The organism is Kitasatospora sp. NPDC040550 (genome assembly GCF_055594965.1).
Genome location: NZ_JBVIWC010000003.1, coordinates 385,712 through 500,801, shown reverse-complemented (window position 1 = coordinate 500,801; position 115,090 = coordinate 385,712). Strand labels below are relative to the sequence as shown.

At 73.3% G+C, this 115,090-nt stretch carries 97 protein-coding genes and 1 pseudogene (2 of these 98 cut by a window edge); 41 read left to right on the top strand and 57 right to left on the bottom strand.

What is annotated here, in order from left to right; genetic code table 11:
* The 3 genes and pseudogenes from ACZ58X_RS07575 to ACZ58X_RS07565 all read right to left on the bottom strand — a co-directional run.
* A pseudogene (locus ACZ58X_RS07575) lies at positions 1-77 on the bottom strand (GGDEF domain-containing protein) (its annotated part extends 1,174 nt beyond the left edge of the window); the annotation flags it as partial.
* Positions 78-333: 256 nt separating this feature from the next.
* On the bottom strand, positions 334-1,455 hold the full coding sequence (locus ACZ58X_RS07570; RefSeq protein WP_470332710.1) for an adenylate/guanylate cyclase domain-containing protein: 1,122 nt from the start codon (positions 1,453-1,455) through the stop codon (positions 334-336).
* 173 nt (positions 1,456-1,628) lie between these two features.
* Complete coding sequence (locus ACZ58X_RS07565) at positions 1,629-2,525, bottom strand: biotin--[acetyl-CoA-carboxylase] ligase (RefSeq protein ID WP_470332709.1); 897 nt, start codon at positions 2,523-2,525, stop codon at positions 1,629-1,631.
* A 233-nt stretch (positions 2,526-2,758) separates the two neighbouring features.
* Here ACZ58X_RS07565 and ACZ58X_RS07560 point away from each other — a divergent pair, with 233 nt between their 5' ends.
* From ACZ58X_RS07560 to ACZ58X_RS07535, 6 genes are all read left to right on the top strand, one after another.
* Positions 2,759-4,369: an acyl-CoA carboxylase subunit beta gene (locus ACZ58X_RS07560; RefSeq protein ID WP_470332708.1), complete on the top strand. Its 1,611-nt coding sequence runs from the start codon at positions 2,759-2,761 to the stop codon at positions 4,367-4,369.
* 29 nt (positions 4,370-4,398) lie between these two features.
* The gene (locus ACZ58X_RS07555; protein ID WP_470332707.1) at positions 4,399-4,620 is read left to right on the top strand and encodes an acyl-CoA carboxylase subunit epsilon; all 222 of its coding nucleotides are present in this window, start codon (positions 4,399-4,401) and stop codon (positions 4,618-4,620) included.
* A 157-nt stretch (positions 4,621-4,777) separates the two neighbouring features.
* Positions 4,778-4,918, top strand: a complete 141-nt coding sequence (gene mmpB / locus ACZ58X_RS07550; protein WP_375894723.1) for a morphogenic membrane protein MmpB — start codon at positions 4,778-4,780, stop codon at positions 4,916-4,918.
* 47 nt (positions 4,919-4,965) lie between these two features.
* Positions 4,966-5,568, top strand: coding sequence for a nucleoside triphosphate pyrophosphatase (locus ACZ58X_RS07545; protein WP_470332706.1), 603 nt, complete (start codon positions 4,966-4,968; stop codon positions 5,566-5,568).
* A 65-nt stretch (positions 5,569-5,633) separates the two neighbouring features.
* Entirely contained in the window at positions 5,634-6,380 is a 747-nt protein-coding gene (locus tag ACZ58X_RS07540) for a hypothetical protein (RefSeq protein ID WP_470332705.1), read from the top strand.
* Between the two features lie 235 nt (positions 6,381-6,615).
* Entirely contained in the window at positions 6,616-8,394 is a 1,779-nt protein-coding gene (locus tag ACZ58X_RS07535) for an acetyl/propionyl/methylcrotonyl-CoA carboxylase subunit alpha (protein ID WP_470332704.1), read from the top strand.
* Between the two features lie 139 nt (positions 8,395-8,533).
* Here ACZ58X_RS07535 and ACZ58X_RS07530 read toward each other — a convergent pair whose 3' ends face one another.
* Positions 8,534-9,493 (bottom strand): DeoR/GlpR family DNA-binding transcription regulator, encoded by a 960-nt coding sequence (locus ACZ58X_RS07530; RefSeq protein ID WP_470332752.1) that lies wholly within the window; start codon positions 9,491-9,493, stop codon positions 8,534-8,536.
* Positions 9,494-9,728: 235 nt separating this feature from the next.
* The gene (locus ACZ58X_RS07525; protein WP_470332703.1) at positions 9,729-11,180 is read right to left on the bottom strand and encodes an NAD(P)H-quinone dehydrogenase; all 1,452 of its coding nucleotides are present in this window, start codon (positions 11,178-11,180) and stop codon (positions 9,729-9,731) included.
* A 96-nt stretch (positions 11,181-11,276) separates the two neighbouring features.
* Here ACZ58X_RS07525 and ACZ58X_RS07520 point away from each other — a divergent pair, with 96 nt between their 5' ends.
* The 3 genes from ACZ58X_RS07520 (at position 11,277) to ACZ58X_RS07510 (ending at position 14,570) form a co-directional block, all read left to right on the top strand.
* Positions 11,277-11,714, top strand: a complete 438-nt coding sequence (locus ACZ58X_RS07520) for a gamma-glutamylcyclotransferase family protein (RefSeq protein ID WP_350503464.1) — start codon at positions 11,277-11,279, stop codon at positions 11,712-11,714.
* A gap of 146 nt (positions 11,715-11,860) precedes the next feature.
* Positions 11,861-12,682, top strand: coding sequence for a purine-nucleoside phosphorylase (locus tag ACZ58X_RS07515; protein WP_470332702.1), 822 nt, complete (start codon positions 11,861-11,863; stop codon positions 12,680-12,682).
* Between the two features lie 163 nt (positions 12,683-12,845).
* Positions 12,846-14,570 carry a phospho-sugar mutase gene (locus ACZ58X_RS07510; RefSeq protein ID WP_470332701.1) on the top strand — a complete coding sequence of 575 codons (1,725 nt, stop codon included), beginning with the start codon at positions 12,846-12,848 and terminating at the stop codon, positions 14,568-14,570.
* Positions 14,571-14,637: 67 nt separating this feature from the next.
* Here the strand turns inward: ACZ58X_RS07510 and solA are convergent, their stop codons facing one another.
* From solA to ACZ58X_RS07485, 5 genes are all read right to left on the bottom strand, one after another.
* Positions 14,638-15,798 (bottom strand): N-methyl-L-tryptophan oxidase, encoded by a 1,161-nt coding sequence (solA, locus tag ACZ58X_RS07505; RefSeq protein ID WP_470332700.1) that lies wholly within the window; start codon positions 15,796-15,798, stop codon positions 14,638-14,640.
* Positions 15,795-16,739: an EamA family transporter gene (locus tag ACZ58X_RS07500; RefSeq protein WP_470332699.1), complete on the bottom strand. Its 945-nt coding sequence runs from the start codon at positions 16,737-16,739 to the stop codon at positions 15,795-15,797. Before ACZ58X_RS07500 ends, solA begins: the two co-directional genes overlap by 4 nt.
* Complete coding sequence (locus ACZ58X_RS07495; RefSeq protein ID WP_470332698.1) at positions 16,732-17,598, bottom strand: methyltransferase; 867 nt, start codon at positions 17,596-17,598, stop codon at positions 16,732-16,734. Before ACZ58X_RS07495 ends, ACZ58X_RS07500 begins: the two co-directional genes overlap by 8 nt.
* Positions 17,599-17,692: 94 nt before the next feature.
* On the bottom strand, positions 17,693-18,493 hold the full coding sequence (proC, locus tag ACZ58X_RS07490) for a pyrroline-5-carboxylate reductase (RefSeq protein WP_470332697.1): 801 nt from the start codon (positions 18,491-18,493) through the stop codon (positions 17,693-17,695).
* 303 nt (positions 18,494-18,796) lie between these two features.
* Positions 18,797-19,477 carry a PH domain-containing protein gene (locus ACZ58X_RS07485; protein ID WP_470332696.1) on the bottom strand — a complete coding sequence of 227 codons (681 nt, stop codon included), beginning with the start codon at positions 19,475-19,477 and terminating at the stop codon, positions 18,797-18,799.
* 213 nt (positions 19,478-19,690) lie between these two features.
* On the opposite strand from ACZ58X_RS07485, the gene deoC reads away from it, so the two are divergent.
* The 4 genes from deoC to ACZ58X_RS07465 all read left to right on the top strand — a co-directional run bounded on the left by deoC (position 19,691) and on the right by ACZ58X_RS07465 (position 23,978).
* On the top strand, positions 19,691-20,677 hold the full coding sequence (gene deoC, locus ACZ58X_RS07480; protein WP_360238036.1) for a deoxyribose-phosphate aldolase: 987 nt from the start codon (positions 19,691-19,693) through the stop codon (positions 20,675-20,677).
* Between the two features lie 5 nt (positions 20,678-20,682).
* Positions 20,683-22,164: an aldehyde dehydrogenase family protein gene (locus ACZ58X_RS07475; protein ID WP_470332695.1), complete on the top strand. Its 1,482-nt coding sequence runs from the start codon at positions 20,683-20,685 to the stop codon at positions 22,162-22,164.
* Positions 22,157-23,086, top strand: a complete 930-nt coding sequence (locus ACZ58X_RS07470; RefSeq protein ID WP_470332694.1) for an aldehyde dehydrogenase family protein — start codon at positions 22,157-22,159, stop codon at positions 23,084-23,086. The genes ACZ58X_RS07475 and ACZ58X_RS07470 overlap by 8 nt, the downstream gene beginning before the upstream one ends.
* A gap of 253 nt (positions 23,087-23,339) precedes the next feature.
* Positions 23,340-23,978, top strand: a complete 639-nt coding sequence (locus tag ACZ58X_RS07465; RefSeq protein ID WP_470332693.1) for an ATP-binding protein — start codon at positions 23,340-23,342, stop codon at positions 23,976-23,978.
* Between the two features lie 194 nt (positions 23,979-24,172).
* Here the strand turns inward: ACZ58X_RS07465 and ACZ58X_RS07460 are convergent, their stop codons facing one another.
* Positions 24,173-25,141 (bottom strand): SigE family RNA polymerase sigma factor, encoded by a 969-nt coding sequence (locus tag ACZ58X_RS07460; RefSeq protein ID WP_470332751.1) that lies wholly within the window; start codon positions 25,139-25,141, stop codon positions 24,173-24,175.
* Positions 25,142-25,421: 280 nt separating this feature from the next.
* Between ACZ58X_RS07460 and ACZ58X_RS07455 the strand changes: the two genes are divergently transcribed.
* The 4 genes from ACZ58X_RS07455 to ACZ58X_RS07440 all read left to right on the top strand — a co-directional run bounded on the left by ACZ58X_RS07455 (position 25,422) and on the right by ACZ58X_RS07440 (position 28,754).
* Positions 25,422-26,099 (top strand): response regulator transcription factor, encoded by a 678-nt coding sequence (locus ACZ58X_RS07455; protein WP_030257458.1) that lies wholly within the window; start codon positions 25,422-25,424, stop codon positions 26,097-26,099.
* Between the two features lie 54 nt (positions 26,100-26,153).
* Positions 26,154-27,695, top strand: coding sequence for an ATP-binding protein (locus tag ACZ58X_RS07450; RefSeq protein WP_470332692.1), 1,542 nt, complete (start codon positions 26,154-26,156; stop codon positions 27,693-27,695).
* Positions 27,692-28,021 carry a hypothetical protein gene (locus tag ACZ58X_RS07445; protein WP_470332691.1) on the top strand — a complete coding sequence of 110 codons (330 nt, stop codon included), beginning with the start codon at positions 27,692-27,694 and terminating at the stop codon, positions 28,019-28,021. The genes ACZ58X_RS07450 and ACZ58X_RS07445 overlap by 4 nt, the downstream gene beginning before the upstream one ends.
* A gap of 115 nt (positions 28,022-28,136) precedes the next feature.
* Positions 28,137-28,754 (top strand): VanZ family protein, encoded by a 618-nt coding sequence (locus tag ACZ58X_RS07440; protein WP_470332690.1) that lies wholly within the window; start codon positions 28,137-28,139, stop codon positions 28,752-28,754.
* 10 nt (positions 28,755-28,764) lie between these two features.
* On the opposite strand, the gene ACZ58X_RS07435 is transcribed toward ACZ58X_RS07440, so the two are convergent.
* Complete coding sequence (locus ACZ58X_RS07435; RefSeq protein WP_470332689.1) at positions 28,765-29,406, bottom strand: PhzF family phenazine biosynthesis protein; 642 nt, start codon at positions 29,404-29,406, stop codon at positions 28,765-28,767.
* A gap of 152 nt (positions 29,407-29,558) precedes the next feature.
* Here ACZ58X_RS07435 and ACZ58X_RS07430 point away from each other — a divergent pair, with 152 nt between their 5' ends.
* On the top strand, positions 29,559-30,101 hold the full coding sequence (locus ACZ58X_RS07430) for a hypothetical protein (RefSeq protein WP_470332688.1): 543 nt from the start codon (positions 29,559-29,561) through the stop codon (positions 30,099-30,101).
* Between the two features lie 72 nt (positions 30,102-30,173).
* Here ACZ58X_RS07430 and ACZ58X_RS07425 read toward each other — a convergent pair whose 3' ends face one another.
* Positions 30,174-31,502 carry a hypothetical protein gene (locus ACZ58X_RS07425; protein ID WP_470332687.1) on the bottom strand — a complete coding sequence of 443 codons (1,329 nt, stop codon included), beginning with the start codon at positions 31,500-31,502 and terminating at the stop codon, positions 30,174-30,176.
* 368 nt (positions 31,503-31,870) lie between these two features.
* On the opposite strand from ACZ58X_RS07425, the gene ACZ58X_RS07420 reads away from it, so the two are divergent.
* Positions 31,871-32,056 carry a PspC domain-containing protein gene (locus ACZ58X_RS07420; RefSeq protein WP_188308551.1) on the top strand — a complete coding sequence of 62 codons (186 nt, stop codon included), beginning with the start codon at positions 31,871-31,873 and terminating at the stop codon, positions 32,054-32,056.
* A gap of 84 nt (positions 32,057-32,140) precedes the next feature.
* Here ACZ58X_RS07420 and ACZ58X_RS07415 read toward each other — a convergent pair whose 3' ends face one another.
* The 3 genes from ACZ58X_RS07415 to ACZ58X_RS07405 all read right to left on the bottom strand — a co-directional run bounded on the left by ACZ58X_RS07415 (position 32,141) and on the right by ACZ58X_RS07405 (position 34,973).
* A complete protein-coding gene (locus tag ACZ58X_RS07415) occupies positions 32,141-32,518 on the bottom strand; it encodes an ATP-binding protein (RefSeq protein ID WP_470332686.1) in 378 nt (125 codons plus the stop codon).
* Positions 32,519-32,733: 215 nt separating this feature from the next.
* A complete protein-coding gene (locus tag ACZ58X_RS07410) occupies positions 32,734-33,891 on the bottom strand; it encodes an adenosine deaminase (protein WP_470332685.1) in 1,158 nt (385 codons plus the stop codon).
* Positions 33,892-34,019: 128 nt separating this feature from the next.
* On the bottom strand, positions 34,020-34,973 hold the full coding sequence (locus ACZ58X_RS07405) for a LysR family transcriptional regulator (protein WP_470332750.1): 954 nt from the start codon (positions 34,971-34,973) through the stop codon (positions 34,020-34,022).
* A 107-nt stretch (positions 34,974-35,080) separates the two neighbouring features.
* Here ACZ58X_RS07405 and ACZ58X_RS07400 point away from each other — a divergent pair, with 107 nt between their 5' ends.
* Positions 35,081-36,358, top strand: a complete 1,278-nt coding sequence (locus tag ACZ58X_RS07400) for an MFS transporter (RefSeq protein ID WP_470332684.1) — start codon at positions 35,081-35,083, stop codon at positions 36,356-36,358.
* Positions 36,359-36,384: 26 nt separating this feature from the next.
* Positions 36,385-36,939 (top strand): Uma2 family endonuclease, encoded by a 555-nt coding sequence (locus ACZ58X_RS07395; RefSeq protein ID WP_470332683.1) that lies wholly within the window; start codon positions 36,385-36,387, stop codon positions 36,937-36,939.
* On the opposite strand, the gene ACZ58X_RS07390 is transcribed toward ACZ58X_RS07395, so the two are convergent.
* The 8 genes from ACZ58X_RS07390 to ACZ58X_RS07355 form a co-directional block, all read right to left on the bottom strand.
* A complete protein-coding gene (locus ACZ58X_RS07390) occupies positions 36,926-37,111 on the bottom strand; it encodes a hypothetical protein (RefSeq protein ID WP_470332682.1) in 186 nt (61 codons plus the stop codon). The genes ACZ58X_RS07395 and ACZ58X_RS07390 overlap by 14 nt on opposite strands.
* 36 nt (positions 37,112-37,147) lie before the next feature.
* Positions 37,148-38,425 (bottom strand): thymidine phosphorylase, encoded by a 1,278-nt coding sequence (locus tag ACZ58X_RS07385; RefSeq protein ID WP_470332681.1) that lies wholly within the window; start codon positions 38,423-38,425, stop codon positions 37,148-37,150.
* A gap of 132 nt (positions 38,426-38,557) precedes the next feature.
* Complete coding sequence (locus ACZ58X_RS07380; protein WP_470332680.1) at positions 38,558-38,950, bottom strand: cytidine deaminase; 393 nt, start codon at positions 38,948-38,950, stop codon at positions 38,558-38,560.
* Positions 38,947-40,212 carry an ABC transporter permease gene (locus ACZ58X_RS07375; protein WP_470332679.1) on the bottom strand — a complete coding sequence of 422 codons (1,266 nt, stop codon included), beginning with the start codon at positions 40,210-40,212 and terminating at the stop codon, positions 38,947-38,949. The genes ACZ58X_RS07380 and ACZ58X_RS07375 overlap by 4 nt, the downstream gene beginning before the upstream one ends.
* Positions 40,209-41,363, bottom strand: coding sequence for an ABC transporter permease (locus ACZ58X_RS07370; RefSeq protein ID WP_470332678.1), 1,155 nt, complete (start codon positions 41,361-41,363; stop codon positions 40,209-40,211). The genes ACZ58X_RS07375 and ACZ58X_RS07370 overlap by 4 nt, the downstream gene beginning before the upstream one ends.
* Before the next feature lie 3 nt (positions 41,364-41,366).
* A complete protein-coding gene (locus ACZ58X_RS07365) occupies positions 41,367-42,947 on the bottom strand; it encodes an ABC transporter ATP-binding protein (protein ID WP_470332677.1) in 1,581 nt (526 codons plus the stop codon).
* A gap of 301 nt (positions 42,948-43,248) precedes the next feature.
* The gene (locus ACZ58X_RS07360; protein ID WP_470332676.1) at positions 43,249-44,307 is read right to left on the bottom strand and encodes a BMP family lipoprotein; all 1,059 of its coding nucleotides are present in this window, start codon (positions 44,305-44,307) and stop codon (positions 43,249-43,251) included.
* A 256-nt stretch (positions 44,308-44,563) separates the two neighbouring features.
* Positions 44,564-45,817 (bottom strand): amidohydrolase, encoded by a 1,254-nt coding sequence (locus ACZ58X_RS07355; protein ID WP_470332675.1) that lies wholly within the window; start codon positions 45,815-45,817, stop codon positions 44,564-44,566.
* Positions 45,818-46,150: 333 nt separating this feature from the next.
* Between ACZ58X_RS07355 and ACZ58X_RS07350 the strand changes: the two genes are divergently transcribed.
* The 7 genes from ACZ58X_RS07350 (at position 46,151) to ACZ58X_RS07320 (ending at position 53,153) form a co-directional block, all read left to right on the top strand.
* On the top strand, positions 46,151-46,906 hold the full coding sequence (locus ACZ58X_RS07350; protein ID WP_470332674.1) for an SDR family oxidoreductase: 756 nt from the start codon (positions 46,151-46,153) through the stop codon (positions 46,904-46,906).
* Between the two features lie 75 nt (positions 46,907-46,981).
* Entirely contained in the window at positions 46,982-48,631 is a 1,650-nt protein-coding gene (locus ACZ58X_RS07345) for an alpha/beta hydrolase (protein WP_470332673.1), read from the top strand.
* A gap of 119 nt (positions 48,632-48,750) precedes the next feature.
* A complete protein-coding gene (locus tag ACZ58X_RS07340; RefSeq protein WP_470332672.1) occupies positions 48,751-49,401 on the top strand; it encodes a 2-oxo-4-hydroxy-4-carboxy-5-ureidoimidazoline decarboxylase in 651 nt (216 codons plus the stop codon).
* Positions 49,402-49,708: 307 nt separating this feature from the next.
* Positions 49,709-50,089 (top strand): succinate dehydrogenase, cytochrome b556 subunit, encoded by a 381-nt coding sequence (gene sdhC, locus ACZ58X_RS07335; protein ID WP_033332398.1) that lies wholly within the window; start codon positions 49,709-49,711, stop codon positions 50,087-50,089.
* A gap of 8 nt (positions 50,090-50,097) precedes the next feature.
* Positions 50,098-50,589, top strand: coding sequence for a succinate dehydrogenase, hydrophobic membrane anchor protein (gene sdhD, locus ACZ58X_RS07330; RefSeq protein WP_470332671.1), 492 nt, complete (start codon positions 50,098-50,100; stop codon positions 50,587-50,589).
* Between the two features lie 51 nt (positions 50,590-50,640).
* Positions 50,641-52,383 carry a succinate dehydrogenase flavoprotein subunit gene (gene sdhA / locus ACZ58X_RS07325; RefSeq protein WP_380457953.1) on the top strand — a complete coding sequence of 581 codons (1,743 nt, stop codon included), beginning with the start codon at positions 50,641-50,643 and terminating at the stop codon, positions 52,381-52,383.
* Positions 52,383-53,153 carry a succinate dehydrogenase iron-sulfur subunit gene (locus tag ACZ58X_RS07320; RefSeq protein WP_470332670.1) on the top strand — a complete coding sequence of 257 codons (771 nt, stop codon included), beginning with the start codon at positions 52,383-52,385 and terminating at the stop codon, positions 53,151-53,153. Before sdhA ends, ACZ58X_RS07320 begins: the two co-directional genes overlap by 1 nt.
* Positions 53,154-53,225: 72 nt before the next feature.
* Here ACZ58X_RS07320 and ACZ58X_RS07315 read toward each other — a convergent pair whose 3' ends face one another.
* Both ACZ58X_RS07315 and ACZ58X_RS07310 read right to left on the bottom strand, forming a co-directional pair.
* On the bottom strand, positions 53,226-53,405 hold the full coding sequence (locus tag ACZ58X_RS07315; protein WP_470332669.1) for a hypothetical protein: 180 nt from the start codon (positions 53,403-53,405) through the stop codon (positions 53,226-53,228).
* Between the two features lie 100 nt (positions 53,406-53,505).
* On the bottom strand, positions 53,506-53,763 hold the full coding sequence (locus tag ACZ58X_RS07310; RefSeq protein WP_470332668.1) for an SCO4848 family membrane protein: 258 nt from the start codon (positions 53,761-53,763) through the stop codon (positions 53,506-53,508).
* A 145-nt stretch (positions 53,764-53,908) separates the two neighbouring features.
* On the opposite strand from ACZ58X_RS07310, the gene ACZ58X_RS07305 reads away from it, so the two are divergent.
* The gene (locus tag ACZ58X_RS07305) at positions 53,909-55,111 is read left to right on the top strand and encodes a D-alanyl-D-alanine carboxypeptidase family protein (RefSeq protein ID WP_470332667.1); all 1,203 of its coding nucleotides are present in this window, start codon (positions 53,909-53,911) and stop codon (positions 55,109-55,111) included.
* A gap of 28 nt (positions 55,112-55,139) precedes the next feature.
* Here ACZ58X_RS07305 and ACZ58X_RS07300 read toward each other — a convergent pair whose 3' ends face one another.
* On the bottom strand, positions 55,140-56,087 hold the full coding sequence (locus ACZ58X_RS07300; protein ID WP_470332666.1) for a YihY/virulence factor BrkB family protein: 948 nt from the start codon (positions 56,085-56,087) through the stop codon (positions 55,140-55,142).
* Positions 56,088-56,164: 77 nt separating this feature from the next.
* Positions 56,165-57,163, bottom strand: coding sequence for a glycosyltransferase family 2 protein (locus ACZ58X_RS07295; protein ID WP_470332665.1), 999 nt, complete (start codon positions 57,161-57,163; stop codon positions 56,165-56,167).
* 133 nt (positions 57,164-57,296) lie between these two features.
* On the opposite strand from ACZ58X_RS07295, the gene ACZ58X_RS07290 reads away from it, so the two are divergent.
* Positions 57,297-60,869: a bifunctional glycosyltransferase/CDP-glycerol:glycerophosphate glycerophosphotransferase gene (locus ACZ58X_RS07290; RefSeq protein ID WP_470332664.1), complete on the top strand. Its 3,573-nt coding sequence runs from the start codon at positions 57,297-57,299 to the stop codon at positions 60,867-60,869.
* Between the two features lie 279 nt (positions 60,870-61,148).
* Complete coding sequence (locus ACZ58X_RS07285) at positions 61,149-63,659, top strand: CDP-glycerol glycerophosphotransferase family protein (RefSeq protein ID WP_470332663.1); 2,511 nt, start codon at positions 61,149-61,151, stop codon at positions 63,657-63,659.
* Position 63,660: 1 nt separating this feature from the next.
* On the opposite strand, the gene ACZ58X_RS07280 is transcribed toward ACZ58X_RS07285, so the two are convergent.
* From ACZ58X_RS07280 to ACZ58X_RS07255, 6 genes are all read right to left on the bottom strand, one after another.
* Positions 63,661-64,149: a 2'-5' RNA ligase family protein gene (locus tag ACZ58X_RS07280; protein ID WP_470332662.1), complete on the bottom strand. Its 489-nt coding sequence runs from the start codon at positions 64,147-64,149 to the stop codon at positions 63,661-63,663.
* A 62-nt stretch (positions 64,150-64,211) separates the two neighbouring features.
* Positions 64,212-65,252: a tryptophan--tRNA ligase gene (trpS, locus tag ACZ58X_RS07275; RefSeq protein WP_470332661.1), complete on the bottom strand. Its 1,041-nt coding sequence runs from the start codon at positions 65,250-65,252 to the stop codon at positions 64,212-64,214.
* 30 nt (positions 65,253-65,282) lie between these two features.
* Entirely contained in the window at positions 65,283-66,608 is a 1,326-nt protein-coding gene (locus ACZ58X_RS07270) for a hemolysin family protein (RefSeq protein WP_360238105.1), read from the bottom strand.
* A gap of 207 nt (positions 66,609-66,815) precedes the next feature.
* Positions 66,816-67,808: a malate dehydrogenase gene (locus ACZ58X_RS07265; protein ID WP_470332660.1), complete on the bottom strand. Its 993-nt coding sequence runs from the start codon at positions 67,806-67,808 to the stop codon at positions 66,816-66,818.
* A 224-nt stretch (positions 67,809-68,032) separates the two neighbouring features.
* Positions 68,033-68,458: a DUF3017 domain-containing protein gene (locus ACZ58X_RS07260; protein ID WP_350503505.1), complete on the bottom strand. Its 426-nt coding sequence runs from the start codon at positions 68,456-68,458 to the stop codon at positions 68,033-68,035.
* 19 nt (positions 68,459-68,477) lie between these two features.
* Positions 68,478-69,332, bottom strand: coding sequence for a bifunctional methylenetetrahydrofolate dehydrogenase/methenyltetrahydrofolate cyclohydrolase (locus ACZ58X_RS07255; RefSeq protein ID WP_470332659.1), 855 nt, complete (start codon positions 69,330-69,332; stop codon positions 68,478-68,480).
* A 473-nt stretch (positions 69,333-69,805) separates the two neighbouring features.
* Between ACZ58X_RS07255 and ACZ58X_RS07250 the strand changes: the two genes are divergently transcribed.
* Positions 69,806-70,417, top strand: coding sequence for a hypothetical protein (locus tag ACZ58X_RS07250; RefSeq protein ID WP_470332658.1), 612 nt, complete (start codon positions 69,806-69,808; stop codon positions 70,415-70,417).
* Between the two features lie 81 nt (positions 70,418-70,498).
* Here ACZ58X_RS07250 and purH read toward each other — a convergent pair whose 3' ends face one another.
* Entirely contained in the window at positions 70,499-72,100 is a 1,602-nt protein-coding gene (gene purH, locus ACZ58X_RS07245; protein WP_470332657.1) for a bifunctional phosphoribosylaminoimidazolecarboxamide formyltransferase/IMP cyclohydrolase, read from the bottom strand.
* Positions 72,097-72,756, bottom strand: coding sequence for a phosphoribosylglycinamide formyltransferase (purN, locus tag ACZ58X_RS07240; protein WP_375882217.1), 660 nt, complete (start codon positions 72,754-72,756; stop codon positions 72,097-72,099). Before purN ends, purH begins: the two co-directional genes overlap by 4 nt.
* Before the next feature lie 378 nt (positions 72,757-73,134).
* On the opposite strand from purN, the gene ACZ58X_RS07235 reads away from it, so the two are divergent.
* Positions 73,135-73,842, top strand: coding sequence for a hypothetical protein (locus ACZ58X_RS07235; protein ID WP_470332656.1), 708 nt, complete (start codon positions 73,135-73,137; stop codon positions 73,840-73,842).
* A 63-nt stretch (positions 73,843-73,905) separates the two neighbouring features.
* On the opposite strand, the gene ACZ58X_RS07230 is transcribed toward ACZ58X_RS07235, so the two are convergent.
* On the bottom strand, positions 73,906-75,378 hold the full coding sequence (locus ACZ58X_RS07230; protein WP_470332655.1) for a cell division protein PerM: 1,473 nt from the start codon (positions 75,376-75,378) through the stop codon (positions 73,906-73,908).
* Between the two features lie 132 nt (positions 75,379-75,510).
* On the opposite strand from ACZ58X_RS07230, the gene ACZ58X_RS07225 reads away from it, so the two are divergent.
* On the top strand, positions 75,511-77,313 hold the full coding sequence (locus tag ACZ58X_RS07225; RefSeq protein ID WP_470332654.1) for a LuxR C-terminal-related transcriptional regulator: 1,803 nt from the start codon (positions 75,511-75,513) through the stop codon (positions 77,311-77,313).
* Between the two features lie 106 nt (positions 77,314-77,419).
* On the opposite strand, the gene sucD is transcribed toward ACZ58X_RS07225, so the two are convergent.
* From sucD to ACZ58X_RS07200, 5 genes are all read right to left on the bottom strand, one after another.
* Entirely contained in the window at positions 77,420-78,310 is an 891-nt protein-coding gene (gene sucD / locus ACZ58X_RS07220) for a succinate--CoA ligase subunit alpha (protein WP_360238123.1), read from the bottom strand.
* A gap of 18 nt (positions 78,311-78,328) precedes the next feature.
* Positions 78,329-79,501, bottom strand: coding sequence for an ADP-forming succinate--CoA ligase subunit beta (gene sucC / locus ACZ58X_RS07215; protein ID WP_470332653.1), 1,173 nt, complete (start codon positions 79,499-79,501; stop codon positions 78,329-78,331).
* Positions 79,502-79,867: 366 nt separating this feature from the next.
* A complete protein-coding gene (locus ACZ58X_RS07210; RefSeq protein ID WP_470332652.1) occupies positions 79,868-81,049 on the bottom strand; it encodes a VWA domain-containing protein in 1,182 nt (393 codons plus the stop codon).
* Positions 81,050-81,095: 46 nt separating this feature from the next.
* Positions 81,096-83,477, bottom strand: a complete 2,382-nt coding sequence (locus tag ACZ58X_RS07205) for a DUF5682 family protein (RefSeq protein WP_470332651.1) — start codon at positions 83,475-83,477, stop codon at positions 81,096-81,098.
* On the bottom strand, positions 83,474-84,556 hold the full coding sequence (locus tag ACZ58X_RS07200) for an ATP-binding protein (protein WP_470332650.1): 1,083 nt from the start codon (positions 84,554-84,556) through the stop codon (positions 83,474-83,476). The genes ACZ58X_RS07205 and ACZ58X_RS07200 overlap by 4 nt, the downstream gene beginning before the upstream one ends.
* 179 nt (positions 84,557-84,735) lie before the next feature.
* Here ACZ58X_RS07200 and ACZ58X_RS07195 point away from each other — a divergent pair, with 179 nt between their 5' ends.
* Together ACZ58X_RS07195 and ACZ58X_RS07190 are read left to right on the top strand one after the other, a co-directional pair.
* A complete protein-coding gene (locus ACZ58X_RS07195; RefSeq protein ID WP_470332649.1) occupies positions 84,736-86,049 on the top strand; it encodes an SWIM zinc finger family protein in 1,314 nt (437 codons plus the stop codon).
* A gap of 42 nt (positions 86,050-86,091) precedes the next feature.
* The gene (locus tag ACZ58X_RS07190; RefSeq protein WP_470332648.1) at positions 86,092-87,720 is read left to right on the top strand and encodes a DUF5691 domain-containing protein; all 1,629 of its coding nucleotides are present in this window, start codon (positions 86,092-86,094) and stop codon (positions 87,718-87,720) included.
* 191 nt (positions 87,721-87,911) lie between these two features.
* Here ACZ58X_RS07190 and ACZ58X_RS07185 read toward each other — a convergent pair whose 3' ends face one another.
* Complete coding sequence (locus ACZ58X_RS07185) at positions 87,912-88,319, bottom strand: cobalamin B12-binding domain-containing protein (protein ID WP_470332647.1); 408 nt, start codon at positions 88,317-88,319, stop codon at positions 87,912-87,914.
* 339 nt (positions 88,320-88,658) lie between these two features.
* Here ACZ58X_RS07185 and ACZ58X_RS07180 point away from each other — a divergent pair, with 339 nt between their 5' ends.
* Positions 88,659-89,447: a M23 family metallopeptidase gene (locus ACZ58X_RS07180; protein WP_470332646.1), complete on the top strand. Its 789-nt coding sequence runs from the start codon at positions 88,659-88,661 to the stop codon at positions 89,445-89,447.
* Between the two features lie 50 nt (positions 89,448-89,497).
* Here the strand turns inward: ACZ58X_RS07180 and pcrA are convergent, their stop codons facing one another.
* The 3 genes from pcrA to ACZ58X_RS07165 form a co-directional block, all read right to left on the bottom strand.
* Complete coding sequence (gene pcrA, locus ACZ58X_RS07175) at positions 89,498-92,125, bottom strand: DNA helicase PcrA (RefSeq protein WP_470332645.1); 2,628 nt, start codon at positions 92,123-92,125, stop codon at positions 89,498-89,500.
* Positions 92,126-92,209: 84 nt separating this feature from the next.
* Positions 92,210-92,887 (bottom strand): LuxR C-terminal-related transcriptional regulator, encoded by a 678-nt coding sequence (locus tag ACZ58X_RS07170; RefSeq protein ID WP_470332644.1) that lies wholly within the window; start codon positions 92,885-92,887, stop codon positions 92,210-92,212.
* Positions 92,880-94,241 (bottom strand): ATP-binding protein, encoded by a 1,362-nt coding sequence (locus tag ACZ58X_RS07165; RefSeq protein WP_470332749.1) that lies wholly within the window; start codon positions 94,239-94,241, stop codon positions 92,880-92,882. Before ACZ58X_RS07165 ends, ACZ58X_RS07170 begins: the two co-directional genes overlap by 8 nt.
* Before the next feature lie 264 nt (positions 94,242-94,505).
* On the opposite strand from ACZ58X_RS07165, the gene ACZ58X_RS07160 reads away from it, so the two are divergent.
* Together ACZ58X_RS07160 and ACZ58X_RS07155 are read left to right on the top strand one after the other, a co-directional pair.
* Entirely contained in the window at positions 94,506-95,927 is a 1,422-nt protein-coding gene (locus tag ACZ58X_RS07160) for a PspC domain-containing protein (protein ID WP_470332643.1), read from the top strand.
* A complete protein-coding gene (locus ACZ58X_RS07155; RefSeq protein WP_470332642.1) occupies positions 95,924-96,133 on the top strand; it encodes a hypothetical protein in 210 nt (69 codons plus the stop codon). The genes ACZ58X_RS07160 and ACZ58X_RS07155 overlap by 4 nt, the downstream gene beginning before the upstream one ends.
* 16 nt (positions 96,134-96,149) lie before the next feature.
* Here ACZ58X_RS07155 and ACZ58X_RS07150 read toward each other — a convergent pair whose 3' ends face one another.
* The 7 genes from ACZ58X_RS07150 to ACZ58X_RS07120 all read right to left on the bottom strand — a co-directional run bounded on the left by ACZ58X_RS07150 (position 96,150) and on the right by ACZ58X_RS07120 (position 108,590).
* Positions 96,150-97,184 (bottom strand): Rieske 2Fe-2S domain-containing protein, encoded by a 1,035-nt coding sequence (locus ACZ58X_RS07150; protein WP_470332641.1) that lies wholly within the window; start codon positions 97,182-97,184, stop codon positions 96,150-96,152.
* Between the two features lie 172 nt (positions 97,185-97,356).
* Positions 97,357-98,925 (bottom strand): glutamine-hydrolyzing GMP synthase, encoded by a 1,569-nt coding sequence (guaA, locus tag ACZ58X_RS07145; protein WP_470332640.1) that lies wholly within the window; start codon positions 98,923-98,925, stop codon positions 97,357-97,359.
* Positions 98,926-99,949: 1,024 nt separating this feature from the next.
* Positions 99,950-101,632, bottom strand: coding sequence for a hypothetical protein (locus ACZ58X_RS07140; protein ID WP_470332639.1), 1,683 nt, complete (start codon positions 101,630-101,632; stop codon positions 99,950-99,952).
* A gap of 289 nt (positions 101,633-101,921) precedes the next feature.
* On the bottom strand, positions 101,922-103,712 hold the full coding sequence (locus ACZ58X_RS07135) for a GMC oxidoreductase (protein ID WP_470332638.1): 1,791 nt from the start codon (positions 103,710-103,712) through the stop codon (positions 101,922-101,924).
* 75 nt (positions 103,713-103,787) lie between these two features.
* On the bottom strand, positions 103,788-105,431 hold the full coding sequence (locus tag ACZ58X_RS07130; RefSeq protein WP_470332637.1) for a succinic semialdehyde dehydrogenase: 1,644 nt from the start codon (positions 105,429-105,431) through the stop codon (positions 103,788-103,790).
* Positions 105,432-105,566: 135 nt separating this feature from the next.
* Positions 105,567-107,345 carry a serine/threonine-protein kinase gene (locus ACZ58X_RS07125; RefSeq protein ID WP_470332636.1) on the bottom strand — a complete coding sequence of 593 codons (1,779 nt, stop codon included), beginning with the start codon at positions 107,343-107,345 and terminating at the stop codon, positions 105,567-105,569.
* A gap of 162 nt (positions 107,346-107,507) precedes the next feature.
* Entirely contained in the window at positions 107,508-108,590 is a 1,083-nt protein-coding gene (locus ACZ58X_RS07120) for a protein kinase (RefSeq protein WP_470332635.1), read from the bottom strand.
* A gap of 57 nt (positions 108,591-108,647) precedes the next feature.
* Between ACZ58X_RS07120 and ACZ58X_RS07115 the strand changes: the two genes are divergently transcribed.
* On the top strand, positions 108,648-109,175 hold the full coding sequence (locus tag ACZ58X_RS07115; protein WP_470332634.1) for an SHOCT domain-containing protein: 528 nt from the start codon (positions 108,648-108,650) through the stop codon (positions 109,173-109,175).
* A 6-nt stretch (positions 109,176-109,181) separates the two neighbouring features.
* Here ACZ58X_RS07115 and ACZ58X_RS07110 read toward each other — a convergent pair whose 3' ends face one another.
* Positions 109,182-111,104 (bottom strand): serine/threonine-protein kinase, encoded by a 1,923-nt coding sequence (locus tag ACZ58X_RS07110; protein WP_470332633.1) that lies wholly within the window; start codon positions 111,102-111,104, stop codon positions 109,182-109,184.
* Positions 111,105-111,356: 252 nt separating this feature from the next.
* On the opposite strand from ACZ58X_RS07110, the gene ACZ58X_RS07105 reads away from it, so the two are divergent.
* Entirely contained in the window at positions 111,357-111,920 is a 564-nt protein-coding gene (locus ACZ58X_RS07105; RefSeq protein ID WP_470332632.1) for a hypothetical protein, read from the top strand.
* A gap of 88 nt (positions 111,921-112,008) precedes the next feature.
* Here the strand turns inward: ACZ58X_RS07105 and ACZ58X_RS07100 are convergent, their stop codons facing one another.
* The 3 genes from ACZ58X_RS07100 to ACZ58X_RS07090 all read right to left on the bottom strand — a co-directional run.
* The gene (locus ACZ58X_RS07100) at positions 112,009-113,136 is read right to left on the bottom strand and encodes a GuaB3 family IMP dehydrogenase-related protein (RefSeq protein ID WP_360226343.1); all 1,128 of its coding nucleotides are present in this window, start codon (positions 113,134-113,136) and stop codon (positions 112,009-112,011) included.
* 148 nt (positions 113,137-113,284) lie between these two features.
* Positions 113,285-114,787, bottom strand: a complete 1,503-nt coding sequence (guaB, locus tag ACZ58X_RS07095; RefSeq protein ID WP_470332631.1) for an IMP dehydrogenase — start codon at positions 114,785-114,787, stop codon at positions 113,285-113,287.
* Positions 114,788-115,078: 291 nt separating this feature from the next.
* Positions 115,079-115,090: the final stretch of a sigma-70 family RNA polymerase sigma factor gene (locus ACZ58X_RS07090; RefSeq protein ID WP_470332630.1), read on the bottom strand. 702 nt of this gene lie beyond the right edge of the window; only the last 12 of its 714 coding nucleotides appear in the window; its start codon lies beyond the right edge, outside the window; its stop codon occupies positions 115,079-115,081.

Sequence of the window (115,090 nt, the reverse complement as noted above, 5' to 3'; positions counted from 1 at the left end):
ACCACGGACTGGAGCCGCAGGTCGGGCAGCGGGTCGGCGCGGTGCGGGCCCTCGCAGTCACAGCCGCGGTCCGTCATGGTCGCCTCACTGCTCACCGGCTCGCCTCGCTCCCTGTGCTCGGTCCTACCGGACCCCCACCGGTCGGCCGCACCCGTCGGCCGCTTGCACCAAGACTATGGCGATTTAGTTCGGTTATGCCCCGTTTGCCCGGATGGACCCGCAGCGGACCGTACGGCCTTCAACCGTTCGGCCACCCGAAGCACCCCCGGCCGGGCCCACCGAACGCCCCGCCCGGCCCAGCCCACTCCGACCAGCCCACTCCGACCGCTCCGGCTACTCCGACTTCATCCGCCGCGACAGCAGCCACGGCTCCACCAGCCCCAGCCCCCGCACCGGCCGCCGCCACATCGGCTGGAGGTGGAACCGCGCCCCCGTGTCCGGTCCAGGCACCGGCAGCCCGGAGGCGGGCATCCCGGCCGCCACCGACAGCGCCTCGGCCAGGCCCGGCCCCTCCGAGTCGGCGGGGGCGACGCTGCCGTTCTGCTCCAGGGCGGCGGCGAACTCGCCGTCGATCAGCACCGCGTCCTTGGGGGCGATCGAGGTGAGCCGGCTGGCCAGGTTCACGGTGGTGCCGAAGACGTCGCCCATCCGCTGGGTGACCGTCCCGAAGGCCATGCCGACCCGCAGCGCCGGGATGGTCTCGTCCTCGGCGAGGGCGTCGATCAGGCTGAGCGCGATCTCGGCGGCGGTGGCCGGGTCCTCGGAGACGTAGAGGATCTCGTCGCCCAGGGTCTTGATCACCCGGCCGCCCTGCCCGGCGATCAGGTCGGAGCAGGTGTTCTCGAAGGTCTCGACCAGCTCGCCGAGTTCCTCCTCCTCCAGCCGCCGGGACAGCCGGGTGAAGCCGACCAGGTCCGCGAAGCCCACCGCGAGCCGCCCGCTGGTGATCTCGTGGTCCTCGGCGGCCTGCACGACCCGGCCGGTGACGGCGGCCAGTTGGCGCCGCCAGACGTACACCAGGAACTGCTCCAGCTCCGGCAGCAGCAGTTCGACCAGCGGGTACGCGACGTCGGCGCGGGTCAGTCCGGGCTCGACGGCCTGGGTGAGGTTCTCCAGGAAGGTGTCCATCTGCCAGCCGGCCAGCCGGGCCGTGGTCTGGCCGGTGGAGCGGGCCACCTGGATCGCCATCGACTCGCTGAGCAGCCCGGACTCGACCAGTCCGGCCAGCCGCCGCAGCGCGATCACGTCGCCGTCGGTGAGTGCCCGGGACTGGCCGATGTCGGGGAAGCCCATGGCCCGCCAGAAGCGGGTGGCCAGCTCCATCGGGACGTCGGCGGCACGCGCGGCCTGGTACGGGGTGTAGCGGCGTGGTGCGTCCAGGATCAGGCGTTCCAGTTCGAGCGCGACCGTGGGGTCGTGGCTGCCCGCCGTCCCGCCGTTGCCGTCCTCTGCCACCGGTCCGTCCCCGTGCGGTCGCCGCACTTGCCTCGTGTCCTACCTGTCCGGGCGCACCGTCCGCCACCCGGGCGGACAGTGGCGCGCCTCACACCGCTGCCAGGTGGAATGTTCGCACGGAATCGCGTGATCCGGGGCATCCGCCCGAGTCAAGGAGAGGTGAAGACTGCCGTTCAGCGCGGCTCGGGGCGGACGTGGACCACGTCCCCCGCGCCGACCGCCCGGCGTGCGCCGTCCGCGGTGCGGACCACCAGGCGGCCGTCGCCGTCGATCGCGACCGCCTCGCCGACCAGCTCGCGGTCGCCCGGCAGGTGCACCTTGACCTGCCGGCCGAGGGTGCTGCAGCGGTCCGCGTACGCACGCAGCAGGTCGCTGGCGTGCGGGTCCCCGGCGGCGGCCGTCCACTCCCGGTAGAGCCCGGCGAACTCGCGCAGCAGGGCGCGCAGCAGGACCGAGCGGTCGGTGGTGGTGGCGGCGCCGGCCAGCGCGAGCGAGGCGGCGGTGGGGACGGGCAGTTCCGCGGTGCGCAGCGAGACGTTGAGGCCCATCCCGACCACCACCGCGCCGCCGCTCAGCTCGGTGAGGATGCCGCCGAGCTTGCGCTCCGCGCCGTCGATCTCGGTTTGGAGGTCGTTGGGCCACTTCAGTCCGACCTCGACCCCGGCCACCTGGTCGAGGGTGCTGGCGGCGGCGACCCCGACCAGGATCGGCAGCCAGCCGTACCGCTCGACCGGAACCTCCTCCGGGCGCAGCAGGAAGGACAGGAACAGTCCGGAGCGGGCCGGGGCGGTCCACTGCCGGTCCAGCCGCCCGCGCGCGGCGCTCTGCGCCTCGGCGACCAGCACCGCGCCCTGCGGGGCGCCGGCGCGGGCCCGCTCGGCGAGGTCGCTGTTGGTCGAGCCGGTCTCGGTGACGACGTCCAGCGAGGTCCAGAGCCCGCCCGGGACGACCAGGTCGCGGCGCAGCGCCTCCTGGTCCAGCGGCGGCCGGTCCAGGTCGGTCCAGGGGGACGGTCCGGTGCGGCCGAAGCCGCGCAGTCCGCTGCGGCGGGGGGTCTCGGGTGCGGTCATGGTGGCCACCCTAGGACGTGGACCGGCCCGTGGCAGGACGGGCCGCAGAGGCGCAGTCCGCCCCATCGTCCCGCAGAACGCCCGTTGACACACTGTGTCGATGACCATAACGCCAGGACGTGCCGCATCGCCCTGCGCGCTGGTTACGCTACGCAGCGGTAGTTCGCAGCGCCGCCCTGCCCTCGTGCGCGAGCCCCCGATCCCGGCCCGCGCGATCGAACAGGTCGCGGCCCATGATCAGGGAGAGCCACCGGATGACCGAGGCGCCGTACGACCCCCACACCACCGCCGGGAAGCTGGCCGACCTGCGGCGCAGGCTGGACGAGGCGGTGCACTCCGGCTCGTCCAAGGCCGTGGAGAAGCAGCACGCCAAGGGCAAGCAGACGGCCCGGGAGCGGGTCCTTGAGCTGCTCGACGAGGACTCCTTCGTCGAGTTCGACGAGTTCGCCCGGCACCGCTCGACCAACTTCGGCCAGGAGAAGAACCGCCCGTACGGTGACGGCGTGGTGACCGGCTACGGCACCGTCGACGGCCGCCAGGTCGCCGTCTTCGCCCAGGACTTCACCGTCTTCGGCGGTTCGCTCGGCGAGGTCTTCGGCGAGAAGATCGTCAAGGTGATGGACTTCGCGTTGAAGACCGGCTGCCCGGTCATCGGCATCAACGACTCCGGCGGCGCCCGGATCCAGGAGGGCGTGGTCTCGCTCGGCCTGTACGGCGAGATCTTCCGCCGCAACGTGCACGCCTCCGGGGTCATCCCGCAGATCTCGCTGATCATGGGCCCCTGCGCGGGCGGCGCGGTCTACTCCCCCGCGATCACCGACTTCGTGGTGATGGCCGACCAGACCTCGCACATGTTCATCACCGGTCCGGACGTGATCAAGACGGTGACCGGCGAGGACGTCGGCATGGAGGAGCTGGGCGGCGCCCGCACCCACAACACCAAGTCCGGCAACGCCCACTACCTGGCCTCGGACGAGAAGGAGGCGATCGAGTACGTCAAGAACCTGCTGTCGTACCTGCCCTCCAACAACCTGAGCGACCCGCCGTCCTACCCGGAGCAGGCCGATCTCTCGGTCACCGACGAGGACCTCGAACTCGACGCCATCGTCCCGGACTCGGCGAACCAGCCGTACGACATGCGCAAGGTGATCGAGCACGTCGTCGACGACGGCGAGTTCCTGGAGACCCAGCCGCTGTACGCGGGCAACATCATCACCGGCTTCGGCCGGGTCGAGGGCCACCCGGTCGGCATCGTCGGCAACCAGCCGATGGACCTGGCCGGCTGCCTGGACATCAACGCCAGCGAGAAGGCCGCGCGGTTCATCCGCACCTGCGACTCCTTCAACATCCCGGTGCTGACCTTCGTGGACGTGCCCGGTTTCCTGCCCGGCACCGAGCAGGAGTGGGACGGCATCATCCGCCGCGGCGCCAAGCTGATCTACGCCTACGCCGAGGCGACCGTCCCGCTGATCACCGTGATCACCCGCAAGGCCTTCGGCGGCGCGTACGACGTCATGGGCTCCAAGCACCTGGGCGCCGACCTCAACCTGGCCTGGCCGACCGCGCAGATCGCGGTGATGGGCGCCCAGGGCGCGGTCAACATCCTGCACCGCCGGGAGATCGCCGAGGCCGAGGCGGCCGGCACCGTCGAGGAGAAGCGGGCCGAGCTGATCGCCTCGTACGAGGACACCCTGCTGAACCCGTACCTGGCCGCCGAGCGCGGCTACGTCGACGCGGTGATCGCCCCGAGCGAGACCCGCCGGCACATCGTCCGGGGCCTGCGGGCGCTGCGCGGCAAGCGCGAGGTGCTGCCGCCCAAGAAGCACGGCAACATCCCCCTGTAGGCACCACCCCTCTCGGGAGAGAACCAGCCATGTCCCCGATCCACGTGCTGCACGGGCAGCCGACCCCCGAGGAGCTCGCCACCGTCCTGGCGGTGGTCCAGGCCCGGGCCGCCACCGCGCAGGCCGCCGCCGAGGCGGCGCGCCTGGCCGGTGTCGGCCCGGCCTCCCCCTGGAACGACCGCTCCCGGCTGCTCCGCCCCGCCGTCCACCCGGGCGTCAACGCCTGGCGGACCTCGGGCTGGGCGCGCTGAGTTGACCGCGTGGAGGGGGGGGGGGGGGGGGGCTTTCCCCCCCCCCCCCCCCCCCCCCCACGACTCGCCCGGTCGCTCGCCCGCTGTGCCCGCTGTGCCCGAAACCTGAGTACGGATACTCAGGCGGCCGGGCCCACCCGCACCGCACTCTGGACGGGTGCTCTGGTCAGACCCCGAGGACGGGCCCTCGCCCGAGGCCCGTCGCATGCAGGAGCGGATGCAGCGGGCCGGCAAGGTGCTCGCCGCGATCGTGCTGGTGGGTGCCGTACTGATCATGGTCAGCCGGTACTTCACCTGAGCCGTTCACTAGAACGGCTCAACCACCCACCCCCTACCCTGGTGGGCATGACCGACCAGCGCTCCCTCGTCCTCGCTTCCGCCTCCCCCGCCCGCCTCGGGCTGCTGCGCCAGGCGGGGCTCGACCCGCGCGTGGTGGTCAGCGGCGTCGACGAGGACGCGATCACCGCCGCCACCCCCGGCGAGCTCGCCCTCGTCCTGGCCGAGGCCAAGGCGAAGGCCGTCGCCGCCGAACTGACCGGCGGCGAGCTGGTGATCGGCTGCGACTCCGTCCTGGAACTGGACGGCCTGGCCCTCGGCAAGCCGGCCGACGCCACCGAGGCGCTGGCCCGCTGGCAGTCCATGCGCGGCCGCGCCGGGGTGCTGCGCACCGGCCACTGCGTGATCGACACCGCGACCGGCCGGCAGTCCTCGGCGACCGCCTCCACCACCGTCCGCTTCGGCACCCCGGACGACGCGGAGGTGGCCGCCTACGTCGCCTCCGGCGAACCGCTGCACGTGGCCGGGGCGTTCACCCTGGACGGCCGCTCGGCGCCGTTCGTCGACGGCATCGACGGCGACCCGGGCAACGTCATCGGCCTGTCCCTGCCGCTGCTGCGCCGGCTGCTCGCCGACCTGGACGTCCGCATCACCGATCTGTGGACCAACTGACCTGCCACTCCATCCGGTTGGCCTCTAAGCTGACCGGCGTTCGAACGGGGAGGGGAACGCGGGCGATGACCGACAACGTGCTCAACGTGGTGCTCGGCCTGGTGGCCAGTGCCATCAGCGCCGGGCTCGGCTGGCTGGCCCAGGCCCTGCGGCGGCGCCGGAAGGTCGAGCGGGTACGGGAGTTCTTCGGGCTCCCGGCCGGCAGCGAGTGCCTGATCGTGGTGCCCCGCAGCGTCGGGACGGGCTCGCACGCCAACACCGTGACCCGCCGGGACGCCTACGCCCTGATGTGGCTGGCCGGGCTGGTCGAGGAGTGCGGTGCCCGGCCCGAGCTGGTCGCCCACGACGCCGCGCACCGCGGCCTGGGCGCCAAGACCGAGCTGTGCCTGGGCGGTCCGGTCAGCAACGAGCGGATGGCCGCCCACCTGGCCTGGGGCCTGCCGGGTGTGCTGGTCACCTCCGGTCCGGGCCCGGGCAGCAACGTGATCGTGGTCGGCGACCGGGACTTCACCGCCGAGCCCGACCGGACCCACGTCCTGCTGGCCCGGATCGCCACCCCGGAGGGCGGCCGCCCGGTGTTCCTGATCTCCGGCCAGACCGGCACGGCCAACCAGGCGGGCGTGCGCTACCTGGTCGCGCACCACCGCGAACTGGCCCGCGAGCACGGCCGGAACGGCACCTTCGCCCTCGTTCTGCGGGTGGTCAACCCGGACGCGTACGGGCCGGACATGGTCGAGCCGGTCGCCGACGTGACGGCCGCGGCGCTCCGCCGCCCGACCGCCGCGGCACCGGCCGGCAGCACCGCGGCATGAGCGGGCGGCGGAAGGTGTGTCCCATCCCACCGACCCGCCACGCCGCCCCGTGGTCACCCACCGTCGACCACCCCCGTCCGAGCGCACCGGCCACCACCTGCGCAGTCGTTCTCAACCCCGTCCCGGCGGCGGGGAATCCCATCACCGAGCGTGTGGGATAGTTCACAACCCGGGGCTACTCGCCGGTACCGCCCAGGAATCCATAAACTCATCGAGGTTCAAGAAGGGAGCCACAGTGCGCAAGGTGCTCATCGCCAACCGCGGGGAAATCGCCGTCCGCGTCGCCAGGGCCTGCTCGGACGCCGGTATCGCCAGCGTCGCCGTCTACGCCGAGCCGGACCGGGATGCGCTGCACGTCCGCGCGGCCGACGAGGCTTACGCGCTGGGCGGTGACACCCCCGGCACCAGTTACCTGGACATCGCCAAGGTCCTCAAGGCCGCGGAGGACTCCGGCGCCGACGCCGTCCACCCCGGCTACGGGTTCCTGTCGGAGAACGCCGAGTTCGCCCAGGCCGTCCTCGACGCGGGCCTGACCTGGATCGGCCCGCCGCCGCAGGCCATCCGCGACCTCGGTGACAAGGTCACCGCCCGTCACGTCGCCCAGCGCGCCGGCGCCCCGCTGGTGGCCGGCACCCCGGACCCGGTCTCGGGTGCCGACGAGGTCGTCGACTTCGCCCGGGAGCACGGCCTGCCGGTCGCCATCAAGGCGGCCTTCGGCGGCGGCGGCCGCGGCCTCAAGGTCGCCCGCAGCCTGGAGGAGATCCCGGAGCTGTACGAGTCCGCGGTGCGCGAGGCGGTCGCCGCCTTCGGTCGCGGCGAGTGCTTCGTGGAGCGCTACCTGGACAACCCGCGGCACGTGGAGACCCAGTGCCTCGCGGACAAGCACGGCAACGTGGTGGTCGTCTCCACCCGTGACTGCTCGCTGCAGCGCCGGCACCAGAAGCTGGTCGAGGAGGCGCCCGCGCCGTTCCTGACCGAGGCCCAGAACGCCGAGCTGTACCGCGCCTCCAAGGCCATCCTCAAGGAGGCCGGCTACGAGGGCGCCGGGACCTGCGAGTTCCTGGTCGCGCTGGACGGCACGATCTCCTTCCTGGAGGTCAACACCCGTCTGCAGGTGGAGCACCCGGTCACCGAGGAGGTCACCGGGATCGACCTGGTCCGCGAGATGTTCCGGATCGCCGACGGCGAGGAGCTCGGCTACGGCGACCCGGAGGTGCGCGGCCACTCCTTCGAGTTCCGCATCAACGGCGAGGACCCGGGCCGCAACTTCCTGCCCGCGCCCGGCACCGTGACGCTGTTCGCCCCGCCGTCCGGCCCGGGCGTGCGCCTGGACTCCGGCGTGGAGTCCGGCTCGGTCATCGGCCCGGCCTGGGACTCGCTGCTGGCCAAGCTGATCGTCTCCGGCCGCGACCGCAAGCAGGCCCTGGAGCGGGCCAGGCGCGCGCTGAGCGAGTTCAAGGTCGAGGGCATGGCCACCGCCATCCCGTTCCACCAGGCGGTCGTCACCGACCCGGCGTTCGCGCCGGAGGTGCACGGCGGCGAGGGCCCGTTCACGATCTACACCCGGTGGATCGAGACCGAGTTCGAGAACACCATCCCGGCCTTCACCGGCGGCGCCGGCGAGGGCGAGGAGGCGGAGACCCGGGAGACCGTGGTCGTCGAGGTCGGCGGCAAGCGGATCGAGGTCTCGCTGCCGTCCTCGCTGGGTGTCGCGGCGGCCCCGGCCGCCGGTGGTGCGACCGGCGCCGCCAAGGCCAAGCGCCGGGTGGGCGCCAAGAAAGCCGGCTCGGCCGTCAGCGGTGACACCCTGGCCTCGCCGATGCAGGGCACCATCGTCAAGGTCGCCGTCGAGGAGGGCCAGGTCGTCGCCGAGGGCGAGCTGATCGTGGTCCTGGAGGCGATGAAGATGGAGCAGCCGCTGAACGCCCACAAGGCGGGCACCGTGGTCGGCCTCAAGGCCGAGGTCGGCGGGAGCGTCAGCAGCGGCGCCGCGCTCTGCGAGATCAAGGACTGACGACGGGTTCGTCAATCTTCGACCGGTCCGTACTCCCTTCGGGGGTGCGGACCGGTCGCGTTTGCCCGCGCCGCCGCGGACCGGGTTCGGCGCCCGCGCCGCCGCGGACCGGGTTCGGCGCCCGCGCGGCACGCCGGGCTCAGCGCCCGCGCGGCAGGCCCATCTCGGCCAGCCGGAGCGGCATCCCGCCGGGGCCGACCGGGCCGCCGCCGTGCGCCCCGGGGCGGCGCTGCCCGGGCAGCGGGGCGCCCCCGGGCGGCGGGACGGGCCGGCGGCCCAGCGGGCCCGGCTGGGTCTGGTGCACCGGGCCGCTGCCGGTGCCGTGCACGGGGGCGTCGCCGCTCGGCGCGGCGCCGAGCGGCGCCAGGTCGATCTGCACCCCGCAGTCGGCGAGCGCGTCCAGTTCACGGGCGCAGGCGTCGTCGGCGGTGGCCTGCTCGTCGGTGACCAGCCGGGTGATGGTCTCGGTGGCGACGGTCTGGAACATGCCGGCCGCGCCGAGCTTGGTGTGGTCGGCGAGGACGATGACCTCGGCGGCCGCCAGCACCATGGCCCGGTCCACGCTCGCGGACAGCATGTTCGCGGTCGACAGCCCCCGCTCGGCGGTCAGCCCGCTGCCGGAGATGAAGGCCTTGGTGACCCGCAACCCCTGCAGCGACTGCTCGGCGCCGCTGCCCACCAGGGCGTAGTTGGAGCCGCGCAGGGTCCCGCCGGTCATCACCACCTCGACCCGGTTGGCGTGCGCCAGCGCCTGGGCGACCAGCAGCGAGTTGGTGACCACCGTCAGCCCGGGCACCCGGGCCAGCCGGCGGGCCAGCTCCTGGGTGGTGGTGCCGGCGCCGACCACCACCGCGTCGCCCTCCTCCACCAGTCCGGCGGCGAGGTCCGCGATGGCGCTCTTCTCCGCCGCGGACAGGTGGGTCTTCTGCGGGTAGCCGGGTTCGCGGCTGAAGCCGCCGGGGAGCACCGCGCCGCCGTGCCGGCGGTCGAGGAGCCCTTCTGCCTCCAGCGCCCGCACGTCACGGCGCACGGTCACTTCGGAGGTCTGGACGACGCGGGCCAACTCCCGGAGCGAGACCGCTCCGTTGGCGCGCACCATTTCGAGGATCAACTGGCGACGTTCTGCTGCAAACACAGAACCGACGGTAACCTGCGTGACCGTCTGCTTTCAGGCGTTTGCAGCTGGTAGCGGGAATTGCTCACGCAAGAGCGGCGCGTGACCGTACAATACGCGCCGTCAACAACCCGGAACTGCGCCCGCCGTCCGGGTGACGATCATGCCCGCGCGAAGGGCGGCCGCCGACCGGCAGCCGCCCCAACTGTGCGCCTTGAGCTCAGGATTCGCCGCCGGCCCGCTTCCGGACGTGCAGCTGCCGGGCGGCCTCGGCGGTCGAGCCGGAGACCGACGGGTAGACGGTGAAGGCGCTGGCCACCTGTTCGACCGTCAGATTGGCGTCCACCGCGAGCGCGATCGGGTGGATCAGTTCGCTGGCCCGCGGGGCGACCACGACGCCGCCGACCACGATGCCGGTGCCCGGGCGGCAGAACAGCTTCACGAAGCCGTCCCGGATGCCCTGCATCTTCGCCCGCGGGTTGCCGCGCAGCGGCAGCTTGACCACGACGGCGTCCATCTTGCCGCACTCCACGTCGGCGGCGGTGTAGCCGACGGTGGCGATCTCCGGGTCGGTGAAGACGTTGGAGGCCACGGTCTTGAGGTTCAGCGGCTGCACCGCGTCGCCCAGCGCGTGGTACATCGCGATCCGGCCCTGCATGGCCGCCACCGAGGCGAGCATGAAGACGCCGGTGCAGTCACCGGCCGCGTACACGCCCGGGGCGCTGGTGCGGGAGACCCGGTCGACCTGGATCTGGCCCCAGTCGTTGAGCTTGACCCCGGCCTCCTCCAGACCCATCTCGGCGGTGTTGGGGATCGAGCCGACCGCCATCAGGCAGTGGGTGCCCTCGATCACCTTGCCGTCGGCGAGGGTCACCTCGACCCGGTCGCCGATCCGCTTGGCGCTCTCGGCGCGCGAGCGGCTCATCACGTTCATGCCGCGGCGGCGGAAGACCTCCTCCAGCACCTCGGCGGCGTCCGGGTCCTCGCCCGGCAGCACCCGGTCGCGGCTGGACACCAGGGTGACCTTGGAGCCGAGCGCCTGGTACGCGCCGGCGAACTCGGCACCGGTCACACCGGAACCGACCACGATCAGCTCGCGGGGCAGCTCCTCCAGGTCGTACACCTGGGTCCAGGTGAGGATCCGCTCGCCGTCCGGCTCGGCGTCCGGCAGCTCGCGCGGGTGGGCGCCGGTGGCGATCAGCACCGCGTCGGCGCGCAGCGACTGCACGCCGCCGTCGGGGGTGTCCACCAGCACCTCGCGGGAGCCGTCCACGGCCTGGCCGCCGGCGCCGAGCCGGCCGCGCCCGCGCAGCACGGTGACCCCGGCGCGGGTGACGGACTGGGTGATGTCGTGGGACTGCGCGATCGCCAGGCGCTTCACCCGGCGGTTGACCTTGCCCAGGTCCACGCCGATGACCTTGGACTCCCGCCCCTCGGCGGCGCCCTGGTCGACGGTGATGCCCAGTTCCTCGTACGAGCTGTCGAAGGTGGTCATCACCTCCGCGGTCGCGATCAGCGTCTTCGACGGCACGCAGTCCGTGAGCACCGCCGATCCGCCCAGACCGTCGCGGTCGACGACGGTCACCTCCGCGCCGAGCTGAGAGGCCACCAGGGCCGCCTCGTAGCCGCCGGGTCCGCCACCGATGATCACGATCCGAGTCACGTACCCCATTGTCCCGCACGCCGGGAGCGGCGCCACAACGGGGTCCGCGCTCGTAGCTTCGTCCACTGGCCCCGTCCCGTGGGCCGACCGGGCTACGCTGCACCCATGCCCCTTTACGCCGCGTATGCCACCAACCTCGATGCCCGGCAGATGACCCGCCGAGCCCCGCACTCCCCGCTCCGCGGCACGGGGTGGCTGGACGGCTGGCGGCTCACCTTCGGCGGCGAGCAGCTCGGCTGGGAGGGCTCGCTGGCCACCGTCGTGGAGGACGAGAAGGACCAGGTCTTCGTCTCCCTCTACGACATCGCGCCGATGGACGAGGAGGGCCTGGACCGCTGGGAGGGCGTGCAGCTCGGCATCTACCGCAAGATCAAGCTGCGGGCGCAGACCCTGGACGGCGACATCCCGGTCTGGACGTACGTGCTCAACGACTACGAGGGCGGCCTGCCCGCGGCCCGCTACCTCGGCCTGATCGCCGACGCCGCGGAGAGCGCCGGGGCCCCGCACGACTACGTGATGGAGCTGCGCCGGCGGCCGTGCTGACCGCCGGTCTTCTTTCCGTACGAATCGACGAACCCGGTCACCCGAAAGCGCCACCGAGCTGTGTTTTCGGGCCAACCGGGTAACGATCCGGCATGCCGCAGCGGATTTTCTACGCGCGTAGCCGAAAGCCGTCTATCCTCGGACCCGTGAACGCTTCTCCTCAGTCGGTCGTCTCCGCCGACCCCTACGCCGCCGCCCAGGCCGCCGCCGAGCGCCTGCGCGAGCTGACCGGTGCCGAGCGGCACGACGTCGCCCTGGTGATGGGCTCCGGCTGGGTGCCGGCCGCCGACGCCCTGGGCGAGACCGTGGCCGAGTTCCCGGTCACCGAGCTCCCGGGCTTCCCCGCCCCCGCCGTGGCCGGCCACGCCGGCAAGATCCGCTCGGTGAAGATCGGCGACAAGCGCGCCCTGATCTTCCTGGGCCGCAACCACTACTACGAGGGCCACGGCGTCGCCACCGTCGTCCACGGCGTGCGCACCGCCGCCGCGGCCGGCTGCGGGATCATCGTGCTGACCAACGGCTGTGGCGGTCTGCGCCAGGGCTGGACCCCGGGTCAGCCGGTCCTGATCAGCGACCACATCAACCTGACCGCGGACTCCCCGATCGTCGGCGCCAACTTCGTCGACCTCACCGACCTGTACTCCAAGCGCCTGCGCGCGCTGTGCCGCGAGGTCGACCCGAGCCTGGACGAGGCCGTCTACGTCCAGTTCCGCGGCCCGCACTACGAGACCCCGGCCGAGGTCAACATGGCCCGGGTGATCGGCGGCGAGCTGGTCGGCATGTCCACCACCCTGGAGGCCATCGCCGCCCGCGAGGCCGGCACCGAGGTCCTCGGCATCTCCCTGGTCACCAACCTGGCCGCCGGCATCACTGGCGAGCCGCTCAACCACGAAGAGGTCCTGGAGGCCGGCAAGGCCTCGGCCGAGCGCATGGGCGAGCTGCTGGCGAAGGTCCTGGAGCGGATCTGACGCCTGCCGGGCGCAGAATCATGAACGACGGGGCCCACGGGCGGCGTGATCCGCTGATCACGCCATCCCGGGGGCCCCGTCCGCATGTGCACACCTCTTCTCCCTTTCGCGTGGAACCCTCCGGCCGTCACCCGACGCACTTCCCGATGGAGCAGGCAAGAACATGACGCAGGCACTCAACCCCGATCTCCTCGCCCGGGCCCGCACCTGGCTGGCCGAGGACCCCGACCCGCAGACCCGCGAGGAGCTCGCCGCCCTGCTCGCCCGGGCCGAGGGCGCGGAGGCCCAGGAGGACAACACGGTCGCCTGGGCCGAGCTCGCCGAGCGCTTCTCCGACCGCCTCCAGTTCGGCACCGCCGGCCTGCGCGGCGAGCTCGGCGCGGGCCCGATGCGGATGAACCGCGCCGTGGTGATCCGGGCCGCCGCCGGCCTGGTCGCGTACGTGCGGAAGCAGGGCCTCGGCGACCTCGTGGTGATCGGCTACGACGCCCGGTACAAGTCCTACGACTTCGCCCGGGACACCGCCGCCGTGGTGGTCGCCGCCGGTCTGCGCGCCGCGCTGCTGCCGCGCCCGCTGCCGACCCCGGTGCTCGCCTTCGCCGTCCGCCACCTGGGCGCGGCCGCCGGCGTGACCGTCACCGCCAGCCACAACCCGCCGCAGGACAACGGCTACAAGGTCTACCTGGGCGACGGCTCGCAGATCGTCCCGCCGGCCGACGCCGGGATCGCCGCCGAGATCGACGCCATCGGCTCGCTGGACGACGTCCCGCGCGCCGGGGAGGGCTGGGAGGTGCTCGGCGAGGACGTCGTCGAGGCCTACCTGACCCGGGCCGTCTCGATCGTCGACGCGCACAGCCCGCGCGAGCTGGACGTGGTCTACACCCCGATGCACGGCGTCGGCCGCGACACCCTGGTCGCCGCCTTCCGCCGGGCCGGCTTCCCCGCGCCGACCGTGGTCGCCGAGCAGGCCGAGCCCGACCCGGACTTCCCGACCGTGGCCTTCCCCAACCCGGAGGAGCCGGGGGCGATGGACCTCGCCTTCCGCACCGCCGCCGCGGTCGGCCCGGACATCGTGATCGCCAACGACCCGGACGCCGACCGCTGCGCGGTGGCCGTCCCGGTCAACGGCAACGCCGTGGGCAGCGGCAACGGCACCTCCGGCTGGCGGATGCTGCGCGGCGACGAGGTCGGCGCGCTGCTGGGCTCCGCGCTGGTCGCGAAGAAGGCCGAGGGCACCTTCGCCACCACCATCGTCTCCGCCACCCTGCTCGGCCGGATCGCCGAGGCCGCCGGCCTGGGCTACGCCGAGACGCTGACCGGCTTCAAGTGGATCTCCCGCGCCGAGGGCCTGCGCTACGGCTACGAGGAGGCGCTCGGCTACTGCGTCGACCCGGAGGGCGTCCGGGACAAGGACGGCATCACCGCCGCCCTGCTGGTCGCCGAGCTGGCCGCGACGCTCAAGAGGTCCGGCCGCACGCTGACCGACCTGCTGGACGACCTGGCGCTGGAGCACGGCCTGCACGCCACCGACCAGCTGTCCGTCCGGGTGCAGGACCTCTCGCTGATCGCCGACGCCATGCGCCGGCTGCGCGAGCAGCCGCCGACCGTCCTGGCCGGGCTGACCGTCACCCGCGCCGACGACCTCTCGGCCGGCTCCGCCGAGCTGCCGCCCACCGACGGCCTGCGCTACTACCTGGCCGGAGAGACCGTGCGCTCGGCCCGGATCGTGGTCCGCCCGTCGGGCACCGAGCCCAAGCTCAAGTGCTACCTGGAGGTCGTCCTCCCGGTCGGCAGCGCGGCCGACCTGGCCGCCGCCCGGGAGCGGGCCGCCGGGCTGCTCGCCGACATCAAGCGGGACCTCGGCGCGGCCGCCGGCATCTCCGCCTGACCCCGCTGCGCCCGTGCCTCCCCGCCCCCGAGGGGGTGGGGAGGCACGGGCGCGTCCGGGGTGGACGTCAGCGGTCGCCGGCCGCTCCCGCGCCGAACCGGTCGCCCGCGAAGGGCGCCAGGTCGATGTCGAGGGGTTCGCCCAGCGCCAGGGCGGCCGCGCAGTCGCCCACCGCGGGGGCGAACTTGAACCCGTGCCCCGAGCAGGCCGAGGTGTGGACGATCCGCGGGTCCGCCGGCGAGCGGTCGATGATGAAGCTGCCGTCCGGGGTCAGGGTGTAGTAGCAGTAACGCGCCCGGGGCGCCTCCGGCTGGACGCCGGTGAAGATCCGGGCCACCATGCGGGCCATCTCCTCCCGCTCCTCCGGGGAGACCTCGCGGCGTGCCAGGTCCGTCGGGTCCCCAGGGACCTGCTGGCGGTTGTGGAAGCCGATCTTGACCTCGCGGCCGCCCTCACCCCATTCGGGCACGCCGTAGACGACCTGCCCGTCGGCGCTCTCGTACAGGAAGGCGGGGAAGCCCTCGGTGCCCAGCTTCGGGTCCGCCCGGAACCAGTAGACCGGGACCCGCATCGGGCTCAGGTGCCGCGCCGGGGACGGCGTGAGGGGCCCCTTCATCCAGGGACCGGTCGCGACGACGACGGCGTCGCAGGAGAGCGTCCCGCCGGAGCGCAGCCGTACGGTCACGCCACTGGCGGCCGACCGCAGGTCCACCACCTCCTCGCCGAAGCGGATCGAGGCCCCCCGGCGGACCGCCTCGTCGATCATCGCCAGGCGGGCGCGGTTGGCCAGGACGGTGTAGGCACCGGGTTCGTACAGCGCCTTCATGTCGCTCCCGACGCCGAACCACGGGAAGCGCCCGTTGAGCTGCTCGGCGTTCCAGACCTCGTGCGCGATGCCGCCGGTCTCCGCGGTCCGCCGGCTGAGGTCCACCACACCGCTGGACTCGGCCCCGACAAAGACTCCGCCGGTGCGCATCAGCAGGGTGTCCCCGTACGCGTCCTCCAGGTCCGTCCACCGCTCGTGGGCGCGCTCCAGCAGGGGGAGGTAGTCGGTCCCCTCCCAGTAGGCCCGGCGGAAGATCCGGGTCTCGCCGTGGGAGGAGCCGAACCGGTGCGTCGGGCCGTGGGCGTCGACGGCGAGCACCCGCGCGCCGCGTTCGGCCAGTGCCTGCGCCGCCGCCGCGCCGAACACCCCGAGGCCGATGACCAGTACGTCGCCCGTTCTCACAGCCGTACCCCCTTCTCGACCGGTGCCGCGACCGGCCCGGACTGCGGACGCGCCCTGCGGACGCGCAGCGCCGATTCGATGACGATGGAGACCAGTGACAGCCAGACCACGGCGAAGCAGATCAGCGTGTTGGCGGACGGCCGCTGGTGGTACCAGACCAGCGCGACGACGAGCTGCGTGGTCGGCAGCACGTACTGCATGAACCCGGTCGCGGTCAGGCTGACCTTCTTCGCGCCGAAGGCGATCAGCCACAGCGGCGTGACGGAGACCAGGCCGCACACCGCGAGCAGCACGAAGTCCGTGTGCCCCGCGGTCGGCCCCGGGTCGAGCGAGTAGCCCGTGGTGAGGACGGCGATCCCGATGCCGAGCGCCAGCAGGGCCGTCTCCAGGGTCAGCCCGGTGACCGGGTCGGCGGTGGTGAGCTTCTTCAGGAAGGTGTACACCCCCCAGGTCAGACCGATCGTGACGTACACCCACCACTCGAGTTCGGTGCTGCGCACGATGAGCAGCACCACGCCCAGCAGGCACAGGCCGAGCGCGACGCGGCGCAGCCGGCCGAGCGGTTCGCCCATCACCAGCGTCCCGAGGACGACGGTGACCGCCGGGGCGATGAGGTAGCCGAGGCCGGTCTCGATGACCCGACCGTGGATCGAACCCCAGATGAACGTGAGCCAGTTGATGCAGACCAGCACCGCCGCGGTCAGGTGCACCGCCACCAGCCTCGGGGTGGCGGCCGTGCGGGCCGCGGCCCGGAACCGCCCCAGCAGTGCGAGCGCGGCGCACAGCGTCACCAGCGACACCAGGATGCGGTAGCCGAGCAGCGTCACCGGCGGCACGTGCGCCAGGGCCCGCCAGAACAGCGAGGACGAGCCGAGGATGACGTTCGCGACCGCGATCGCGGCCAGGCCCGCCGGAGCACCCCGGCCGCGCACGCTACCCATCTGCCCGCCTCTCCCCCCGGCGGGCCAGGCGGCATTCGACGATCTCGTACGACCAGTAGAGGGTCCCGTCGCCGGCGATGCTGAAGGCCGCGCCGTGGTGCTCCTTCCAGTGGTGGAACTCCCGGGTGAGGACCTGTCTGGAGGCGTGCCACTCCCTGGTGTACAGGAACAGCGGGAAGCTGTGCCGTTCGATCAGCCGGAACTCCAGTGGGCCGGCGCTGCCCGCCGGCCCGCCGAGTCGGCGGAGCACGTCCTGGATGCCCGTCATGGAGTTGAGGCCGATGACGGCGCGCCCGGTGTCGGTCAGGTGGTCCGGGAGGTCGCGCAGGAAGCCGAGGAGGACCTCCTCCCCGGAGAACATGGCCGACAGTTCGAGGTCGGCGAGCCCCTGCTGCCGCAGTTCGCGCCGGCAGTCCGCGGACGGGGTGCGCCAGCCGGGCGGGTTGAAGACGACGAGGTCGAACCTGCGGTCCGCGGCCGGGCTCTGGAACAGGCTGCCCGCGTCGAACCGGACGATCTGGTCGCCGAAGTTGAGCTGCTCGTTCTCCGCGGCGGTCTTCAACGCGGGGATCGACACGTCCGTCGCCACGATGTCGCGGGCGCCCAGGCTGCGCAGCAGCAGGGCCAGGGCCCCGCTGCCGGTGCCCATGTCGAGGACCGAACCGCCCAGGACGGACCGGTCGAGGGTGCGCACCAGGACGTCGCCGAGGCTCAGCCCGGCGGGGCTGACCTTGAACACGCCTTGGCGGTCCTGCAGTCGGAGGCTGTGCCCGAGCCCGAAGTAGACCTCGTAGAAGTCCTCGGAATGCACCGCCGCGGTTCTGTCGCCGGGATTGTGCTGCCGGATCACGCCCAGCATGATGCCCCCTCTAATGGAATTTTCGGTCGAGTTCTCGGCCGGGTCCCCGGCCGAACCCCATTCACCGGGGTGGCGGCCGTCGTGGCACGCGTATTCACCTACCGATGCCGCCCAGTTCACGCGACCGGTCGGCGGACCGGGTCAAACCCCCCACGAGCACCTCCTGGAGCCCCAGCTCCTGGAAATGGAAGATTCCCTGCTCGGTCGTTCCCCCCGGGGTCATGACCTGCCGACAGAGCTCCTCGGGAGAGTGCTCGGTCGAATCCAGGAGTTCCGCGGTGCCGCGCAATACCTGGGTGGTCATCGACCGGGCCTGCGCGTGGTCGAATCCGGCGGTGACGGCGAAGTCGATGAACGCCCCGGCGATGTGCGCGACGAAGGCCGGCCCGCCGCCGCAGAGCGCGGTGGCGTCGTCGATGAGGGCCTCGTCGCGCACGGTGAGGGCCCGGCCGATCGACGACAGCAGCCGTTCCGCCGTCCGCACGTCGTCCTCCGACACCGTGGCGCCGGGGCACAGCACGGTCATGCCCTGTGCGACCTCGGACGGCGTGTTGGGAATCGCCCGGACGACGCGGTCGGTGCGCAGCAGCGCCGTCATGGCCGCGATGCTCACCCCGGCCATCACGGAGATGACCAGGGCTCCCTCGAACGCGCCCGGTTCCTGGTCGGCCGCGAACCCCTCGAAGGCCTGCGGCTGGATGGCCAGGACGACGGCGTCCCCGGGCCGCGGGCGGTACCGGACGACGGGTTCCAGGCCGAATTCCGCGCGCACCAGGCGCGCCCGGGATTCGGCCGTCTCCACGATTTCGAGCGGAAGGTCCGGAGTTTTCCTCAGGAGTCCGGAAATGATCGCGGCGCCCATGTGCCCGGCTCCGATGACGACGACCCGGTCCACGCCGGTCGGCAGACTTTCCCCACTGGTCACATTTCCCCCACTGTCAACGGGCGTCACGTCTGGACGCACCAAGCGACGGTCATCACGAATGTGCCTTTTCGGAAGCTTCACAACACCCGCGCCAGCCTATTTATGTGATCTTGGACCGACAAGTGACCAAAGGTGGATGGACCGGACACGTTTTGCGACCGTACAGAACCCATTCGACGGACGGGCCGCCCCGCCGCCCCGCCCCGCGCCGCACCTGCCCCAACGCGAAGGAGCCCGCCGTTTCCGGCGGGCTCCTGCGTGGTGCGGTCGTCGTCAGACCGCGATCACCGTGATCAGCGCGACCAGGCCGAGCAGCGCCGGGGCGATCACCCACCAGCACCAGCGGACCACCACCGGGCCGGCGGCGTCGGGTCGGCGGCCGTTGCGCTCGGCCATTCCCTGGAGGACGTCGGTCACCTGGTCGGACCAGGCCCGGGTGGGGTCCGAGGACCCCTGGACGACCGGGTTGGTCCGGGCGGCGAGGCCCAGCCCCAGGCCCGTCCGGGAGGCGTGCTCGGCGTTGCCGCGGCTCAGGGCCCGGTTGGCCCGCTTGCGCTGGCGCAGCGACACCGGGACGGCCCACACCTGGTACTTCTTCTCGCCGGACAGCAGCTCGACCGAGTACCCGGCCCGCAGCGCGTCGACCGAGGCCCACGGAACGGTGATGGTGCGCCAGGGATTGCGGACGACCAGGCGCCGGCTGTCGGCGAACACCGCCGGGCGCAGCGTGTAGGCGATCACCGGGAAGGCGAACACCGGCAGCGCCGCGAGCGCGACGTACGGGGTCCTGCCGGTGCCGGTCACCGCCGCGTCGCCGATCAGCCAGGCGGCGACGGCGAGCAGGAACACTCCGGAGATCACGCCGGGGACGGAGCGGTACACGCGGTCCGCGTACTCGGATTCCCCGTCGGGGGCGGCCGGGCCCTGGTGGGGCTTGCCGTCGGATTCGGTCATGGCGTCGATTCTGCCCCATGCACCCCTCACCAGCGGGTCTCGGTCCGGCCACGAATGACGCCCCGGCCGGCACCCTCGAAGGCGGCCACACCCCGACCGGGCCGCGCCGGGCGGCCCCGCGGGCCCGAGGTCTCGGTCCGGCCACGAAAGGCCGCCGGAAAGGTGGCCGCTCTAGCGGTCGGCTACGCGCGTAGATATGCTGGTCTGGTGACTATGTCCACTGTTGCAGCCAATGCCCCCGGCGTTGCGGGCAGCGGCCTCGCGGACGTTGCGGCGTCCGAGGCCTCGCTCCGCCGCTTCCTGCACGGCCTGCCCGGCGTCGACCAGGTCGGCCTCGAAGCCCGCGCCGCGTCCCTCGGGACCCGCTCGATCAAGACCACGGCGAAGGCCCGCGCCATCGACCTGGCGATCTCCATGATCGACCTGACCACGCTGGAGGGCGCGGACACGGTCGGCAAGGTGCGCGCACTGTGCGCCAAGGGCAGGACCCCCGACCCGACCGACCCGACCACCCCGCGCGTCGCCGCCATCTGTGTCTACCCGGACATGGTCGCCACCGCGAAGGACGCCCTCCGGGGCACCGACATCCAGGTCGCCTCGGTGGCCACCGCCTTCCCGGCCGGCCGCGCCGCCCTCCCGGTCAAGCTCGCCGACACCGCCGACGCGGTCGCCGCGGGCGCCGACGAGATCGACATGGTGATCGACCGGGGCGCCTTCCTCTCCGGCCGCTACTTCGACGTCTTCAACGAGATCGTCGCCGTCAAGGAGGCGTGCAAGCGCGCCGACGGCAGCTACGCCCACCTCAAGGTGATCTTCGAGACCGGCGAGCTGCAGACCTACGACAACGTCCGCCGGGTCTCCTGGCTGGCGATGCTGGCCGGCGCCGACTTCATCAAGACCTCCACCGGCAAGGTCACCGTCAACGCGACCCCGCCGGTCACCCTGCTGATGCTGGAGGCGGTCCGCGACTTCCGCGCCGCCACCGGCGTCCAGGTCGGCGTGAAGCCGGCCGGTGGCATCAAGACCACCAAGGACGCCATGAAGTACCTGGTGATGGTCAACGAGACGCTCGGCGACGACTGGCTGACCCCGCACTGGTTCCGCTTCGGCGCCTCCAGCCTGCTCAACGACCTGCTGATGCAGCGCCAGAAGCTCGCCACCGGCCGCTACTCCGGCCCCGACTACGTGACGGTGGACTGATCACCATGGCCAAGAAGAAGAACATCGAGGAGCCCGCGGCCACGCCGGCCGGAGGCCTCTTCACCTACGCCCCGGCCCCGGAGTCCCCCGCCGCCGCCGGCGACATCGCGACCTCGTACGGCCACTTCATCGGCGGCGAGTTCGTCGACTCCTCCGGCAGCGAGGCCCTCAAGACGGTCAACCCGGCCACCGAGCAGGTGCTCGCCGAGTTCGCCCAGGGCACCGACGAGGACGTGGACCGCGCCGTCGCCGCCGCCCGCAAGGCCTTCGCCGACTGGTCGGCGCTGCCGGGCAGCGAGCGCGCCAAGTACCTGTTCCGGATCGCCCGGATCATCCAGGAGCGCGCCCGCGAGCTGGCCGTGCTGGAGTCGATGGACAACGGCAAGCCGATCCGCGAGACCCGCGACTTCGACATCCCGACCGTCGCCGCCTGGTTCTTCTACTACGCGGGCTGGGCGGACAAGCTGGACTACGCCGGCTACGGCGCCAACCCGCGCCCGCTGGGCGTGGCCGGCCAGGTCATCCCGTGGAACTTCCCGCTGATGATGCTGGCGTGGAAGATCGCGCCCGCGCTGGCGACCGGCAACACCGTCGTCCTCAAGCCGGCCGAGACCACCCCGCTGACCGCGCTGCGCTTCGCCGAGATCTGCCGCCAGGCCGGTCTGCCGAAGGGCGTCGTCAACATCGTCACCGGCGACGGCCGCACCGGCGCCGCGCTCACCGCGCACCCGGACGTCAACAAGGTCGCCTTCACCGGCTCCACCCCGGTCGGCCGGGCGATCGCCAAGCAGCTGGCCGGCAGCCGCAAGAAGCTGTCGCTGGAGCTGGGCGGCAAGGCCGCCAACATCGTCTTCGACGACGCGCCGATCGACCAGGCGGTCGAGGGCATCGTCAACGGCATCTTCTTCAACCAGGGCCACGTCTGCTGCGCCGGCTCCCGCCTGCTGGTCCAGGAGTCGATCCAGGACGAGCTGCTGGACGCCCTCAAGCGCCGGATGGGCACCCTGCGGGTCGGCGACCCGCTGGACAAGAACACCGACATCGGCGCGATCAACTCGGCCGCCCAGCTGGCCCGGATCACCGAGCTGACCGCGGCCGGCGAGGCCGAGGGCGCCGAGCGCTGGTCGCCGGAGTGCGAACTCCCGGGCACCGGCTTCTGGTTCAGGCCGACCCTGTTCACCGGCGTCAGCCAGGCCCACCGGATCGCCCAGGAGGAGATCTTCGGCCCGGTCCTGTCGGTGCTGACCTTCCGCACCCCCGACGAGGCGGTCCAGAAGGCCAACAACACCCCGTACGGCCTCTCCGCCGGCATCTGGACGGAGAAGGGCTCGCGCATCCTCTGGACGGCCAACCGGCTCAAGGCGGGTGTGGTCTGGGCCAACACCTTCAACAAGTTCGACCCGACCTCGCCGTTCGGCGGTTTCAAGGAGTCGGGTTACGGCCGCGAGGGTGGCCGCCACGGTCTGGAGGCCTACCTCGATGTCTGACACGACCTTCGCGCGTCTTGACGTCCTCAAGACCTACAAGCTGTACGTCGGCGGGAAGTTCCCGCGCTCCGAGAGCGGACGGGTGTACGAGGTGACCAAGGCGACATCTGCCGCTGACGCGGCGGGGAAGCGCGAGTGGCTCGCCAACGCCCCGCTGGGCACCCGCAAGGACACCCGGGACGCCGTCCTGGCCGCCCGCGCGGCGGTCAAGGGCTGGGCCGGCACCACCGCGTACAACCGCGGCCAGGTGCTGTACCGGGTGGCCGAGATGCTGCAGGGCCGGCGCGAGCAGTTCGCCGCCGAGGTGGCCGTCTCCGAGGGCATCGGCCCCAAGAAGGCCGCCGCGCTGGTGGACGCCGCGATCGACCGCTGGGTCTGGTACGCGGGCTGGACGGACAAGGTCGCCCAGATCGCGGGCGGCGCCAACCCGGTCGCCGGGCCGTACTTCAACCTCTCCACCCCGGAGCCGACCGGCGTGGTCGGGATCGTCGCCCCGCAGGCCGGGTACGGGCACTCGCTGCTCGGCCTGGTCTCGGTGATCGCCCCGGCGATCGCCACCGGCAACACGGTCGTGGTCGCGGCCGCCGCGGACGCCCCGCTGCCCGCGCTGTCGCTGGGCGAGGTGCTGGCCACCTCGGACGTCCCCGGCGGCGTGGTCAACATCATCTCGGGCCGGACCGCGGACATCGCCCCCACCCTGGCCTCGCACCAGGACGTCAACGCGCTGGACCTCACCGGCGCCGTCGCCGCCGACGGCCCCGGCGCGGCGACCGCCCTGGAGGCCGCCGCCGCCGATACCCTGAAGCGGGTGGTCCGTCCGGAGCTGGACCCGTTCGCCCAGGACTGGACGGATGCGCCCGGTACCGACCGGCTACTCTCCTTCCTGGAGACGAAGACGGTCTGGCACCCGATGGGGATCTGACCCTCCGTCGGACCCGCGTCACAACTCCACAGACTGGCCGTCCCCAGTGCCCTCTCCCCCCCAGGGCCCGGACGGTCATTGGACGGACCCGCACCTCTCCCCCCCTGGTGCGGGTCCGTCGACTTTCGTCACCGCCCGCGCCGGCCCCGACTTCCGGACGGCGTGACCGGAGGGCGAGACCGGACGGCGAGACCGGAAGGTGTGATGCAGAACGGTTTCGGCAACCGGCCGGGATGCGTCAGACTGGTGTCCCGTGAGTGACTCCCCCATGAATCCCGTCCCGACGGCCCACGCCCGGGTGATCCTGCTCTCCGGGCCCTCCGGATCGGGGAAGTCCTCGCTGGCCGAACGCAGCGGCCTCCCGGTGCTCCAGCTGGACGACTTCTACAAGGACGGGGACGACCCCACCCTCCCCCGGCTGCCCGACGGCGCCGTGGACTGGGACTCCCCGCTCGCCTGGCACCGCGACCAGGCCGTCGCCGCCATCCGCGCGCTGTACGAGCACGGGCGCACCGAGGTGCCGGTGTACTCGATCCCGGACAACGGCCGGATCTCCACCCGCGCCCTGGACCTGGACGGCGCCACCGCGTTCATCGCCGAGGGCATCTTCGCCGCCGAGATCGTCACCGAGTGCACCGCCGAGGGGCTGCTCGGCGACGCCCTGTGCCTGCGCAACGGCGCGCTCACCACGGCCTGGCGCCGACTGCGCCGGGACGTCCGGGAGGGCCGCAAGTCGCTGCCGGTGCTGCTGCGCCGGGGCTTCCGGCTGATGCGGGCCGAGCGGGCCATCGTCGGACGGCAGGTCGAGCTGGGCTCGTACCCGTGCGCCGGGGCGGAGGCCGCGCGGCGGGTCCGCGCGGCGGCCGGGCCGCGGGAGCTGTCCGCGGTCTGAGCCGATCCGCTCCCCCCGCGAACGCACACGACGACGGGCCCGGTGCGTCTCCCCCGCACCGGGCCCGTCGCCCACCGAACGGCTTCGGCTCCCCACGAGCACCGCTCCCCCGAGCCGGTGCCCCCGAACCGCAACCGTCCGCTACCCGTCCCCCGACGGGAGTCCTGTCCCCTGCGCTCCCCCGCCCGCCGCCGCTAGGCGACCAGCTCGCCGAACGCCCGGACGGTGTCGCCCGACTTGTTCAGGTGCTCGTCGTCGCGCAGCCGGCGCAGCGCGCGCCAGATGCTGCTCTTGACCGTGCCGACGCTGATCCCCAGCACGTCGGCGATCTCCGGGTCGGTCTTGCCCTCGTAGTACCGCAGCACCAGCATGGTCCGCTGGTTCTCCGGCAGCTTCGCCAGCGCCTGCCAGAGCACGGTGCGCAGCTCGGTGCCGCCCATCGCGTCGGTATCGCCGGCCGTCTCCGGCAGCTCCTCGGTCGGGTACTCGTTGACCTTGCGGCGCCGCCAGGCGGAGATGTGCAGGTTGGTCATGGTGCGGCGGAGGTAGCCCCCGACCGCGGCCTTGTCGGTGATCCGGCCCCAGGCCCGGTAGGTGCTGAAAAGCGCGCTCTGCAGCAGGTCCTCGGCCTCGTAGCGGTCACCGGTGAGGTGGTACGCCGTGGCGTACAGGGAGGCGCGGCGCTCGCGCACGTACGCGGTGAACTCCGTGATGTGGTCCTCCGCGACGGCCGGGTGCTCCCCCTGCGCGTCTCCCTGTCCCGCCTCGGTGGTGCGGGCCGCCGCGGGGTTCAGCCGCAGCAGCGTCGCACCGGCGGCCTCGCGACCGGCCGGCTCCCCCGAGCCGACCGTGCGCAGACCGTTCTTCCTCTGGTCGCCCCCCCGGGCGTCCGTGCCCTCGACGCGGACGGGGAGGATCCCCCGCAGCGTGAGGGTGTTGCCGGAGTCGACCGCACTCCCCAGTCGGCCGATCCCGTACAGCTCCCCCGTCCTGCCGCCGCCGCTCACCCGGCGGGCGACAGGGTTTCCACCGGTGCTGTGCGCGCATCCCCGTACGGTCACGGCACCGGAGTTCTCGTCGGTCCTGATCTCGTACCGGGTCCGGTGGGTGGTCGCTGAGGAACGCGCGGTGCGGACAGCCGGGTTGGTCCGGGTCTGAAGCATGGCGTTCATCGTGCGCCCCCTTGGTTCGGTACGAGCGGTTCCTGTTGCCGCCCTCCAGCCGGCCCTTGCGGCCCGCTGTCCTGCGGCGACATGGAAAATCCTGCCCGCCGGTTGTGATGGCGCTGTCCGCCGACTGTCACAGGGGTGTCACAGGGCCGGGCCCTTCGACCCGTGCCTCCTCCCGCCGTTCCGGACGCCGGTGGCCGTCCTTCCGGTTCCCGTACGGGCGGTGACCGGTCCGGGGGGTGATTCGGCGCTCCGGGTGGGCCAAAATGGGGCCGTGCCTTTCCTCCTACTGATCGAGGACGACGACGCCATCCGGACCGGCCTCGAACTCGCCCTCACCCGCCAGGGCCACCGCGTGGCCACCGCCGCCTCCGGCGAGGACGGTCTGAGGCTCTTCAAGGAGCAGCGGCCCGACCTGATCGTGCTGGACGTGATGCTGCCCGGAATCGACGGCTTCGAGGTGTGCCGGCGGATCCGCCGCACCGACCAGCTGCCGATCATCCTGCTCACCGCCCGCTCGGACGACATCGACGTGGTGGTCGGCCTGGAGTCCGGCGCGGACGACTACGTGGTGAAACCGGTCCAGCCACGCGTGCTGGACGCCAGGATCCGCGCCGTGCTGCGGCGCGGCGAGCGGGAGAGCTCGGACTCCTCCGCGTACGGCAGCGTGGTGATCGACCGGGCCGCGATGACCGTCACCAAGGACGGTCAGGACCTCCAGCTCACCCCGACCGAGCTGCGGCTGCTCCTGGAGCTCAGCCGCCGCCCCGGCCAGGCGCTCTCCCGCCAGCAGCTGCTGCGGCTGGTCTGGGAGCACGACTACCTCGGCGACTCCCGCCTGGTGGACGCCTGCGTGCAACGGCTGCGGGCCAAGGTCGAGGACGTGCCGTCCGCGCCGACGCTGATCCGCACCGTGCGCGGGGTCGGCTACCGGCTGGACCCGCCTGCCTAGGGCGCGCCCCGGCCCCGCCCACCTTCCTGAACTCCCGTACGACGACAGGCTCTTGTGACTGACCATCAGCAGACTGCCCGGCGGTTCTCGTCCGGTCCGTGGCGACGGCTGCGCTCCCTGCGGGTGCGGCTGATCGCGGTGTTCGCGGCCGTCGCGCTGCTCGCCGCCGTCTCGGCCTCCGGCATCGCGTACTGGCTGAACCGCGACGCGGTGCTCAAGCGCGCCCAGGACACCGCGCTGAACGACTTCCGGGTCTCGCTCAGCCGCAACGTCTCCGACCTGCCGCTGAACGCCAGTTGCCCGGAGCTCGCCACGCTGGCCGCCAACGTGGCGAGCTCCGGCCTGTCCTACGACGTGGTCGTGGTCGACCCGGCGCACCCCGAGTGCCCGGCCTCCTCGGCCCCGACGCAGTTCACCCTGGCCGACGTCCCGGCGGCGCTGCAGTCCACCGTCGCCAAGCCGCGCGAGGTCACCGAGAGCAACCCGTACCCGTACCACCTGTACTGGCAGCGGCAGAACCTGGCGGGCCGCCCGTTCGTGATCGGCGGCACCAAGGTGCTGCCGAACGGTCCGACGGCGTACATGTTCAAGTCGCTGGAGAACGAACGGGCCGACCTCAACACCCTGGGCTGGTCGCTGGCCATCGCGACCCTGCTCGCGCTGATCGGTTCGGCCCTGCTCGCCCAGGCCGCCTCCTCGACCGTGCTGCGGCCGGTCAAGCGGCTCGGGGAGGCCGCCAAGCGGCTCGGCGAGGGCCACCTGGACACCCGGCTGGAGGTCGAGGGCTCCGACGAGCTCGCCGACCTCGCCCGGACCTTCAACCGGGCCGCGGAGTCGCTGCACGAGCAGGTCGAGGAGCTGAGCGCGCGCGAGGCGCAGAGCCGGCGGTTCGTCGCCGACATGTCGCACGAACTGCGCACCCCGCTGACCGCGATGACCGCGGTGACCGACATCCTGGAGGACGAGGCCGAGTCGCTGGACCCGATGATCGAGCCCGCCGTCCGACTCGTGGTGAGCGAGACCAGGCGGCTGTCCGACCTGGTCGAGAACCTGATGGAGGTCACCCGCTTCGACGCCGGCACCGCCAAGCTGGTCGCCGACGAGGTCGACGTCGCCGACCTGATCATGTCCTGCATCGACGGCCGGGCCTGGTACGACGCGGTCGAACTGGACGCCCCGCGCGGCATCCTGGCCGTGGTCGACCCGCGCCGGCTCGACGTGGTCTTCGCCAACCTGATCGGCAATGCGCTCAAGCACGGCGGCTCGCCGGTGCGGGTCAAGGTCCGGCAGTCCGCGGACTCGGTCGTGGTCGAGGTCTCCGACAGCGGCCCCGGCATCCCCGAGGACGTGCTGCCGCACGTCTTCGACCGCTTCTACAAGGCCGACCGCGGCCGGGCCCGCTCGGAGGGCAGCGGCCTGGGGCTGTCCATCGCGATGGCCAACGCCCAGATCCACGGGGGAACCATCACGGCGGCGAACGGGGAGGTCGGCGCGGTGTTCACCCTGACGCTGCCGCTGACCCCGCCACCGCCGCCGTCCGCGGGCGGGACCGAGCTCGGCCCCGCCGGCGACGCCGAGCTCAAGGACGCCACGTGACCGCCCCCACCCGCACCGCCCTGCGCCGCACCCGCCTTCGCCGCACCGCCGGCGTGCTGCTCCTGCTCGCGCTGGCCTCCGGCTGCGGCATCCGTCCGACGGCCGTACCGGTCGACGCCGGCGCGCCCGCCAGCCGGACGGCCTGCCCGAGCGCGCCGCACATACCGACCGCGCTGGCCACCCCGACCCCGCCGGCCCCGGCCGTCACCCCGGCCCGCGGCGCGGCCAAGGCGGGCACCAGCCCCTCGCCCACCCCGGTGGCGCCGGGCTCGCCGCCGCCCGACAACGTGTTCAGCGCGGTGCCCACGGCGGCGCCCTGCCGGTAGCGTGTCTGGTCGGGAGGTGCCCGTCAGACCCCGTGGGGCGGGAAACGGGGGCACGTCCCGGAATGTTCAGGCCCGGTGTGGAACCGCCGCGCCACCGGCCCACGTCCTTCCCCCCGTGCAGCGAGATGGCACCAGGACACGCGACGAGCGTTCCGGCGCACGGACCGAGAACAGGCCGGCGGCGGGCGTCCACCGTCCCCTTCGGCACGCCGGACTGGCGGGCCTGGCCCTCCACCTGACGCTGGTGCTCTGGCTGGTGCTCAGACCCCTGCCGGTGGCCTGGGTGTACGACGCCAACCTGACGCCGCTGGCCTCGCTCCGCTCCTCCACCACCTGGCAGGTGGTCGGCGAGTTCCTGCTGCTCGCCCCGCTCGGCGTCCTGCTGCCGCTGGCCGGCGGCCGGGTCCGGGCCCCCTGGCTGCCGTCCTTCCTGCGCACCACCGGCGTGTCCGCCCTGCTGGCGACCGGCCTGGAGTTCCTCTCCTCCTGGACGCCCGGGCACGTGCTCAACGTGGACCACATACTGTTCGCCGTGCTCGGCGTGATGATCGCCCACCTCACCCTCGTCCCCGGCCTGCGCCGCCTGCTGCGGGACCACCGGACCGCGGCGCGGGCCCGGCGGGCCGCCGTCCTGGCCGCCCCGCCGGTGGCCGCCGCCATCACCCCGACGGTGACCATGGCGCCCACGGCCCGTCCGCGCGCCTACGCGGGACCCACCCCGCCGGCCGGCTGACCCCGGGGCCCTACGCCCGCACCACCCGGCCGCCGACCTCGACCAGCCCGCCCGGCCGCGGACCGGCCAGCAGCTGCGACCCCCGGCCCTGGGTGACGGTCAGCGCCCGCCCGAGCCGGGCCGCGAGCAGCAGCGCCGCCGCGCCGGTCGCCTCGTCCTCGTCGATCCCGTCCCCCCGGCCCGGGAAGGCCCGCGCCCGGACCGTACCGGCCGCCTCGTCCTGCCAGGCCCAGGCGTACACCCACTCCCCCGGCGGCGGCACCTCCAGCGCCTCCACCTCGGCGGCCGAGCCGTACTGCCGCAGGGTCCGCCCGGGGGCCCACTCCGGCCGGGCCTCGATCCGGGTCAGCCCGCCCTCGCGCCGCACCGGCACCTCCCCCGCGGCGGTCACCAGCCGGTCCACCCCGAGCAGCCAGGCGGCGCCCACGCACGGGTGGCCGGCGAAGGGCAGCCGCACGCTCGGGGTGTAGATGTCGATCTCCCCGCGCCCCGCGTCGTCGACAAACACCGTCTCGCTGAAACCGAGTTCACCGGCGAAGGCCTGCCGCGCCGCCCGCCCCGGCACGGCGGCGCCGTCCCGCACCACGCCGAGGGCGTTGCCGTGCCGCCCGTCCGGCCCGCAAAAGACCCGCAGCACCTCATAGTCAGTCATTTCCCACCTCGTCAATTACCGCTCCGGCACAACTGCGACCCAGCGCAACGACACCGTGATGAAAAGGCGACGACGAATGTCGGCCCCCTCCAGTACTGTGCGCTGTCGTCCCCGGACGGTTCCCGTCGTTTTCTCCTCCCACAGGAAATCCCTTGAACAATCTCGACTTCACCAATGAGCCCGGCTTCTCCTGGTACGTGGTCCTGCTGGCGCTCAGCGGCACCATCATGGTGGTCCTCGGCGTCCTGCCCCTGCGCGGGCTCAAGGTCGGCATGCGGATCCTCAACCTCGTGATTGGCCTCGGGTTCGCGGGCTACGCCTATTACCTCGCGTTCGTCTTCGAGGGCGGGACCTACCGGATCTTCTTCCAGGCGCTGATCCTGCCGATCGCCATGATCGTCACCACGGTGAAGGCGGTCGTCGAGCGCAGCAACGCCAAGAACGCGCCGCCGCAGCCGGTCACGCCGTACACCCCGCACGCGCCGTACAACCCGAACGCGCCGCACGACCCCAACGCCGCCGCCGCCCAGCAGGCCGCGTTCAACCCGAACGCCCCGCAGGCCCCGCAGGCCGGGCAGCCGGGCCAGCCGGTGGCGCCGCAGGGCGCCGTGCCGTACCAGCCGGGCGCTCCGGCGCAGCCGGTGGCGGACAACCCGTACGCCCAGCCGCAGCCGCCGCAGCAGCAGGCCGGCTGAGCCCCGGAACGCCGGAAGGCCCGTCCGTCCCCGCTCGAAGGCGGGGACGGACGGGCCTTGTGCTGTCCGGGCTCAGTTCCCGGCGCGCTGTCGGCGGCGGGCGACGACCAGGGTCCCGATGCCGAGGGCGATCGCGGTCGCGCCGGTGATCGCCGTCGGGGCGGCCGAGGAGCCGCCACCGGTGGCGGCGAGCCGGGTGGTCTCCACAGCCGCCGGGGCCGGGGCGGCGGCAGCGGCGGCCTGCGCGGTGTCGGCCGCAGGGCTCGGCGCGCCGGTGGTGACCTGCGCGGCCGGGACGGCGGCGCTGGTCGGATCGGTGGTGGCCCGGGCGGCCGGGGTGGCCGGAACGGAGGTGACCGGGGTGGTGGGGGCCGGGGTACCGGTGGCGGCCTGGATCGTGAAGTCCGCCTTCGGGCTGAACGACTCGGCGCCGCGCTCACCGGCACCGGGCAGGCTGCCCACCATGGCGACCAGGGACTCGGCGACGACTGGCGCGTCCTTCGTGAAGGCCAGCCGGAGGTGGAACGTCTTCGTCCCGCCCTTCGGCAGGGCGACGACGTCGGCGTCCTTGCTTCCCGCCCGCAGGCCCATGCAGAGCCAGGACGGGTGGTCCGAGTCGCCACCGGGGGTGCCCTCCAGCCAGTCCCCGTTCGGCCCCTGGAACTCGAACCTGACCGTCCCGGACGGGAGCAGGTCCTTCCCTTGGAACACGATCGCGGGCACCAGCCGGAGGTCCTTGCCGCTGGTGTTGCTCAGGACGAGCTGGAACGACTTCGACTCGGTACCCGCCGTGAAGACGGCGGGCACCCCGTCGAGCCGGACGTCCGCCGTGGCGGCGGGCGTGGTCGGCGGGGTGGTCGGGGTGACCTCCGGGGCGATCACCAGGTTCGGGGAGGTGCTGAGGACGCTGGAGATGCGCTGCTCGGGGGGCAGGGTGGGGTCCGACACGATGGCGTTGAAGCCCGGGCCCACCCGCCCCGCCGGAGCATCGGCGCTGACGGTGAGCCGCAGTCGGTAGGAAGCCTCGGCGCCGGCCGCCACGTGCCGGCCGCCGTTGCGGTCGACGTCCCAGACGGCGGCGCCGGCCTCCGTGGCGGTCAGCCACTGGGTCGTGCCGGGGGCCTGGTACTCCAGCTTGAACTGGCCTGGCTTGATGCCGAGGCCGGGGTCCGCGAGGGTGAAGACCGACCCGAGCACGTCCATCTGGTGGTCGGCGGTGTTCTTGAGGGTCACGGTGAACTCGATCGGCGTGCCGCCCGCCTTGACCGAGTCGGGCAGTCCGCCGAGAGCGGCGGTGACCGGCGAGGTGGCCTGGGTCGCGGCACCGGCCGTCGGGGCCGCCAGTGCCGCCGGGGCCGAGGCCAGGGCGACACCGGAGGTCAGCGCGGCAGCGGCGGCCACGGCGAGGATTCTGCGGGACTGATTGCGCAAGGGGACCTCACGGGAGAATTCGGGCACAGCCCGATAGACGTGCGAAATCGCAGGCGTGAGGGGCCTCTTGAGGCCGTGACGGCGCCGCCGGATTTCCCCCCACCATCAGCGACCGCGGAATCATATCCCTCCGCCCCGACACCTCCGCGAACGGGTTTTTCCGTACCCGCACCTCCGGGTCATCCCTGAGGCGGACCCCGATCCGGGTCTCCGTCTTCCCGGTGACCTACCGGGGTCGAGGATCGCCTGGTGGGTGGAGGTTTCCGGGCCGGCGGCGGCGGAGTATGGAGGTACGCCCGCCGGACCACCCGGCACCGGCAGCCAGCCAAGGAGTTCCCATGAGCGCGCGCCTCGCCCGTCCCCGCCACAACCGCGTCATCGCCGGCGTCTGCGCCGGGATCGCCGAGCGCTTCGGCCTCACCCCGTGGACCGTCCGACTGATCTTCCTGCTGTCCTGCCTGCTGCCCGGCCCGCAGTTCCTGGTCTACCTGGCGCTGTGGGTGCTGCTCCCCCAGGAGCCGTGAGGCCGTACCGGCGGGCACGACGACGGGCCGCCCGCTCCCGGGGTCTCCGGGGGCGGGCGGCCCGTCGTCGTACGGCGGCCGGGGTCAGCCGGTCAGGCCCGGCAGCGGCAGGGCGCCGGTGAGCCCGCCGACGGGGGTCTTGTCCAGGCCGGGGACGCTCGGGACGGCGCCACGCTGCTGGGTGACTCCGGCGACCGGGGCGGCGTCGGCGGCGGGGGCGGGAGCGGCCTGACCGGCGCTCGGGGTCAGGGTGCCGAGGGTGCCGGCGACCTTGTCGCCGCCGGGCAGCTTGGCCGCGGTGTCGGTGACCGCACCGGTCACCGCGGGGTTCGTCACCGCGCCGGTGGGCAGTCCGAGGCCGCCGGCCGACTGGCCGACCGCCGCGGAGGCGGTGCCGGCGCCGACCGCCGCGATGGCGATGCCGAGCGCCGCGGTACCGGCGGCCTTGAGAGCCTGCTTCATGGTTCGTCCCCTTGGGTCCTCGTCGGTGGCCGACATCGCACGGGGCGGCGGACGGGCGATTGCCGCCACGGCCTGTCAGCAATGACTGGCACACCGTAGTGACTGGGTCGCGCGAGAACCAAAGGGCGTTCACTCACCCGAGTGAGTAGTCGGATGAACGCCAACTTCCGTGCCCGGAAGCCGCGTTCATCCGACCGCAGGGACGGGCCGTCGGTTCAGCTGCCGGCGGTGCCCGCGCTGAACAGCCACTCCGCCTTGAGCTCGGCGTAGCCCGGCTTGATCACGTCGTTGATCATCGCCAGCCGCTCGTCGAAGGGCAGGAACGCGGACTTCATCGCGTTCACCGTGAACCACTCCATGTCGCCCAGGGTGTAGCCGAAGGCGTCCACCAGGTGGCCGAACTCCTGGCTCATGCTGGTGCCGCTCATCAGCCGGTTGTCGGTGTTCACGGTGACCCGGAACTTCAGGCGGCTGAGCAGCCCGATCGGGTGCTCGGCGTACGAAGTGGCCGCCGCCGTCTGGAGGTTGGAGGTCGGGCACATCTCCAGCGGGATGCGCTTGTCGCGCACGTACGCGGCCAGCCGGCCCAGCTCGACGCTGCCGTCCTCGTTCAGGGTGATGTCGTCGACGATCCGCACGCCGTGGCCGAGCCGGTCGGCGCCGCAGCACTGCAGGGCCTCCCAGATCGACGGCAGGCCGAAGGCCTCGCCCGCGTGGATGGTGAAGTGGTTGTTCTCGCCCTTGAGGTAGTCGAAGGCGGCCTGGTGGCGGGTGGGGGGGTAGCCCGCCTCCGCGCCCGCGATGTCGAAGCCGACGACGCCCGAGTCCCGGTGGCGGTTGGCCAGTTCGGCGATCTCCTGCGAGCGGGCGGCGTGCCGCATCGCGGTGATCAGGGTGCCGATGCGGATCCGGTGGCCGGCCGCGCGGGCGTTGGCCTCGCCCAGGCGGAAGCCCTCCTGGACGGCCTCGACGACCTCGTCCAGGCTCAGGCCGGCCTCCAGGTGCTGCTCGGGGGCGTAGCGGACCTCGGCGTACACGACGCCGTCGGCGGCCAGGTCCTCGGCGCAGTCGGCGGCGACCTTGATCAGGGCCTCGCGGGTCTGCATGACGGCGCAGGTGTGCGCGAAGGTCTCCAGGTAGCGGACCAGCGAGCCGGAGTCGGCGGCCTCGCGGAACCACTCGCCGAGCTCCTTGGCGTCGGTGGTGGGGAGTCCCTCGTAGCCGGTCGCGGCGGCGAGCTCGACGACGGTCTCCGGGCGCAGCCCGCCGTCGAGGTGGTCGTGCAGCAGGACCTTCGGCGCACGGCGGATCTGCTCGGGGGTGGGAATGCGCGGGCCGGTGCCCGCGGTGGTGACGGGGATCTGCTTCTCCATTGCGGAAATATAGCCCCTACGCGCGTAGACCCACCACCGGGAACACCACCGGATGGTCCAAAGCAGGGCCGGAATTCCACCGCCCGGTCCATAGGATCCGCCAAATCGGCCGCGCTGCGCCCCTCGCCTCAGTCGTGGTGCAGCAGCCGCCCCCGCCGGGACAGCACGAAGTCCCGGAACGCCGCCACCGGCGGCGTCAGCGGCCGCCCCGCCGCCCAGGCCAGGCCGATCGCCCGCCGGGTCCGCGGCGCGGTCACCTCCAGCTCCACCACCCCGGGCCGCGGCACCAGCGCCGGCGGCAGCAGCGCCACCCCCAGCCCGGCCGCCACCAGCCCCCGCAGGGTCTCGGTCTCCTCCCCCTCGAAGGCCAGCCGGGGCACGAAGCCGGCCTGCGCGCAGAAGCCGTCCGTGATCATGCGGAGTCCGTACCCCTGCTCCAGCCCGACGAACGGCTCCTCGGCCACCTCCGCCAGCCGGATCCGCCGCCGCCCCGCCAGCCGGTGGTCCGCCGGGACGGCCAGGTGCAGCCGCTGCTCGTCCAGCGGGCGGGCCGTGAAGGCCGGGTCGTCCGGCAGCGGCGCGACCAGGCACAGGTCCAACTCGCCCGCCCGCAGCCGCTCCAGCATCGCCGTGCCGTAGTCCTGCACCAGCTGGAACCGCACCTGCGGGTGCGCGGCCCGGAAGCCCCGCAGCAGCGCCGGGACGGCGTCCGGGCCCATCGTGTGCAGGAAGCCGAAGGCCACCCGCCCCACCGCCGGGTCCGCCTCCGCCCGGGCCGCCTCCGCGCCGCGCTCCAGCTCCGCCAGCGCCCGTTCCACCGAGGCCAACAGCAGCCGGCCCGCCCTGGTCAGCCGGACCGTCCGGCCCTGCCGGGCCAGCAGGTCAACCCCCAGCTCCGCCTCCAGCCGGGACACCGCGCGCGACAGCGTCGGCTGCGGCACCCCGAGCAGCGCGGCCGCCTGGGTCACGTGTTCCAGCCGGGCCACCGCGGCGAACCGCGCCAACCTGGGCGCCAGCAGTACGGCCGGCTCCCGGGGCCCCAACTCGGCCGCCCGGTACGGCTGCTCCGTTCCGTCCGACACATCCGCCACGGCCGTCCCCGTCCCACCTCGACTCATACGCCAGTGCATCGATCATCCACTCTTCATGCATTGGACGCATCAGCCGCGCCGGGCCTAGCGTCGATGCCATGCAGCCCTCCGATACCAGGGCATCCGCGGCCGGCCCGGATGCCTCCGCCGAGCACACCCTGGACCGGGACGACCGCCACCGCCCGGGCGGACCGGGCTTCCGCCGCGCCAACCTCGCCCTGTTCGCGGCCGGGGTCGCGACCTTCGTCCTGCTCTACTCCACCCAGGGCCTGCTGCCGGTCCTCTCGGCCGACCTCGACCTCACCCCCGGCCAGGCCAGCTGGACGGCCTCCGCCGCCACCCTCGGCCTCGCCCTCGGGCTGCTCCCGGCCAGCGCGCTGTCCGACCGGTACGGCCGCACCGCGGTGATGACGGCCTCCGTCCTCGCGGCCTCCGCCCTCGCCGCCGCCCTGCCCTTCGCGCCCGACCTCACCGTCCTGGTCGCACTGCGCGTCCTCCAGGGCGCCGCCCTCGCCGGGCTCCCCGCCACCGCCATGGCCTACCTCGCCGAGGAGGTCCACCCCAGCGCGCTGGCCTCCGCGATGGGCCTGTACGTGGCCGGCAACAGCATCGGCGGGATGGGCGGCCGGCTGATCTCCGGCTGGACCGCCGCCGCCCTCGGCTGGCGCTGGGGCCTCGCCGCCTCCGCCGCCCTCGCCCTGCTCGCCGCACTGGCCTTCCGGCTGCTGATCCCCGCCGCCCGGCACTTCACCCCGGCCCCGGTGGACGCCCGCGCGCTCGCCCGTACCGTCGGCCGGCACCTGCGCAACCCGCTGCTGCTGCGGCTGTACGCGCTCGGCATGCTGTTCATGGCGGTGTTCGGCGCGGTCTACAACACCGTCGGCTACCGGCTGATCGCCGCACCCTTCCACCTGCCCGAGTCGATCGCCGCCTCGATCTTCGTCGTCTACCTGGTCGGCACCGGCACCTCCGCCGCGGCCGGCCGCCTCTCCGGCCGGCTCGGCCGCCGCGGCACCCTCTACGTCGCCATCGGCGTGACCGCCGCCGGGCTGCTGCTCTCGCTCGCCGACTCCCTGGTCTGCGCACTGCTCGGCCTGGTGCTGATCACCGCCGGCTTCTTCGCCGGCCACGCCACCGCCTCCGCCGCCGTCGGCCGCACCGCCACCGAGGGCCGCGCCCAGGCCTCCGCCCTCTACCTGATCGCCTACTACCTCGGCAACAGCCTCGGCGGCACCCTCGGCGCCGACGCCTACCACTCCACCGGCTGGCCCGGCGCCGCCACCGTCGGCCTCACCGCCATGACCCTCGCCGCCGCCGTCACCCTCTACGCCACCCACCGGGCGCACACCACGAGGCGAGCGGTCGCGGACGCTTGACAGTGGGCGCCGATACACTCAGGGACATGAGCGTCGATCCTGCTGCGTACGCCCGGCTGCTGGAGATCGCGGATCAGCTGCCGAAGCTGCCGGGGATAGGGAAGATCGAGATCGCCGACGGCCAGATCGTCATGATGATGTCGCCGGTGAAACGCCACGAGCTCGCCGTGCTGCGCATCGCCCGACAGCTCAACGCCCAGCTGGCGACCACACACCCGGGGCACATCGCTTACCACGGTGCGGACTTGCAGCACGCCGGACTCGGTCAGCTGCGCAACCCGGACTTGATGGTCTTCCCCGAGGCAACCTTGGAGGGCGAGCAGCGAGCGGTTCTCCCGCACGAGGTCCTGCTCGTGGTGGAGATCGTCTCCAGCTCCAACCCCGAGAACGATTACCACAACAAGGTCCACGACTACTCGGCCATGGGCATCCCGCTCTACCTGATCGTCGATCCCCGCACCGGAACCGGCATCGTGCACTCCGAACCGGGCTACGAGTCCCGCGAGAAGTTCGTCTTCGGCGACAAGATCACCGTCGGCCCCTGGACCCTCGACACCAGCGGTCTGCTCACGTACGCCTGAGTGCGCGAAGGAGCCCGTACCCGGTCGACCGGGTACGGGCTCCTTCGCGGGTGGCTCGGACGGCCGGCGCGTAGAAGCAGACGGCGGCCACGGCGTCGGGCGTGACATGGATGTCGAGCTCGGCCTCCAGCGCTCCCGCCAGCCGCTGCAACAGCGGGAGCGTGGGCACCATGCCCGCTCCCTCGATGCACTTGAAGTAATCGCCTGACTACGCGATGCGGTCGAGCACGATCGGGTTCGGGGTGAACGCCGTACCCGCCGGGGAGACCTGGACGCCGCCGGCCAGCGCCTCGATGGCGTACTCGTAGCGCTCCGGGGTGTCGGTGTGCAGGGTCAGCAGCGGCTGGCCGGCCACCACGGTGTCGCCGGGCTTGGCGTGCATCTCGACGCCGGCGCCGGCCTGCACCGGGTCCTCCTTGCGGGCGCGGCCGGCGCCCAGGCGCCAGGCGCAGACGCCGATCGCGTAGGCGTCCAGCTCGGTGAGCACGCCGGAGGCGGGCGCCGGGATGACGTGCTGCTCGCGGGCGACCGGGAGCGGGGCGTCGACGTCGCCGCCCTGGGCGGCGATCATGCGGCGCCAGTGGTCCATCGCGGAGCCGTCGCGCAGCGCGTCGGCCGGATCCTTGCCGTGCACGCCCGCGGCGGCGAGCATCTCGCGGGCCAGGGCGAGGGTCAGCTCGACGACGTCGGCGGGACCGCCGCCGGCCAGCACCTCGATCGACTCGCGGACCTCCAGCGCGTTGCCGGCGGTGAGGCCGAGCGGGGTGGACATGTCGGTGAGCAGGGCGACGGTGTTGACCCCGGCGGTGGTGCCCAGGCCGACCATGGTGCGGGCGAGTTCGCGGGCGTCGTCCAGGTTCTTCATGAAGGCGCCGGAGCCGACCTTGACGTCCAGCACGAGCGCGCCGGTGCCCTCGGCGATCTTCTTGGACATGATCGAGGAGGCGATCAGCGGGATGGCCTCGACGGTGCCGGTGACGTCGCGCAGCGCGTACAGCTTCTTGTCGGCGGGGGCGAGGCCGTCACCGGCCGCGCAGATGACCGCGCCGGCGCCGCGCAGCACGTCCATCATCTCGTCGTTGGAGAGCAGGGCGCGCCAGCCGGGGATGGACTCCAGCTTGTCCAGGGTGCCGCCGGTGTGGCCGAGGCCGCGGCCGGACAGCTGCGGGACGGCGGCGCCGCAGGCGGCGACCAGCGGGGCGAGCGGGAGGGTGATCTTGTCGCCGACGCCGCCGGTGGAGTGCTTGTCGCTGGTGGGCAGCGGCAGCGAGGAGAAGTCCATCCGGACGCCGGAGCGGATCATGGCCTCGGTCCACCGACTGATCTCGTGCGGCTTCATGCCGTTCAGCAGGATCGCCATGGCCAGCGCGGACATCTGCTCGTCGGCGACCTCGCCACGGGTGTAGGCGTCGATGACCCAGTCGATCTGAGCGTCGCTCAGCTCGCCGCGGTCGCGCTTGGTCCTGATGACGGAGATGGCGTCCATGCGTGCTCCAAGAGGGGTTTCAGATGCGTCGTACAGATGCGTCGAGAAGATGCGTGGAAAAGCGAAGAGTGCCGCGAGATGACCGGGTTCCGGCCCACTCGCGACACTCTACGCGCGTAACAATTGGCGAAGCTAGAGCCGCTCCGGACCGAACGCGTCGGGCAGGACCTCGCTCATCGGTTTCACGCCGGAGGCCAGGTCGACCAGCAGTTCCGGTCCGCCGTGCTCGTACAGCAGCTGGCGGCAGCGCCCGCACGGCATCAGCAGTTCGCCCGCGCCGTCGACGCAGGTGAAGGCGACCAGCCGGCCGCCGCCGGAGGCGTGCAGCGCGGACACCAGCCCGCACTCGGCGCACAGCCCGAGCCCGTACGAGGCGTTCTCCACGTTGCAGCCGCTGACCAGCCGACCGTCGTCGACCAGTGCCGCCGCGCCGACCGGGAACTTGCTGTACGGGGCGTACGCGCGGCCCATGGCCTCGCGCGCCGCCTCGCGCAGCCGCTCCCAGTCGACCGCGGGGGCCGTCACTTGCCCTGGCCCTTGCGGTAGACCTGACCGTCGGCCTTGGGCATCCGCAGCCGCTGCGAGGCCAGCGAGAGCACCACCAGGGTGATCAGGTACGGCGTGGCGACGATCAGCGGACGCTGCACCTCGTCGGTCAGCGCGTACCAGGCGCCCAGGCCGCCGGCCACCACGAAGGAGACCACGGTCGCGGTGAACTTGCGGCGGTACAGCTGCCACAGGGCGAACAGCGCCATCGCGATCGCGACGACCAGGATCAGCACGTGCACCGACTCCGGGTCGCGCAGCTGGAGGCTGTCGGTGAAGCCGAACAGGCCGGCGCCGATGGCGAGACCGCCGGGCATCCAGTTGCCGAAGATCATCGCCGCGAGGCCGATGAAGCCGCGGCCCAGGGTCTGGCCGTCCTTGTAGAAGTGCGCGGCGACCAGCGAGAGGTACGCACCGCCGAGGCCCGCGAAGGCGCCCGAGGCGATGACCGCCAGGTACTTGTACTTGTAGACGTTGACGCCCAGCGACTCGGCCGCGGTCGGGTTCTCACCGCAGGAGCGCAGCCGCAGGCCGAACACCGTGCGCCAGAGCAGGAAGTAGCTGGCCACGATCAGCACGGCCGCCAGCACCACGACCACCGAGAGGTTGGTGACCAGACCGCCGAGCACGCCGGCGACGTCGGAGACCAGGAACCAGTGGTGGTTCTCGATGCTCTTCAAGCCGGAGGACAGCCCCGGGACGGTGATGTACGGCAGCGGGTCCGCCGGCGGGGACTGGTTCGCCCCGGCACCGGCCGAGATGTAGTCCTTGTAGTAGATCCGGTTGACGTACGCGCAGATACCGGGGATCAGCAGGTTGATGCCGACGCCGGAGACGATGTGGTCGACGCCGAAGGTGACGGTGACGACCGCGTGCAGCAGACCGCCGAGCGCACCGCCGAGCATGCCGGCCAGCAGGCCGACCCACGGGTTGACCAGGTAGCCCGCCCAGGCGCCGCAGAAGGTGCCGGCGACCATCATGCCTTCGAGGCCGATGTTGACCACGCCGGCCCGCTCGGACCAGAGACCGCCCAGACCGGCCATGCCGATCGGCACGGCGGAGCCGAGCGCCGCGGCGACCTGACCGGAGGAGGTCAGCGAGTGGTTGCCGGTGGCCATGCCCACGGCGGCGAACAGGACCAGGGCGCCCGCGATCAGCAGGAGCACCACGGGCCAGGACAGCTTGCGCTTCTTCGCGGGCGCGCCCGGCGCCTTCGGACGAGCGGCAGTCGCCGTGCTCACGCGGACACCTCCTTCTTCTCAGTGGCCGCGAGCTGGGCGGCGAGCTGGGCGCCGACCTTCTGCTGCTGGCGCTTCAAGCCGTAGCGGCGCACCAGCTCGTACGCGACGACGACGCAGATGACGATGGTGCCCTTCATGACGTCGACGATCTCGAAGGGGAACCCGCCCTTGAGCGGCAGCTGCGAGCCGGTGGCGTCCAGGAAGGCGAAGAGCAGGGCCGCGAAGGCGATGCCGATCGGGCTGTTCCGGCCGAGCAGGGCGATCGAGATGCCCAGGAAGCCGAGGCCGGGCTGGAAGCTCTGGCCGTAGTAGTACGAGTTCTGCAGCAGCTCGGGCAGGCCGATCAGACCGGCGATGGCGCCCGAGACCACCATCGAGATGACCACCATGCGCTTGACGTTCACACCGGACGCGGTCGCGGCGGACTCCGAGCGGCCGGTGGCGCGCAGGTCGAAGCCGAAGCGGGTGCGGGTCAGGGTGAACTGGAAGAGCACACCGACCAGGGCGGCGATGAAGATGAAGCCCCAGAGGTCCCCACCGGCGGTGGGGATGGTGAAGAAGTGGCTGGACTGCGAGACCGGGTCGGTCTGGATCGAGTTGCTGGTGCCGCTGACCTTCGGGGCGAAGATGCCGGGCACGAGCAGCAGGCCGACGATCGCGAGCGAGATCGAGTTCAGCATGATGGTCGAGATGACCTCGCTGACGCCGCGGTAGACCTTGAGCAGACCGGCGATGCTCGCGTACAGACCGCCGACCAGCATCGCGGTGACCAGCAGCAGCGGAATCTGGATGATCGCCGGCAGGTCGACCTGGGTGCCGACGAAGGCCGCGAACAGCGCGGCGACCTTGTACTGGCCCTCGACGCCGATGTTGAACAGGTTCATCCGGAACCCGAACGCGGCGGCCGCGGCGGCCAGGTAGTAGGTGGTGGTCCGGTTGAGGATGCTCACCTGGCCGTCCGACTTGGTGGCGTACGTGATCATCACGTTCCACGCGTCGAACGGGTTCTTGCCCGAGGTCGCCAGCAGGACGGAACAGATCGCGACGGAGAGCACGACCGCGAGCACCGGCGCCGCCAGTGCGAGCACGATCCGCTCACCGCTGATCCGCTGCGCCAGGCTGCGCTTGGCGGCGGGGTTGGGACTGGTCATGGGTTACTCCCCCGCCTGCGGGTCGTCGGCGGTGTCGGTGTGCGGGTGCTCGGCCGCGGCCTCGGTGCCCTCGGCGGCGACGGCCTGCGCCTCGGCGACGGCCTCCGGCTCGGACTCGATGTGGCCTGCGGCGGCACCGGTCATCGCGGTGCCGAGGTCCTCGGCGGTGACGGTGGCCGGGTCGGCGTCGGCGACCAGGCGGCCGCGGTAGATGACCCGGATGGTGTCGGAGAGGCCGATCAGCTCGTCCAGGTCGGCCGAGATCAGCAGGACGGCCAGGCCCTCCCGCTGGGCGACCCGGATGTGCTCCCAGATCTGCGCCTGCGCGCCGACGTCCACGCCGCGGGTGGGGTGGGCGGCGATCAGCAGCTTGGGCCCGTGGCTCATCTCGCGGCCGATGATCAGCTTCTGCTGGTTGCCGCCGGAGAGCGAGGCCGCGGTGACCTCGATGCCGGGGGTGCGGACGTCGTACTCCCGGACGATCCGCGCGGTGTCCTCGCGGGCGGCGGCCGGCTTGAGCAGCACACCGCTGGAGTTGGGCTCCTCGGTGACGTGGCCGAGGATCCGGTTCTCCCAGAGCGGGGCCTCCAGCAGCAGGCCGTGCTTGTGGCGGTCCTCGGGGATGTAGCCGATGCCGGCCTCGCGGCGGGCCCGGGTCAGGGTGCCGGAGAGGTCCTTGCCGTCCAGGGTGACGGTGCCGCCGTCCAGCGGCAGCATGCCCATGATGGCCTCGACCAGTTCGGCCTGGCCGTTGCCCTCGACACCCGCGATGCCGAGGATCTCACCCTTGTGGATGCGCAGCGAGATGTCGTCCAGGACGACGCGCTCGATGCCCTCGGCGTCGGTCTTGGCGATCCGCAGGCCCTCGACCTTGAGCATCTCGGTGGTGGTGACGGTCGACTCGCGGCTCTCCGGGGAGGGCAGCTCGGCGCCGACCATCAGCTCGGCCAGCTGGCGGGCGGTGACGGCCTTCGGGTCGGCGTCGCCGACCGTGGTGCCGCGCCGGATGACGCTGATCGCGTCGGCGACCGCGAGCACCTCGTGCAGCTTGTGCGAGATGAAGATGACGGTGACGCCCTCGGCCTTGAGCTCGCGCAGGTTGTCGAACAGCGCGTCGACCTCCTGCGGGACGAGTACGGCCGTGGGCTCGTCGAGGATCAGGATCTTGGCGCCGCGGTACAGCACCTTGAGGATCTCGACGCGCTGGCGGTCGGCGACTCCGAGGTCCTCGACCAGGGCGTCCGGGCGCACGCCCAGGCCGTACTGGTCGGAGATCTCCTTGATCTTCGCCTTCGCCTTGGCGCCGATGCCGTGGAGCTTCTCGCCGCCGAGGACGACGTTCTCCAGCACGGTGAGGTTGTCGGCCAGCATGAAGTGCTGGTGCACCATGCCGATGCCGCGCGCGATGGCGTCACCGGGGGTGTTGAACTCGCACAGCTCGCCGTTGATCGCGATGGTGCCCTCGTCCGGCTTCTGCATGCCGTAGAGGATCTTCATCAGCGTCGACTTGCCTGCGCCGTTCTCGCCCATGAGGGCGTGCACCGTGCCGGTGCGGACGGTGAGGTTGATGTCGTGGTTGGCCACAACACCGGGGAAGCGCTTGGTGATGCCGCGCAGTTCGACGGCCGGGGTCGCCGTCCCCGCGCTGGGGGTTCCGTCCTTGCGCAGGGGGACGGGGTCTGATGCGGTGATGGCGGTCTCCTGGTGGTCTGGAGGCGCGTCGTTGCGCTCGGAGGGCCAAGGGGGGACTGGGGAAACGTGGAGACGGAACGGGGCCCGGGGGTGCGTGTCGAACGCACCCTGCCGGGCCCCTCCCGTTGATCGAGTCGATCATCGCGCTACCGGGCAGGCGGCAGCGTCAGGTCGCGTCCGGGACGCGCCGTCCTCAGGAGGTCGGCGCGGTCGGGATGGTGGTCGCGCCGCTGGTGATGGCGTCGCTGGCGGCCTTGAGCTTGTCCTGGATGTCGTCGATCTTGCCGCCGGTGGTGGCGAGCGAGACACCGTTGGCCTTGAGGTCGAAGAGCTTGATGCCGGTGAACGGCGTGCCCTTCTTGACCGAGTCGATGTACGCGTACACCGCGTTGTCGACGTTCTTGACCATCGAGGTCAGGATGCTGTTCTTGAACTTCGCCAGGGCCGGCTGGTTGGCCTGGTCGGAGTCGACGCCGATGGCCCACTTGCCCGCGTTGGCGACGGCCTCGATGGAGCCGTTGCCGGAGGAGCCGGCGGCGGAGTAGATGACGTCCGCGCCCTTGTCGAGCTGGCCCTGCGCGGCCTCCTTGCCCTTGTCGGGCGAGTTGAAGCCGGTGAAGTCCGGAGGCGTGGTCAGGTAGGTGGTCTCGACCTGGATGCTCGGGTCGACGGACTTGGCACCCGCCTTGTAACCGGCCTCGAACTTCTTGATCAGCTCGGACTGCACACCACCGATGAAGCCGATGTGGTGGGCCTTCGACTTGTTCGCGGCGGCGACGCCGGCGAGGTACGAACCCTCCTGCTCGGCGAAGAGCAGCGAGGTGACGTTGGACGGCTGGTCCTTGTCGTTCGAGTCGATGATCGCGAACTTGACGTTCGGGTTGTCCTTGGCGACCTTGTTGACCGCCGGCTGGTAGACGAAGCCGACCGCGATGATGGTCTTGTAGCCGGCGTCGACCAGGTTCTTGAGGCGGGTCTCCTTGTCGGCCTCGGCCTCGCCCGACTTGGCCTCGGCCTCGGTCACGGAGACGCCCAGGTCGGCCTTGGCCTTGTCGAGACCGCGCGCGGCGGAGTCGTTGAAGGACTGGTCACCGCGGCCGCCGATGTCGTAGGCCATGCCGACCTTGAGGGCGTCGGACGACGACCCGGAGGAGGCGTTGGTGTCATTGCTCTTTGCGCCGCAAGCGGCGAGCGAGGCCATGCCCAGGGAACCCGAGAGCACAACCGCGGCGAGCTTCATTGAACGGCGCAAGGGAGTTTCTCCTTCTCACACGCACCCGATTAGCGTGGTCGGACGCCACCGTAACGCGCGTAGAACACGGTTGGGTTACGGGCTGCCGGAGCATTCGGGTTGTTATCAAACCGTGGTCTGACGGCCGTCCCCGAGCCCTTTTCCCGTGCGCGGACGGTGAATCCGAGACTTGGTCCGGCCCAGTCTACGGAACCGTTTCGAAACCCCGGATCTCGACAACGTGCTCACGCGCCGCCCACAAACCCCCTCGGAACGGTCAGATCCGGTCATCCTCCAGGGCCAGCGCCGAGAACAGCTCCACGCCCACGCCGATCGCCCGCTCGTCCACGTCGAACCGGCCCTGGTGCAGGTCACGGACGGTGGTGTCGCCGGGGGCCCGGACGCCCAGCCGCGCCAGCGCGCCCGGGGCGTGCTCCAGGTACCAGGAGAAGTCCTCGCCGCCCAGGCTCTGTTCGGTGCCCTCCACCACCTCGGCGCCGTCCCCGCCGAACCGGGCGGTCATCGTCTCCTCCAGCCGCGCGACCGAGACCGCCTCGTTGACCACCGGCGGCACCCCGCGGTGGTAGTCCAGCGTCCACTTGGCCCGGTAGGTCTCGGCGAGCTTGGCGATCAGCTCGTGCAGCAGGTCCGGCGCCTCGCGCCAGCCGTCCAGCTCCAGGCAGCGGACGGTGCCCTCCAGTTCGGCGTGCTGCGGGATGACGTTGGCCGCGGAGCCGGAGGCGATCCGGCCCCAGACCAGGCTGACGCCCCAGCGCGGGTCCATCCGGCGGGCCAGGGCGGCCGGCAGGTCCGCGGCCATCCGGGCGATCGCGGTCACCAGGTCCGTGGTCAGGTGCGGGCGGGCGGTGTGCCCGCCGGGGCCGTCCAGGTGCAGCACCAGGCGGTCGCAGGCCGAGGTGATCGCGCCGACCCGCAGGGCGATCCGGCCCACCTCCACCTTGGGGTCGCAGTGCACCGCGAAGATCCGGCCGACGCCGTCCATCCCGCCCGCGTTGATGACGTCCAGCGCCCCGCCGGGCATGACCTCCTCGGCCGGCTGGAACACCAGCCGGACGGGGCGGCGCAGCTCGCCGGAGCGCAATGCCCCGGCCAGCACCAGGCCGGTGCCGAGCACCACCGAGGTGTGCACGTCGTGGCCGCAGGCGTGGGCCCGGCCGGGGAAGGTCGAGCGGTAGGGCACGTCGGTCTTGGCGTCGTCGATGGGCAGCGCGTCGATGTCGGCGCGGAAGGCCAGGAACTCGGTGCCCGGCGCGGTGCCGGCCGGGACGAGGTCGACCAGCAGCCCGGTGCCGCCGGGCAGCACCCGCGGCTCCAGGCCCGCCGCGACCAGCCGGTCGCGCAGCAGGTTGGTGGTGCGGAACTCCTGGCGGCCCAGCTCCGGGTGCCGGTGCAGATCACGGCGGAAGGCGATCAGCTCGGGCTCCAGCCTCCGGACCCGGGCGCGCAGTTCGGCGGCGGGGCGTGCGGTGGCGAGAGTGGCGCCCGGCTGAGCGGGCTCAGGACGGTTCATCTCCCCAAGAGTAGGCCCGTTGGGGGGATTTGGCCCGACTTCCGGAAAACTAGTCCCCGGATGGGTGCATACCGGCCTGACAGGTGGGTATGACATCTCGTTTCAGCCGCCTTCCCCGGGTTGCTTGCCCTGTGCAACGATCACCCTGGCCGGTGGTCACGGCCGCCACCGGCTTGACGGCCGGGCCCCCTGACGGCCGCTCAGCAGGCCCGTTCGGTGGCCGTCCCCCCGCGGCGCGCCCGGCGCCCGGGTGACGGCCGGACCGGAGCGCTCGCTCCGCGCACCCGGTTGAGATGATCGGACGAACGACCGGATGAGCCCCAGGGAGTGGCAATGACCGAGCAGAAGGTGGCCGTGGTCACCGGTGCCAGCAGCGGAATCGGCGCGGCGACCGCCCGCCGGCTGGCCGCCGAGGGCTTCGAGGTGGTGCTGACCGCGCGCCGGACCGAGCGGATCGAGGCGCTGGCCAAGGAGATCGCCGAGCGGGGCGGCTCGGCCAGGGCGGTCACGCTGGACGTCACCGACCGGGCCGCCGTGGACGCCTTCGCGGCCGAGGTCGGCCGGGTCGACGTCCTGGTGAACAACGCGGGCGGCGCGATCGGCGCGGAGACCGTCGAGCACGGCGACCCGGCCGACTGGCGGGCCATGTACGAGGTGAACGTGCTCGGGGTGCTGCACGTGACCCAGGCGCTGCTGCCCGCCCTGCGCGCCACCGGTGACGGCACCGTGCTGGTGCTCTCCTCGACCGCCGCGCTGGCCACGTACGAGGGCGGCGGCGGGTACGTCGCGGCCAAGCACGCCGCCCACACCATCGCGGCGACGCTGCGGCTGGAGCTGTGCGGGGAGCCGATCCGGGTGATCGAGATCGCGCCCGGGATGGTGAAGTCCGAGGGCTTCGCCGTCACCCGCTTCCGCGGTGACGAGGAGAAGGCCGCCGCCGTGTACGCGGGCGTGGCCGAGCCGCTGACCTCGGAGGACATCGCGGACACCGTCGCCTGGGCGGTCACCCGGCCCTCGCACGTCAACATCGACCTGCTGGTGGTCCGCCCGCGGGCGCAGGCCGCCAACCACAAGGTCCACCGCGGCTGACCGGCCCTTCCCGGCGGGCGGCCCGACGACACCCCCGATCGAACACGTGTCGTACACGAGTGGTACACACGTGCGATGACGATCTTCCGGGCCGCCCGCCCACGGGTGCTGCTGACCGCCTTGGCAGCCGGCACCCTCCTGCTCACCGCCGCCTGCAACGACTCCGTGACGACGGCCCAGGACAAGGCCTCCGGCACCACCGCGCCCGCCGCCGGCAGCCCGACGGCCACCCCGACGCCCACCGCCGGGCCCAAGGGCGAGGCCGACCCGGCCCTCAAGGCCTTCTACGGCCAGCAGATCACCTGGGCGGACTGCCCGGCCGACCCCAAGGCCGAAAAGGCGAAGATCGACACCTCCGGCATGCAGTGCGGCAAGCTGCACGTCCCGCTCGACTACGCGAACCCCGCCACCGACGCGATCGACCTCGCCCTGATCAAGTACACGGCGGCCGACCGGGGCACGCGGATCGGCTCGCTGATGGTCAACCCCGGCGGCCCCGGCGCCTCCGGCGTCGAGATGGTCAAGTACGGCGCCAAGGACTTCGACGGCACCCTGCACAACCGCTTCGACGTGATCGGCTTCGACCCGCGCGGCACCGGCGACAGCGCGCCCGTGGTCTGCTACGACGACAAGCAGCTCGACGCCGCCAACCAGGAGGACGCGCCGGACGACCCCGCCGCGCGCAAGGCCGCCCACGTCAAGCAGTCCACCGACCACGCCGCCGCCTGCCAGGCCAAGTCCGGCAAGCTGCTGCCCTTCGTCGGCACCCGCAACACCGCCCGCGACCTGGACGTGCTGCGCGCCGCCGTCGGCGACCGGAAGCTCAACTACCTCGGCATCTCCTACGGCACCTACCTCGGCGCCCTGTACGCCGAGGAGTTCCCGCAGAACACCGGCCGGCTGATCCTGGACGGCGCCGTCGACCCGGCCCAGGACACCCTGGACCACGGCGTCGACCAGCAGGTCGGCTTCGAGAAGTCCTTCGAGCGCTTCGCCGCCGACTGCGTGGACAACCACCCCGACGAGTGCCCGCTCGGCACGGACCGGACCAAGGCCGCCAAGAAGGCCGCCGACTTCCTGGACGGCCTCCACGACCACCCGCTGACCACCAAGGACGGCCGCAAGCTCGGCCGCGACATGGCCTGGACCGGCGTCATCTCGCTGCTGTACGGCGACGAGAAGACCTCCTGGCAGTACCTGCGGGCCAGCCTCGGCTGGGCGATGAAGCGCGACAAGGGCGACTACCTGATGGCCTTCGCCGACGACTACAACGGCCGCGACCAGGACGGCCACTACAGCCCGATGGACGAGGCCAACAGCGCGATCAGCTGCGCCGACGCGGCCCGCCCCGCGCCGACCCCCGAGCACGCCCGGCAGGCCGTCGAACGGCTGCGGACCGAGGCCCCGCTGCTCTCCAAGGGCGTCACGGTGGACGACTACGCCGAGCCCGGCTGCGCCTACTGGCCGTTCAAGACCCAGGAGAAGCCGCACACCATCCGCGCCGAGGGCGCCGCCCCGATCCTGGTGGTCGGCACCACCGGGGACCCGGCCACCCCGTACTCCTCCGCCGAGAAGCTGGCCCAGGGCTTCGCCAAGGCCACCCTGCTCACCCGGGTGGGCGAGGGCCACGGCGCCTTCGGCAAGGGCAGCGCCTGCACCGACCTCGCCATGGCCGCCTACCTGACCGACGGCACCATGCCGGCCGAGGGCACCCGCTGCGGCTGAGCCGCTAGCAGATCCGTACGGGGAGGGCGCTGACGCGAAGGTGTCAACGTCACAACTTGATAGCTCGTCCGGATGAATTCCGCGCGCGCCCTCCCCAACTGATGAGCGCTCAACTACCTTTGAGGCGCTGCCAGAACGGCGCCGCGCGCCCCCTCCGCAGCCCCATACTTCACCTGCTCCACCACCCCACACCAGCCGCTTCCCGCCCTCACGAGGAGGACCCGCTGGCCAGCGACATCCCGTCACAGCGGCCCGACGCCAGCAGCGAGCCGACCCTCCTCGGCCTGCACCGCTTCAACGAAGCGGACGCCGGCGCCGCCGAGGAGGCCCTCCTGGCCTGCTGCGGCAGTCACCGCTGGGCCCTGCGGCTCACCGCCCACCGCCCCTACCCCGACATAGAGTCCCTGCTGGCCGCCGCCAGCGAGGCCTCCTACGACCTGCGCCCGGCGGACCTCGCCGAGGCCCTGGCCGACGAGAGCTGGATGCCGCAGCCGCTGCTCGGCATGCGCGCACCCGGCAGCCAGGCCGCGCACACCGCGCTGCGGGCCGCCCACGCCGCCTACGAGGCCCGGTTCGGCCACGTCTTCGTGGTCTGCCTGGACGGCGTCGCCCCGGAGGAGATGCTCGACGCCGTGCTCTCCTCCATCCGGACCCGGCTGGCCAACGACCCGGACGAGGAGCGGCTGACCGCGGCGGACGAGCTCCGACGGATCGCCCTCACCCGGCTGGAGCACCTGGTCGCCACCCACTCCGAGGCCGGAGCGCGCTGAGCCCCCGCCACCTCGGCGCGCCACCCCGGCGCGCCGGGGCGGTGCGGCCGGACCCGATTCATCCCCCCGGGTGAATCCGATCGCCGCCCGTCACCGCGAAGCCCGAAAGCAATCACCCAGCGTGACCAAAGCGGCCCCGGTTCCCGCCGCACTAGGCCAGAAGTGCCTGATTGATCACACCTGGGTACCCCGGGGGCGGTTCCCGACGAGGCGTCGATAGGATGCTGGCGGCCGGTGGACCGTACCCGGCCGGGCTGACCGACACCGAAGCCGGCCGAGCCCCCAATCGCTTCCGGAGGGTTTTTCCGTGCCGGCTGGAACGCTGTACCGCGGCCGGGAAGGCATGTGGAGCTGGGTGGCTCATCGAGTCACCGGCGTCCTCATCTTCTTCTTCCTGTTCGCCCACGTCCTGGACACCGCCCTCGTGCGAGTGTCGCCGGAGTCCTACGACACCGTCATTCAGACGTACAAGACTCCGCTCGTGAACCTGATGGAGTACGGCCTGGTGGCCGCCATCCTGTTCCACGCGCTCAACGGCCTGCGCGTCGTCGCGGTGGACTTCTGGTCCAAGGGCCCGAAGTACCAGAAGCAGATGCTGTGGACCGTCGTCGGGGTCTGGGTCGTCCTGATGGCCGGCTCCTTCTACGGCATCCTGCAGCACACGCTGATCTCCTGGTTCGGGAAGTGAGCTGACTGATGTCCACGGACTACTCCGACGCGATCGTCGTCCCCTCCAAGCAGGCGCACACCGGCAAGGGCCTCGGCACCGGCAACCCCGCCGACGCCTTCGTCATCGAGCCGCCGCGCAAGCGGACCGCGAAGACCCCGCGCCGCACCCGCACCAACTTCGAGATGCTGGCCTGGCTCTTCATGCGCCTGTCCGGTGTCGTCCTGGTCGTGCTGATCCTCGGCCACCTGCTGATCATGCTGATCCTGGACGGTGGCGTCTCCAAGATCGGGTTCGCCTTCGTCGCCGGTCGCTGGGCCTCGCCGTTCTGGCAGGGCTGGGACCTCCTGATGCTCTGGCTCGCCATGCTGCACGGCGCCAACGGCATGCGTCAGGTCATCAACGACTACGCCGAGAAGGACTCGACCCGGCTCTGGCTCAAGGGGCTCATGGGTACCGCCACGGTCTTCACCGTGCTGCTCGGCACCCTGGTGATCTTCACCTTCGACCCCAACATCTGAGCCGCGAGCACCATCGACCATCGGCAGAGGCCAGAGGCGAGTTAACCCCCCATGCAGATTCACCAGTACGACACCGTCATCGTCGGCGCCGGCGGCGCCGGCATGCGCGCGGCCATCGAGTCGACGCAGCGCAGCCGCACCGCCGTCCTGACCAAGCTCTACCCGACCCGGTCCCACACCGGCGCGGCCCAGGGCGGCATGTGCGCCGCCCTGGCCAACGTCGAGGAGGACAACTGGGAGTGGCACACCTTCGACACGGTCAAGGGCGGTGACTACCTGGTCGACCAGGACGCCGCCGAGATCATGTGCAAGGAGGCCATCGACGCCGTCCTCGACCTGGAGAAGATGGGCCTCCCCTTCTCCCGCACCGAGCAGGGCCGGATCGACCAGCGCCGCTTCGGCGGTCACTCCCGCAACCACGGCGAGGCCCCGGTCCGCCGCTCGTGCTACGCGGCCGACCGCACCGGCCACATGATCCTCCAGACGCTGTTCCAGAACTGCGTCAAGCACGGGGTCGAGTTCTTCAACGAGTTCTACGTCCTCGACCTGCTGCTCAACGAGGGCAAGACGGCCGGCGTCGTCGCCTACGAGCTGGCCACCGGCGAGATCCACGTCTTCCAGGCCAAGTCGGTCGTGTTCGCCTCCGGCGGCACCGGCAAGTTCTTCAAGGTCTCCTCCAACGCCCACACCCTCACCGGTGACGGCCAGGCCGTGGCCTACCGCCGCGGCCTCCCGCTGGAGGACATGGAGTTCTTCCAGTTCCACCCGACGGGCATCTGGCGCATGGGCATCCTGCTCACCGAGGGCGCCCGCGGCGAGGGCGGCATCCTGCGCAACAAGGACGGCGAGCGCTTCATGGAGCGCTACGCCCCCGTCATGAAGGACCTCGCGTCCCGTGACGTCTGCTCCCGCGCGATCTACACCGAGATCCGCGAAGGCCGCGGCTGCGGTCCGGACGGCGACCACGTCTACCTGGACCTCACCCACCTGCCGCCGGAGCAGCTGGACGCCAAGCTCCCGGACATCACCGAGTTCGCGCGCACCTACCTCGGCATCGAGCCCTACACGGACCCGATCCCGATCCAGCCCACCGCGCACTACGCCATGGGCGGCATCCCGACCAACGTCGAGGGTGAGGTCCTGCGCAACAACACCGACGTCGTCCCGGGCCTGTACGCGGCCGGCGAGGTCGCCTGCGTGTCCGTGCACGGCGCCAACCGCCTCGGCACCAACTCGCTGCTGGACATCAACGTGTTCGGCCGTCGCGCGGGCATCGCCGCCGCCGACTACGCCAACGCGAACGAGTTCGTCCCGCTCCCGGAGGACCCGGAGACGCTGGTCCAGGGCATGGTCGACAAGCTCCGCGAGTCGACCGGCACCGAGTCCGTGGCGCAGATCCGCAAGGAGCTGCAGGAGACCATGGACGCCAACGCGATGGTGTACCGCACCGGCGCCACCCTCAAGCAGGCCGTCGAGGACATCGCCGCCCTGCGGGAGCGCTACAAGCACGTCTCCATCCAGGACAAGGGCTTCCGCTACAACACGGACCTCCTGGAGGCCATCGAGCTGGGCAACCTGCTCGACCTGGCCGAGGTGCTGGCCGTCTCCGCGCTGGCCCGCGAGGAGTCCCGCGGCGGCCACTACCGCGAGGACTTCCCGACCCGTGACGACGTGAAGTTCATGCAGCACACCATGGCGTACCAGGAGGTCGCCGCCGACGGCAGCACCTCCATCCGCCTCGACTACAAGCCGGTCGTCACGACCCGCTACCAGCCGATGGAGCGTAAGTACTGATGAGCACTCCGACTGTGGAGCACTCGGCCGCTCTGGACGCGGTCGAGGCCGGTGGCGTACAGCTGGTCACCGTCACCTTCCGGATCCGCCGGTTCAACCCGGAGGAGCACCCGGACCCGGTGTGGGTCGACTACCAGCTGACCATGGACCCGAAGGAGCGCGTCCTGGACGCGCTCAACAAGATCAAGTGGGAGCAGGACGGCACCCTCACCTACCGCCGTTCCTGCGCGCACGGCATCTGCGGCTCCGACGCCATGCGGATCAACGGCCGCAACCGGCTGGCGTGCAAGACCCTGATCAAGGACGTCAACCCGGAGAAGCCGATCACGATCGAGGCCATCAAGGGCCTGACGGTCCTCAAGGACCTGGTCGTGGACATGGACCCGTTCTTCCAGGCGTACAAGGACGTCATGCCGTTCCTCATCACCAAGGGGAACGACCCGACCCGCGAGCGCCTGCAGTCCGCCGAGGACCGCGAGCGCTTCGACGACACCACCAAGTGCATCCTGTGCGCCGCGTGCACGTCGTCCTGCCCGGTGTTCTGGAACGACGGCCAGTACTTCGGCCCGGCCGCCATCGTCAACGCGCACCGCTTCATCTTCGACTCGCGCGACGAGGGTGCCGAGCAGCGCCTGGAGATCCTCAACGACCGTGAGGGCGTGTGGCGTTGCCGCACCACCTTCAACTGCTCCGAGGCCTGCCCGCGTGGCATCGAGGTCACCAAGGCGATCCAGGAAGTGAAGCGGGCGCTGGTCACCCGCCGCTTCTGATCCCCGCCTGAGCAAGGGCGAAGGCCCCCGTCCGATCCTTTCGACCGGACGGGGGCCTTCGTCGTCGTCGGATCAGTTCAGCGGGCCGAAGGCGACGATCTGGTCGGTCTTGGACCAGTCGCCGGCGAAACCGGCCGGACAGGGCTGCGGCTCGAACGGGTCGCCGCACACGCGGTCGCCCGAACGGTCGAAGCCCTTGGTCATGCCTCCGTGGTCCCAGTTCCGGTAGACGGTCAGGGAGGCAAGTGTCATGGAGGTTCCCCACCCCTTGTGTTCGGCGCGTCCGGTACGCGCGCAAGAACGGTGAAGATCCTGCCAGCGGGCACTGACAGCGGCAACGGGGATTAGGAGGTCAGTCCGTGACCGGAGTGCGGCGGGTGGCGCGGAGGCCGCGGAGGCCGACGGTGCCGACGGCGATGCCGAGGAGGAAGGAGGTGACGGCGAGGAGCAGGTGGATCCAGAAGAAGGCGGTGGGCTGGGAGTGGTCGCCGTTCACGAAGGCCTGGTTGCCGGAGTCCTTCCAGAGGTTCTTGACGAAGGTGGTCCAGATGATCATCGACCAGACGCCGAAGGCGGTCAGGAACCAGGAGGTGCGGCGGCTGAGCTTCATGGGGTGGTCCTCGGCGGGGGTGCGGTGGCGGCGGGGTGCCTCCCCAGTATGCGCGGGCCGCCGATCGGCGTAGGGCGGGCCCCTCCTGCGGAGGAGCCGTCCGGTGTGGCGGCCGGCCGGGCTCCGCAATGGGTACGGTCAGCTGGTGCCCACACCCCGTCACACCTTCGCGCAGTTGTGCGCCGCGGTCACCGCGGCCCTCCCGGTCCTGCTCGCCGCGCCCGCGGCGGTCGCGGCTCCGCAGGCGCCGCCCCCGTCGACCGCGATCGGCGGTGAGCGGCTGGGGCTCCCCGGGGTCCAGGTCAATCCGCCGGCGGGGGCGCCGGCGCTGCCGACGGACCTCACCGGTCAGTCCTGGATAGTCTCCGACGCCACGTCGGGGGACGTGCTGGCGGCCTACAACCCGCACCTCAGGCTGCCCCCGGCGAGCACCTTGAAGATCCTCTTCGCGGACACCGTGCTGCCCAAGTTCGACCGCAACGCGGTGCACCGGGTCGCCGACGAGGAGATCCAGAACATCGGTGCCGGCAGCAGCCTGGTCGGCATCAAGGAGAACCTGGACTACCGGGTCGAGGACCTGTGGCGCGGGGTGTTCCTGAGCTCGGGCAACGACGCCGTGCACGTCCTGGCGCACATGAACGGCGGCATCCAGCCGACCGTGAACGAGATGCAGGCCCGGGCCGAAGCCCTCCAGGCCCGGGACACCACGGTGATCTCCCCGGACGGCTACGACATGGACGGCCAGATGTCCTCGGCCTACGACCTGTCGCTGTTCGCGAGGTCCGGCCTGCGCAACCCGGACTTCCGCGGGTACTGCGCGACCCGGGACGCGATGTTCCCGGGCGCCGTCGACAAGAACACCGGCCAGCGCGGCAGCTTCGGGATCGCCAACACCGACCGGCTGCTGGGCAAGTACCCCGGCCTGATCGGGGTGAAGAACGGCACCACCACCAACGCCGGTTCGACCTTCGTCGGCGCGGCCGAGCGGAACGGGCGGACGCTGCTGGTGACGGTGATGCACCCGGCCAGCTACCAGAAGGTGTACGACGAGACGGCCGAGCTGCTGGACTGGGGCTTCGCCGCGGCGGGCAAGGTGCAGCCGGTCGGCCGGCTGGTCGACGAGAAGCAGGCCGGCGGCGAGGAGCCGACCGGTCAGGCGGGCGGCACCGCCGGCGCCCCCGCGCCGCCGCCGCACCCCTCCCCCACCGGGGACCGGGCCGCCGCCGGACCGGCCGGGGACGGCGGGCTCGGCGCGGGCGGCTGGACGGCCGTGCTGGTCGGGGCCGTGGTGGCGGCGGGCGCCGTGCTGGCCGTCCGGCGCCGGACGGCGGGCCGCGCCGGCGGCTGATCCGCGCTCCGACGCCCCGGTCCCGGCCTCAGCTCCGGGGCCGGGGCGTCGCCGTGGGCGTGGTGTCCTTCGCCTCGGCCTCGTCGGCCGCGGCCAGCAGCGCCCGGCCGTGCTCCCTGGTCCGCTCCCGGGCCGCCGCCGGGTCGGCGGTGGCCGTCCAGGCCACGCAGTACATCAGCAGCCGGCTCACGAAGTTGATCCACAGCAGCAGCGCCACCGGAGTGGCGAAGGCCCCGTACAGGCTCCGCCCGGCGACCGAGCCGAGGTAGGAGGAGAGCAGCAGTTTCAGCAGTTCGAAGCCGACCGCGCCGATCAGGGCTCCGGTCAGCAGGTCGCGGCGGCGCTGGTCGGTGATCCCGGGGAAGGGCGCCAGCAGGTAGGCGAAGAGCAGCATGTCGCACGCTATGGCGATCAGCACGCCGACCCCGGTCAGCAGGTAGCCGCTGCCCAGGCCGATCGCGTCGGCGATCCGCCCGGCGAGCGTGGTGCCGGCGGCGGAGGCGGCCAGCGAGAACAGCGACACCAGGCCGAGGCCGGCCAGCACCAGGACGTCCCAGGCCTTGCGCAGCACCGGGTTGCCGTCCTCCTCGGGCAGCTGCCAGAGGTCTCTGATCGAGGTGCGCATGGTGTCCACCCAGCCGAGGCCGGAGACCAGCAGCAGGGCGCCGCTGACCAGCCCGAGGGTGCCCGCGTTCGCCACCAGGGACGGCAGGTTGAGCGAGTCCGACAGGCCCGGAAGCTGGTCGGAGATGTGGTGCTGGAGGTCGTCCACCTGGCTGCCGTTCAGCGTGGCGACGGCGATCGCCAGGCCGACCGTGAGCAGGGGGAACAGGGCGAGGAAGCCGAAGAAGGTGACGGCTCCGGCCAGCCGGTTGCCCCGGGCGGCGGAGAAGTACTCGTACACCCGGTAGGGGCGGCTGCGCAGCACCCGGGCCACGAGCGGGCCCAGGACCGGAAGGCGGGTCAGGAAGTCCACCCGACCGGTTATACCGGCCCGTCCCCCGAACGGCCGTCAGGCGCGGGCCGGTGCCGGGGATCCGGGCCGACGCCGGATCAGCTGTTGACGAGCCGACGGGCCTTCGCCAGGGCGCGGACGGCCTGGTAGGCGGCGTACCGCCCGTGGCCGAGCAGTTCGGTGCGCACGCCGTCCACGCCGGGCGGCGGGCGGTAGCCGGCCGGGCGCAGCCGGGCGCAGTGCGCGGCGGAGCGGCGGAAGTACTCGCGGCGGTCGCCGGGCGGGATCCGGCCGGGCTTGGCGACCACGGTGTTGAGGTGGTTGAGCATCTTCCCGAAGACCACCGGGCGCCACCGGTCCAGGTCGGGGCGGCGGTCCAGGAAGGCGAAGACCAGGTCGTACTGGGCGAAGACGTCGAAGTGCTTGCGGCTGGCGGTGGCCAGGATGTTGCCGCCCTCCTGGCGCTGGCGGTAGTGCACGCCGACCCGGTCGAGCAGGGTGATGCTGGTGGCGGCAAGCAGCGCCGGGTACGTCCAGGGGGTGTCCTCGTAGTAGCCGGCCGGGAACTCCAGCCGCTGCTCGGTGACGAACCCGCGGCGGTAGGCCTTGTTCCAGACGACCTGGAGCAGGTCGAGCAGGTCGGGGCGGGCGGCGAGGTCGAAGACGTCCGGGGAGTCGGCGCCGAAGACGTGGCCGGCGGCGGCGCGGGTGATCCGGCCGTCGGCGTAGGTGCGGGCGTAGTCGTAGACCAGGACGTCCGGGTCGCCGGTGGCGGCGAGGCGGTCCTCGACGGCGGCCAGCAGGCCGGGGGTGAGGGTGTCGTCGCTGTCGAGGAAGAGCACGTAGTCGCCGGTGGCGACCTCCAGGCCGGCGTTGCGGGCCCGGCCGAGGCCGACGTTCTCCGGCAGGTGCAGCACCCGGACCCGGGGGTCGGCGGCCGCGGCCTCGTCCAGCATCGCGCCGCAGCCGTCCGGCGAGCGGTCGTCCACCGCGATCAGTTCGAAGTCCGGCCCGCTCTGGCCGAGGACCGATTCGAGGCACTCGGCGAGGTAGTCCTGGACCTGGTACACGGGGACGATGACGCTGAAGCGGGGCACGGGGGCCAGCGTAGTGGGCCCGAGGGGGTCCGGGCCCCGGAGGTAGGATCGGGGGGCACGTACGCACCGATCCAAGTGCGGCCAGACCCCCAGCGGGCTGCCACGCTCCTCCCGAGAAAGGCCTGCGTAGCCGATGGCTCCCCGCCTCTCCATCGTCGTTCCGATCTACAACGTCGAGCGTTATCTCGTCGAATGCCTCGACTCGATCGCCGCCCAGACCTTCACGGACTTCGAGTGCGTCATGGTCGACGACGGTTCGAAGGACGGCAGTGCGGCGCTCGCCGAGGCCTACGCGGCGAAGGACGCGCGGTTCCGGCTGGTCCGGCAGGTCAACAAGGGCCTCGGCGCGGCCCGTAACACCGGCATCCGGCACATCGACCCGGACGCCGAGTTCCTGTGCTTCGTGGACAGCGACGACTCGATGCCGCCGAGCGCGTACGAGCTGATGATCAACACGCTGGACGAGACCGGCTCGGACTTCTGCACCGGCAACGTGCTGCGGTTCCGCGCCGTGGGCTACTACCAGTCCGGCGGGCACTCCAAGCCGTTCAAGGAGACCCGGCTCAAGACCCACATCACCGAGCTCCCGGCGCTGGTCACCGACCGCACCGCGTGGAACAAGGTGTACCGCCGCTCCTTCTTCGACGCCGCCGACCTGCTCTACCCCGAGGGCATCCTGTACGAGGACGCGCCGGTCAGCGTGCCGCACCACTACCTCGCCAAGAGCGTGGACGTGCTCTCCGAGCCGATCTACCACTGGCGCGAGCGCGAGGTCGGCGAGATGTCGATCACCCAGATGCGCACCAACCCGAAGGGCCTGATCGACCGGGTCGCCTCGGTCGAGCTGGTCCGCGCCTGGTTGAAGAAGCAGACCGAGCCGCGCTTCGCCGAGTACCTGCACTCCTACGACGAGAACACCCTCGTCGAGGAGATCCCGATGTTCTTCTGGTCCGTCGTGGACGGCGACAAGGAGTACCGGGACGCCTACGTCCAGAACGTCAGCCGGCTGCTCCGCTCGATCGGCCAGGAGCAGGTCCGCAAGCTGCGCGCGCCGCTGCGGCTCAAGTACCACCTGACCCTGCAGAACCGGGTCGACGAGCTGGTCGAGCAGATCAAGTACGAGGGCGAGAGCGGCGGCGGCGTGCAGGCCCGCGGCCTGCTGCGGCCGTACGCGGACTACCCGTTCCTGCGCGGCGGGCGCAAGAGCGTGCCGTCCGGCGTGCTCAAGCTGGACAACTCGCTGGTCATGCGCAGCCGGCTGTACGGCAGCGCCTGGGTCGGCGGGAAGCTGGAGCTGACCGGGCACGCCTACCCGGAGCAGCTGGGCGCGGCGAACAAGCACGACATGGTGCGCACCCTGGTGCTGCGCGAGGCCAAGGGCCGTCGGGCGATCGCGGTGCCGATGAAGACCCAGTACAGCCCCGAGGCCACCGCGAGCTGCAACCACGACCTGTACAACTGCGACTGGTCCGGCTTCTCCGTCGCCGTCGACCCGAAGAAGCTCAAGCACCGCGGCCAGTGGAAGGACGGCCACTGGCGCGTCCTGGTGGCCGGCGCGGGCAAGGGCGGGATCTACAAGGGCCGGATCTCGGCCGGCTGGAGCGACAGCGCCGCGTCGATCCCGCAGCACTGGGTCGAGCCGGACGTGCGGATCGTGCCGTGGGTCCGGGACGGCTTCGTCTACCTCCAGGTGGAGACCGTCAAGGCCCGGGTGACCGGCCTGGCCGCGCACGGCGGCCGGATCGAGGTCTCCGGTGCGGCCCGCTCCGGGGCGAGCTTCGCCGGTGCCCGGCTGCGGCTCACCCACCTCGAGTCGGACCGCGAGCTGACCTTCCCGGTGGAGCTGGGCACCCCGGCCGGCACCCTGCAGCCGTTCAGCTCCTCGGTCGAGGTGGCCGAGCTGACCGCCGTCCGCGAGGCCTGGGCCGAGCTGGACCCGGTGGCCGACGAGCGCGTCCGCGACCGCTGGAACAGCGCGCTGCTGCTGGCCGACGGCAGCGTGCTGCCGCTGGTCTGGGACGACCGCAACGCCCCCGAGCAGCTGCACGTCCCGCTGGACCCGCAGGCGCCGGTCGAGCTGCGCCGGGCGATCTACACCAAGCCCTCCCCGAGCGGCCACCTCCAGCTCTCCGACCAGCTGCTGCAGCCGATCGTGGACGAGGTGTCGGCGCGCGGCGCCGACGGCTTCCTGCTGAGCGGCTCGTTCCCGCAGTCCGGCGCGCACCGCTGGGAGCTGGTGGTCCGCCACCACTGGCGCGAGGAGGAGCACGTCTACCCGGTGGAGATCTCGGACGGCCGGTTCCGCACCGCGCTGCCCGCCGTGCCGACCGCCACCTTCGCCGGCCGGGTGCCGCTCGCCCAGGGCACCTGGAACGTCTTCTTCCGTCCGGTCGGCGTGCCGGCCTCGGCCCTGCCGGACAGCCACGTGCAGATCTCCCCGGACTGCTTCGGCGCCCTGCCGGTGGAGGTGGAGTCCCGCGGCAAGCGGATCGCGCTGGAGCGCCGCTACCACGACGGCCTGTCGCTGGAGTCGTACTCGGCGCTGCTGCCCGAGGAGCGGTCCGGCTTCCGCCAGCGCCGGCTGCGCACCACCGAGTACCCGGCCGCCCGCCGCCTGCCGGTGCGCGACACGGTGCTCTACAACGCCGGGCACGGCAGCGCCTACGCCGACTCCCCGCGGGCGATCCACGAGGAGCTGGTCCGCCGCGGCCTGCCGCTGGAGCACCTGTGGGGCAGCGACGACATGCAGACCGAGCTGCCGCGCACCGCGCAGCCGATCCGGCTGTGGAGCCCGGAGTGGTTCGAGGCGCTGGCGACCGCCAAGTACATCGTCACCAGCACCCACCTGCCCGACTTCTTCGTCCGCCGCCCCGGCCAGGTCGTCCTGCAGACCCGGACGGGCAGCCCGCTCAAGCAGGTCGGCTTCGACTTCGAGAAGGTCTGGTTCACCGACTCGAACTACCTCAAGAGCCTGAGCCGCGAGGTGCCGAACTGGAGCCTGCTGGTGGCCGGCAACAGCTGGTCCGCCCCGGTGCTGCGGCGCGCCTTCGACTACCAGGGCGAGATCCTGGAGACCGGGGCGCCCCGGAACGACCTGCTGTTCGCGGCCGACCGGGAGAAGACCGCCGAGCAGGTCCGCGAGCGGCTCGGCCTGCCCGAGGGCAAGAAGGTCGTGCTGTACGCGCCGACCTGGCGCGAGGACCGGCGCCGGCCGAACGGCGGCTACCAGATCGACCTGCGGATCGACCTGGAGGCGGCCAAGGCCGCGCTGGGCGACGACCAGGTGCTGCTGGTGCGCCGGCACAACATGATGTGCGGCCAGATCCCGGGCGCCGGCAACGGCTACATCTGGGACGTCGGCAGCTACCCCGACATGGCGGAGCTGCTGCTGATCGCCGACGTCCTGGTCACCGACTACTCGTCGAGCGTCTTCGACTTCGCCACCACCGGGAAGCCGATGCTGTTCTTCACCCACGACCTGGAGCACTACCGCGACAACCTGCGCGGTTTCAGCCTGAACTTCGAGGCCGAGGCCCCGGGCCCGCTGCTGGCCACCTCCGAGGCGCTGGTCGACGCGCTCGGCCGGGTGGACGCGGTGGCCGCCGAGTACGCGGACAAGGCGGCCGCGTTCCGCGAGGCGTACTGCGACCTGGACGACGGCAAGGCCTCCGGCCGGGTGGTCGACGCGATGCTCCGCAAGGAGTAACCGCCGGCCACAGCAGACGGGGCGCCCGGCGTGATCCACGCCGGGCGCCCCTGTGCTGCCTGGGAATTCCCTGAGAACTACCTGTCCTTTACGTCCAGTTTGCACTCGAACTCACGTTTAGTCGACGAATTTCAAAGGAAATTCTACGAACTGCACAGTTGACCCGAGGTGCCCTCCCGGGGTGGGATATCAAATCGGCCCCGGTCCGGCCGACACCGGCACGGCGGCCCTCCCGGCCACCGCCATGACCGGGATCCCGTCCCGAAGGGCCCCCGCACCATGTCTTCGCTCACCCGGTTCGTTCTACCGCACGCCTCCCCCCGGGTGGCCGACGGTCGGCCTGCCGTCGACGAGGACGTGGCGTTCGGGTTGCTGCGGGCCCGCTGGCACGGCCGCGGACTGGAGCTCACCGGCTTCGCCCGCCCGCTGGACCAGGACACCGGCCGCCCCGGCTCCGCCTGGACCTGGCTGACCCTGCGCCACGAGGACGCCGCCGAACCGCCGCTCCACCTGCGCTCCAGACCCCGCAGGCTGCCCGAGGTCACCGACGACAGCGCCCAGCCGGAGCACAACCACGACTGGTCCGGCTTCACCGTCCTGCTGGAACCCTCCCGGCTGCGCCAGGGCGACCGCTGGCTGCTCGGCGACTGGCAGATCGAGACCACCCTCTTCACCCGCCCCCGCCCCACCCGGCTGCGCCGCCGGCACGGCACCCTCGCCCCCCACTGGTGCGGCTCCGGCGAATACCCGCCGGCCCGCTGGGTGGACCGCGACGTACGCCTCCAGCCGTACTTCGAGGACGACCGGCTGCGGCTGCGGCTGGAACGCCCCGGCGTCCGGCTCGACCGCGCCGAGCCCGCCGCCGACGGCATCCGGCTGGGCGGCGTCGCCGACCACTGCCCGGCCGGCACCGTACTGCGGCTGCGGCACCGGCAGAGCGACGCGGTGATCGAGCAGCCGCTCACCCGCGCCGGCAACACCTTCGCCGTCGAACTGCCGTACCGGCCGCTCACCGCCGGCGGACGCGGCCGCGCGGACCTGGAGCACTGGGACGCCGAGCTGCTGCGCCCCGACGGCGGCACCGAACAGCTCTGCCTCGACGAGCGCGGCGGCCCGGTGGCCGGCCAGTACCCGCTGCCGGACGCCCCGGACCGGGTGCTCTACCTCAAGCACCTCGCCGACGGCCGGCTCCAGGTCTGCGTCCAGCCCGCCGCCGGGATGGTCGACCGGATCGCGGTCCACTTCGGCGGCTTCGAGCTGTCCGGCCACTGCCCGGACCCGGCCGCCGGCCGGCTGGAGCTGGTCCTGCGGCACGGCGGCACCGCGGGCGAGGTCCGCACCCCCGTCGAGCCCGAGCCGGACGGCCGGTTCCGGGTCCGGGTGCCCGCCACCCGCACCGGCTCCGACGGCGCCGTGCTGCCGCTGCGCAAGGGCATCTGGGAGGCCGCCCTGGAGCCGGCCGACCGCTCCGGCCCGGCCCGGCCGCTGCTCGCCGCCCCGGCCGTGCTGCCCGCCCTGCCCGCCACCGCGACCACCGGCGGCAAGGACGTCCTGCTCCAGCGCCGCTGGCACGACACCCTGCTGGTGGACTCCACCCCGGTGCTCGACGCCACCGAGCGCAGCGCCTGGACCCAGGCCCGGCTGCGCACCGAGCACTACCCCGCGGCCCGCCGCGAGCCGCTGCGCGAGGCGGTGCTGTACGACGTGTTCGGCGGCCGCGGCTACGCCGACTCCCCGCGCGCGGTGCACGCCGAACTCGTCCGCCGCGGCGAGCCGTTGGAGCACCTGTGGGTGGTCGACGACGGCCAGGCCGAACTGCCGCCCGGGGTCGTCCCGATCCGGATCTGGAGCCCCCAGTGGTACCGGGCGCTGGCCACCTGCCGGTACCTGGTCGGCAACACCCACTTCCCGGACTTCCTGGAGCGCCGCGAGGGCCAGGTCGTGGTGCAGACCTGGCACGGCTCGCTGCTCAAGCGGATCGCCCACGACGTCGACAACCCCTGGCTCGCCGACCACGGCTACCTGGAGGCGCTCGACCGGGAGACCCCGCAGTGGAGCCTGCTGCTCTCCCCCAGCCCGTTCGCCACCCCGATCCTGCAGCGCGCCTTCCGCTACGACGGCGAGGTGCTGGAGTCCGGCTACCCGCGCGGCGACGTGCTGGCCCGGCCCGACCCGCGGGTCGCCGCGGCCGTCCGCCGCCGGCTCGGCATCCCCGAGGGCAAGCGGGTCGTGCTGTACGCGCCGACCTGGCGCGAGGACCAGCAGCGCGGCGACGGCGACGGCTTCCGGCTCGACCTGCGGCTCGACCTCGGCCACGCCCGCCGGCTGCTCGGCGAGGACCACGTGCTGCTGGTCCGCCCGCACTCGCACGTGCGCGACCCGCTGCCCGGCGCCGGCGACGGCTTCCTGTTCGACTGCGGGGACTTCCCCGACCCGCAGGAACTGCTGCTGATCGCGGACGTGCTGGTGACCGACTACTCGTCGATCATGTTCGACTTCGCGATCACCGGCCGCCCGGTCTACTTCTTCACCTACGACCTGGAGCACTACCGCGACACCCTGCGCGGCTTCTACTTCGACTTCGAGGCGGACGCGCCCGGCCCGCTGGTGCCGGACTCCGCCGAACTGCTCGGCGCGCTGCGCGAACTCGCCGACAGCGGCGAGCGGACGGCGCCCGGCTACGCGGAGCGCTACCGGCGCTTCCGAGCCGCGCACTGCGCCCTGGACGACGGCGGCGCGGCCCGCCGGGTGGTCGACCGGATGCTCGAACTCGGCCGAACGGCGCGGTAGTTCAGGAGAACCGGTAGGCCCGCCAGGGCCGCCAGACCTCGTCCGCGTCGAACCGGGAGAGCGAGAAGCCCGGCACCGGGAAGGACGCCCGGAACCCGCGCGCCTGCTCGTACGCCCGGTCCAGTGCGTCCTCCGGCAGGCCGTGGGCCACCGTCACGTGCGGGTGGTACGGGAAGGCCAGTTCGCGGGCCAGCGGGCCGGACCGGACGTCCGCCTCCAGCAGCCGGCACTCGTGCGCGCCCTCCTCGACCCGGACGAACACCACCGGGGAGACCGGCCGGAAGGTGCCGGCGCCGCGCAGCAGCATCCGGAACGGCCGGTGCGCCGCGGCCACCGCCGCCAGGTGCTCCTCGATCTTCGGCAGCAGCTCGGCCGGCACCTCGGTGGGCGGCAGCAGGGTGACGTGCGTCGGTATCGAGCGGGCCTGCGGGTCGCCGAGCCCGGCCCTGGCGTCCTGGATCCGCGCGCCGTGCGGGTCCGGAACGCTCACGGACACGCCGATGGTGACGACCTCCGGGAGGTCGCCACCATCGGGCAGGCGCGAGAGCGGAGTCACCGCTTGGCGGCCGGGAGGAAGCCGATCCGGTCGTACACGGTCGCCAGCGTCTCGGAGGCCACCGCGCGGGCCTTCTCGGCGCCGATCGCCAGCACCCGGTCCAGCTCGGCCGGGTCGTCCAGGAAGGTGCTGGTGCGCTCCTGGAAGGGGGTGACCCACTCGGTGAACAGCTCGGCCAGCTCGGTCTTGAGGGCGCCGTACATCTTGCCCTCGAAGTGCGCGACCAGCTGCTCGACCGACTGGCCGCTGAGCGCGGAGTGGATCCGCAGCAGGTTGGAGACGCCCGGCTTCTGCTCCTCGTCATAGGAGACCACGGTGCCGGTGTCGGTGACGGCGCTCTTGAACTTCTTGGCGCTGACCTTCGCCTCGTCCAGCAGGCTGACCAGACCCTTGGCCGAGGAGGCCGACTTGCTCATCTTGATGCCCGGGTCCTGGAGGTCCATGATCTTCGCCGTCTCCTTGAGGATGTACGGCTTCGGGATCGTGAACGTGGGGGCGTAGCGCGAGTTGAACCGCTCCGCGATGTCGCGGGTGATCTCCACGTGCTGGCGCTGGTCCTCGCCGACCGGGACGGCGTCCGCCTGGTAGAGCAGGATGTCCGCGATCTGCAGGATCGGGTAGGTGAACAGGCCGACGGTGGTGCTATCGGCGCCGTACCGGGAGGACTTGTCCTTGAACTGGGTCATCCGGGAGGCCTCGCCGAAGCCGGTGAGGCAGTTCATCACCCAGCCGAGCTGCGCGTGCTCGGGCACGTGCGACTGGACGAAGAGGGTGCAGTGCTCCGGGTCCAGGCCGGCGCCGAGCAGCTGGGCGGCGGACACCCGGGTGTTCTGGCGCAAGGTCACCGGGTCCTGCGGCACGGTGATCGCGTGCAGGTCGACGACCATGTAGAAGGCGTCGTTCTCCTTCTGCAGGTCGACCCACTGGCGCACGGCGCCCAGGTAGTTGCCGAGGTGGAACGAGCCGGAGGTGGGCTGGATCCCGGAGAGCACCCGGGGGCGATCCTTGACCGGACCGGTGACCGCTGCGTTGACCATGCGGGCCATTCTTCCAGTTCCCCCGGTCCCTCAGGAAACCTCCGGCCCCGCAGGCTCCTCCGGTGTGACCGCACTCACCCTCACCCGGGCGATCCGCCGACCCTCCACCTTGGCCACCGTCAGCAGCACCGCGCCGCCGCCCTCGACCGGGATCCGGGCCTGGTCGCCGTCCCGGGGCAGCCGGCCGAGCGAGGCCACCAGGCAGCCGGCCACCGTCTCGTACGGGCCCTCGGGCAGGGTGACGCCGGTCTCCTCGGTGAAGTCGCCGAGGTTGAGCAGGCCGTCCAGCTCCGTGCCGCCGCCGGCCAGCCGGCGGGTGGGCGCGGACTCCGGCCGGTCGTACTCGTCCCGGATCTCGCCGATCACCTCCTCGACCAGGTCCTCCAGGGTGACGATGCCGGCGGTGCCGCCGTACTCGTCCACCACGATCGCCAGGTGGTGGCCCTCCCGGCGCATCTCACCCATCGCCTCCAGCACCCGCTTGGTGCCGGGCAGCAGCTTGACCGGGCGGGCCAGGTCGCGGACCTTGACGGCCTGCTCGCCGCGGGCGCCGTAGAGGTCCCGGACGTGCACGAAGCCGACCACCGCGTCGGCGCTGCCCTCGACCACCGGGTAGCGCGAGTGCGGCGAGGTCTCGGCCTGGTGCCGCACGGCGGCCAGCGGGCGCTCCGCGTCCAGGAAGGTCACCTCGGTGCGCGGGACCATCACCTCGCGCAGCTGGCGCTCCCCCGCGGCGAACACGTCCGCGATCAACGCCCTTTCGTCGCTTCCCAGTTCGGTGTTGGAGGCGACCAGGCCGCGCAGTTCCTCGGAGCTCATCGAGCCGCGCCCGGCCGCCGGATCGCCGCCGAACAGCCGGACCATCAGGTTGGTGGAGTGGCCGAGCAGCCAGATCACCGGGCGCAGCGCCACCGACATCACGTCCACCACGGGGGCGGCGATCACCGCGATGGACTCGGCGCGCTGCAGGCCGATCCGCTTGGGGGTGAGCTCGCCGAGCACCAGCGAGACGTAACTGATCAGCAGGGTCAGGCCGACCAGGGCGAGGGCGTCCGCCACCCCCTGGGACAGCCCGGCCCGGACGAAGAGCGGGGCGACCTTGCCGGCCAGGGTGTCCGCGCCGAACGCGGCGGACAGGAAGCCCATGCAGGTCACGCCGACCTGGACGGCCGCCAGGAAGCGGTTGGGGTCGGCGGCCAGGTGCGCGGCCCGGGCCGAGCGCCGGGTGCCGTGCGCCTCCAGCGTCCGGATCTGGCCCTCGCGCAGCGAGATCAGCGAGATCTCCGCGACGTTGAACAGGCCGCCCAGCAGGATGAAGACGAGGACGAGCGCGGCGTCCCCGAGGGTTTCGTTCACAGCGGGCCAGTGTAGGCGGCCGGGGTATCCCCGCCCGGGGCCCCGCCCCGAGCCGAAGGGGCGCGCCGATGTCGTAAGGGAGAAGCGAGGGAGCGCCGACCGTCGGCACCGGGTCAGAGCGTCCCGGAGGCGAGCGGGCGGATCACGGCGACGGCCCGCCGCCCCGGGCGGGGGCGGCGGGCCGTCGGAAGGGCCGTGCGGCGGGGCTCAGATGAGGCCCAGCTCCTGGACCGCGTCGCGCTCCTCGGTCAGCTCCTTGACCGAGGCGTCGATGCGGGCGCGGGAGAAGTCGGAGATCTCCAGGCCCTGGACGATCTCGAACTTGCCGTCCTTGGTGGTGACCGGGAAGGAGGAGATCAGGCCGGCCGGGACGCCGTAGGAGCCGTCGGAGACGACGCCCATGGAGGTCCAGTCGCCCTCGGCGGTGCCGTTGACCCAGGTGTGCACGTGGTCGATGGCGGCGTTGGCGGCCGAGGCGGCCGAGGAGGCGCCGCGGGCGTCGATGATGGCCGCGCCGCGCTTGGCGACGGTCGGGATGAAGTCGTTCTCCAGCCAGGCCTGGTCGCTGCCGACGGCCTCGAAGGCCGGCTTGCCGGCGACCTCGGCCTGGAAGATGTCCGGGTACTGGGTCGCGGAGTGGTTGCCCCAGATGGTGACGCGCTTGATGTCGGAGACCAGGGCGCCGGTCTTGGCGGACAGCTGGCCGAGGGCGCGGTTGTGGTCCAGGCGGGTCATCGCGGTGAAGCGCTCGGCCGGGACGTCCGGGGCGTTGCGCTGGGCGATCAGGGCGTTGGTGTTGGCCGGGTTGCCGACGACCAGGACCTTGATGTCGTCCGCGGCGTGGGCGTTGATGGCCTTGCCCTGCGGGCCGAAGATGCCGCCGTTGGCCTGCAGCAGGTCGCCGCGCTCCATGCCGGCGGTGCGCGGACGGGCGCCGACCAGCAGCGCGACGTTGGCGCCGTCGAAGGCCTCGTTCGGCTGGTCGGTGATGGTGATGTCGCGCAGCAGCGGGAAGGCGCAGTCGACGAGCTCCATGGCGGTGCCCTCGGCGGCCTTGAGGCCCTGCGGGATCTCCAGGAGGCGCAGGTTCACCGGCACGTCGGCACCGAGCAGGTGGCCCGAGGCGATGCGGAAGAGCAGCGCGTAGCCGATCTGGCCGGCCGCTCCGGTGATGGTGACGTTGACGGGGGTGCGGGTCATTTCTACCTTCTCCAGCAAATCGCCAGGTGCCCCAGGCACACCGGCGCACTGGAGCCGAGGATGATCTCTCGACATCGAGAGACCGGCGTCAGGTTATCGCAAAGGGAAGCGTACGCCGCGTGTGCGGGCATGGCTGATGCGTCACAGCGGCCGCCGCCCAGCGGGCCCGGAACGCACCGCGGCCCCGCCCGGGAATCCGGACGGGGCCGCGGCAGGAGGCGGGCTCAGTGCTTGGGCCGGCCGATCAGCTGGCCGATGTTGTCCAGCAGCGGGATCTCCAGCCACGGGTTCGGCTGCGCGACCAGGGTCAGCAGCACGATCGAGGCGCCCAGGAAGGCCAGCACGATGACGTCGGTGAAGCGGCTGCGCACCGCCAGCATCCCGACCTCGGGCAGCACCAGCCGCAGCACCGCGCCGAGCAGCACGCCGGTGCCGAGGATCAGCAGCCCGTACTTGAAGCCGTCCTTGAAGTCGGCGAACCAGGTGACCGCGAGGCCGGCGCCGACCACCGACAGGACCAGCGTTATCGGCCACTGCCGGACCGGCAGGGCGTGGTCGCGCCCGAGGGCCGGGGCCGCCCCCTCGGGCGGCAGGGTGCCGGTGGTCTTGACCGGCCGTTGCCGGGAGCGCGCCGGACGCGGTTCAGTCATGCTCGCCGTCCCTCGGGGGTCAGACGCCGGCGCGGCGCTCGGCCGCCTCGACGATGTTGTTGAGCAGCATCGCGCGGGTCATCGGGCCCACGCCGCCGGGGTTCGGGGAGATCCAGCCGGCCACCTCGGCCACCCCCGGGTGCACGTCGCCGACGATCTTGCCCTCGCTGCGGCTGACGCCGACGTCCAGCACCGCGGCGCCCGCCTTGACGTCCTCCGGCTTGACCAGGTGCGGCACGCCCGCGGCGGCCACGATGATGTCGGCCTTGCGCAGGTGCGCGCCGAGGTCCCGGGTGCCGGTGTGGCACAGGGTCACGGTGGCGTTCTCGCTGCGGCGGGTCAGCAGCAGGCCGATCGAGCGGCCGACGGTGATGCCGCGGCCGACCACGACCACCTCGGCGCCGTCGATCTCGACCTGGTGCCGGCGCAGCAGCTCGACGATGCCCAGCGGGGTGCACGGCAGCGGGCCCTCGATGCCCAGGGCCAGCCGGCCGAGCGAGGTCGGGTGCAGGCCGTCGGCGTCCTTGTCCGGGTCCATCAGCTCCAGGACCGGGTTCTGGTCCAGGCCCTTGGGCAGCGGCAGCTGGACGATGTAGCCGGTGCAGGTCGGGTCGGCGTTGAGCTCGCGGACGACGTCCTCGACGTCCTGCTGGCCGGCGGTGGCGGGCAGCTCGCGCTGGATCGAGGCGATGCCGACCTCGGCGCAGTCCTTGTGCTTGCCGTTGACGTACCAGCGGCTGCCCGGGTCGTCGCCGACCAGGACGGTGCCGAGGCCGGGCGTGACGCCCTTCGCCTTGAGGGCCGCCACGCGGGCGGCGAGTTCGGACTTGATCGCGGCGGCGGTGGCCTTGCCATCGAGAATCTGGGCAGTCATGACCCCATTCTCCCGGATCCCGGCCGCCGCCCGTACCGCGGCCGCCCCGGCGACCGGACGGGCACGGAAGGTCCGCACCACGTTGCGGTTGCGCCACAGTCTCCGCACCACACCCACAACCGGCTGGACAGCGCGCTGCCGTCCGGTTGACGATATGCGGGCATCCCCTGCCGCGACCAGGCCCGGTGACGGGCCGACCGGTCCCGCAGCAGGGCGTACCCGGGGGAAAGAGCCAGTGATCCGACCACAGCACACCGCGCAGCCCGACCGCCACGGCGCCCTCACCGCACCGTGCCCGTCCTCGCGTTCGATCACTCGCCCGTCACAGCACTGAGCCGGCCGCGCCCGTCACCGCCGCCGGGCTGTCACCGCGCTCCGATACCGTCCCGTTCCGTCGGCGACCCGACTCGCCGGCCGCAACCGGGTCCTCCGCCGTCCCGTCCCCGCGTTCCCGCAACTGCCCGGAGGCATCCATGAGTTACCCGCCCGACCCGAACAACCCGTACGGCCAGCAGCCGCCCGCGCCGGGCTACGGCTACCCGCAGCAGGCCCCGCCGCAGCCCGCTCCGGGCTACGGCTACCCGCCGCCGGCCGCCCCCGGCTACGGCTACGCGCCGGCCGTGCCGCAGTCCATGCCGGGCCTGGTGACCACCGCCCGGGTGCTGCTGTTCATCGTGGGCGGTGTGCAGGCGATCCTCGCCCTCGTCTACCTGCTCATCGGCGCCGCCGCCAAGGACGTCACCAACACGGCCAAGGCGACCACCAGCGACAACCCGTTCACCGCGCTGGGCGACGCCGCCGCCGGCATCCTGATCGTCGTCGCGGTCCTGTTCGCGCTGTTCGCCGCGCTCTCCATCACGCTGGGCGCCAAGTTCGGCAAGGGCGGCAACAACGTCCGGATCACCACCATCGTGTACGGCTCGCTCGGCAGCCTGGTCGGCCTGCTGATCCTGGCGGGCGCCGTCACCGCCGGCACCGCCATCGGCTATGTGATGGCCGGTCTGTGGCTGGCCATCAGCATCATCTGGATCACCGCCATGTGCACCCAGGAGGGCTCCGCCTGGTTCAACCGGCCGCGCTACTGAGCACCCGGCAGGACCACGACGAAGCGGCCCGGCCCCCTCAGCAGGAGGGGGCCGGGCCGCTTCGTGCACTCAGTGGAACACTCAGTGGAAGAAGTGGCGGGCGCCGGTGAAGTACATCGTCACGCCGGCCTTCCGGGCCGCCTCGACGACCTGCTCGTCACGGATCGAACCGCCCGGCTGGACGATCGCCCGGACACCGGCGGCGATCAGGATCCCCGGGCCGTCCGGGAACGGGAAGAAGGCGTCCGAGGCGGCGTACGAGCCCTTGGCCCGCTCGCCGGCCCGCTCGACCGCGAGCTTGCAGGAGTCGACCCGGTTGACCTGGCCCATGCCGACGCCGACCGAGGCGCCGTCCTTGGCCAGCAGGATCGCGTTGGACTTGACGGCCCGGCAGGCCCGCCAGGCGAAGGCCAGCTCGGCCAGCTCGGCCTCGGACAGCGCCTCGCCGGTGGCCAGCGTCCAGTTCGCCGGGTCGTCGCCCTCGGCCTGCACCCGGTCGGCGTCCTGGAGCAGCACACCGCCGGAGATCGGGCGGACCTCCTGGTGGTTGGCCGGGGCCCCGGGGGCGACCAGCACCCGCAGGTTCTTCTTCCGGGCCAGCACCTCGACCGCGCCGTCCTCGTAGCCGGGGGCCACGACGACCTCGGTGAAGATCGGGGCGATCTGCTCGGCCAGCTCGACGGTGACCGGGCGGTTGACCGCGATCACGCCGCCGTACGCGGAGACCGGGTCGCACTCGTGCGCCTTGCGGTGCGCCTCGACGACGTCGGCGCCGGTCCCGATGCCGCACGGGTTGGCGTGCTTGATGATCGCGACGGCCGGCTCGGCGTGGTCGTACGCGGCCCGGCGGGCGGCGTCGGTGTCGACGTAGTTGTTGTACGACATCTCCTTGCCGTGCAGCTGCTGGGCGCCGGCCAGGCCGCCGCCCGCGGTGAAACCGCTGATCAGCCCGGTGTCGCTGTACAGCGCGGCGCCCTGGTGCGGGTTCTCGCCGTAGCGCAGCACGTTCTGCCGCTCCCAGGTGGCGCCCAGGAACTCGGGGAACCGTTCGTCGCTGGGGGCGTAGCCGGCCTCGAACCAGGAGGCGACGGCCACGTCGTAGGCCGCGGTGTGGGCGAACGCGGCACCGGCCAGGCGCTTGCGGGTGGCCAGGTCGAAGCCGCCCTCGCGGACGGCGGTCAGCACGTCGGCGTAGCGGGCCGGGTCGACCACGACGGCCACCGACGGGTGGTTCTTGGCGGCGGCGCGGACCATGCTGGGGCCGCCGATGTCGATCTGCTCGACGCACTCGTCCGGGGTGGCACCCGAGGCGACGGTGGCCTTGAACGGGTAGAGGTTCACCACGACCAGGTCGAAGGGCTCGACACCGAGCTCGGCCAGCTGCGCGCGGTGCGACTCCAGGCGCAGGTCGGCGAGCACGCCGGCGTGCACGCGGGGGTGCAGCGTCTTCACGCGCCCGTCCAGGCACTCCGGGAAGCCGGTCAGCTCGGAGACCTCGGTCACCGGGACGCCGGCGGCGGCGATCCGGCCGGCGGTGGAGCCGGTGGAGACGATGGCGACCCCGGCGGCGTGCAGGCCCTGGGCCAGCTCCTCCAGACCGGTCTTGTCGTACACGCTGATCAGCGCACGACGGATCGGACGGATGTTCTCCGAAACGGGGGGCGTGGTGGAGCTGGCGCTCATGCCGGGATCCATACCTTTCGGTCCTCGATGCGGTGACCTTCGCGGGCCAGCCGGCCCACGACGTCGACGAGCAGCTTGCGCTCGACAGTCTTGATGCGCTCGTGCAGCGCGTCGCCGCCATCGGCGTGGTCGGCGTCGAGCACCTCGACGACGCCCTGCGCGATGATCGGCCCGGTGTCCACTCCGGCGTCGACCAGGTGGACGGTGCAGCCGGTGACCCTCACCCCGTACGCGAGCGCGTCGGTGACGCCGTGGGCACCGGGGAAGGACGGCAGCAGTGCGGGGTGGGTGTTGACGATCCGCCCCGCGAAGGCCGCGATGAACTCGGGGCCGAGGATCTTCATGAAGCCGGCCGTGACCACCAGGTCGGGCTGGTGGGCGGCGACGGAGGCGGTCAGCGCGCGGTCCCAGTCGGCCCGGTCCGCGAAGTCCTTCACCCGGTGGACGAAGGTCGGCAGGCCCGCCCGCTCGGCGCGCTCCAGGCCGGCGATCCCGTCCCGGTCCGCGCCCACGGCCACGATCCCGGCGCCGTACGCCGGGTCGGCGGCGGCGTCGATCAGGGCCTGGAGGTTGGTGCCGGAGCCGGAGACCAGTACCACCAGGCGGGCCGGTCCGGGCGTACGGGGCGGGAAGAGCTGGGCGGGGGCGGCGGCCACTGCGCGATTCTCCGTAGGTCGGGCGCCGCCCGCTGGTACGTCCACCGGCGGTGGGGCCACTACGAACGGCAGGTCGAGCGAGGGGGAACACCAGGAGAACCCGCCGCGACGCGGGACCGGGGGAACCCGTGGGAGCTGCTGACCGTCACCACGATAACGGCTGGTCGGAGGGCCCCTGCACCCTCCCTCCGGCGCTACGCGCGTAGTTGAGACGGGGATCTCCTCCGGCCCTCCGCACCGGAGTTGCGGGCGACCGGCCCCGGTACGGGCAGGCCCCCGACGGGCCCTCGAACGCTTGCGGGATCATTGGGGCGGAGGAGACCGCCCCCGCGCGCGACCCTCCGCACGAGCCCCGACCGAGAAGGAACGGCTGAACCCATGAGCAGCGGCGACGACACCGACGAGCGCAACCCCTTCGCGCCGCCGCCCGCGGACGCCCCGGACCAGCCGTGGCAGCCGCGCAGCCCCTGGCCCGGCCAGGGCCCGGAGGGCGACGGCGGCCAGAGCGGCGGCCGGCCCGGCGCAGGTCCCGGCGGCGAGCGCCCGCCGCACCCGCAGCAGTGGGGACCGGGCCCCGGCGAGGGCGGGCCCGGCCGTCGCCCCCAAGGTCCGCAGCCGCCCCGGCTCGACCTGACGAACCCGGCCCACCGCAAGGCGCGCAACGCCGCGCTGGCCGGACCGTTCGCCCTGGTCTGCCTGTTCACCGGCTTCCACTGGATCGCCCTGCTGGTCGGCGTGCTCGGCATCGTCTGGGGCATCGGCGCGCTCCGGGCCGGGCGGGCCGCGTCCACCCCGGCTCCCGCGGCGGCACCGGCCGGGGCGTACGGCCAGGCCGGCCCGTACGGCCACCCCGGCCACCCCGGCCACCCCGGTGCCCCGGCGCCGAACCCGCTCACCCCGGCCGCGCTCGCCGGGATCCTCACCGGCGCGATGACCGTCGTGGTCGCCACCTCGGTGATCGGGCTCAGCATCCACTACCGGGACTACGTGACCTGCGTGCGGGACTCGCTCACCACCGTCGGCGCCGAGAACTGCGACCGGTACGCACCGCAGTGGTACGTGGACTTCAGCGGGAACGCCGAGTAGCAGGAACGCCGAGTAGCAGGAGCGCCGAGCAACGGGAGCGCCGAGCAACCGGCCCGACCGGGGTCAGTCGGCGGGGCGCCGGGCGGACAGCCGCAGCACGAGGGCGTGGGCACCGGCGCGCAGCCGCAGCGCGCTCCGGCGGGTCCGGGTCGCGAGCCGGGCGCAGGCACGCGCGACGGACGCCGGGGCCCAGGCCCGCCCCCCGGCCGGGCCGTCGCCCGGGCCGTCGTCCAGGTCGTCGTCCAGCGCCTCGGCGGGGTCCTCGGCCCGCGCGGGGCCGAGCAGCCGGTACCGCACCAGCAGGGCGCCCGGCACCGCCACCAGGGCGAGCCAGCCGGCCGCCGCCAGGCCCGTCCACCACGGCACCGGTCCCAGCCGGGCCATCCGCTCGGCCGCCAGCGCCCCGCCGGACAGCCAGCCCAGCAGCGTCGCCCCGGCACCGAGCAGCAGCGCGGCCGCCAGGGCCGCCGTCGCCGTCGCCGCGGGCGGCCACGGCCCGTCCCCGCCCGACGGGGAGCGCCGACCCGCCGCCGCCCGGCCCAGCAGGAGCGCGGGCACCAGCCCCGCCAGCAGCGGGAGCAGCAGCGCGGCCAGCCGCCAGCCGCCCGGGCCCTCCTGGGGCAGCAGGGCGAACAGCGGGAACTCCGGCACCGGGCCGAGTTCCGTCCCGCCCGGCGACACCAGTGACCCGGCGCCGACCTCGAAGCCCGGGCCCAGCGCGTACGCGGCGCCCCACAGCACCGCGTTGGGCAGCAGCACCACGGTGACCAGCAGCAGCCCGACCAGCGCGGCGGGCCCGCCGCCGAGCAGCGCCATCCCGCGCCCGCCCCCGGCGACCGCGTCCAGCACCGCCGCCACCGTCACCAGCAGCCCGCCCGCCGCGAGCAGTCCCGCCGCGGCCGCACCCGCCGCCCGGCACACCGCGGGCGTGCCACCGGTCGGCCGCCAGCCCGGCGGGAGCCGGTCGAACAGCGCCTCGGCGTCGATCCGCCCGGCGCCGCCGGCCCCCTGCGTCCCGGCGGCTTCGCCGGACCGTACGCCCGCCGCCGTCGCCAGCCCGGCCACCAGGCCCACCACCAGCAGGTCCGGCAGCACCCGGCTGCGGAACAGCCCGGCGCCCGCGCTGTGCAGCGCCACCACGACCGCCACCGCGCAGTACCCCGCCCAGAGCGCCAGCGGGCCGCCCCAGCGCGAGCGCAGCCCCCGCCGGGCCGCCACCCCGGCCCCCGCCCGGTACAGCCGCACCACGGCCAGGGCCCCGAGCAGCAGCGGAGTGACCGTCAGCGGGGCGTCCGCGCCGCCGCGCAGGACCGGCGCGCCGTGGCCGAGCAGCCAGAGCGCACCCGCCAACCGGGTGGCACCGGCCGCATCGGAGTCCGCGTACGGCGTCGCCACCCAGAGCCCGAGGACCGGCACCCCGACGACCGCGAGACCGACCAGCGCCGTCCGCACCCCCGCCAACAGGTCGGCCAGCGCCGGGCGTCCACCCAATTCGCCGGGCACTTCCAGGAGCGGACGGCCCATCAGCTGCGTCATGCGCCTCATGGTGCCAAGGCGACTCGCCATGCTCCGTGAACCGGCAAACCGCCGCCGTGTCCCAGATTATTGTCTTATGCGCCTTTTCAGACCCTGCCCCCAAGCCGCCGTCGCCCCGGCCCGGAGCGTCTGATGACCACGCCACCCACCCGCGCCACCGATCCGCTGCGGAAGCTGACCCCCCGTGAGGCCCAGGCCCTCACCCACCTGGCCGCCGGACACGGCCTCGATCACACCGCCGCCGCACTCGGCGTCACCACCGCGACCGCCCGCAGTTATCTGCACCGGGCCATGCGCAAACTCGGCTGTCCCACCGAAGCCGCCGCGATCGCCCTGCTCAGGACCGCACCTCCGACCGGCCCGGGGCGGCGCCCCCCGGCCACCCCCACCGGCACCGACCGCACGCGAGTGGCCCCCACTGCCCCGGGAGAACGCAGCGGCATGACCAAGACCACCCCGACCGGCGGGAAACCCGGCACCGACAGCGACCGCCGCCACCGCTCCACCGGCACCGGCCCCGGCCCCGGCCGGTCGACGGCGCACGGCGAGCCCGGCCCCCCGGCGAGCTCCGGGCCCGGCCAGACCGGCCAGACCGGCCAGACCGGCCAGACCGGCCAGACCGGCCCGCCGCAGGGCCCGGCCGCGCGGCCCGGTCCCGCCCCGGGCAAGCCCGAGGGCCGGCGCCGTCGCCCCGCGGACGGCCCGCGCGGCCCGCAGGGGGTCGGGCGCAAGCCCGGCACCACCGCCCCGGCCTCCGCCCCGGCCGGCGCCCCCGAACCGGCCGCTCCAGAGCCGCCCGTGGCCGTCCGGCCCGCTTCCGGTTCCGCTTCCGCCCCCGGCGGGCGCGACGCCGCCGACTCCCGCGAACGGATCAGCGCGGCGCTCAGCGAGGCGGGCCACGGACGGGACCTGACGGAGAGCTTCGAGGAGCTGTACGAGGCCGCGCACACCCGGCTGGTGCAGCAGGTGTTCCTGCTGACCGCCTGCCGCCACCGCGCGGTGCACTGCGTGCGGCGGGCGTTCGGGGAGGCCCGGCAGGACTGGGGCGGGGTGGTCGGATCGGGCGATCCGGAGGGCTGGGTGCGGGTGCGGGCCTGCGAGCTGGCGCTGTCGCCGTGGCGGCGCGGCGGCCCCCGGCGGGTGCACGCGTGGACGCTGCCGCACCGGCGGATCCGGGTCCGGCCGGCCGACGAGGCCCAGTCGGTGCTGCCCGACCACGACCGGCTGACCGACCGGGACAAGGCGCTGTTGAAGGCCCTGCGGCGGCTGTCCCGGCCGCAGCGGCGGGCCCTGGTGCTGCACGACGGGCTGGGGCTGCCGGCGGCGGCGGTCGCGGTGGAGGTGGAGTCGACCCGGGCGGCCGCCGAGGGGCGGGTGTGGGCGGCGCGGGCGGCGCTGGCGCAGTGGGTGCCGGAGCTGGTGGGGCCGGACCCGGCGGCGCCGGGGTTCGCGGACGGGCTGAGCGGCCTGCTGCATCGGGCGGCGGTGCGGGGCTGCCCGGAGCCGCACCGGGCACCGGTACCGGTGCTGCGGGCCAAGCACCGGCTGGGCACGGCCGCCCGGACGGGTGCGGCGGTGCTGCTGACGGTGGCCGTGGGCGGGGCGACGGTGGCGACGCTCTCCGGGCTGCGTCCGGCGGCGCTGTTCCACCGGCCGGAGCAGCCGGTCCCCGCGCTCTGCGTGCCGGCCCCGACGGCGGAGGTGGAGGCCCCGGGCGTGCCGCTGCTGCCGGGCGGCGCGCCGAACGGCATCACCAGCCTGTGGTGCAGTCCGACGCCGGGGCTGGCGGCGGTGGTGGCGGAGCCGCAGGCCCAGGCGGTCGCGCGCTGGGAGCTGCCGGCCGCGGCCCACGGCGTGGCCCCGCCGCCGCAGCAGGACCCGGCGGTCTGCCCGACCTGGTCGCCGCTGCCCTGCGCCACCGGCCCGGGGCACTGACGCGCCGGCACCCCGGCGCGCGGGCAAGCCTGCGCGCCGGCCCCGGAAAAGCGAGCGCCCCCGCCCTACGGGAGGGCGGGGGCGCTCAGCGCGCGGGTGACCGGGATCAGCCCTTGGCGGCGATGATCTCGCGGGCCAGGCGGGCGGTCTCGGACGGCGTCTTGCCGACCTTGACACCGGCGGCCTCGAGGGCCTCCTTCTTCGCCTGGGCGGTGCCCGAGGAGCCCGAGACGATGGCGCCGGCGTGGCCCATGGTCTTGCCCTCGGGGGCGGTGAAGCCCGCGACGTAGCCGACGACCGGCTTGGTGACGTGCTCGGCGATGTAGGCCGCGGCGCGCTCCTCGGCGTCGCCACCGATCTCACCGATCATGACGATGATCTCGGTCTCCGGGTCCTCCTGGAAGGCCTTGAGGGCGTCGATGTGGGTGGTCCCGATGACCGGGTCACCGCCGATGCCCACGGCCGAGGAGAAGCCGATGTCGCGCAGCTCGTACATGAGCTGGTAGGTCAGGGTGCCCGACTTCGAGACCAGACCGATCTTGCCGGAGGTGGTGATGTCGGCCGGGATGATGCCGGCGTTCGACTGTCCGGGGCTGATCAGGCCGGGGCAGTTCGGGCCGATGATCCGGGTCTTGTTGCCCTTCGAACCGGCGTACGCCCAGAAGGCGGCGGTGTCGTGCACCGGAACGCCCTCGGTGATGACGACGGCCAGGCCGATCTCGGCGTCGATGGCCTCGATGACGGCGGCCTTGGTGAAGGCCGGCGGCACGAAGAGGACGGAGACGTCGGCGCCGGTCTCCTTCATGGCCTCGGCGACGGAGCCGAAGACCGGGATCTCGGTGCCGTCGACGTCGACCGTGGTGCCGGCCTTGCGCGGGTTGACACCGCCGACGATCTGGGTGCCGGAGGCGAGCATGCGGCGGGTGTGCTTCATGCCCTCGGCGCCGGTCATGCCCTGGACGATGACCTTGCTGTCCTTGGTAAGGAAGATAGCCATGGTGTTAAGTCCCCTTCCTTACTTGTTGGCCAGCTCGGCGGCGCGGTCAGCGGCGCCGTCCATGGTGTCCACGCGCTGGACCAGCGGGTGGTTGGCGTCGTCGAGGATCTTGCGACCCAGCTCCGCGTTGTTGCCGTCCAGGCGGACGACCAGCGGCTTGGTGACGTTCTCGCCCTTGCTCTCCAGGAGCGCGAGGGCCTGCACGATGCCGTTGGCGACCGCGTCACAGGCGGTGATGCCGCCGAAGACGTTGACGAAGACCGACTTGACGTCGGGGTCGCCCAGGATGATCTCCAGGCCGTTCGCCATGACCTCGGCGGAGGCGCCGCCACCGATGTCCAGGAAGTTGGCGGGCTTGACGCCGCCGTGGTTCTCACCGGCGTAGGCGACCACGTCGAGGGTGCTCATGACGAGGCCCGCGCCGTTGCCGATGATGCCGACCTGGCCGTCGAGCTTGACGTAGTTCAGGCCCTTGGCCTTGGCAGCGGCCTCCAGCGGGTTGGCCGCGGCCTTGTCCTCGAGCGCCTCGTGCTCCGGCTGACGGAACTCGGCGTTCTCGTCCAGGGAGACCTTGCCGTCGAGCGCGATGATCTTGCCCTCACCGGACTTGATCAGCGGGTTGACCTCGACGAGGAGGGCGTCCTCCTTGATGAAGACGGTCCACAGCTTCTGCAGGACCTCGGCGACCTGGTCGGCGACCTCGGCCGGGAACTTCGCCGCGGCGACGATCTCGGCGGCCTTCTCCGGGGTGCAGCCCTCGTTGGCGTCGACCGGGATCTTGGCGAGCGCCTCGGGGTTCTGCTCGGCGACGACCTCGATCTCCACGCCGCCCTCGACGCTGGCCATGGCCAGGAAGGTGCGGTTGGTGCGGTCCAGCAGGAACGAGACGTAGTACTCGTCCTTGATGTCCGCGGTCTGGGCCAGCATCACCTTGTGAACGGTGTGGCCCTTGATGTCCATGCCGAGGATCTGCTCGGCCTTGGCGACGGCGTCCGCCGGGTCGGCGGCGAGCTTCACGCCACCGGCCTTGCCTCGGCCACCCACCTTCACCTGAGCCTTGACGACGGCGCGGCCGCCGAAGCGCTCCGCGATGGCGGCAGCGTCTGCGGCGGTCTCGATGACATCGCCGTCAAGCACGGGCACACCGTGCTTGGCGAAGAGGTCCCTCGCCTGGTACTCGAACAGGTCCACGTGTTTGTCCTTGTTCGTGGTCGCGGATTGTGTCTCTACGAGCGTGCCACGGCAGGATCTTCGCTGCGGGTCGTCGAAGCGGTGCGGGTACGCAGAGGTACGGCCTTGCGGCCCACACAGCCACGGGCGCACACGTCAATCAACACGCGCGTCACGTCCGTCTGGCAGGTTATCCCCGTGGGACGGGACTGTTCCGCCCGGGGCCTGTCCGTCATGGGTGAGAACCGTCACAGATCGGCCCATGGCCGTCGGCGGCGCCCGCGGTCCACCGATCGAGTGATTCACACGTTCGAGTGAAGTCGTCGCGGCCCCGGTCAGGGCTCGCGGTCAGCGCTCGCGGTCGGAGCTCGCGGTCGGAGTTCGCGGTCAGGGCTCCCGGTCGGCCGCCCCCGTCAGGCGCTGCGGGACCGGCCGCCTCTCGATCGCCGCCGCCATGATCTCGGGGAAGGCGTCCGGGGTGCAGGCGAAGGCCGGGACGCCGAGCGCGGCCAGGGCGGCGGCGTGGGCGTGGTCGTACGCGGGGGCGCCCTCGTCGGACAGCGCGAGCAGCGCGATGAACTGGACGCCCGCCGCCTTCATCGCGGCGACCCGCCGCAGCATGCCCTCCCGGATGCCGCCCTCGTAGAGGTCGCTGATCAGCACCACCACGGTCTCCGACGGCCGGGTGATCCGCGACTGGCAGTAGGCGAGCGCCCGGTTGATGTCGGTGCCGCCGCCGAGCCGGGTGGCGAACAGGACGTCCACCGGGTCGGTCAGCTGCTCGGTGAGGTCGACCACCGAGGTGTCGAAGACGACCAGCCGGGTGTCCAGGCTGCGCATCGAGGCGAGCACCGCGCCGAACACCGCGGCGTGCACGACGGACGGCGCCATCGAGCCGGACTGGTCGACGCAGAGGATGACGTCCTTCCGCACCGCCCGCTGGGCACGGGCGTGGCCGACCAGCCGCTCGGGCACCACGGTGCCGTGCTCGGGCAGGTAGTTCCGCAGGTTGGCCCGGATGGTCCGGTCCCAGTCGATGTCCCGGTGGCGCGGCCGGTTCACCCGGGCGCTGCGGTCCAGGGCGCCGCCCAGGGTGGCCCTGGTCCGGTCGGACAGTCGGCGCTCCAGGTCGGCGACCACCTTGCCGACCACGGCCCGGGCGGACTCCCGGGTGGTCTCGGGCAGCGCGTGCTTGAGCGACAGCAGGGTGCCCACCAGGTGCACGTCCGGCTCGACGGCCTCCAGCATCTCCGGCTCCAGCAGCAGCCGGTCCAGGCCGAGCCGGGTGATCGCGTCCTGCTGCATCAGCTGGACGACGGTGGACGGGAAGTACTCCCGGATGTCGCCCAGCCAGCGGGCCACCTGCGGGGCCGAACCGCCCAGCCCGGCGCTGCGACGGCCGCCCCGGGGCGCCCTGCCGCCCTCCTCCGGCGCGCCCCGGTAGAGCGCGGCGAGGGCGCCGTCCATCGCGGCGTCGCGGCCGCGCAGGGTGCGGCCGGTGCCGTCGGCCTCGCCGCCGAGCACCAGGCGCCAGCGGCGCAGCCGTTCGTCGGTCGGGGTCGTTGCCATCGGGTCCTCCTCGGTACGGCGGGCGGGTCGGGGGTGACCGCCGGGGTCAGGTGTCGCGGCCGGTGGCCTGGCGGGGGATCCGCGGACGGACCCCGAGCAGCACGGCCAGCACCGGGACGGCCGCGTCGGCGCGGTCCGGGTCGAGCGCCCCGACCGCCTCGGGCACCGCCGGGGCGGCGTCCAGCGGACCGGCCGCGACCCGGCCGCCGATGGTGCTGCGCACGCCCGCCTCCAGCCCGGCGAAAGTGCGCCGCAGCAGCGGCAGGACATCGGTGAACACCTCGCCGCCGACCCCGCCGAGCCACTCGTCCAGCAGGGCGAGCAACCGGGGGTCGTGCAGCAGCAGGGCGCCGCCGCCGGTGAGGAAGCCCTCGACCCAACCGGCCGCGTCGGCCGGGGCGTTGGCCGTCGACAGCACCAGCCCGAGCCGTCGGCCGGCCTCCTCGGAGTCCAACCGGCCGTCGTCCAGCAGCAGCCGGACGGCGCGGCCGCGCAGCAGGCCGGGGACGCCGGTGGCCGGGGGGCCGGCGGGCTCGCGGCGGGCCAGCGAGCGCAGGGCGGCGGCCCAGCGGTCGGGCAGGCCCTCGGTGCCCGCGGCCTCACCCACGGAACCGGCCTCACCGGCCTCACCGGCCTCACCGGCGGCACCGGCCGCGTCCGGGCCGAGCAGGGCGATCGCGCCGTGCACCTCGTCGATCCGGGCGCGCATCGCCGCCGCGCCGTCCGCGTCCAGGCCGACGCAGGCGGGCGGCAGCCCGACGCAGACCCGCTCGGCCAACCCGGCCGCGGCCCCGGCCAGCGCGCCGTGGTCGGTGCCGCGCACGTCGCCGTAGCGCAGCGCCCGGACCAGCGCGGGCAGCGCGCCCGCCAGGTGCGCGACGTCGGTGTCCAGGGCCGCGCGGTCCGCCAGCACCCGCATCACCGCGGGCAGCGCACCGGGCAGCCCGGCCCGTAGGCAGGTCTCCACCAGGCCGGTCAGTTCGGCGAGTTCGACGGCGGCGCGGGCGGTGCCGACCGCCTTCCCGACGGCAGCCTCCTCCACCGTGGTGCCCCACTGGGCGGCCTCGGCGATCCGGACCGCGAACTCCGGCTGCCAGCACAGCCGCCAGCTCTCCCGGAAGGTGCCGGTGGAGTTGACCGAGGACCGGGCCGGCACGCCCCACTCGATGCCCAGCAACCGCAGCCGGTGCAGCAGCCGGGAGCGGGCCGCGTCGGTGTCCTTGCGCAGGTCGAGGTCGAGCTCCCGGGGCGCGGCCTCCGGTCTGAGCCGCAGCGAGCGCTGCAGCCGGGCCAGGTCGCGCTGCAGCGGCACCGCCGGCGCGTCGTCCGGCACCTCGCCGAGCGCGTCACCGACCACCAGGCGGTCCCGGACGAGCTCCAGGGCGACGTCCGAACCCTCGCAGAGCACCGCGCGGACGGCGTCCAGGGTCTCGGTCAGCCCGGCGAGCGGGCGGCCGCGCAGCACCGCGAGGGTCTCGGCGAGCCGGACCGCCTCGATCACGTGGGCGGAGGAGACCGGGTGGTCCTCGGCGCGCAGCAGTTCGGCGGCCTTGGCCAGCCAGCGCGGCACCGGGTCGCCCTCGGCGCTGAACAGGTGGTGGTACCAGCCGGGCGACCGGACGCCCGCGCCGTAGCCGGCGGTCTGGGAGAGCCGGCGGTGCGTCCACGGGATCCAGGTGATGTCGGCCCGCACCTTCTTCGGCAGCCCGGCGAGCAGGGCCCGGTCGTGCGCCACGGTGGGCATGGTCGCCAGCGCGGGCACGTGGAAGGCGCCGCAGACCACGGCGATCCGGCGGTGCCCGGCCCGCCGGGCGGCCCGGATCCGCTGGCGCATGTGGGCCTCGCGCAGTTCGTCCCGGCGGGACTCGCCGAGGCCCTCGGCGCGCAGCGCCGCCATCGCCTCGGCGACGGCGGCGAACGGTGCCAGCGCGTCCGTGCCGGGGGCGCGGTGCTCGACCACGTCCTCCCACCAGCGCTCCGGGTCGTCGTGGCCGGCGGCCTCGGCGAGCAGCGCCAGCGGGTCCGCGGGCGGCTCCTCGGCGGCCTCCCCGGCCCGGTCGTCCGCCCGGTCGTCCGCCCGGTCCCAGGGCCGCTCCCCCGCGGCCGGCGCGAAGGCGTACCCCGCGGGCAGGTCGATGAAGTGGACCGGCAGGCCGTGGTCCACCGCGTGCCGGACCGCCACCCACTCGGGGGAGAACGCGGCGTACGGCCAGAACGCGGCCCGCGACGGGTCGTCCACCGCGTGGGCGAGCAGGGCGACCGGCGGCACCAGGTCCTTCCCCGCCGCCAGGTGGACGACGGCGTCGGCCTCCGCCGGGCCCTCGATCAGCACCGCGTCCGGCCGCCACTGCGCCAGCGCGGCCGCCACCGCCCGGGCCGAGCCCGGGCCGTGGTGCCGGATGCCCAGCAGGGCGACCTCCGTGGTCACGCCGTCACCTCGCGGGCCGCGCGGTAGAAGTCCTTCCAGCCGTCGCGCTCGCGCACCACCCCTTCGACGTACTCGCGCCACACCGCCCGGTCCGCCACCGGGTCGCGGACGACCGCGCCGAGGATGCCGGCCGTCACGTCCCCGGCGCGCAGCACGCCGTCGCCGAAGTGGGTGGCCAGGGCCAGGCCGTTGGTCAGCACCGAGATCGCCTCGGCGGTGGAGAGGGTGCCGCTCGGGGTCTTGACCTTCGTCCGGCCGTCCACGGTGCGACCGGCCCGCAGCTCCCGGAAGACCGTCACCACGCGCCTGATCTCCTCGGCGCCGCCCGGCAGTTCGGGCAGGTCGAGGGAGCGGCCGAGCTGGTTGACCCGGCGGGTGACGATGTCGACCTCCTCGTCCAGCGAGCCGGGCAGGGGCAGCACCACGGTGTTGAAGCGGCGGCGCAGCGCGCTGGACAGCTCGTTGACGCCGCGGTCCCGGTCGTTGGCGGTGGCGATCACGTTGAAGCCGCGCACGGCTTGCGTCTCGCCGCCCAACTCCGGTACCGGCAGGGTCTTCTCGGACAGGACGGTGATCAGGCTGTCCTGCACGTCGGCCGGGATGCGGGTGAGCTCCTCGATCCGGGCGAGCTTGCCGTCCGCCATCGCCCGCATCAGCGGCGAGGGCACCAGGGCGTCCCGGCTGGGGCCGTGGGCGAGCAGCCGGGCGTAGTTCCAGCCGTACCGGACGGCCTCCTCGGGGGTGCCCGCGGTGCCCTGCACCAGCAGCGTGGAGTCGCCGCTGATCGCGGCGGCCAGGTGCTCGGACACCCAGGTCTTCGCAGTGCCCGGCACGCCGAGCAGCAGCAGCGCGCGGTCCGTCGCCAGGGTGGTGACGGCGACCTCGACGATCCGGCGCGGGCCGATGTACTTGGGGGTGATCCGGGTGCCGTCCGGCAGCTCGCCGCCGAGCAGGTACGTCGCCACGGCCCACGGCGAGAGCTTCCAGCGCTCGGGGCGCGGACGGTCGTCCTGCGCGGCCAGCGCGGCCAGTTCACCGGCGAACGCGTCCTCGGCGTGCTGCCGCAGTACGTCGGTCATGGGGGCTCCTTGAGGTCGGCCGCCGGGTACGCGGGTGCCCCGGTGGTGGGGTGAACGGGGGGAGCCAGGTCGGCGTCCCGGCCTGTGGGAACCACCTTGCAACGCGCCACTGACAACCGCCGGACGGGCGCCGGACGGGCAGTCAGCCGCTGTCAGTGCCCCCGCCTACCGTCGGTCGCATGGAGGAACGCTGGAGCACCGAACACGTCCTTTCGCTGGCCCCTGACGCCGCGTCGCGGAAGGCCGCGGGCGAGCTGTCCGCGCCCGGGCCCTGGTCCGGCACGGGCACCGACGGCGCCGCCCTCTGGGGCGAGTGCCGGGGCGGCGGCCGTACGCCCTACCGCACCGTGATCGCACTCGCCACGCCCGCCTACCGGTGCAGCTGCCCCAGCCGGAAGTTCCCGTGCAAGCACGCGCTCGGACTCCTCCTGCTGTGGAGCGGCGCCCCCGAGGCCGTCCCGGCCGGCCGGCCCGCCGACTGGGCGGCCGAATGGCTGGAGGCCCGGCAGGAACGGGCCGAGAAGCGCGCGGGCGCCCCGGCCGACCCGGAGGCCGCCCGCCGCCGGGCCGAGCGGCGCGGCGCCCGGGTCGCGGCCGGCGCGGCCGAACTGCGGCTGCGGCTCGCCGACCGGATCCGGCACGGCCTGGCCGACCAGTCCACGGCCGGCCCCTGGGAGGAGGTCGCGGCCCGGATGGTCGACGCCCAGGCCTCCGGACTCGCCACCCGGGTACGGGAGTTGGACACCCTGCCGGAGGACCGGCTACTGGAGGAGTACGCGATGCTGCACCTGCTGGCCACCGCCGCCACCCGGCTCGACGAACTGCCGGCCGACCTGGCCGCCACCGTCCGCGCCCGGGTCGGCTACACCCTGGACACCGCCGAGGTGCTGGCCGGCCCGACCGTACGGGACCGCTGGCTGGTGCTCGGCAGCCGCACCGTGCCGATGGACGGGGGGACCGACGAGCGGCTCACCACCCGCCGGGTCTGGCTGCGCGGCGCCAAGACCGGCCGCCCCGCCCTGCTGCTCGCCTTCGGCCGCCCCGGCCAGGCCCCCGACCTCGCCCTGCCCACCGGCCACCTGCTGGAGGCCGAACTCGCCTACCACCCCGGCGCCCGCCCGCTGCGCGCCGCGCTCGGCACCCGCTACGGCGCCCCCGGGCCCGGCCCGGCCGCCCCGCCCGCCGGGCTCACCGTCGCCGAGGCGGTCGCCGGGTACGGCACCGCGGTGGCCGACGACCCGTGGCTGGACAGCTGGCCGACCGTGCTCGCCGGGGTCGTCCCGGTCCGCGCCCCGGACGGCTGGCACCTGACGGACGGCCACCACACCGTCCCGGTCCGCCCCTCGGCCGTCCCCGAGGCCGCCCTGTGGCGGCTGGCCGCGGTCTCCACCGGCCGCCCGCTGACGGTCTTCGGCGAGTACGGCCACCAGGGCTTCGCCCCGGTCACCGCCTGGACCGCCGGGCACCGCCCGGTCGGCCTCACCTCCGCGTAGCGGCTGTCCCCAGGAGAACCCGACGTCTCAGGAGAACCGACGATGACCCTCGCCCAGGACCCGTGGGAGCCGCTGCGGACCAGCGCCCTGCTCGGCACCGACCGGCGCCCGCTCCCGCCCACCGCCCTGCCGCTCGCCGACGCCGTGGACCCGTCCGACCCGGCCACCGCCCTGCTGGAGCTGGCCGCGCTGGCCACCGTCCGCCGCCGGGCCGGCGCCCTGCCGGTACCGGCCGCCGGGCCGCCCGGACCGCCCGCCCCCGAGGACCCCCGCCCCGAACTGCCCGAGGCCGCCGCCCGCCGGCTGGCCGTCCTGCTCGGCGGGCGCACCGGCGGCACCGGCGGCGGCACCCTGGCCAACCTCGCCGAGCTGCTGCCGCAGTGGCTCGCCACCGCCCGGGCCGAGGGCCTGCGGCCGCCCGCCGCCCTGATACCCGGGCTGCTCGACGCCGCCCGGGCGCGCAGCGAACTGCGCTCCGACGCCGTGGCGCTGGCCGGTCCGCTGGGCCGCTGGCTGGCCGCGCAGAACCCCGACTGGCGGTTCGTGCTGCGCACCACCGCCGCCGAGCCGGCCCGGCAGCCGGACGACCCGGCGGCCCCGGCCGGCCCGGACGACCACCGGCTGTGGCACGAGGGCCTGTTCGCCGAGCGGGTCACCCATCTGACCCTGCTGCGCCGCCGCGACCCGGCCGCCGGGCTGGAGCTGCTGCGCAGCACCTGGCCCACCGAGCGCGCCGAGGACCGGCTGCTCTTCCTGGACGCCCTCCAGGACGGCCTCTCCCCCGCCGACGAGCCCTTCCTGGAGGCCGCCCTGGGCGACCGCAGCAAGAACGTCCGCGCCACCGCCGCCGAACTGCTCTCCACCCTGCCCGACTCGGCGCTCGCCCAGCGGATGGCCGAGCGGGCCCGGGCCGCCGTCCGGCTCGCCGACAGCGGCACCCACCTGCTGGTCACCCCGCCCGCCGAGTGCGACGAGCGGATGCAGCGCGACGGCATCGCCCCCAAGTCCCCCACCGGGCGCGGCGAACGGGCCTGGTGGTTCGGCGAGGTGGTGGCCGCCGCGCCGCTGTCGGTCTGGCCGGCCGACACCGGCCTGACGCCCGAGCAGCTGCTCGCGCTGCGGGTCGGTGACAGCGTGGACGAGACCAGCAGTAGCTGGGCCGACGACCTGCGGGAGGCCTGGGCGCGCGCCGCCGTGCGTCAGCACGACGCCACCTGGGCCCGGGCCCTGCTCGGCCCGGCCCCCGCCCCGCCGGCCCGGGGCGCCGGGCGGGCCCGGGGCGCGCGGGTCACCGGCGCCCCGGCGAAGCTGCTGGCCGTGCTCCCGCCCGAGGAGCGGGCGGCCTGGACGGCCGCCTTCGTCGAGGTGCACGGCCTGGCCGAGGCCTTCCAGCTGCTCGGCGCCTGCGCCACCCCGTGGACGCCGCCGCTGTCCACCGCCGTGGTGACGGCGCTGGCCCGGGCCGCCGCCTCCGGCGCGTACCCGTGGAGCCACAGCGGGGTACTCGGGATGACGGAGCGGGCGCTCGCCCCCGGGACGGCCGCCGCGGTGGAGGAGCTGGCCGCCGGGGCCTCGCCCGACTCCGCCTGGTCGGAGACCTTCGCCCGGCTGGCCGGGACCCTGCGCTTCCGGGCGGCGATGCTCGACGAGCTGACGGTTCGCACCGGTTGACGCACCGGCGGGCCGGGCAGCCGGTACGGCCGGGCGGGCAGCGCGGCCGTACCGGGGCACGCCCCGGGAACGCCCGAGCGGGCCGGCCCAGGACGGACCGGCCCGCTCGGCGCGCGGCAGAGCCCGGCCGGCGAGGCCCAGCCGGCGAACTCACCCGGCGAAGCTCAGTCGGCGAAACTCAGCCGCGAAACTCAGCCGGCGGTCCGCAGGTTGGCCTCGACCCAGGCGACCACGTCCCGGGTGGACGTGCCCGGGGTGAAGATGTCGGCGACGCCCATCGCCTTGAGCTCGGCGATGTCCTCGTCCGGGATGATCCCGCCGCAGAAGACCTTGATGTCCTCGGCGTCGCGCTCCTTCAACAGCTGCATCACCTTGGCGCACAGGGTCATGTGGGCGCCGGAGAGAATCGACAGCCCGATGCCGTCCGCGTCCTCCTGGATCGCGGTGTCGACCACCTGCTCGGGGGTCTGGTGCAGCCCGGTGTAGATGACCTCCATACCGGCGTCGCGCAGGGCGCGCGCGATGACCTTGGCGCCACGGTCGTGACCGTCGAGCCCCGGCTTGGCGACCACCACACGGATCGGCCCCGACACACTCATCACTGCCTCCTGGACCTCGTCGTCCATCATCCGACCGGGCTTCGTGGGCCCTCGGTGCGGTTGACGCGGTTAACGCTCGATAACCAACCAACCTGAGGGGAGATTAGCGCCACCCGCCCCGGTTGGCCGAGCCACCTCCCAAGAGGAGGGCAAAGTCACAGCGCCGGGCCTTGCTACCAGCGGGTACACCCGTCGACGGACCCCTCGCACACCGCGCGGACCCCCGTGCGCCCCCTTGACAACCGGCGGTTTTTCCGGGGTGTCGACCATGGGGCTACAGTCACGCCTGTTTACCTCGCCCGACGACGTGACCGAGGCCCACCGAGGAGGCAGCCCCCGATGGCTCCCGAAGCAGCCGCCCGCCCCACCCGTGCGGAGCTGCGCCTCGCCGCCCGCGAGCAGTCCCGCGCCCAGCGCCGCAGCGCCGCCAAGGCGGCCACCCGGGCCGCGCTGTTCCGGGTCGCGGTGCCCTCGGTGGCCGCGCTCGGGGTCGCCGGGGCGGCGGGCGCGGCGGTGGTCCAGGAGCAGGCCGACCGGGCGCCGGCGCAGGCCTCGGCGGCCGACGCCCCCACCGCGACGGCCGCACCGCAGACCGCCCAGCAGGCGCTCGCCCACACCGACCAGACCCAGGCCTCGCGCGGCGACGCCCGCCAGCCGCTGGCCGGCGCCCAGCCCGGCGACGGCACGCCCACCGCCACCCCGACCGCCCAGCCGGCCCCCGAGCCGGTCAAGCCCAAGGTGGTCATGCCGGTCGCCCGGCACGGCCTGGGCGAGCTGTTCGGCGCCTCCGGCGAGCACTGGGCCAGGCGGCACACCGGCATCGACTTCCCGGTGGACGGGGGCTCCGAGGTGTACGCCGTCACCGACGGGACGCTCCGGACGCAGTGGAACCCGTTCTACGGCTACATGTCGATGCTCAAGATGCCGGACGGCACCGAGGCCTGGTACTGCCACCTGCGCAGCTACAAGGTCCGCAAGGGGCCGGTGAAGCAGGGCGACGTGATCGCCTTCGTCGGCAGCAGCGGCAACAGCACCGGGCCGCACCTGCACTTCGAGATCAGGCCGAAGGACAGCGGGCCGATCGACCCGCTGCCCTGGTTCCTCTCGAACGGCCTGGACCCGAGGTAGCGCCCAGGCCGTGCCGGGACCGCTTGGGCCGCCGGGGCCGCCGCAGAGTCCTACAGCTTCTCGACCGGCGCGTAGCGCAGCACCAGCCGCTTGCGGCCGCCCGAGCCGAAGTCCACCTCGGCCTGCGCGTTGTCGCCGGCGCCCGTCACGCCCACCACGGTGCCCAGCCCGAAGGTGTCGTGGGTGACCCGGTCGCCGACGGCGAGCGAGGCGACCTCGCGCTCCACGACCTTGCCGCCGCGCCGCACCGACTGCCCCCAGCCCGCCTTCGGCGCGGCCGGGCCGGACGACGACGAGGACCGCGAACTCCCGCCCCCGGACGAGGACTTGCCCCAGGACGAGCCCGAGGAGAAGCCGCGCTGGACCGGCGCCTGGGCCGCCCCCGTCCGCTTCCACTCGACCAGCGCCTCCGGGATCTCCTCCAGGAACCGCGAGGCCGGGTTGTAGGCCGGCTGCCCCCAGGCGCTGCGCAGCACCGAGCGGGTCAGGTAGAGCCGCTCGCGGGCCCGGGTGAGGCCGACGTACGCGAGCCGGCGCTCCTCCTCCAGCTCCTTGACCTGGTTGAGCGCCCGCATGTGCGGGAAGATCCCGTCCTCCATGCCGGTCAGGAAGACGACCGGGAACTCCAGGCCCTTGGCGGTGTGCAGGGTCATCATCGTGATGACGCCCTGGCCCTCCCCGTCGTCGTCCGGGATCTGGTCGGAGTCGGCGACCAGCGCGACCCGCTCCAGGAAGTCGGCCAGCGAGCCGACCGGCGGCGCACCGTCCTCCCCGGCGTCCGGCCGCTCGCCCGGGTCCTGCTCGTACTCCAGCGCCACCGACGCGAGTTCCTGGAGGTTCTCCACCCGGGTCTCGTCCTGCGGGTCGGTGGAGGCCTGGAGCTCGGCCAGGTAGCCGGTCTCCTCCAGGACGGCCTCCAGCACCGCCGCCGGGCCCGCGCCCGACTCGACGACCTGGCGCAGACCGGCCATCAGCACGTTGAACTTCTTGACGGCGTTGGCCGAGCGCGCGGCCATCCCGTACGCCTCGTCGACCCGCACCAGCGCCTGGGCGAAGGAGATCCGCTCGCGGGCGGCCAGCGCGTCGACCATCGCCTCGGCCCGCTCGCCGATGCCGCGCTTGGGCACGTTGAGGATCCGGCGCAGCGGCACGGTGTCCTCCGGGTTGGAGAGCACCCGCAGGTAGGCCAGGACGTCCCGGACCTCCTTGCGCTCGTAGAAGCGCACCCCGCCGACCACCTTGTACGGCAGGCCGACCCGGATGAACACCTCCTCGAACACCCGGGACTGGGCGTTGGTGCGGTAGAAGATCGCGACGTCGCCGGGCTTGGCCTCGCCCTTGTCGGTGAGCCGGTCGATCTCGTCGGCGATGAACTGGGCCTCGCCGTGCTCGTCGTCGGCGACGTAGCCGACCACCTTCTCGCCGTGGTCCCCGGCCGTCCAGAGCTTCTTCTCGCGCCGGTTGGCGTTGCGCTCGATGACGGCGTTGGCGGCGCTCAGGATGGTCTGGGTGGAGCGGTAGTTCTGCTCCAGCAGGATCGTGGTCGCGTTCGGGTAGTCCTCCTCGAACTGGAGGATGTTGCGGATGGTCGCGCCGCGGAAGGCGTAGATCGACTGGTCCGCGTCACCGACCACGCACAGCTCGGCGGGCGGCACCTCGGCGAGGTGCGCGGCGGCCGGGTTCACGAACTCGCCGTCCACGGTGCGCTTGGGCGCGGCCGCGACGGAGCCCCCGCTCAGCTCGCGGACCAGCATGTACTGGGCGTGGTTGGTGTCCTGGTACTCGTCGACCAGGATGTGCCGGAACCGGCGGCGGTAGTGCTCGGCGACGTCCGGGAAGGCCTGCAGCAGGTTGACCGTCGTCATGATGATGTCGTCGAAGTCGAGCGCGTTGGCCTCGCGCAGCCGCCGCTGGTAGAGCGCGTACGCCTCGGCGAGCTTCTTCTCCATCGGGTTGGCGGCCTGGTCGGCGAAGGTCTCCTCGTCGATCAGCTCGTTCTTGAGGTTGCTGACCTTCGCCGTGAAGGACTTCGGCGGGAACTGCTTCGGGTCCAGGTCGAGGTCGCGGCAGACCAGCGACATCAGCCGCTGGGAGTCGGCCGAGTCGTAGATCGAGAAGCTGGAGGTGAAGCCCAGCACCTTGGACTCGCGGCGCAGGATCCGCACGCAGGCGCTGTGGAAGGTGGACACCCACATCGCCCGGGCGCGCGGGCCGACCAGCGCCTCGACGCGCTCGCGCATCTCACCGGCGGCCTTGTTGGTGAAGGTGATCGCCAGGATCTCGCCCGGCTGCACGCCGCGGGCGCCCAGCAGGTGGGCGATCCGGTGGGTCAGCACCCGGGTCTTGCCGGAGCCGGCGCCGGCCACGATCAGCAGCGGCGAGCCGGCGTGCAGCACGGCCTCGCGCTGGGGGTCGTTCATCCCCTCCAGCAGCTGCGCCGGGTCGACCACCGTCCGCGCGGCGCCGTTGCGGTACCAGGCGTCCCGCTCGGCCTCGGCGGCGTGGTCGGTGTGGAAGAGCCCGTCCGGGATCGCCTCCTCGAACGCGTCGTACGGGACGTCGTCCTCGTACGGCGGGGGCTCCTCGTCGGCGGCGGCGACGGGCACGGCGGGCTGCTTCGACCCGGCGGCGGGTGCCTCGAAACCGGGGAGCGGGAGGTCGTCAAAGAGGCTACTCATGGCACTCCGAGTCTATGGCCCCCCACCGACAAGCCCGCCCGGCCGATGGAATCCGGCCGGACGGGCTCGACGAGGACGCGGGGCTCAGACCAGGCGGCGGGCGGTGGCCCAGCGGGTGAGCTCGTGGCGGTTGCTGAGCTGGAGCTTGCGCAGCACGGCGGAGACGTGGCTCTCGACGGTCTTCACCGAGATGAAGAGCTGCTTGGCGATCTCCTTGTAGGCGTAGCCGCGGGCGATCAGCCGCAGCACCTCGCGCTCGCGCTGGGTGAGCCGGTCCAGGTCCTCGTCCACCGGCGGGGTGTCGGTGGCGGCGAAGGCGTCCAGGACGAAGCCGGCCAGCCGGGGCGAGAAGACCGCGTCGCCGTCGGAGATCCGGAAGATGGCGTCGACCAGGTCGGTGCCGGTGATGGTCTTGGTGACGTAGCCGCGGGCGCCGCCGCGGATCACGCCGATGACGTCCTCGGCGGCGTCCGAGACGGAGAGCGCCAGGAACTTCACTCCCCCCTGCTCGCCCATCACGCCGACCGAACGGCGCAGCACCTCGACGCCGCCGCCGCCGGGCAGGTGGACGTCGAGCAGTACGACGTCCGGCCTGGTCTCGGCGACCACCCGGACCGCCGAGTCCACGTCGTCGGCCTCGCCCACCACGTCGATCCCGGTCACGTCGGTGCGGCCGATCTCGGCCCTGACCCCCGTCCGGAACATCCGGTGGTCGTCCACCAGCACGACCCTGGCCGTACGTCCCGGCTCTGCCTCAGTCATTCGTTCTCTCCATCTCCAGCTCGACCTCGGTGCCGCCGCCCGCCGCCGGCCGCACCCGCGCGGTGCCGCCGTTGCGCTTCATCCGGCCGATGATCGACTCCCGTACGCCCATCCGGTCCTCGGGCACCGTGTCGGGGTCGAAGCCGGGGCCGTGGTCGCGAACGAACACCGACACCGTCCTCCCCTCCACCTCGGCGTAGACCTGGACCGGTCCCCCGCCACCGTACTTGGCCGCGTTGACGGTCGCCTCCCTCGCGGCCTGCATCTGTGCCGCGATCCCCTCGTCCATCGGGCAGTCGCCGACGATGACCAGCTCGACCGGGACGCCGTGCCGGTCCTCGACCTCGGCGACGGCGGCGCGCAGGGTCTCCGCCATGGTGTCCGGCGCGGCCTCGGCCGCGGCCTCCGGGCGGTACAGCCACAGCCGCAGCTCGCGCTCCTGGGAGCGGGCCAGCCGGAGCACCTCCTTGGGGTCCTCGGCCCGGCGCTGGATCAGGGTGAGGGTGTGCAGCACCGAGTCGTGGATGTGCGCGGCGATCTCGGCGCGCTCCTGGGCCCGGATGCGGGCGGTGCGCTCGGCGCCGAGGTCCTGCCAGAGCCGCAGGCCGTACGGGCCGAGCAGCACCAGCACGCCGGCCAGCACCGCGAGCGAGGCCTCGATGACCGAGCCGAGGGTGGAGCCGCTGCCCTGCATGGCGAGCAGCGCGATGGTGCCGACCACCGCGAGCAGCACGCCCGCGCCGACCCGGGTGTAGGCGCTGCGGCGCTTCTCGCCCTCCTCGATGCCGAACCAGCGCTGCCAGCGCGAGTCGTCGGCCTGCCGCCAGACCAGCGCGACGCCGACGCCGATCGCCAGCAGCGGCCAGGTGTACGGCTTGGCGGTCTGCCAGCCGAGCACGTTCAGCAGCGCGATCAGGCCGATCACGACCATGACCAGGGCGGCGAGCTGCCCGATGCCGCCCTGCCCGATGCCGCCCTGCCCGGTCCGGCCGCCGGGCCGGGTGCCGGCCTCACCCCCGGCCTCGGCCTCGGCGGCGGCGACCGGCTCGCCCTGGAGCGCGTGCTGGAGCAGTTCGCGCAGCCGGCCGACCCAACCGCCGCCGCCCGACTTGGTCAGCGGGGTGCCCGGCCGCAGCCAGGGCGAGGTCGGGACGTAGACGCCGTTGACGTTCACCCAGTGGGTGCCGCCGCGCTGCGAGGGCTCGCCGATGCCGATCGGCACCACGAACCAGAACGCCGCGTACAGCAGCGCGCCGATCCCCTGCGCGAAGAACAGCAGCACGAAGGCCAGCCGGACCCAGCGGACGGGCAGCCCGAGGTGCACCGCCAGGCCGTGCGCGACGCCGCCCAGCATCCGCCCCTGCGGGCTGCGGTACAGCCGGCGGTAGGGCGGCCGACCGCCGGCGGGCGCGTTCGGGTCGGCGCCGGCCGACGCCGCGGCGTCGGGGGCGAGGGGGCGGGGATCGGTACCGGGTGCTGCCACGTCACCGATGGTTCCACGCGGGCGCCTCCGGGCGCATCAGGGTGTGTCCCCCCAGTCCTCTCAGGGACAAGTCAGGGTACGGGCAGGGCCGTACCGGGTTGGGTCCGCCCGCCCACTGCCGGAAGGATGGTGCCCATGACCGAGGACCACATCCAGGAGGGCGGGCCCACCGCCCCGCCGGAACCGGAACGCCCACCGCTCACCAGGACCGAGCACCACCGCGTGGTGGCCGGTGTCTGCGGCGGCCTCGGGCGGCACCTGGACATCGACCCGGTGGTGTTCCGGGTGGTCACCGTGGTGCTCTGCCTCTCCGGCGGCCTCGGACTCTTCCTGTACGGCCTGGCCTGGCTGATCGTCCCGACCGAGGCCGGCGAGGGCAAGGGCCGCGGCGGGCGCACCGAGCTCCAGCGGGTGCTGACCGGCCGGGTCGACGGCCAGTCGATCGGCGCGGTCCTGCTGACCGTGATCGGCACCGGGGTGTTCTTCTCCTCGATGGGCGACGGCGACCAGCTGTTCCCGCTGCTGCTGCTCGGCGGCCTGGTCTTCCTGGCGGTGCGCTACGACCCGGAGCGCCGCCGCGGCGGCTTCCGGGGCCGCGGCCGCCGCCGCGGCGGCCCGTACGACCGCCACTTCCCCGACGCCGAGGGCCACGGCTGGCCGTCCGACGAGGACCGGGCCCGGCACGCCGCCGCGCGGGCCGCCGGGACCGTCCCCGCCGACTCCCCCGCCCCCGGCCCGAGCGGCTACCTGTGGGACCCCCGCCACCCCGAGCGCAACCCGTACGGCGCCACCGACCAGGGCGCCACCCCGCCGCCCGGTGCGGGCCCGAAGGTGCCGCCGCCGGGCGGCCCCACCCAGGCCTGGTGGCAGCGGGCCGACCTCCCGGAGGGCGACCCGCTGCGCAAGGAGCGCCCGGAGCGGCGCGAGCCGGCCGTCGTGCGGCACCCCAAGGAGCGTTCGCCGCTCGGTTTCTTCGGCTTCCTGCTGGCGATCGGCGCGGCCACCGCGGTCTGGTCCGCCTCGGTCGGCCACACCGACGTCACCAGGCTGAGCACCGTGGTGCTGGCCACCGGGCTGCTGGTGATCGGCCTGACCCTGCTGCTGGCCGCGAAGTTCGGCAAGGCCCGCAAGCTCGTGGTGCTGGGCCTGCTGACCACCCTGGCGCTGGCCTTCGCCGGCCACTCGCCGCACACCGTGCAGGACGCCGTCGGCGACCGCGCCTGGACGGTCGCCACGGCCGCGGACCTCAAGGACCGCTACAACCTCGGCGCCGGAAACATCCGGCTGGACCTCTCCCGGCTGGACCCGGCCGGCGGCACCGTCGCCACCAAGGTCGACCTCGGGGCCGGCGAACTGGTGGTCACCGTGCCGGCGGACGTCACGGTGGACCTGGTGGCCCGGGTCGGCCTGGGCAACGTGACCGTCCCCGGCGACCGCAACGACGGCACCGGACGGCACGTCTACCAGCTCGGCCCGGTGGACGGCCACCCGTCCAAGGGCACCATCGATCTCCAACTCGGCATCGGCATCGGCGACATCAAGGTGGTCCAGCAGTGAGGAAGCACCGGCTCGACCTGTTCTCGCTGATCGCGGGCGCCCTGTTCACCGTGATCGCCGTGCTCTACCTGGTGGCGGCACTCAACGACCGGTCGGTGAACGGACGCGTCGTCGTCCCGGTCACCTTCATCGTGCTCGGCGTCGGCGGCCTGGCCGGCGCGGTCGCCGCGGTGGCCCGGCGGGGCCGGTCCGGCCGCGACGAGTAGGGCGGGTGGCGGGCGGTCAGCCCTGCTGCGGGCCCAGGGTCAGCTTGTCGCCGTTCTTGCTGACGGCGTAGCGGGGCAGCGGCTTGACCGCCGGGCCGTTGACCACCGCGCCGGTCGCGGCGTCGAAGCGGGAGCCGTGGCAGGGGCAGTACAGCTGGCCGTTCTTCGGGGCGTCCACGGCGCAGCCGGAGTGGGTGCAGACGGCGGAGAAGGCGCAGTACTGGCCGGCCTTGGGCTGCACGATGTAGACGCCGTCCCCGGTGGCCGGGTCCTTGACCTGGGCCGAGCCGCCGACCGGCACGCTCGCCGCGGCGACGGTGGGGGCGGGCGCGGCGGGCGCCGTCGCGGTGCTGCCGGGGGCCGGGGCCGCGGACTGCTTGGGCGCGGCCTTGCCGGCCCGGCCGAAGGTGCGGGTGAGCGAGCCGGTCAGCAGCCCGGCGCCGCCGATCGCGACCGCCGCGATGCCGCCGTCCACCAGCGCCCGGCGCTTGACGTGCTCCTCGGTCAGCCCGCGCTCGCGGTCCCGGCCGGCCCGGCGGGCCAGGTAGCCGTCCACCGACAGGTACGGCGTGCCGGTCAGCAGCAGCGGGGTCCAGGCCATCAGGTAGCCGAGGTCGTTGCCGAGGTAGTACGGCGAGACGTTCCAGCTGACGGTCAGCCACAGGCTGAGGTTGATCAGCGCGCCGCCGAGTGCCGCGATCCGGCCCCAGAGGCCGACCAGGGTGCCGAGGCCGACCGCCAGCTCGCCGAAGGCGATGGCCAGCGCGGCCAGCGTGGGCGAGTCCAGCGCGGGGCCGAGCAGGAAGCCGATCGGGCTGCCGCCCGCCTTGGCGGCCTGGGTCTGCGAGACGAAGGAGGCCGGGTCGCCGGCGCCGGCCAGGAAGTGCGCGTCGGAGAGCTTGTCCAGGGCGGCGTAGACGAAGGTGACGCCGAGGAACAGCCGCAGCGGCAGCAGCGCGTACCTGGACGCGAACGCCCGCCGCCGGGCCGCCCGGTCGGCCCGGCCGGTCGCCCCGCCGTCGATCGCCTCGGAGTTGCTGACCTCCGACATCCCGCACACCTTCCCTCGCGGCCTGCCACTCCCTGACAGGTCCGGTCCGCATTCTGCCCGCTCCTGCACGCTTTCGGTGGGACGCACCGGGGCCGGGGCCGCGAACGGCCGCGCCGCCGTTCCCTTCACTACGGGAACGACGGCGCGGCTGTTCAGGCTTCGCGGGGAGTGCTCACTCCCACTCGATGGTGCCCGGCGGCTTGCTGGTGACGTCGACGACGACGCGGTTGACGTCGCGGACCTCGTTGGTGATCCGGGTGGAGATCTTCGCCAGCACGTCGTACGGCAGGCGCGACCAGTCGGCGGTCATGGCGTCCTCGGAGGAGACCGGACGCAGCACGATCGGGTGACCGTAGGTGCGGCCGTCGCCCTGCACGCCCACGCTGCGCACGTCGGCGAGCAGCACGACCGGGCACTGCCAGATCTCGCGGTCCAGGCCGGCCGCGGTCAGCTCCTCGCGGGCGATCGCGTCGGCGTCGCGGAGCAGGTCCAGCCGCTCCTGGGTGACCTCGCCGACGATCCGGATGCCCAGGCCGGGGCCCGGGAACGGCTGGCGCTGGACGATCTCCTCCGGCAGGCCCAGCTCCTGGCCGACCATCCGGACCTCGTCCTTGAACAGCTTGCGCAGCGGCTCGACCAGCTGGAACTGGAGGTCCTCGGGCAGGCCGCCGACGTTGTGGTGGGACTTGATGTTGGCGGTGCCGGTGCCGCCGCCGGACTCCACCACGTCCGGGTACAGGGTGCCCTGGACCAGGAAGTCGACCGACTCGCCGTGCGCGCCGGCCTCGGCGACGATCTCGGCCTGGGCCTGCTCGAAGACCCGGATGAACTCACGGCCGATGATCTTGCGCTTCTCCTCGGGGTCGGTGACCCCCTTGAGCGCGTTCAGGAAGCGCTCGGAGGCGTCGACGACCTTGAGCTGGACGCCGGTGGCGGCCACGAAGTCCTTCTCGACCTGCTCGGTCTCGCCCTTGCGCATCAGGCCGTGGTCGACATAGACGCAGGTCAGCCGGTCGCCGATGGCCTTGTTGACCAGGGCCGCGGCGACGGCGGAGTCCACGCCGCCGGACAGGCCGCAGATCGCGCGCTTGTTGCCGACCTGCGCGCGGATCAGGGCGATCTGCTCCTCGACCACGCTGCCGGTGGTCCAGGTCGGGGCGATGCCGGCGCCGCGGTAGAGGAAGTGCTCCAGGATCTGCTGACCGTGGTCGGAGTGCAGCACCTCCGGGTGGTACTGCACGCCGTACAGCCGGGCCTCGTCGTTCTCGAAGGCCGCGACCGGGACCACCTCGGTGGACGCGGTGACGGTGAAGCCCTCGGGGGCGGCGGAGCAGGCGTCGCCGTGCGACATCCACACCGAGTGCTCCGCCGGGACGCCCTCGAACAGGGTGGAGCCGGTGCGGGAGACCTTCAGCGGGGTGCGGCCGTACTCGCGGGCGCCGCTGTTGTCGACGGTGCCGCCCAGGGTCTTCGCCATCAGCTGGAAGCCGTAGCACATGCCGAAGACCGGGACACCGGCCTCGAAGATCGCGCGGTCGAGCTGCGGCGCGCCCTCTTCGTAGACCGACGACGGACCGCCGGAGAGGATGATCGCCTTGGGGTTCTTGGCGAGCATCTCGGCGACCGGCATGCTGCTCGGCACGATCTCGCTGTAGACCCGCGCCTCACGCACCCGACGGGCGATGAGCTGGGCGTACTGGGCACCGAAGTCGACCACCAGGACGGTGTCGTTGTCCGGCACGGACTGGACGGGAATTGCAGAGGACACAGACGGCCTTCCGGCAGCGGTATCGAGGTGTCGCGCGCAGCCGCCTCCCCGACGGAGGGCAGCGGCGGCGGACGGGTGTGGGGTGTCTGGACACCGATTCTACCGGGCTGTCCGGTTTCACTCGTCTGCACGTCCAAAGGACCGTGACCGGGCGGGGCCGCCCTTCGTTGCTTCTGACGACCGCACGACTCCGCCGCGTCCGCCAGGCGCGCCGCCACCGCCCCGACCGGGGCACCGCCGTGCGGGTGCAGGACCACGCGTGGAGCTTCACCCCAGTCCACCGGCGCATGTGGCGCCGCCGCCCCGGCCCGCCGGGGAGCGCGGCTCCGTGGGACCGTGCGCGGGTGCCGCGGCCGGCCAGCAGGGGACAGCGACCCCGGCCGCGACTGGGCCGAGAGGTGGGACGGCCGGCTCCCCGGGGACGCCCGGGACCGGCCGTCGCACCGCCCTTCGATCCGCGGCGCACCCCGGGCGCACCACCCCCGCCGTCCCGCGCCGCTACGCGCGTCCCCGTGCGCCGCAACCCCCCAGACCACTACTCACCGTGATCATTCGACGCGGTGCCGCCGGTAAATGGACTGTGCCGAACTGTGCCGAATCGGTTGCAGAACAGCCCTTCCGTCCACCACGATGCTCGGTGTGAACGGTTCTCCCGGCGGCCGGCAGGCCTCCTGTGGAGTCCCGGACCATTGCCTCCGCGGTCGCCGTCCAGCACGACGACAGCGGTCGTCACCTCACGCTCCGTGAGCGAGGACCCGGCGCAGACCTGCCCGCCGACCACCGCCGCACGGAGCCGTGCGTCCCGCGCCACCGGCCACCCACGCCGGCGCCGCACGGGCGCGCCACGAGCCGACCGACCCGACGGCGCTCCTCCCCCGGCGCCGTCACCCCCAGCACCGGCGCAGCCCTGACGCCGCGTGCTGAGCGACAAAGGGCCCCGTTCCCCCGCGGGGCCCTTTGCCCTTTCCGCCGCGTACGTCTCCGCCGCGGGCCGGCGCTACGGGTGGTCGCGCCAGACCGTCGGGTCCACCGGCTCCTCGCCCGGCCGCGCGTCGGCGGGGGCCGGAGCGGGCGGCACCTCGTGCGAGCCGATCACCTCGCTCACCCCGGCCACCACCGGCGCGTCCGCCACCGGCCCGGGCGGCGGCGCCTGGGCGGGCACCGCACCGTACGGCGGCGTCCCGTACGGCGGGCCGGCCTGACCGGGCACCCCGGGCGCACCCGGCACGCCGTACCCCGGCCCCGCCGGGTACGGCACCTCCGGCGGCACCGCCTCGTACGGCCCGTACGGCGCCGAGCCGAAGGGCGCCGACCCGAACGGCGCCGCGTCGCCCCCGCCGAGCGCCACCAGCAGCGCGGGCACCAGCAGCGCACCGACCGCCGCCCAGACCGCACTGGCCACCAGCACGCCGAGGAACACCAGGCCCACCGAGGTGTCCTGGGTGGTGACCGAGCGGTTCGAGCCGCCCCAGCCGCTGGAGTCCGGCGCCAGGAAGGACATCGCCGAGCTGGTCAGCCCGCCGGACGCCGCCGTCAGCCCGGTCAGCAGCACGGCGTACACGACCGCCAGCCGGATCCGGTCGGCCGCGTCCAGCCGCCGCCGGTGGGCCGTCCAGCCGAGCAGGACCGCCCCGGCGAGCGCCAGCAGGCCGGCCCAGCGCCAGTCGGCGCTCTGGTCGTGCAGGTCGAAGAAGGAGAACTCCATCCGGCGGCCGCCGGGATCGCTCCAGCCCGGGACGTCCCCGCCCAGGCTGGTGCCCGCCCGGAGGGTCGCGCCCGAGCCCAGGCCGAGCAGCACCAGGCCGAGGTTGGGCAGGAAGGCCAGCGAGACCGCCGTCTGCCAGCCCTGGTCGCTGTTGACCGCGACCAGCACGAAGGCCGTCACCGAGGCCAGGCCCAGGGTCAGCGCCAGCGCCTGGCCGGCCGTCAGCGCCGCCACCGCCCAGCCGCGCACCGAGCGGTTGCGCCAGGCGGCCCAGCGCAGCGCGTCGGTGCCGTACACGGCGAAGGCCAGCAGCCCGCCGAGCAGGACGGTCCAGCCGACCGCCCAGAGCCAGCCGGAGTCGGTGCTGTACGTCGGCTTCCCCAGGCTCAGCGCGGTGCCGTAGTAGTCCGGGTCCCCCTCGTCGGCCGCGGGCTGCCAGCTGGTGCTGCCGACCAGGCCGAGCACCACGGTCACCAGGCCGAGCACCACCGCCGTGCGCAGCGCCTCGCCGCCGGCCTGGCCACGGGTCAGCTGGGCGCCGTCCGCCTTGCGCCGGTGCCGCCCGGCCCGCAGGCCGAGCCAGAGGGCCAGGCCCCACAGGACGGTGACGGTCATCGGCACCACCCAGAAGGTGACGTCCAGGCCCTCCGAGCGGCCCCGGCCGACGGGGCTCCGCAGGCCGAGCCGGAACGGCGCCCCGAGCGCGTTCAGCGCCATCGCCAGGGTGGCGAGGAAGCGGTCGCCGAAGCCGGGCGTCGGGAAGGTCCGGTCGTAGGTGTAGTCGCTCGGGATCGCCGCGACCAGCGCGGCCAGCAGCAGTACCGCGGTCGGGGCGACGGCGGCCCGCAGGGCGGGGCGCCAGTCCGGGCCGGCCAGCAGCCGCCGGGCGGGCGAGGACGGCTGGTACGGCCGGCCGGCGCCCCAGGCGCCCAGCGCGGGCGGGCCGCCGACCGGCGGGTACCCGGCACCCGGCAACGGCGGGTGGTGCCCGGCCGGCGGTACGGACGGCGGCACGGCCGGCGGCACCGGTGCGGCCGGCGGCGGGGGTGGCGGTGCGGCCGGCGGCGGCGCCCACGGGCGGCCGCAGGAGCCGCAGGCGGGCGCCCCCGCCACCCGAGTCGCGCCGCACGATGCGCAGTTGGCCATGGCCGCAGTCCCCCCGCTCGACGAGTTCCTGGTCCCCCAGGGAGCCCGTTTATCCCATCGGACCCGAACGACTGTCAACCGGGAAGCGGTGCAGGCCGGTTGGCCCTCCGGGGCGGGTTCAGCCCTGCTTCTTCGGGACCTCCGGGACGGGCAGCAGCGGCAGCCGCAGCGCGCCGAACGCGCCCTCCGGCACGGCCGGCCGCACCGGCGCGACCGGCGCGACCCGCTGGTAGGCCCCGCCCTGCTCCGGGCGCCGGTCGGCCTCGCCCTTGTTGGGCCACATCGACAGCGCGCGCTCGGCCTGCGCGGTGATGGTGAGCGAGGGGTTGACGCCGAGGTTGGCGGAGACCGCCGAACCGTCCACCACGCTGATCCCCGGGTACCCGTACAGCCGGTGGTACGGGTCGACCACGCCGGTCTCGGGGGCGTCGCCGATCGGGCAGCCGCCGAGGAAGTGGGCGGTCATCGGGATGTCGAAGATCTCGCCGACGGTGCTGCCCGCGAAGCCGTTGATCTCGTCGGCCAGCGCCTGGGCGCCCTTCTCGGCGGCCGGGATCCAGGTCGGGTTGGGGGTGCCGTGGCCCTGGCTGGAGGTGAGCCGGGGCTTGCCGAGCGGGCCCTTCTTGAGCGAGACGGTGATCGAGTTGTCGAGCGACTGCATCACCAGGCCGATGATCGTCTTCTCGGACCAGCCGCGCTGGTTCATCGAGCGGGCGAAGGTCACCGGGTGCAGTGCCGAGTTGCCCAGGTAGCGCAGCCAGCGCGGGGCCTTCCCCCCGCCCTTGACCTGCGCGATCGACAGCGCGCCCATCGCATTGGAGCCCTTGCCGTAGCGGACCGGCTCGATGTGGGTGTTGGCGTCCGGGTGGATCGAGGAGGTGATCGCCACCCCCTTGGTGAAGTCCGCCTTGGCGCCGTAGCGCCGGTCGGTGGTCTGCGCGCCCACCAGCGCCTCGGAGTTGGTGCGGGTCAGCTCGCCGAGCCGGGCGGAGATCCGCGGCAGGTGGCCGGCGTCGCGCATCCGGTGCAGCAGCGACTGGGTGCCGTAGGTGCCGGCCGCGACGACCACCCGGGCGGCGGTGACGGTCCGCGCGCCCGCCTTGACCCGGTCGGTCCTCGACCGGGAGTCGGTGCGCCGCACGTCCACCGCGAAGCCGCCCCCGGACTCCCGGATCCGGGCGACCGTGGTGAGCGGGTGGATCTCCGCGCCGCCCTTCTCGGCCAGGTACAGGTAGTTCTCGGTGAGCATGTTCTTGGCGCCGTGCCGGCAGCCGGTCATGCACTCGCCGCACTCCACGCAGGCCTTGCGGGCCGGGCCGGCGCCGCCGAAGTACGGGTCGGCGACCTCCTCGCCGGGCGCGCCCTTGGCGGTGCCGTCGGTGTCGTTGCCGTCCCCGAAGAAGACCCCGACCGGCGCCATGTGGAAGGTGTCCCCGACACCCATCTGCTCGGCCGCCGCCTTGAGGTGGACGTCGGACGGCGTGACGGTCGGGTTCAGCCGGACCCCGAGCATCCGCTGCGCCTGGTCGTAGAACGGCGCCAACTCCTGCTGCCAGTCGGTGATGTGGCGCCACTGGCGGTCCTCGAAGAAGGCCTTCGGCGGCACGTACAGGGTGTTGGCGTAGTTCAGCGAACCGCCGCCGACCCCGGCACCGGCCAGGATCAGCACGTTGGCCAGCAGGTGGATCCGCTGGATGCCGTACAGCCCGAGCTGCGGCGCCCACAGGTAGTTCGGCAGGTCCCAGGAGTTGCGGGGCAGTTCGTCCCGTTCGAAGCGCCGCCCGGCCTCCAGGACGGCGACCCGGTAGCCCTTCTCGGTCAGCCGCAGCGCCGCGACCGAACCGCCGAAGCCGGAGCCGACCACGACCACGTCGTAGTCGAACTCCACCGCACCGCCGGACTCCACCATCTGCCTCTGCTCCTCGGGGTCGAAAAGGGGGGTCGGACCGGCCGGGGGAACCCGGCCGGGGGCTCACGCCGTCCGCTACTTGAACCGCAGCGCCTTGAGCACCCGCAGCCCGCCGGTCATCACGGCGGCGAACTGCTTGTCGTCCAGGCCGAACGAGGGCGCGATCGGCATCATCCGCTGGGTCGAGATGGTCTGCGCCTCGGTGAACCGCAGGATGCCGTCGGCGCCGTGCCGCCGGCCCAGGCCCGAGTCGCCCATGCCGCCCATCGGCGCGGCGACCGAGCCGTACGCGGCCGCGTAGGCCTCGTTGACGTTGACCGTCCCGGTGCGCAGCCGGGCCGCGACCGCCCGGCCGCGCCGCAGGTCCCTGGTCCAGACGCTGGAGTTCAGGCCGTACGGCGTGGAGTTGGCGGCGGCCACCGCCTCCTCCTCGGTGTCGAAGCGGTAGACCGAGACGACCGGGCCGAAGGTCTCCTCGCCGCACACCGCCATCTCCGGGGTCACCCCGTCCAGGACGGTGGGCTCGTAGAAGTACGGGCCGAGGTCGGGCCGGGCCCGTCCGCCGGTGAGCACCACGGCACCGGCCTTGACCGCCTCGTCCACGTGCCGGCCGGTGGTGTCCAGCTGCCGGGAGGAGACCAGCGAGCCCATGTCGGCGCCGTACGCCAGACCGCCGCCCAGCCGCAGCGCCCTGGTGCGGGCGACGAACAGCTCCAGGAAGCGGTCGGCCACCGAGCGGTGCACCAGCAGCCGCTCGATCGAGATGCACAACTGCCCGGCCGAAGAGAAGCAGGCCCGGACGGCGCCCGCGGCGGCCGCTTCCAGGTCGGCGTCGGAGAGCACCAGCATGGCGTTCTTGCCGCCGAGTTCGAGCGAGGCGCCGACCAGCCGGGCGGCGGCGCGCTGGGCGACCTCGCGGCCGGTGCGGGTGGAGCCGGTGAAGGAGACGTAGTCGGCGTGCTCCACCACGGCGGGGCCGATCACCGGGCCGTCGCCGATCACCACCTGCCACAGGTCGGCCGGCAGCCCGGCCTCGATCAGCAGCTCGCGGGCCCACAGGCCGGTCAGCGCGGTCTGGGTGTCGGGCTTGTTGACCACCGCGTTGCCGGCCACGAAGGCGGGCAGCAGGTCGCCGATGCACAGCTCCAGCGGGTAGTTCCACGGCGAGATGTGGCCGATCACGCCCTTGGGGCGGCGGGCCTCGACGGTGTGGGTGAGCACCGGCAGCGCACCGCCGCGGCGCCGGTCCTTGAGGTAGCCCTGCGCGGCGCGCCCGTAGTGCCGGGCGGCCATGGCGACGGCCAGCACCTCCTCGAAGGCATGCAGCCGGGCCTTGCCGGTCTCCGCCTGCACCAGGTCCAGTGCCTCGTCCTGCCGCTTGAGCAGCAGGTCATGGAAGCGCAGCAGGACGGCGGCCCGGCGGCGCACCGGCAGCGCGGCCCAGGCCGCCTGGGCGCGGCGGGCCAGCTGGAAGGCGACCTCGACGTCGGCCGGGGTGGACTGCGGCAGAGCGGCCAGCCGCTCACCGGTCAGCGGGGCGACGGTCTCCACCAGGCTGGGCTCGCCGGTCGCGGTGACCCCGCCGGCCAGCCGCTCGACCAGGGACCGGGGCACGGCCGTCGCGACGGTCCGGCCCCCGCCGGGGGCGGCCGGGTTGCCGTCCGCCGGGGCGGCGCCGGGGTGTTCGGTGGCCACTGCGTCTGCTGTGAGGTCCGACATACGGCGCAGCCTAGGCCTTCGGGCCCCGGCGCGGTACCCGTCGGTAACAAGAATCTGCCGCAGTCGGGCGAAAGCGGGGCGCTCCGCCCGTACGGTCCGCTGCTCCGCCCGTACGGTCCGCTGCTCCGCCCGGGCTCAGCGGGTCGGCGTGAAGTGGTTGAGCACCGTGGTGAAGCGCTGCTCGGCCTGCTGCCACTCACCGTCCTTGTCCGGACTGGACGTGTAGATCGCGTAGGCGGTGCCGTCCTCGTCGAGGAACTCGGTCTCGATCGCCCGCCGGCGCCCGCCCTCCTTGGCCGCGTAGCTGAACTCCCAGGTGGCCGCCTCGTGGCCGTTCACCACGGCGCCGACCATCCGGTGCTGCTTGTAGTCCTTGAGCGACTTGGAGACGTTGCCCTCCATCTGCCGCATGTGGTCCAGCGGCTTGACGGACTGGCCGACGGTGACCGCGAACTGCAGGTAGTGCACCCGGTTGTCCGGGCTGTAGAAGATCTGGTTGCTGTCGGGCACACCGAGGCTGCGCTGCCAGGCCGGACCTCCGGTCGGCAGCGGGAAGCGGAACCCGGCCTGGTCGTCGACCCAGCGGTAGCCGGCCGGCGGGGGCGCCCCCGGGGTGGGGGTGCCGGTCGGCTCCGGATCGGTGGGCTCGGCGGTGTCGGGCTGGGTGGTCGGGGTGGGGTCGGCGGTCGAGGAGTCGACCGCGTGCCGGGTGGCGAGGAAGGTCGCCGCGGCCGCGAGCAGGCCGACCGCCACGGCGACGGCGACCAGCTTCATCCGGTTGCGGCGCTTGGCCGGACCGCGCACGGGCGCGCTGGAGTGCGTGACCGGCGCACCGGCGGCGGTGTGCGCTCCCCCGGGGACCTCCGGGCCGACGGGCGGTGCGGCGGGCGACACCGCGGTCCCGGCCGGACGCGGGTCCGTCGGCGCCTCCGAGGCGGCCGGGGTGTCCGAGCCCTCCGGCGCCGAGGCCACCGTGCCGTCCGGCCCCTCCCGGCGGTCCACCACCGGCACCGCCTGGGTGGGCGTCCGCACCGGGCCGACCGTCGACCCGACCGTCTTGAGCCCCATGGTGTGCCCGGCCTGGACCTCGGCCAGCATCCGGGCCGCCTCGTCCGCGCTCGGCCGGTCGGCCGGGTCCTTGGCCATCAGCGCGGCCAGCACCGGGCCGAGCGGCCCGGCCCGGCGCGACTCCGGCAGCGGCTCGTCGACCACCGCGGCCAGCGTGGTGATCGGCGAGTCCCGGCGGAACGGCGACTGGCCCTCGACCGCCGCGTACAGCGTCGCCCCGAGGCCCCACAGGTCGGAGGCCGGCCCGGGCCGCTCGCCCTGGGCGCGCTCCGGCGCCAGGTAGTCCGGCGAACCGACCAGGTCACCGGGCCGGGTCAGCTCGGTCGAGCCCTCGTACTTGGCGATGCCGAAGTCCAGCAGCACGACCCGCCCGGTGCCGCGCTCCAGCAGCACGTTGGCCGGCTTGACGTCCCGGTGCAGCACGCCCAGCTGGTGGCCGCGGTGCAGCGCGGCGAGCACCTGGCTGCCGACCTCGGCGGCGGCCCGCGGCGGCAGGGTGCCGTCCTGGCTGATCACGTCGGCCAGCGAGCGGCCGTCGACCAGCTCCATCACGATCCACGGCCGGCCGTCCTGCTCCAGCACGTCGTGCACGGTGATCACACCGGGGTGCTTGATCCGGGCGGCGGCGCTGGCCTCCCGCTTCATCCGGGTGTGCAGGATCTGCAGGTCCTCCTCCGGAAGGTGGTTGACGGTCAGCTCCTTGACCGCGACCTCGCGGTCCAGCATCCGGTCCCAGGCCCGCCAGACCGTCCCCATCCCGCCCCGGCCGAGCCGCTCACCGAGCTCGTACCGCCCGGCCAGCAACCGCTCCGCCTCGGCCGCTTCCGGCCGGTCCTGCACGCCCATCGGCGACCGCTCCCCCTCTCCGCTTCCACCCGCGCCACGACGGCCGAACGACCGCCGCAGACCGCTGTTCGAACAAATCCCACGGACACATTAGGCGCACCGTGCCAAGCCCGGTAATCTCGCCCACCCGCCGGACCGGCGGACCGGCACGAACCGGGGCCGTCAGCCTGCGAACAGGACCACGGCGACCACTCCCAGCACCAGCAGCAGGAACACGCCTCCGACCAGCAGCGGGCCCAGCAGCGCCGGGGGTATCCGGGAACTCCTCGCACCGCCCGTCCCGGTCTCCGGCGCCGCCCCTCCCGGCCGGGCGCGCCGTCGCCGCAGCGGCACCAGCGGTGCGTCCGGCTTGAGTTCGACCTCCCGGGCCACCCGTTCCCCGTCGGCCGGCTCCGGCGCGCCCACCAGCAGTGCCGCCAGCTCCTCCCGCAGCTCCCCCGCGGTGGGTCGCAGCGTGGGGTCGGGCTGCACCAGCCGCTCGACCGTCGGCGCCACCGGCCCGCAGACCACGGAGGGTTCGCGCCGCCCGTCCCGCACGGCCGTCACCAGTTCGGGCACGCCCGGCTCCGGGAACGGCGAGCGCCCGGTGACCATCCGCTGCAGCAGCACCCCGAGCGCCCAGCAGTCCCCGGCCGGGCCGCCGTCCAGCGGCCAGCGCTCGGCCACCGGACCGACCAGAGTCGCCCGGACCTCGTACCGGCGGCGCCCGCCGGGCCCGCCGAGGTCCTCGGCCAGCGCCTCCTGCGCCACCCCGTCCAGCAGACCGCCGAGCATCGCCGCGCCGTCCTCGCAGACCAGCACCGCATCGGCGGTCACATTGCCGTGGGCGAGCCCGGCCTCGTGCAGCGCCCGCAGCGCGCCGGCCAGGTCGGCGGCCAACTCGGCCGCCCGGTACGGCGGGAGCGGTCCGGCGGTGAGCAGTTCGGCCAGCGTCCGGCCGGCCGGGCGCTCCTCGACGGTCCACAGCAGCTCGCCCTCGACGAAGGCGCCGACCCCGCGCAGCAGCCGCGGGTGCCACGACGGGGCGGCCGCGCCGACCGCCGCCACCCGCCGCACCAGGCGGTCCCCGTGCCCGGGGTTCGGCTCGTCCGGGTCCTGGCCCGCCGTCAGCAGCGCGGGCAGCTCCACGGCGCGCAGCAGGACCGATTCACCGGTCCGCTCGTCCACCGCGGAGGCACGCAGCAGTTCGGGACGGTCCGTCAGCCGGTACCGCCCCGCCAACAACTGGCCCGGGCCGCCTCGCATGCCAGTTCCTCTCGCTCACCGAGCAGCCTACTGATCGGCTCCTTTACGCTCGGCCCCATGGACTGGACCGATCTGATCGACACCGCCTTCAAGATGGCGGGCAACAGCAACCAAGCCAACCGGGCCGAGGCCGTCCGCACCGTCGAGGCGTCCGTCATCGGGGGCGAGGAGCCCGTCGCGTCCACGGCCGGGCGCCATCCCGACCATTTCCGCAAGGGGGTGCTGGTCCTCACCACCCACCGGCTGCTCTTCCTGAAGGACGGGAAACCTCCGGTACCGGTTCCGCTCGCCGCCGTCACCGACACCACCGTCGCCCGCACCAAGCTCAACGGCGAGGTGCTCACCATCATCGCCCTGACCGGCTCCCACCGCTTCGAGGACGTGGCCAAGGCCGAGGTCTTCGCCGAGCAGGTCCGCGAGGCCGCCCGCCTGGCCCGCACCTCCCCGCAGCCCCCGGCCGCCACCCCCGGGTCCCCGGCCGGCGAGCAACTCATCGGCCAACTGGAGCGGCTGGCCGCCCTCCGGGCCTCCGGCGCGCTCACCGCCGAGGAGTTCACCCGCGCCAAGCAGCGCCTGCTCGGCTGACCGGCCCTACGGCGCCGGCTGGAAGGTGTTGAAGACGACGTCCCGGGCCGGGGCCTGCGCGGCCCACTGCGCGTCCGGGACGATCCAGTAGATCGAGTAGCCGTACTTGGCCGGACTGCCCGTCACGAAGCCGCGGTTGAGCGAGTGGCTCTTGGGCGTGCCGTTGGTCCACTCCCAGTCCGCCGCGTTGCTCCACTGCCGGTAGGTGATCGCCGCCAGGTTCAGCCGCTGGTAGTTGGTCACCTGGCCGCGCACGTTCGGCTCGGACTCCTGCCAGTCGGCCAGGGCGCTCTCGCCGGGCGAGGTGGTCCACTCGATCCGCAGCTGGCTGCCGTCGGCGGAGTTCTTGAAGATCCGCCGGTTGGCCTCCGACCCGGACGGCTGCAGCCAGTCCGGCAGCACGACCGAGAAACCGCTCGGGTCCTGGTACGCGTGGAACCCGGCCGGCACCGCCCCACCGGACGGCGTCGGCGCCGGGTCGCTCGACGCGGACGACGCCGACGGCTGCGGCTGCGCCGCGGTGGTGGCGGGCGGCGCCGGCACCGCGGCCGAGGACGGCGGCTCGGTGGGTGTGCCGCCCGGAGCCGGCTCACCGGCCGTCGCCGTCGGCCCCGCGCTCGGCGTGGCCTCCCCGGTCGTCGCGACCGGCGAGGTGGCGCCCGCACTGTGCGTGCCCGCCCCCTTCGCCCCGGTGTCCCCGCCACCGACCGCCTGGACCACCGCGACGATCCCGGCGATCAACAGCAGCACCACCACCACGGTCGCGATGGCCAACCGCCGCCGCCCCTTGCGCGGATCGGCCCCGGCCGCCTGGGTCGCCCCCATCGTCCACTCACTGGTCACCGGCCGGATCGGCTCGGTCGCCGGCACCGGCTCGGCCGGCTCGGCCGGCTCCGCCACGGGTTCCTCGGCCTTGGCCCGGCTCCCCACCCGGACCGTCCCCAGCAGCCCGCCCACGGTCCGCTTGGGCTTCTCCTCCGGCGCCGGAGCCTCCGCCGCGGCGGCGTCCTCCTCCGCCTTCCCCTCGGCCTTCTCCTCCGCCTTCCCCCCGCCCGCGACCGGCACCGCGTGCTCGGTGGTCGACTCCGCCCGCGCGGTCGCCTCCGCCACCACCCGCTTGAGCATGGACCGGGTCTGCGCCGCGTCCAGCCGCTTCGCCGGATCCTTCTCCAGCAGCCCCTCGATCACCGGCAGCAGCGGCCCGGCGTTCGCCGGCGTGGTCAGCTCCTCGGTCATCACCGCGGTCAGGGTGGCCAGCGCCGAACCCCGGTCGTACGGCGGCCGCCCCTCGACCATCGCGTACAGCGTGCCGCCCAGCGACCACAGGTCGGCCGGCGGCCCGGGCTTCTGCCCGCGCGCCCGCTCCGGGGATATGTACGAGGGCGCGCCGACCAGCATCCCGGTGGAGGTGACCGAGGCGTCGCCCTCGACACTCGCGATGCCGAAGTCGGTGAGCACGACCCGGCCGTCCTCGCCGATCAGCACGTTGGACGGCTTGACGTCCCGGTGCAGGATCCCGAGCGCGTGCGCCGCGCTCAGCACGCCCAGCACGTCCAGCGCGATCTCCGCCGCCCGGGCGGGCGCCAGCGGCCCGTCCTCCCGCACGACGTCGGCCAGCGAGCGGGACTCGACCAGCTCCATCACGATCCACGGCCGGTCGTCCTCGTCGACCACGTCGAAGACGGTCACCGCCGAGTTGTGCCGGATCCGTGCGGTGGCCTTCGCCTCGCGCAGCGTCCGGACGATCAGCCGGTGCTTCTCCTCCTCCTCGACGCTGGCGTTCATCCGCAGTTCCTTGACCGCGACGGTCCGGCCCAGCATCTCGTCCTCGGCGCGCCAGACGGTGCCCATGCCGCCGCGTCCGAGCACGCCGTTCAGCCGGTAGCGGCCGGCCAGGAGGCGGCCGGTGGAACCCTGCGCCTGGGTCATTCGGAACGTTCCCCCATGTGCTGCTGGCGGTCGTGGTGACGGCGCGTCGGCCCGGCCCGGGCCCGAACGCCCAAGCCTCCATCATCCCCTGTCCGGAGGGGCGGCGACCACCCGCCCCCCGTCCCAAGCCGGGACGAACCGGAACGGGTGCGACGCTCCGTGCCCGATCTGTGATCGAAAACTCGCCAAGATCTGCCCGAACCGCTGCTACCGTTCGGCAGCTCATCGTTTTTCCGGGGGGACTCGATGCCCATGACCGCACCCGCACCGGGCGCTGACGGCCCGTCGCCACGCCCGCGCACCGCCCAGCACTTCTCGGTCGCCCCGGTGCTGGACACCCCCGAGGGCTACGTCGCCCCCGGCATGCCCGGCGTCCCGGTCACCGGCTACACCCCCGACACCCCCGCCCCCCACCGGGCCCCCCGCCGCCGCACCGCCCTGGCCCTCGCCCTCGCCCTGCTCGCCACCCTCCTCGGCGGCCTCGCCTACGGCTGCGCCCCCCTCCGCGCCGCCGACAGCCTCGGCTGGCTCGCCATCGCCCAAGCCGGCCTGATCGCCCTCCCACTCGGCCGCCTGGGCGGCCGGAACCCGCTACTCCCGCCCCTGGGCGCCCTCCTCGCCACCACCGCCCTGCTCCTGGGCCAACTCACCCAACACCTCCGCCTGCTCCGCGCCACCACCCCCGCCCCCCACCCCCTCCTCCCCCACACCCTCACCACCTGGCGCACCGACCTCCGCCCCCTCGACCTGGCCTTCTACACCATCGCCCTGATCGGCGGCTTCCTCCTCACCCGCCGCTCCGCCAACCGCACCTGACCCCCACACCCCAGCCCCACCCCCGCAGAAACACCAACGGCCCGCTCCCCCCGGAGGGAGAACGGGCCGTCAGCCGGACCTCGAACCGTCAGCGGTGGTCCAGCGCCGGGTTCACCGTCACCTCGACCCGCTGGAACTCCTTCAACTCCGTGTACCCGGTCGTCGCCATCGCCCGCCGCAGCGCCCCGAACAGGTTCATGGTCCCGTCCGGGGTGTGCGAGGGCCCGGTCAGGATCTCCTCGGTGCTGCCGACCGTCCCGAGGTCGACCCGCTTCCCGCGCGGCAGCTCCTCGTGGACCGCCTCCATCCCCCAGTGGAACCCCTTGCCCGGAGCGTCCGTCGCCCGCGCCAGCGCCGCCCCGATCATCACCGCGTCGGCACCGCAGGCGACCGCCTTCGGAATGTCCCCGCTGTACCCGACCCCGCCGTCCGCGATCACGTGCACGTAGCGCCCGCCGGACTCGTCCATGTAGTCCCGGCGCGCGGCCGCGACGTCCGCCACCGCGGTCGCCATCGGCACCTGGATCCCCAGCACGTTCCGGGTGGTGTGCGCGGCCCCGCCACCGAAGCCCACCAGCACGCCGGCCGCGCCGGTCCGCATCAGGTGCAGCGCGGCGGTGTACGTGGCGCAGCCGCCGACGATCACCGGAACGTCCAGCTCGTAGATGAACTGCTTGAGGTTCAGCGGCTCGGCGGCGCTGGAGACGTGCTCGGCCGAGACGGTGGTGCCGCGGATGACGAAGACGTCGACCCCGGCGTCCACGACGGCCTTGGAGAACTCGGCGGTCCGCTGCGGGGAGAGCGCGGCGGCGGTGACGACGCCGGAGTCGCGCACCTCCTGGATCCGCTGCTTGATCAGCTCGGCGCGGATCGGCGCGGAGTAGATCTCCTGGAGGCGGCGGGTCGCGGTGGCCTCGTCGGTGATCGCGGCGATCTCGTCGAGCAGCGGCTGCGGGTCCTCGTAGCGGGTCCAGAGGCCTTCGAGGTTCAGCACGCCGAGGCCGCCGAGGCGGCCGATCGCGATGGCCTGCTGCGGCGAGACCACGCTGTCCATGGGGGCGGCCAGGAACGGCAGCTCGAAGCGGTAGGCGTCGATCTGCCAGGCGATCGAGACCTCCTTCGGGTCACGCGTACGCCGGCTGGGGACGACGGCGATGTCGTCGAAGGCGTACGCCCGGCGGCCGCGCTTGCCTCGCCCGATCTCGATCTCAGTCACTTCGAGCCCTTCTGGTTTGTTGCTCATGCCCGCCGGGTCACCCCGGCCGCCCCCAGTATCCCGTACTACCGCTGGTGGCGCCCCGACGGCCCGGCCCCCGGACAGGCGGAAGGGCCCGCCGTGGCGGGCCCTTCCGGGGTCGAGCGGGTCAGCGGGTCGAGTAGTTCGGAGCCTCGACGGTCATCTGGATGTCGTGCGGGTGGCTCTCCTTGAGGCCCGCCGCGGTGATCCGGACGAAACGGCCCTTGCTCTCCATCTCGGCGATGGTGGCGGCGCCGACGTAGCCCATGGTCTGGCGCAGGCCGCCGACCAGCTGGTGCAGCACGGCCGACAGCGGGCCGCGGTACTGGACCTGGCCCTCGATGCCCTCGGGGACGAGCTTGTCGTCCGAGGCGACCTCGGCCTGGAAGTAGCGGTCCTTGGAGTAGGAGCGGCCCTGGCCGCGGGACTGCATGGCGCCCAGCGAGCCCATGCCGCGGTAGGACTTGAACTGCTTGCCGTTGATGAACAGCAGCTCGCCCGGGGACTCCTCGCAGCCGGCCAGCAGCGAGCCCAGCATCACGGTGTCGGCACCGGCGGCGAGCGCCTTGCCGATGTCGCCCGAGTACTGCAGGCCGCCGTCGCCGATGACCGGCACGCCGGCCGCCTGGCAGGCCAGCGCGGCCTCGTAGATGGCGGTGATCTGCGGGACGCCGATGCCGGCGACGACGCGGGTGGTGCAGATGGAGCCGGGGCCGACGCCGACCTTGACGCCGTCCACGCCGGCGTCGATCAGCGCCTGGGCGCCGTCGCGGGTGGCGACGTTCCCGCCGACCACGTCGACCTTGACGGCGGACTTGATCTTCTCGATCCAGGCCAGCGCGTTGTGGCTGTGGCCGTGCGAGGTGTCGACGACCAGGAAGTCCACGCCCGCCTCGACCAGGGCCTGGGCCCGGTCGAAGGCCTCGGCGCTGGCGCCGACGGCGGCGCCGACCAGCAGACGGCCCTCGGCGTCCTTGGCGGCGTTCGGGTACTGCTCGGCCTTGACGAAGTCCTTGACCGTGATCAGGCCCTTGATCCGGCCCTCGTCGTCGACCAGCGGGAGCTTCTCGATCTTGTGGCGGCGCAGCAGCGCCATCGCGTCCTCGCCGGAGATGCCGACCTTGCCGGTGATCAGCGGCATCGGGGTCATGATCTCGCGGACCTTGCGGCTGCGGTCCGACTCGAAGGCCATGTCGCGGTTGGTGACGATGCCGAGCAGCTTGCCGGACTCGTCGGCGATCGGGACGCCGGAGATGCGGAACTTGGCGCACAGCGCGTCGGCCTCGGCGAGCGTGGTGTCCGGGCCGACCGTGATCGGGTCGGTGACCATGCCGGACTCGGAGCGCTTCACCAGGTCGACCTGGTTGGCCTGGTCCTCGACCGACAGGTTGCGGTGCAGCACGCCGACGCCGCCCTGGCGGGCCATCGCGATGGCCATCCGCGCCTCGGTGACCTTGTCCATCGCCGCGGACAGCAGCGGGATGTTGACGCGGACGTTCCGGGAGACCCGCGAGGAGGTGTCGACCTGGTTCGGCAGCACCGCGGAGGCCCCGGGCAGCAGCAGGACGTCATCGAACGTGAGCCCGAGCATGGCGAACTTCTCGGGTACGCCTGCGGCGTTGTAAGACATTTGGGGGTACCTTCCGTGGCCGGCCTTATCCGCTCGCGCCCAGAGGGAGGGGGCGCGTTGATCGCTCACTCGCGCAGACCGCCGAAAGCCGGGTGGCTTGGAGGAAGCTCCAACGGAACCCCGTGTGCACCCGCAAAACTTTGGCAACCTGCCCAGGCGCCGATACCCCATGGTACTGGCACCGCGAATGTGCCCTCGTGTGCCCTTGACAACAAGCGCCCCCGCGGGCTCATTCCACCCGGCCCGGCCCTCCGGCCTGCGCCTCCACCCGGGAGGAGCCGGCGCCTCCGGTCAGGAGGACTC

Coding starts and splice junctions, on each gene's coding strand:
- ACZ58X_RS07565 (WP_470332709.1), bottom strand. CDS start 2,525: ATGACCGCACCCGAGACCCCCCGCCGCAGCGGACTGCGCGGCTTCGGC.
- ACZ58X_RS07560 (WP_470332708.1), top strand. CDS start 2,759: ATGATCAGGGAGAGCCACCGGATGACCGAGGCGCCGTACGACCCCCAC.
- ACZ58X_RS07555 (WP_470332707.1), top strand. CDS start 4,399: ATGTCCCCGATCCACGTGCTGCACGGGCAGCCGACCCCCGAGGAGCTC.
- ACZ58X_RS07545 (WP_470332706.1), top strand. CDS start 4,966: ATGACCGACCAGCGCTCCCTCGTCCTCGCTTCCGCCTCCCCCGCCCGC.
- ACZ58X_RS07540 (WP_470332705.1), top strand. CDS start 5,634: ATGACCGACAACGTGCTCAACGTGGTGCTCGGCCTGGTGGCCAGTGCC.
- ACZ58X_RS07530 (WP_470332752.1), bottom strand. CDS start 9,493: ATGGTGCGCGCCAACGGAGCGGTCTCGCTCCGGGAGTTGGCCCGCGTC.
- ACZ58X_RS07525 (WP_470332703.1), bottom strand. CDS start 11,180: ATGGGGTACGTGACTCGGATCGTGATCATCGGTGGCGGACCCGGCGGC.
- ACZ58X_RS07520 (WP_350503464.1), top strand. CDS start 11,277: ATGCCCCTTTACGCCGCGTATGCCACCAACCTCGATGCCCGGCAGATG.
- ACZ58X_RS07510 (WP_470332701.1), top strand. CDS start 12,846: ATGACGCAGGCACTCAACCCCGATCTCCTCGCCCGGGCCCGCACCTGG.
- ACZ58X_RS07500 (WP_470332699.1), bottom strand. CDS start 16,739: ATGGGTAGCGTGCGCGGCCGGGGTGCTCCGGCGGGCCTGGCCGCGATC.
- ACZ58X_RS07495 (WP_470332698.1), bottom strand. CDS start 17,598: ATGCTGGGCGTGATCCGGCAGCACAATCCCGGCGACAGAACCGCGGCG.
- ACZ58X_RS07485 (WP_470332696.1), bottom strand. CDS start 19,477: ATGACCGAATCCGACGGCAAGCCCCACCAGGGCCCGGCCGCCCCCGAC.
- deoC (WP_360238036.1), top strand. CDS start 19,691: ATGTCCACTGTTGCAGCCAATGCCCCCGGCGTTGCGGGCAGCGGCCTC.
- ACZ58X_RS07475 (WP_470332695.1), top strand. CDS start 20,683: ATGGCCAAGAAGAAGAACATCGAGGAGCCCGCGGCCACGCCGGCCGGA.
- ACZ58X_RS07470 (WP_470332694.1), top strand. CDS start 22,157: ATGTCTGACACGACCTTCGCGCGTCTTGACGTCCTCAAGACCTACAAG.
- ACZ58X_RS07460 (WP_470332751.1), bottom strand. CDS start 25,141: ATGCTTCAGACCCGGACCAACCCGGCTGTCCGCACCGCGCGTTCCTCA.
- ACZ58X_RS07435 (WP_470332689.1), bottom strand. CDS start 29,406: ATGACTGACTATGAGGTGCTGCGGGTCTTTTGCGGGCCGGACGGGCGG.
- ACZ58X_RS07420 (WP_188308551.1), top strand. CDS start 31,871: ATGAGCGCGCGCCTCGCCCGTCCCCGCCACAACCGCGTCATCGCCGGC.
- ACZ58X_RS07415 (WP_470332686.1), bottom strand. CDS start 32,518: ATGAAGCAGGCTCTCAAGGCCGCCGGTACCGCGGCGCTCGGCATCGCC.
- ACZ58X_RS07410 (WP_470332685.1), bottom strand. CDS start 33,891: ATGGAGAAGCAGATCCCCGTCACCACCGCGGGCACCGGCCCGCGCATT.
- ACZ58X_RS07400 (WP_470332684.1), top strand. CDS start 35,081: ATGCAGCCCTCCGATACCAGGGCATCCGCGGCCGGCCCGGATGCCTCC.
- ACZ58X_RS07395 (WP_470332683.1), top strand. CDS start 36,385: ATGAGCGTCGATCCTGCTGCGTACGCCCGGCTGCTGGAGATCGCGGAT.
- ACZ58X_RS07390 (WP_470332682.1), bottom strand. CDS start 37,111: ATGGTGCCCACGCTCCCGCTGTTGCAGCGGCTGGCGGGAGCGCTGGAG.
- ACZ58X_RS07385 (WP_470332681.1), bottom strand. CDS start 38,425: ATGGACGCCATCTCCGTCATCAGGACCAAGCGCGACCGCGGCGAGCTG.
- ACZ58X_RS07370 (WP_470332678.1), bottom strand. CDS start 41,363: ATGACCAGTCCCAACCCCGCCGCCAAGCGCAGCCTGGCGCAGCGGATC.
- ACZ58X_RS07355 (WP_470332675.1), bottom strand. CDS start 45,817: ATGAACCGTCCTGAGCCCGCTCAGCCGGGCGCCACTCTCGCCACCGCA.
- ACZ58X_RS07350 (WP_470332674.1), top strand. CDS start 46,151: ATGACCGAGCAGAAGGTGGCCGTGGTCACCGGTGCCAGCAGCGGAATC.
- ACZ58X_RS07345 (WP_470332673.1), top strand. CDS start 46,982: ATGACGATCTTCCGGGCCGCCCGCCCACGGGTGCTGCTGACCGCCTTG.
- sdhD (WP_470332671.1), top strand. CDS start 50,098: ATGTCCACGGACTACTCCGACGCGATCGTCGTCCCCTCCAAGCAGGCG.
- sdhA (WP_380457953.1), top strand. CDS start 50,641: ATGCAGATTCACCAGTACGACACCGTCATCGTCGGCGCCGGCGGCGCC.
- ACZ58X_RS07320 (WP_470332670.1), top strand. CDS start 52,383: ATGAGCACTCCGACTGTGGAGCACTCGGCCGCTCTGGACGCGGTCGAG.
- ACZ58X_RS07315 (WP_470332669.1), bottom strand. CDS start 53,405: ATGACACTTGCCTCCCTGACCGTCTACCGGAACTGGGACCACGGAGGC.
- ACZ58X_RS07310 (WP_470332668.1), bottom strand. CDS start 53,763: ATGAAGCTCAGCCGCCGCACCTCCTGGTTCCTGACCGCCTTCGGCGTC.
- ACZ58X_RS07290 (WP_470332664.1), top strand. CDS start 57,297: ATGGCTCCCCGCCTCTCCATCGTCGTTCCGATCTACAACGTCGAGCGT.
- ACZ58X_RS07285 (WP_470332663.1), top strand. CDS start 61,149: ATGTCTTCGCTCACCCGGTTCGTTCTACCGCACGCCTCCCCCCGGGTG.
- trpS (WP_470332661.1), bottom strand. CDS start 65,252: ATGGTCAACGCAGCGGTCACCGGTCCGGTCAAGGATCGCCCCCGGGTG.
- ACZ58X_RS07265 (WP_470332660.1), bottom strand. CDS start 67,808: ATGACCCGCACCCCCGTCAACGTCACCATCACCGGAGCGGCCGGCCAG.
- ACZ58X_RS07260 (WP_350503505.1), bottom strand. CDS start 68,458: ATGACTGAACCGCGTCCGGCGCGCTCCCGGCAACGGCCGGTCAAGACC.
- ACZ58X_RS07255 (WP_470332659.1), bottom strand. CDS start 69,332: ATGACTGCCCAGATTCTCGATGGCAAGGCCACCGCCGCCGCGATCAAG.
- ACZ58X_RS07250 (WP_470332658.1), top strand. CDS start 69,806: ATGAGTTACCCGCCCGACCCGAACAACCCGTACGGCCAGCAGCCGCCC.
- purH (WP_470332657.1), bottom strand. CDS start 72,100: ATGAGCGCCAGCTCCACCACGCCCCCCGTTTCGGAGAACATCCGTCCG.
- ACZ58X_RS07235 (WP_470332656.1), top strand. CDS start 73,135: ATGAGCAGCGGCGACGACACCGACGAGCGCAACCCCTTCGCGCCGCCG.
- ACZ58X_RS07230 (WP_470332655.1), bottom strand. CDS start 75,378: ATGACGCAGCTGATGGGCCGTCCGCTCCTGGAAGTGCCCGGCGAATTG.
- ACZ58X_RS07225 (WP_470332654.1), top strand. CDS start 75,511: ATGACCACGCCACCCACCCGCGCCACCGATCCGCTGCGGAAGCTGACC.
- sucD (WP_360238123.1), bottom strand. CDS start 78,310: ATGGCTATCTTCCTTACCAAGGACAGCAAGGTCATCGTCCAGGGCATG.
- ACZ58X_RS07210 (WP_470332652.1), bottom strand. CDS start 81,049: ATGGCAACGACCCCGACCGACGAACGGCTGCGCCGCTGGCGCCTGGTG.
- ACZ58X_RS07200 (WP_470332650.1), bottom strand. CDS start 84,556: ATGACCGACGTACTGCGGCAGCACGCCGAGGACGCGTTCGCCGGTGAA.
- ACZ58X_RS07195 (WP_470332649.1), top strand. CDS start 84,736: ATGGAGGAACGCTGGAGCACCGAACACGTCCTTTCGCTGGCCCCTGAC.
- ACZ58X_RS07190 (WP_470332648.1), top strand. CDS start 86,092: ATGACCCTCGCCCAGGACCCGTGGGAGCCGCTGCGGACCAGCGCCCTG.
- ACZ58X_RS07185 (WP_470332647.1), bottom strand. CDS start 88,319: ATGAGTGTGTCGGGGCCGATCCGTGTGGTGGTCGCCAAGCCGGGGCTC.
- ACZ58X_RS07180 (WP_470332646.1), top strand. CDS start 88,659: ATGGCTCCCGAAGCAGCCGCCCGCCCCACCCGTGCGGAGCTGCGCCTC.
- pcrA (WP_470332645.1), bottom strand. CDS start 92,125: ATGAGTAGCCTCTTTGACGACCTCCCGCTCCCCGGTTTCGAGGCACCC.
- ACZ58X_RS07170 (WP_470332644.1), bottom strand. CDS start 92,887: ATGACTGAGGCAGAGCCGGGACGTACGGCCAGGGTCGTGCTGGTGGAC.
- ACZ58X_RS07165 (WP_470332749.1), bottom strand. CDS start 94,241: ATGCTGGGCGGCGTCGCGCACGGCCTGGCGGTGCACCTCGGGCTGCCC.
- ACZ58X_RS07160 (WP_470332643.1), top strand. CDS start 94,506: ATGACCGAGGACCACATCCAGGAGGGCGGGCCCACCGCCCCGCCGGAA.
- ACZ58X_RS07150 (WP_470332641.1), bottom strand. CDS start 97,184: ATGTCGGAGGTCAGCAACTCCGAGGCGATCGACGGCGGGGCGACCGGC.
- ACZ58X_RS07135 (WP_470332638.1), bottom strand. CDS start 103,712: ATGGTGGAGTCCGGCGGTGCGGTGGAGTTCGACTACGACGTGGTCGTG.
- ACZ58X_RS07130 (WP_470332637.1), bottom strand. CDS start 105,431: ATGTCGGACCTCACAGCAGACGCAGTGGCCACCGAACACCCCGGCGCC.
- ACZ58X_RS07125 (WP_470332636.1), bottom strand. CDS start 107,345: ATGGGCGTGCAGGACCGGCCGGAAGCGGCCGAGGCGGAGCGGTTGCTG.
- ACZ58X_RS07120 (WP_470332635.1), bottom strand. CDS start 108,590: ATGCGAGGCGGCCCGGGCCAGTTGTTGGCGGGGCGGTACCGGCTGACG.
- ACZ58X_RS07115 (WP_470332634.1), top strand. CDS start 108,648: ATGGACTGGACCGATCTGATCGACACCGCCTTCAAGATGGCGGGCAAC.
- ACZ58X_RS07110 (WP_470332633.1), bottom strand. CDS start 111,104: ATGACCCAGGCGCAGGGTTCCACCGGCCGCCTCCTGGCCGGCCGCTAC.
- ACZ58X_RS07105 (WP_470332632.1), top strand. CDS start 111,357: ATGACCGCACCCGCACCGGGCGCTGACGGCCCGTCGCCACGCCCGCGC.
- guaB (WP_470332631.1), bottom strand. CDS start 114,787: ATGTCTTACAACGCCGCAGGCGTACCCGAGAAGTTCGCCATGCTCGGG.